This window comes from Bacillus sp. SIMBA_154 (assembly GCF_046536015.1).
GTDB lineage: Bacteria > Bacillota > Bacilli > Bacillales > Bacillaceae > Bacillus > Bacillus pumilus_P.
In genome coordinates this window covers 57,672-163,570 of sequence record NZ_JAWJBV010000008.1, presented here as the reverse complement: position 1 = coordinate 163,570, position 105,899 = coordinate 57,672, and the positions used below count along the sequence as shown (strand labels likewise).

The 105,899-nt window shown below is 41.1% G+C and carries 94 protein-coding genes, 4 tRNA genes, 3 pseudogenes and 1 other annotated feature (1 of these 102 only partly in view); of the genes and pseudogenes, 67 read left to right on the top strand and 34 right to left on the bottom strand.

The genetic code is table 11. The features are described from left to right. Positions 1-101 precede the first annotated feature (101 nt). The 7 genes from gyrA to dnaA form a co-directional block, all read right to left on the bottom strand. Positions 102-2,606, bottom strand: a complete 2,505-nt coding sequence (gyrA, locus tag R0K30_RS13120; RefSeq protein WP_099726325.1) for a DNA gyrase subunit A — start codon at positions 2,604-2,606, stop codon at positions 102-104. Positions 2,607-2,836: 230 nt separating this feature from the next. Next, on the bottom strand, positions 2,837-4,753 hold the full coding sequence (gene gyrB / locus R0K30_RS13115) for a DNA topoisomerase (ATP-hydrolyzing) subunit B (protein ID WP_099726326.1): 1,917 nt from the start codon (positions 4,751-4,753) through the stop codon (positions 2,837-2,839). Between the two features lie 57 nt (positions 4,754-4,810). Next, positions 4,811-5,056, bottom strand: coding sequence for an extracellular matrix regulator RemB (gene remB, locus R0K30_RS13110; RefSeq protein WP_099726327.1), 246 nt, complete (start codon positions 5,054-5,056; stop codon positions 4,811-4,813). Positions 5,057-5,073: 17 nt separating this feature from the next. After that, the gene (gene recF, locus R0K30_RS13105) at positions 5,074-6,186 is read right to left on the bottom strand and encodes a DNA replication/repair protein RecF (RefSeq protein ID WP_410611116.1); all 1,113 of its coding nucleotides are present in this window, start codon (positions 6,184-6,186) and stop codon (positions 5,074-5,076) included. A 16-nt stretch (positions 6,187-6,202) separates the two neighbouring features. Next, positions 6,203-6,418 carry a S4 domain-containing protein YaaA gene (yaaA, locus tag R0K30_RS13100; protein WP_099726329.1) on the bottom strand — a complete coding sequence of 72 codons (216 nt, stop codon included), beginning with the start codon at positions 6,416-6,418 and terminating at the stop codon, positions 6,203-6,205. A 150-nt stretch (positions 6,419-6,568) separates the two neighbouring features. Then, positions 6,569-7,705: a DNA polymerase III subunit beta gene (gene dnaN, locus R0K30_RS13095; RefSeq protein WP_410611113.1), complete on the bottom strand. Its 1,137-nt coding sequence runs from the start codon at positions 7,703-7,705 to the stop codon at positions 6,569-6,571. Between the two features lie 196 nt (positions 7,706-7,901). Continuing rightward, entirely contained in the window at positions 7,902-9,242 is a 1,341-nt protein-coding gene (gene dnaA / locus R0K30_RS13090; RefSeq protein ID WP_410611111.1) for a chromosomal replication initiator protein DnaA, read from the bottom strand. 618 nt (positions 9,243-9,860) lie between these two features. Here dnaA and rpmH point away from each other — a divergent pair. The 8 genes from rpmH (at position 9,861) to noc (ending at position 17,394) form a co-directional block, all read left to right on the top strand. Continuing rightward, complete coding sequence (rpmH, locus tag R0K30_RS13085) at positions 9,861-9,995, top strand: 50S ribosomal protein L34 (RefSeq protein ID WP_008360908.1); 135 nt, start codon at positions 9,861-9,863, stop codon at positions 9,993-9,995. 78 nt (positions 9,996-10,073) lie between these two features. Continuing rightward, complete coding sequence (gene rnpA, locus R0K30_RS13080; RefSeq protein WP_008360906.1) at positions 10,074-10,433, top strand: ribonuclease P protein component; 360 nt, start codon at positions 10,074-10,076, stop codon at positions 10,431-10,433. Between the two features lie 164 nt (positions 10,434-10,597). After that, positions 10,598-11,374 carry a YidC family membrane integrase SpoIIIJ gene (spoIIIJ, locus tag R0K30_RS13075; protein ID WP_180275472.1) on the top strand — a complete coding sequence of 259 codons (777 nt, stop codon included), beginning with the start codon at positions 10,598-10,600 and terminating at the stop codon, positions 11,372-11,374. Continuing rightward, positions 11,371-11,994 (top strand): RNA-binding cell elongation regulator Jag/EloR, encoded by a 624-nt coding sequence (jag, locus tag R0K30_RS13070; RefSeq protein ID WP_099726333.1) that lies wholly within the window; start codon positions 11,371-11,373, stop codon positions 11,992-11,994. The genes spoIIIJ and jag overlap by 4 nt, the downstream gene beginning before the upstream one ends. 402 nt (positions 11,995-12,396) lie before the next feature. Beyond that, entirely contained in the window at positions 12,397-13,776 is a 1,380-nt protein-coding gene (gene mnmE / locus R0K30_RS13065) for a tRNA uridine-5-carboxymethylaminomethyl(34) synthesis GTPase MnmE (RefSeq protein WP_099726334.1), read from the top strand. A gap of 17 nt (positions 13,777-13,793) precedes the next feature. After that, complete coding sequence (gene mnmG / locus R0K30_RS13060; protein WP_249704743.1) at positions 13,794-15,680, top strand: tRNA uridine-5-carboxymethylaminomethyl(34) synthesis enzyme MnmG; 1,887 nt, start codon at positions 13,794-13,796, stop codon at positions 15,678-15,680. A gap of 13 nt (positions 15,681-15,693) precedes the next feature. Continuing rightward, on the top strand, positions 15,694-16,413 hold the full coding sequence (gene rsmG / locus R0K30_RS13055) for a 16S rRNA (guanine(527)-N(7))-methyltransferase RsmG (protein WP_410611106.1): 720 nt from the start codon (positions 15,694-15,696) through the stop codon (positions 16,411-16,413). A gap of 105 nt (positions 16,414-16,518) precedes the next feature. Next, the gene (gene noc / locus R0K30_RS13050; RefSeq protein ID WP_099726337.1) at positions 16,519-17,394 is read left to right on the top strand and encodes a nucleoid occlusion protein; all 876 of its coding nucleotides are present in this window, start codon (positions 16,519-16,521) and stop codon (positions 17,392-17,394) included. A 58-nt stretch (positions 17,395-17,452) separates the two neighbouring features. Here the strand turns inward: noc and R0K30_RS13045 are convergent. Then, positions 17,453-18,581 (bottom strand): annotated as a pseudogene (locus tag R0K30_RS13045) (IS3 family transposase). A gap of 207 nt (positions 18,582-18,788) precedes the next feature. On the opposite strand from R0K30_RS13045, the gene R0K30_RS13040 reads away from it, so the two are divergent. From R0K30_RS13040 to R0K30_RS13030, 3 genes are all read left to right on the top strand, one after another. After that, the gene (locus R0K30_RS13040) at positions 18,789-19,622 is read left to right on the top strand and encodes an orthopoxovirus pf05708 family protein (RefSeq protein WP_099728555.1); all 834 of its coding nucleotides are present in this window, start codon (positions 18,789-18,791) and stop codon (positions 19,620-19,622) included. A 244-nt stretch (positions 19,623-19,866) separates the two neighbouring features. Further along, positions 19,867-20,628 (top strand): sporulation initiation inhibitor protein Soj, encoded by a 762-nt coding sequence (gene soj / locus R0K30_RS13035; RefSeq protein WP_008360890.1) that lies wholly within the window; start codon positions 19,867-19,869, stop codon positions 20,626-20,628. Continuing rightward, complete coding sequence (locus R0K30_RS13030; protein WP_099728556.1) at positions 20,621-21,475, top strand: ParB/RepB/Spo0J family partition protein; 855 nt, start codon at positions 20,621-20,623, stop codon at positions 21,473-21,475. Before soj ends, R0K30_RS13030 begins: the two co-directional genes overlap by 8 nt. Before the next feature lie 27 nt (positions 21,476-21,502). Here R0K30_RS13030 and yyaC read toward each other — a convergent pair whose 3' ends face one another. Further along, positions 21,503-22,129: a spore protease YyaC gene (gene yyaC / locus R0K30_RS13025; protein WP_099728557.1), complete on the bottom strand. Its 627-nt coding sequence runs from the start codon at positions 22,127-22,129 to the stop codon at positions 21,503-21,505. A gap of 72 nt (positions 22,130-22,201) precedes the next feature. On the opposite strand from yyaC, the gene R0K30_RS13020 reads away from it, so the two are divergent. Next, entirely contained in the window at positions 22,202-23,257 is a 1,056-nt protein-coding gene (locus R0K30_RS13020; protein ID WP_410611102.1) for a YkvI family membrane protein, read from the top strand. Positions 23,258-23,282: 25 nt separating this feature from the next. Here R0K30_RS13020 and R0K30_RS13015 read toward each other — a convergent pair whose 3' ends face one another. Both R0K30_RS13015 and R0K30_RS13010 read right to left on the bottom strand, forming a co-directional pair. Continuing rightward, a complete protein-coding gene (locus R0K30_RS13015) occupies positions 23,283-23,693 on the bottom strand; it encodes a hypothetical protein (protein ID WP_099728559.1) in 411 nt (136 codons plus the stop codon). Positions 23,694-23,708: 15 nt separating this feature from the next. After that, a complete protein-coding gene (locus R0K30_RS13010) occupies positions 23,709-25,028 on the bottom strand; it encodes a hydrolase (RefSeq protein ID WP_410611099.1) in 1,320 nt (439 codons plus the stop codon). A 294-nt stretch (positions 25,029-25,322) separates the two neighbouring features. Here R0K30_RS13010 and R0K30_RS13005 point away from each other — a divergent pair, with 294 nt between their 5' ends. The 5 genes from R0K30_RS13005 (at position 25,323) to rpsR (ending at position 28,100) form a co-directional block, all read left to right on the top strand. After that, positions 25,323-25,529, top strand: coding sequence for a DUF951 domain-containing protein (locus R0K30_RS13005; RefSeq protein ID WP_008347561.1), 207 nt, complete (start codon positions 25,323-25,325; stop codon positions 25,527-25,529). A gap of 215 nt (positions 25,530-25,744) precedes the next feature. Next, positions 25,745-26,845 (top strand): redox-regulated ATPase YchF, encoded by a 1,101-nt coding sequence (gene ychF / locus R0K30_RS13000; RefSeq protein WP_099682526.1) that lies wholly within the window; start codon positions 25,745-25,747, stop codon positions 26,843-26,845. 108 nt (positions 26,846-26,953) lie between these two features. Further along, complete coding sequence (gene rpsF, locus R0K30_RS12995; protein WP_003215073.1) at positions 26,954-27,241, top strand: 30S ribosomal protein S6; 288 nt, start codon at positions 26,954-26,956, stop codon at positions 27,239-27,241. A gap of 36 nt (positions 27,242-27,277) precedes the next feature. Further along, positions 27,278-27,820, top strand: a complete 543-nt coding sequence (gene ssbA / locus R0K30_RS12990) for a single-stranded DNA-binding protein SsbA (RefSeq protein ID WP_099682525.1) — start codon at positions 27,278-27,280, stop codon at positions 27,818-27,820. Between the two features lie 40 nt (positions 27,821-27,860). After that, a complete protein-coding gene (rpsR, locus tag R0K30_RS12985; RefSeq protein WP_008347556.1) occupies positions 27,861-28,100 on the top strand; it encodes a 30S ribosomal protein S18 in 240 nt (79 codons plus the stop codon). Between the two features lie 132 nt (positions 28,101-28,232). Here rpsR and R0K30_RS12980 read toward each other — a convergent pair whose 3' ends face one another. After that, positions 28,233-28,700: a hypothetical protein gene (locus R0K30_RS12980; protein WP_410611096.1), complete on the bottom strand. Its 468-nt coding sequence runs from the start codon at positions 28,698-28,700 to the stop codon at positions 28,233-28,235. Between the two features lie 317 nt (positions 28,701-29,017). Here R0K30_RS12980 and R0K30_RS12975 point away from each other — a divergent pair, with 317 nt between their 5' ends. From R0K30_RS12975 to wrbA, 3 genes are all read left to right on the top strand, one after another. Beyond that, positions 29,018-29,989 (top strand): ring-cleaving dioxygenase, encoded by a 972-nt coding sequence (locus tag R0K30_RS12975; RefSeq protein WP_410611094.1) that lies wholly within the window; start codon positions 29,018-29,020, stop codon positions 29,987-29,989. Continuing rightward, a complete protein-coding gene (locus tag R0K30_RS12970; protein WP_230031424.1) occupies positions 29,986-30,594 on the top strand; it encodes an alpha/beta hydrolase in 609 nt (202 codons plus the stop codon). Before R0K30_RS12975 ends, R0K30_RS12970 begins: the two co-directional genes overlap by 4 nt. A gap of 72 nt (positions 30,595-30,666) precedes the next feature. Further along, positions 30,667-31,281 (top strand): NAD(P)H:quinone oxidoreductase, encoded by a 615-nt coding sequence (gene wrbA / locus R0K30_RS12965; RefSeq protein WP_410611126.1) that lies wholly within the window; start codon positions 30,667-30,669, stop codon positions 31,279-31,281. 48 nt (positions 31,282-31,329) lie between these two features. On the opposite strand, the gene katX is transcribed toward wrbA, so the two are convergent. Then, the gene (katX, locus tag R0K30_RS12960) at positions 31,330-32,946 is read right to left on the bottom strand and encodes a catalase KatX (protein ID WP_410611124.1); all 1,617 of its coding nucleotides are present in this window, start codon (positions 32,944-32,946) and stop codon (positions 31,330-31,332) included. 78 nt (positions 32,947-33,024) lie between these two features. Between katX and R0K30_RS12955 the strand changes: the two genes are divergently transcribed. The 3 genes from R0K30_RS12955 (at position 33,025) to rsiV (ending at position 35,183) form a co-directional block, all read left to right on the top strand. Continuing rightward, positions 33,025-33,684 (top strand): hypothetical protein, encoded by a 660-nt coding sequence (locus tag R0K30_RS12955; RefSeq protein ID WP_099728566.1) that lies wholly within the window; start codon positions 33,025-33,027, stop codon positions 33,682-33,684. A gap of 149 nt (positions 33,685-33,833) precedes the next feature. After that, positions 33,834-34,328 (top strand): RNA polymerase sigma factor SigV, encoded by a 495-nt coding sequence (gene sigV, locus R0K30_RS12950; RefSeq protein WP_099728567.1) that lies wholly within the window; start codon positions 33,834-33,836, stop codon positions 34,326-34,328. Continuing rightward, positions 34,329-35,183, top strand: a complete 855-nt coding sequence (gene rsiV / locus R0K30_RS12945) for an anti-sigma-V factor RsiV (protein WP_410611090.1) — start codon at positions 34,329-34,331, stop codon at positions 35,181-35,183. It abuts the gene before it with no gap. Positions 35,184-35,237: 54 nt separating this feature from the next. On the opposite strand, the gene R0K30_RS12940 is transcribed toward rsiV, so the two are convergent. Beyond that, the gene (locus R0K30_RS12940) at positions 35,238-36,164 is read right to left on the bottom strand and encodes a manganese-dependent inorganic pyrophosphatase (protein WP_099728569.1); all 927 of its coding nucleotides are present in this window, start codon (positions 36,162-36,164) and stop codon (positions 35,238-35,240) included. Positions 36,165-36,465: 301 nt separating this feature from the next. Between R0K30_RS12940 and R0K30_RS12935 the strand changes: the two genes are divergently transcribed. The 3 genes from R0K30_RS12935 to rplI are packed head-to-tail and all read left to right on the top strand — an operon-like array spanning position 36,466 to position 39,860. Beyond that, positions 36,466-37,404 (top strand): YybS family protein, encoded by a 939-nt coding sequence (locus R0K30_RS12935; protein ID WP_367308074.1) that lies wholly within the window; start codon positions 36,466-36,468, stop codon positions 37,402-37,404. Between the two features lie 30 nt (positions 37,405-37,434). After that, positions 37,435-39,414 carry a DHH family phosphoesterase gene (locus R0K30_RS12930; protein WP_230031421.1) on the top strand — a complete coding sequence of 660 codons (1,980 nt, stop codon included), beginning with the start codon at positions 37,435-37,437 and terminating at the stop codon, positions 39,412-39,414. Next, positions 39,411-39,860: a 50S ribosomal protein L9 gene (gene rplI, locus R0K30_RS12925; protein WP_034323903.1), complete on the top strand. Its 450-nt coding sequence runs from the start codon at positions 39,411-39,413 to the stop codon at positions 39,858-39,860. Before R0K30_RS12930 ends, rplI begins: the two co-directional genes overlap by 4 nt. A 41-nt stretch (positions 39,861-39,901) precedes the next feature. Here the strand turns inward: rplI and R0K30_RS12920 are convergent, their stop codons facing one another. The 12 genes from R0K30_RS12920 to R0K30_RS12865 all read right to left on the bottom strand — a co-directional run bounded on the left by R0K30_RS12920 (position 39,902) and on the right by R0K30_RS12865 (position 57,880). After that, entirely contained in the window at positions 39,902-41,116 is a 1,215-nt protein-coding gene (locus tag R0K30_RS12920) for a CynX/NimT family MFS transporter (protein WP_230031420.1), read from the bottom strand. A 22-nt stretch (positions 41,117-41,138) separates the two neighbouring features. Continuing rightward, complete coding sequence (locus R0K30_RS12915; protein WP_003214589.1) at positions 41,139-41,285, bottom strand: YycC family protein; 147 nt, start codon at positions 41,283-41,285, stop codon at positions 41,139-41,141. Positions 41,286-41,357: 72 nt separating this feature from the next. Then, positions 41,358-42,092 carry an alpha/beta hydrolase gene (locus tag R0K30_RS12910; RefSeq protein ID WP_410611085.1) on the bottom strand — a complete coding sequence of 245 codons (735 nt, stop codon included), beginning with the start codon at positions 42,090-42,092 and terminating at the stop codon, positions 41,358-41,360. A gap of 114 nt (positions 42,093-42,206) precedes the next feature. Continuing rightward, positions 42,207-43,172, bottom strand: a complete 966-nt coding sequence (locus tag R0K30_RS12905; protein WP_410611083.1) for an ABC transporter substrate-binding protein — start codon at positions 43,170-43,172, stop codon at positions 42,207-42,209. Between the two features lie 98 nt (positions 43,173-43,270). Then, the gene (locus tag R0K30_RS12900; protein ID WP_410611080.1) at positions 43,271-44,887 is read right to left on the bottom strand and encodes an AraC family transcriptional regulator; all 1,617 of its coding nucleotides are present in this window, start codon (positions 44,885-44,887) and stop codon (positions 43,271-43,273) included. A 130-nt stretch (positions 44,888-45,017) separates the two neighbouring features. Then, positions 45,018-45,245: an MbtH family protein gene (locus R0K30_RS12895; protein ID WP_249704732.1), complete on the bottom strand. Its 228-nt coding sequence runs from the start codon at positions 45,243-45,245 to the stop codon at positions 45,018-45,020. 20 nt (positions 45,246-45,265) lie between these two features. Then, positions 45,266-52,414: an amino acid adenylation domain-containing protein gene (locus R0K30_RS12890; protein ID WP_410611078.1), complete on the bottom strand. Its 7,149-nt coding sequence runs from the start codon at positions 52,412-52,414 to the stop codon at positions 45,266-45,268. A gap of 15 nt (positions 52,415-52,429) precedes the next feature. Further along, positions 52,430-53,338 carry an isochorismatase family protein gene (locus R0K30_RS12885; RefSeq protein WP_249704730.1) on the bottom strand — a complete coding sequence of 303 codons (909 nt, stop codon included), beginning with the start codon at positions 53,336-53,338 and terminating at the stop codon, positions 52,430-52,432. 19 nt (positions 53,339-53,357) lie between these two features. After that, complete coding sequence (locus R0K30_RS12880; protein WP_410611075.1) at positions 53,358-54,977, bottom strand: (2,3-dihydroxybenzoyl)adenylate synthase; 1,620 nt, start codon at positions 54,975-54,977, stop codon at positions 53,358-53,360. A 23-nt stretch (positions 54,978-55,000) separates the two neighbouring features. Next, on the bottom strand, positions 55,001-56,182 hold the full coding sequence (gene dhbC / locus R0K30_RS12875; protein ID WP_410611073.1) for an isochorismate synthase DhbC: 1,182 nt from the start codon (positions 56,180-56,182) through the stop codon (positions 55,001-55,003). A gap of 26 nt (positions 56,183-56,208) precedes the next feature. After that, on the bottom strand, positions 56,209-56,994 hold the full coding sequence (locus R0K30_RS12870; RefSeq protein ID WP_410611071.1) for a 2,3-dihydro-2,3-dihydroxybenzoate dehydrogenase: 786 nt from the start codon (positions 56,992-56,994) through the stop codon (positions 56,209-56,211). Between the two features lie 7 nt (positions 56,995-57,001). Further along, complete coding sequence (locus R0K30_RS12865) at positions 57,002-57,880, bottom strand: alpha/beta hydrolase (protein ID WP_410611069.1); 879 nt, start codon at positions 57,878-57,880, stop codon at positions 57,002-57,004. Positions 57,881-58,424: 544 nt separating this feature from the next. Between R0K30_RS12865 and R0K30_RS12860 the strand changes: the two genes are divergently transcribed. The 3 genes from R0K30_RS12860 (at position 58,425) to R0K30_RS12850 (ending at position 60,694) form a co-directional block, all read left to right on the top strand. After that, a complete protein-coding gene (locus R0K30_RS12860; RefSeq protein WP_410611067.1) occupies positions 58,425-58,643 on the top strand; it encodes a hypothetical protein in 219 nt (72 codons plus the stop codon). A gap of 144 nt (positions 58,644-58,787) precedes the next feature. Continuing rightward, entirely contained in the window at positions 58,788-60,152 is a 1,365-nt protein-coding gene (dnaB, locus tag R0K30_RS12855) for a replicative DNA helicase (RefSeq protein WP_099728574.1), read from the top strand. 128 nt (positions 60,153-60,280) lie between these two features. Further along, entirely contained in the window at positions 60,281-60,694 is a 414-nt protein-coding gene (locus tag R0K30_RS12850; protein ID WP_410611064.1) for a VOC family protein, read from the top strand. A 34-nt stretch (positions 60,695-60,728) separates the two neighbouring features. Here the strand turns inward: R0K30_RS12850 and R0K30_RS12845 are convergent, their stop codons facing one another. After that, complete coding sequence (locus R0K30_RS12845; RefSeq protein ID WP_410611061.1) at positions 60,729-61,934, bottom strand: cytochrome P450; 1,206 nt, start codon at positions 61,932-61,934, stop codon at positions 60,729-60,731. A gap of 136 nt (positions 61,935-62,070) precedes the next feature. On the opposite strand from R0K30_RS12845, the gene R0K30_RS12840 reads away from it, so the two are divergent. The 4 genes from R0K30_RS12840 to R0K30_RS12825 all read left to right on the top strand — a co-directional run bounded on the left by R0K30_RS12840 (position 62,071) and on the right by R0K30_RS12825 (position 65,671). Further along, entirely contained in the window at positions 62,071-62,670 is a 600-nt protein-coding gene (locus R0K30_RS12840; protein WP_410611059.1) for a TetR/AcrR family transcriptional regulator, read from the top strand. Positions 62,671-62,870: 200 nt separating this feature from the next. Next, a complete protein-coding gene (locus R0K30_RS12835; RefSeq protein ID WP_099728578.1) occupies positions 62,871-64,160 on the top strand; it encodes an adenylosuccinate synthase in 1,290 nt (429 codons plus the stop codon). Positions 64,161-64,314: 154 nt separating this feature from the next. Then, positions 64,315-65,448: a DUF418 domain-containing protein gene (locus R0K30_RS12830; protein WP_410611056.1), complete on the top strand. Its 1,134-nt coding sequence runs from the start codon at positions 64,315-64,317 to the stop codon at positions 65,446-65,448. A 13-nt stretch (positions 65,449-65,461) separates the two neighbouring features. Beyond that, positions 65,462-65,671, top strand: a complete 210-nt coding sequence (locus R0K30_RS12825) for a hypothetical protein (protein WP_410611054.1) — start codon at positions 65,462-65,464, stop codon at positions 65,669-65,671. Positions 65,672-65,702: 31 nt separating this feature from the next. Here R0K30_RS12825 and R0K30_RS12820 read toward each other — a convergent pair whose 3' ends face one another. Further along, entirely contained in the window at positions 65,703-66,227 is a 525-nt protein-coding gene (locus tag R0K30_RS12820) for a peroxiredoxin family protein (RefSeq protein ID WP_410611052.1), read from the bottom strand. A 344-nt stretch (positions 66,228-66,571) separates the two neighbouring features. On the opposite strand from R0K30_RS12820, the gene R0K30_RS12815 reads away from it, so the two are divergent. The 11 genes from R0K30_RS12815 to R0K30_RS12765 all read left to right on the top strand — a co-directional run bounded on the left by R0K30_RS12815 (position 66,572) and on the right by R0K30_RS12765 (position 74,709). Further along, positions 66,572-66,647: transfer RNA gene (locus R0K30_RS12815), tRNA-Lys, on the top strand. 6 nt (positions 66,648-66,653) lie between these two features. Next, positions 66,654-66,725: transfer RNA gene (locus R0K30_RS12810), tRNA-Glu, on the top strand. Positions 66,726-66,806: 81 nt separating this feature from the next. Continuing rightward, positions 66,807-66,883 (top strand) — tRNA-Asp (locus R0K30_RS12805). Positions 66,884-66,910: 27 nt separating this feature from the next. Beyond that, positions 66,911-66,983: transfer RNA gene (locus R0K30_RS12800), tRNA-Phe, on the top strand. Between the two features lie 350 nt (positions 66,984-67,333). After that, a complete protein-coding gene (yycF, locus tag R0K30_RS12795) occupies positions 67,334-68,041 on the top strand; it encodes a response regulator YycF (protein WP_099727306.1) in 708 nt (235 codons plus the stop codon). 7 nt (positions 68,042-68,048) lie between these two features. Then, entirely contained in the window at positions 68,049-69,887 is a 1,839-nt protein-coding gene (gene walK / locus R0K30_RS12790) for a cell wall metabolism sensor histidine kinase WalK (RefSeq protein ID WP_230031412.1), read from the top strand. Further along, positions 69,877-71,256: a two-component system activity regulator YycH gene (gene yycH, locus R0K30_RS12785; RefSeq protein WP_410611049.1), complete on the top strand. Its 1,380-nt coding sequence runs from the start codon at positions 69,877-69,879 to the stop codon at positions 71,254-71,256. Before walK ends, yycH begins: the two co-directional genes overlap by 11 nt. Next, a complete protein-coding gene (locus tag R0K30_RS12780; protein ID WP_099727303.1) occupies positions 71,243-72,106 on the top strand; it encodes a two-component system regulatory protein YycI in 864 nt (287 codons plus the stop codon). Before yycH ends, R0K30_RS12780 begins: the two co-directional genes overlap by 14 nt. Positions 72,107-72,112: 6 nt before the next feature. Then, positions 72,113-72,907, top strand: a complete 795-nt coding sequence (locus tag R0K30_RS12775; protein WP_099727302.1) for an MBL fold metallo-hydrolase — start codon at positions 72,113-72,115, stop codon at positions 72,905-72,907. A gap of 78 nt (positions 72,908-72,985) precedes the next feature. Beyond that, positions 72,986-74,176 carry a S1C family serine protease gene (locus R0K30_RS12770; protein ID WP_410611122.1) on the top strand — a complete coding sequence of 397 codons (1,191 nt, stop codon included), beginning with the start codon at positions 72,986-72,988 and terminating at the stop codon, positions 74,174-74,176. Between the two features lie 68 nt (positions 74,177-74,244). Beyond that, complete coding sequence (locus R0K30_RS12765; RefSeq protein ID WP_327925016.1) at positions 74,245-74,709, top strand: GNAT family N-acetyltransferase; 465 nt, start codon at positions 74,245-74,247, stop codon at positions 74,707-74,709. A gap of 38 nt (positions 74,710-74,747) precedes the next feature. On the opposite strand, the gene R0K30_RS12760 is transcribed toward R0K30_RS12765, so the two are convergent. Both R0K30_RS12760 and R0K30_RS12755 read right to left on the bottom strand, forming a co-directional pair. Then, positions 74,748-75,629 carry an ABC transporter ATP-binding protein gene (locus R0K30_RS12760; protein WP_410611045.1) on the bottom strand — a complete coding sequence of 294 codons (882 nt, stop codon included), beginning with the start codon at positions 75,627-75,629 and terminating at the stop codon, positions 74,748-74,750. Then, entirely contained in the window at positions 75,630-76,319 is a 690-nt protein-coding gene (locus R0K30_RS12755; protein WP_099727298.1) for an ABC transporter permease subunit, read from the bottom strand. It abuts the gene before it with no gap. Positions 76,320-76,511: 192 nt separating this feature from the next. After that, positions 76,512-76,782: a binding site (T-box leader), on the top strand. 110 nt (positions 76,783-76,892) lie between these two features. On the opposite strand from R0K30_RS12755, the gene R0K30_RS12750 reads away from it, so the two are divergent. From R0K30_RS12750 to R0K30_RS12685, 14 genes are all read left to right on the top strand, one after another. Next, complete coding sequence (locus R0K30_RS12750) at positions 76,893-77,753, top strand: SAM hydrolase/SAM-dependent halogenase family protein (protein ID WP_410611042.1); 861 nt, start codon at positions 76,893-76,895, stop codon at positions 77,751-77,753. Between the two features lie 17 nt (positions 77,754-77,770). Beyond that, positions 77,771-78,328: an ECF-type riboflavin transporter substrate-binding protein gene (locus tag R0K30_RS12745; RefSeq protein WP_012011871.1), complete on the top strand. Its 558-nt coding sequence runs from the start codon at positions 77,771-77,773 to the stop codon at positions 78,326-78,328. 19 nt (positions 78,329-78,347) lie between these two features. Then, on the top strand, positions 78,348-80,063 hold the full coding sequence (locus R0K30_RS12740) for an ABC transporter ATP-binding protein (RefSeq protein WP_410611040.1): 1,716 nt from the start codon (positions 78,348-78,350) through the stop codon (positions 80,061-80,063). Then, the gene (locus tag R0K30_RS12735) at positions 80,054-80,884 is read left to right on the top strand and encodes an energy-coupling factor transporter transmembrane component T family protein (RefSeq protein ID WP_410611037.1); all 831 of its coding nucleotides are present in this window, start codon (positions 80,054-80,056) and stop codon (positions 80,882-80,884) included. The genes R0K30_RS12740 and R0K30_RS12735 overlap by 10 nt, the downstream gene beginning before the upstream one ends. Before the next feature lie 161 nt (positions 80,885-81,045). Continuing rightward, positions 81,046-81,216: a CxxH/CxxC protein gene (locus R0K30_RS12730; protein WP_099727294.1), complete on the top strand. Its 171-nt coding sequence runs from the start codon at positions 81,046-81,048 to the stop codon at positions 81,214-81,216. Between the two features lie 80 nt (positions 81,217-81,296). Next, positions 81,297-81,776 (top strand): 23S rRNA (pseudouridine(1915)-N(3))-methyltransferase RlmH, encoded by a 480-nt coding sequence (gene rlmH / locus R0K30_RS12725; RefSeq protein WP_410611035.1) that lies wholly within the window; start codon positions 81,297-81,299, stop codon positions 81,774-81,776. Positions 81,777-81,952: 176 nt separating this feature from the next. Further along, positions 81,953-82,921 (top strand): S8 family peptidase, encoded by a 969-nt coding sequence (locus R0K30_RS12720; RefSeq protein WP_410611120.1) that lies wholly within the window; start codon positions 81,953-81,955, stop codon positions 82,919-82,921. 1 nt (position 82,922) lies between these two features. Then, entirely contained in the window at positions 82,923-83,783 is an 861-nt protein-coding gene (locus tag R0K30_RS12715) for an SAR2788 family putative toxin (RefSeq protein WP_230031405.1), read from the top strand. 6 nt (positions 83,784-83,789) lie between these two features. Then, positions 83,790-84,371, top strand: a complete 582-nt coding sequence (locus R0K30_RS12710; protein ID WP_410611032.1) for an Imm64 family immunity protein — start codon at positions 83,790-83,792, stop codon at positions 84,369-84,371. Positions 84,372-84,647: 276 nt separating this feature from the next. Next, positions 84,648-87,740, top strand: coding sequence for an AAA domain-containing protein (locus R0K30_RS12705; RefSeq protein ID WP_410611030.1), 3,093 nt, complete (start codon positions 84,648-84,650; stop codon positions 87,738-87,740). Between the two features lie 101 nt (positions 87,741-87,841). After that, positions 87,842-88,708, top strand: a complete 867-nt coding sequence (locus R0K30_RS12700; protein WP_410611028.1) for an MBL fold metallo-hydrolase — start codon at positions 87,842-87,844, stop codon at positions 88,706-88,708. A gap of 104 nt (positions 88,709-88,812) precedes the next feature. Beyond that, the gene (locus R0K30_RS12695; protein ID WP_410611026.1) at positions 88,813-90,927 is read left to right on the top strand and encodes an MMPL family transporter; all 2,115 of its coding nucleotides are present in this window, start codon (positions 88,813-88,815) and stop codon (positions 90,925-90,927) included. Beyond that, positions 90,928-91,599, top strand: coding sequence for a response regulator transcription factor (locus R0K30_RS12690; RefSeq protein WP_099727286.1), 672 nt, complete (start codon positions 90,928-90,930; stop codon positions 91,597-91,599). Then, entirely contained in the window at positions 91,596-92,966 is a 1,371-nt protein-coding gene (locus R0K30_RS12685) for a sensor histidine kinase (protein WP_410611023.1), read from the top strand. The genes R0K30_RS12690 and R0K30_RS12685 overlap by 4 nt, the downstream gene beginning before the upstream one ends. Before the next feature lie 47 nt (positions 92,967-93,013). Here the strand turns inward: R0K30_RS12685 and R0K30_RS12680 are convergent, their stop codons facing one another. Then, complete coding sequence (locus tag R0K30_RS12680) at positions 93,014-93,256, bottom strand: hypothetical protein (protein WP_410611021.1); 243 nt, start codon at positions 93,254-93,256, stop codon at positions 93,014-93,016. A gap of 144 nt (positions 93,257-93,400) precedes the next feature. Here R0K30_RS12680 and R0K30_RS12675 point away from each other — a divergent pair, with 144 nt between their 5' ends. The 3 genes and pseudogenes from R0K30_RS12675 to R0K30_RS12665 all read left to right on the top strand — a co-directional run. Continuing rightward, on the top strand, positions 93,401-93,907 hold the full coding sequence (locus R0K30_RS12675) for an LURP-one-related/scramblase family protein (protein WP_230031395.1): 507 nt from the start codon (positions 93,401-93,403) through the stop codon (positions 93,905-93,907). Positions 93,908-93,951: 44 nt separating this feature from the next. Next, positions 93,952-94,458 carry a hypothetical protein gene (locus tag R0K30_RS12670; protein WP_410611019.1) on the top strand — a complete coding sequence of 169 codons (507 nt, stop codon included), beginning with the start codon at positions 93,952-93,954 and terminating at the stop codon, positions 94,456-94,458. A gap of 21 nt (positions 94,459-94,479) precedes the next feature. Further along, a pseudogene (locus tag R0K30_RS12665) lies at positions 94,480-94,706 on the top strand (helix-turn-helix domain-containing protein); the annotation flags it as partial. 49 nt (positions 94,707-94,755) lie between these two features. Here R0K30_RS12665 and R0K30_RS12660 read toward each other — a convergent pair. After that, positions 94,756-95,466: a GntR family transcriptional regulator gene (locus tag R0K30_RS12660; protein ID WP_099727280.1), complete on the bottom strand. Its 711-nt coding sequence runs from the start codon at positions 95,464-95,466 to the stop codon at positions 94,756-94,758. A 154-nt stretch (positions 95,467-95,620) separates the two neighbouring features. Between R0K30_RS12660 and R0K30_RS12655 the strand changes: the two are divergent. From R0K30_RS12655 to R0K30_RS12630, 6 genes and pseudogenes are all read left to right on the top strand, one after another. Beyond that, a pseudogene (locus tag R0K30_RS12655) lies at positions 95,621-97,506 on the top strand (beta-glucoside-specific PTS transporter subunit IIABC). 9 nt (positions 97,507-97,515) lie between these two features. Continuing rightward, a complete protein-coding gene (gene bglA / locus R0K30_RS12650) occupies positions 97,516-98,955 on the top strand; it encodes a 6-phospho-beta-glucosidase BglA (RefSeq protein WP_099727278.1) in 1,440 nt (479 codons plus the stop codon). Between the two features lie 174 nt (positions 98,956-99,129). Then, on the top strand, positions 99,130-100,110 hold the full coding sequence (locus tag R0K30_RS12645; RefSeq protein WP_410611016.1) for a restriction endonuclease: 981 nt from the start codon (positions 99,130-99,132) through the stop codon (positions 100,108-100,110). Between the two features lie 481 nt (positions 100,111-100,591). Continuing rightward, positions 100,592-102,274, top strand: coding sequence for a T7SS effector LXG polymorphic toxin (locus R0K30_RS12640; RefSeq protein ID WP_410611013.1), 1,683 nt, complete (start codon positions 100,592-100,594; stop codon positions 102,272-102,274). A 19-nt stretch (positions 102,275-102,293) separates the two neighbouring features. Then, entirely contained in the window at positions 102,294-102,620 is a 327-nt protein-coding gene (locus R0K30_RS12635; protein ID WP_367308050.1) for a hypothetical protein, read from the top strand. Between the two features lie 426 nt (positions 102,621-103,046). Then, positions 103,047-104,240 carry an MFS transporter gene (locus R0K30_RS12630; protein WP_099727273.1) on the top strand — a complete coding sequence of 398 codons (1,194 nt, stop codon included), beginning with the start codon at positions 103,047-103,049 and terminating at the stop codon, positions 104,238-104,240. A 40-nt stretch (positions 104,241-104,280) separates the two neighbouring features. Here R0K30_RS12630 and R0K30_RS12625 read toward each other — a convergent pair whose 3' ends face one another. Then, positions 104,281-105,183 carry a quinate/shikimate dehydrogenase gene (locus tag R0K30_RS12625; protein ID WP_230031390.1) on the bottom strand — a complete coding sequence of 301 codons (903 nt, stop codon included), beginning with the start codon at positions 105,181-105,183 and terminating at the stop codon, positions 104,281-104,283. A gap of 18 nt (positions 105,184-105,201) precedes the next feature. Further along, positions 105,202-105,899, bottom strand: the 3' portion of a protein-coding gene (locus R0K30_RS12620) for an MFS transporter (protein ID WP_099727271.1). 484 nt of this gene lie beyond the right edge of the window; only the last 698 of its 1,182 coding nucleotides appear in the window; its start codon lies off the right edge, out of view — the gene reads right to left on this strand; its stop codon occupies positions 105,202-105,204.

Genomic DNA, 105,899 nt, shown 5'->3' with positions numbered 1-105,899 from the left:
CAATACATTTCATTCTTCATACATACGTTAAAAATAAAAAAGATTGTAGAAAAACATGAGTTTCTCTACAATCTGAAGCCGGTGAAAAACCGGCTTTATTTTTACTCAGATTGTTCTTGATCTGACTCTATGTTTTCTACATTTTCTTCACTGTTCTCTTCATCGTCTTCTGGTGATTGTTCAACTAATGCCACTGTAGCGACATGTTCATCATCACGTAGACGAATTAGGCGGACACCTTGGGTGACACGACCTGTTGTCGAAATGTCTGAAACGGCCATACGAATGATGACACCGCTCCCTGTAATAATCATCAAGTCTTCTTCAGCTTCAGCATTGGTCGCCTTCACTGTGACAAGCGGACCATTGTTGTCAGTGATCTTGCACGTTTTAAGACCTTTACCGCCTCGAGTTTGAACACGATATTCTTTTTCAGGCGTTAATTTACCATAACCTCTTTCGGTTACGATCAATACGTTTGCATCTGGCTCAAGGATTTCCATTCCAACGACGATGTCATCCTCAGAAAGTGTGATCCCTTTGACCCCAGCTGCCGTACGTCCCATTTCACGAACATCCGTCTCGTCGAAACGAATCAGCATCCCCTTTTTCGTCCCAATGATGATTTGTTTTTCTCCATTGGTTAAACGAACGGCCATCAGTTCATCTTCGTCACGCAGGCTCAGTGCAATAAGACCATTGTTTCGAATGTTTGCAAACTGAGACAATGATGTCCGTTTCGATACACCGTGTCTTGTTGTAAAGAAGAGGTACGAATCTTCATCAAATTCGCTTACTGGGATAATGGCGTTAATCCACTCTCCCTTTTCTACTTCAAGAAGGTTAATAATCGGAATCCCTTTCGCTGTCCGTCCAAATTCAGGAATCTCATACCCCTTGGCACGATAGACCTTCCCTTTATTAGAGAAGAAGAGGATCGTATCGTGGGTCGATGTTGAGATCAGTTGTTCAACGAAATCATCCTCGTTGGTCCCCATTCCTTGGACACCTTTTCCGCCTCTTTTTTGACTGCGGTATGTTGATGCGGGCAGACGCTTAATATAACCATTATGAGTCAGTGTAATCACAATGTTCTCAACAGGAATCAAGTCCTCATCTTCGATTGTTTCAATACCCGCTGTCACAATTTCAGTTCGACGCGTATCATTGAAACGTTCTTTGATTTCTATTAATTCTTCTCTAATGATTTCAAGAACTTTCTCATTGTCTGCTAGGATGGCTTTTAATTCAGCAATCAAATCAACAAGTCCTTTATATTCATCTTCTATCTTTTCTCGTTCTAAACCAGTCAAGCGCTGGAGTCGCATATCAAGAATGGCCTGTGCCTGTTTTTCAGACAAGCTATAGTTTTCCATCAAACCATTTCTAGCAATTTCAGCGGTTTGAGATCCTCTAATTAAGGCAATGACCTCATCTAAGTGATCAAGTGCAATTCTCAAGCCTTCTAAAATATGAGCTCTTGCTTCTGCTTTACGCAGCTCATACGCCGTTCTTCTGCGAATGATCACTTTTTGATGCTCAAGATAATATTCAAGACATTGTTTCAGTGATAAAACCTTTGGCTGTCCATCAACAAGCGCCAGCAAGTTGATACCGAATGAGGTTTGAAGTGTCGTTTGTTTATAAAGATTGTTTAATAGAACATGGACATTCGCATCTCTTCTCAGCTCAATGACAATACGCATACCATTTCGATCTGATTCATCACGCAAATCTGTAATGCCATCAATCTTTTTATCACGGACAAGATCAGCGATTTTTTCAATCAAACGGGCTTTGTTGACCTGGTACGGGATCTCATTGATAACAATGCGCTGTTTACCGCTAGATGTTTCCTCAATATTCGATTTTGCTCTTAATGTAATAGAGCCGCGCCCTGTTTCATACGCCTTTCGAATACCGCTTCGGCCAATGATTTGTCCTGCTGTTGGGAAATCTGGCCCTGGGATGATATCCATAAGCTCCTGTGTTGTCATTTCTGGGTTTTGACTGATGGCCAATACCCCATCAATTACTTCACCTAATTGGTGCGGCGGAATATTGGTCGCCATTCCTACAGCAATTCCTGTCGCTCCGTTGACCAATAAGTTCGGAAATCTTGCAGGCATCACCATTGGCTCTCTTTCACTGCCATCATAGTTATCTTGATAATCAATGGTATCCTTTGTGATATCACGGAGGATTTCCATAGAAATCTTAGATAGACGCGCCTCGGTATAACGCATCGCCGCTGCTCCGTCTCCATCGACCGAACCAAAGTTTCCATGACCATCAACTAACATATAACGATAGTTGAAATCTTGCGCCATCCGAACCATTGCTTCGTATACAGCGCTATCACCGTGAGGGTGGTACTTACCGATAACTTCCCCAACGATACGTGCAGATTTCTTAAATGGTTTATCGCTTGTCATTCCTAGGTCATTCATCGCATACAAAATTCTTCGATGCACAGGCTTCAATCCATCTCGTACATCTGGTAATGCACGCGAAACAATAACACTCATTGCATAATCTAAAAAGGACGTACGCATTTCTTGACTGATATTCACTTCGCGTACATTTGGTGTATGTTGTTCACTCACTATAAGAACCTCCCTTTACGTATCACATGAAATAAATTATGTGGGAGTAAAATATGTATTTATCTTCACAAGACTATTCTTCATTATATCAATAATCTCTGCTTTATACACATTAATTTACTAGAAAATCAACGAAACATAGAAAACCAGGACATTCGTTTCACAGGCCTGAATCTTGAAAAACAACCTTATTCCAAACAAGAAATAAGGTTGTTCTCAAGGGGACCTATCTAAATATCAAGATTTTTCACGTATTGTGCATTTTCTTCGATAAAGTTTCGTCTCGGTTCTACTTTATCTCCCATCAGCATTTCAAATGTCTCATCAGCATCAATCGCATCCTCAAGTGTCACTTGAAGAAGTGTTCTCGCATCAGGATCCATTGTTGTTTCCCAAAGCTGAGTTGCGTTCATCTCTCCAAGACCTTTATAGCGCTGAAGTCCAGGTTTTGGTGTTTGAGGCAATGTCTTTAGCAGCTCATCTAGCTGTTTATCGTTATACACATACTCAACACGTTTACCTTGCTGCACTTTATATAAAGGCGGCTGCGCAATATACACATAACCGTTTTCAATGATTTCACGCATGTAGCGATAGAAGAACGTTAAGAGCAGCGTGCGGATATGGGCACCATCGACATCCGCATCCGTCATGATCACAACTTTGTGATAGCGGGCTTTCTCTAAAGTGAAGTCTTCACCGATTCCAGTTCCTAACGCTGTAATCATAGAACGAACTTCGTTGTTAGATAAAATTTTATCTAGTCGTGCTTTTTCAACGTTTAGGATCTTTCCTCTTAGCGGTAAAATGGCTTGGAAGTGGCGATCACGCCCCTGCTTAGCAGATCCGCCCGCAGAATCTCCCTCTACGATATAGAGCTCAGAGATAGAAGGATCTTTAGAAGAACAGTCTGCCAATTTCCCAGGCAGGCTAGAGACTTCAAGTGCACTTTTACGTCTCGTAAGCTCACGTGCCTTTTTGGCTGCCATTCTTGCACGAGCTGCCATCAGTCCCTTTTCCACGATTTTCTTCGCAGAATCAGGGTTCTCTAGCAAGAATTTCTCCAGTGCTTCAGAGAAAAGAGAATCTGTAATGGTTCTCGCTTCTGAATTCCCAAGCTTCGTCTTCGTTTGACCTTCGAATTGTGGGTTTGGATGTTTAATGGAGATAATCGCCGTTAAGCCTTCGCGCACATCTTCACCACTCAAATTCGAGTCTCCATCTTTGAATACGCCATTTTTACGAGCATAATCATTAATGACGCGCGTCAGACCCGTTTTGAAGCCTGCTTCGTGTGTTCCGCCTTCATACGTATTGATATTGTTGGCGAAAGAATAGATGTTACTTGTATAGGAATCGTTGTATTGTAAAGCAACTTCAACAGTGATTCCGTCTTTTTCACCCTCGATGTAAACTGGTTCTTCATGAACCACTTCTTTTGAGCGATTTAAATGTTCCACATAGCTCTTGATACCGCCTTCGTAGCAGTATTCATTTCTCCGCTCTTTTCCTTCGCGTAAGTCCTCAATGATAATGTTAACACCTTTTGTTAAGAAGGCTAACTCACGTACACGATTGGCAAGTGTGTCGTAATCAAATTCAATGGTTTCAGTGAAAATTTCTGGATCTGGCACAAAATGAGTGGTTGTACCTGTTACGTCTGTTTCACCAATAATTTTTAGATCGCCAACTGGAACTCCGCGTTTGAATTGCTGATGATGAATCTTTCCATCACGGTATACTGTCACGTCTAAGGTTGTAGATAACGCATTTACAACAGAAGCCCCTACACCATGCAGACCGCCAGATACTTTATAACCGCTGCCGTCAAACTTACCGCCAGCGTGAAGAACAGTCATAATGACTTCTACTGCAGGTCGTCCCATCTTTTCATGAATCCCAACAGGAATACCGCGGCCATTATCTTTTACTGTAATGCTATTATCTTTTTCAATTTGCACTGTAATGTCTGTACAATAACCAGCTAATGCCTCATCAATACTGTTGTCGACAATTTCCCATACAAGATGGTGAAGTCCTTTTGCATTGGTTGCCCCAATGTACATTCCTGGACGTTTTCTAACAGCTTCTAGCCCCTCGAGCACCTGTATCTGATTTTCATCATAACTATTATGTTGCTGTTCCATTGCCACGTACATTCACCTACACTTTTCTTAAACGATATATTTATATGAATTGAGCTTTTAGACTTCAATTTCAATCACAAATGAAGCACGTTTTTTGAGCGTGCTTGAGGAAAGAGGAGAGTAATACACAGATTTAGTTGTGACGACGATAGATTTGGGTGTCCCTTGTGACAACGAAATGATTTGTTCCTCTTGTTTTTTAAGAAATTCCTCTACAACAGAAGATGACCTCATTTTGTAATCAACAATTGCGACAATCTCTCGTGTAGAAACAACACAATCATCACCTAAATGAATATACAAGACTCACACCTCATTTATCAGTCAATTACTTTTCCACTGGCTACTCTGAAAATTTCCGCTTCTTTCAGGGTAGCGTGATCGATGCCTTCAACACTTGTTGTCGTGACGAAGGTCTGTACACGTCCCTGAATGGTATGGAGCAAATGAGACTGTCTATAATCATCAAGTTCAGATAAAACATCATCGAGTAGAAGAATTGGGTAGTCACCGATTTCTTCATGGATCAGATCAATTTCTGCAAGTTTTAGTGAAAGAGCTGTTGTTCTTTGCTGCCCTTGAGAGCCATATGTCTGAACATCCCGACCATTCACAAAGAAAAGAAGGTCATCTCTGTGAGGTCCCCACAGTGTCACCCCTCGGTCTATTTCTCTGTCTCTTAGTTTCTGAAACGATTCTTCATAGCTATTCTTTATTTTCGACAAGTCTGACGCTTCTGATACCTCTATCGCTGTCTGGTATTGGAGCGTGAGTGTTTCTAGCTCTCTAGAAATTCCAAAATGCAACGGCTGCGCCCATTTTTCAAGCTGTTTCGTAAAAGTAAGTCGTCTTTTGACAACTTTCGCTGCCGCATCAATCAACTGCTCTGTTAAAACCTCCAGCATCGCTTGATCCGTTTGCTTTCTTGTTTGCAATTGTTTCAAGTAATGATTTCGCTGAGAGAGGATTTTTTGATAGAGCGATAAATCATGCAAATAGACAGCAGAAACTTGTCCAATCTCCATGTCGAGGAATCTTCTGCGAATTTGCGGGCTGCCTTTCACAAGGCTCAGATCCTCTGGTGCAAACATGATGGTGTTTAAAGCACCAACATAATGACTAAGTTTCTGTTGTTCAATGTGATTGACCTTTCCCTTTTTTCCTTTTTTTGAGATCACGAGCTGCATTGGGAGTGGACCGTTTTTTTTGATGACTCTACCTTCTATTTTAGCATAGTCTTCGTCCCATCGGATAAGTTCTTTATCATTTGACGTACGATGAGACTTTGCCATAGACAATACATAGATCGCTTCCATCAAGTTCGTTTTACCTTGGGCGTTCTCACCGATCATGACATTGACCTTATTGTCGAAATGAAGTTCGGTGTGTTCATAGTTTCGGTATGAAGTTAATGCCAGACTTTGAATGTACATGTATTGTCACCCGTTTCTACTTCACAACTTGAAATGTGCCATAACCTTCAATCTCGACAACATCTCCTGGGTATAATTTACGTCCCCGTCTATTATCTGGCTCTTGATTAATGAACACCTCATGTTCACTTAAAAACCATTTCGCCATTCCGCCAGATTGGATGACTTCGGCTAATTTCAAAAACTGCCCTAATGTAATCATTTCTGTTTCAATGGTTATAGGATTAGGCATTGTATCGACCTCTTTCAATATCACTAATATCTAATTGTACTAAAAAACAAGACAAGAAGGAAAGGGGGAAAGCGAACTGGGATGAAAGAAAGCATGGTAAACGAGAAGAAAAGCTGCTGTGCACTCACACAGCAGCCATTTTAGATGAACTTAATACGTTCTTACTGGAAGAATCAATTGCAAGATTGAATCATCATTCGGGGTGCGTAAAAGGAATGGTCTCATCGCACCAGTGAAGCTTACATGAATATCAGTTCCCTCTAATACTTTTAACGCATCCAGCATATATTTCGGACTGAAGGAGATCTTTAGGTCCTCCCCTTTAATGTCCTCCGCTTGAACCGTTTCAACCACTTTACCAATTTCAGGCGAGTTAGAAGAGATTTCAAGACTCTGCGCAGGATCAGCAGACAGTTTCACGACATTATTCCGTCCCTCTCTTGCCAAAAGTGACGCGCGATCAATCGCTTGAAGGAATTCTTTCGTGTTCACCACGACATCCGTTTTACTTTCTTGCGGGATGAGGCGAGCTGTATCTGGATAATTACCGTCCAGCAATCTAGAGAAGAACAGCACGTTTTGTGCTTTAAAGAGAACTTGCGTTTCTGTAATCACGATGCTCACAAGATCTTGTCCATCATCAAGAATTTTGCTTAGCTCTGTTAAACTCTTCCCTGGAATGACCACATTGTACGAGCTTTCCTCGTTAATATCTAACTTCGCTTTTCTTAAAGCAAGACGATGGCTATCCGTTGCCGTGCATATTAATTCACCTTTTTCCACCTTCCAGTTTACACCTGTCAAGATAGGTCGTGTTTCTGAGGTGGACACTGCGAAAACGGTTTGACGAATTAAGTTTTTAAGCAGGTCTGTTGGAATTTGAAAAGCATGGTGCTCTTCAATTTGTGGCAGATGCGGATATTCTTCAGCATCTAAGCCGTTTAGATTAAATTCTGCTGAACCAGAGCGGATGATGGTCAAATGGTTTTGTTCTACTTCTATTTCGACAGTAGACATTGGCAGTTTCTTAACGATTTCGCTAAAAAAGCGGGCCTGCAGCACAATACTTCCCGGACGATCAATTGTAATGACTTCTAAATCCCCATCTCTTTTAGGAATAAAAGATTCAATTGAGATATCAGAGTCGCTTCCTGTTAGGGAAACCCCTTCATCAGATGCAACAATTTTAATCCCTGTCAAAATAGGAATCGTTGTTCTAGAGGATACGGCTTTTAATACATCTTGGACACCTTCAACAAGACGATCTTTTTGAATCGTGAATTTCATAGTGGTCCTCCTAAATTTTCTTAATGACATGTATATATATTTATTTAATAAAAATCGTAGAAGTACTAGTAGGGCTTGTGAATATGTGGATAAGCCGGCAAAAAGAAAGGAAAGACAGCCTATCCACATGTGGACAGACTGTGTATGACCATGCTGAAGTTATTCACATTTTCCCGTACTAATCATATCAGCTTGTTTATTTTAATTGTTCTTTGATCTCTTTGACATGCTGCTGAAGCTGTTCATCTTCAACGATTAATTTCGAGATTTTCTCGTGAGCATGAATGACTGTCGTATGATCACGTCCGCCAAATTCTTCTCCTATTTTAGGCAGAGAGGAATCGGTCATTTCTCTAGAGAGGTACATGGCAATTTGTCTTGGATAAGCAACTGATTTCGTCCGTTTCTTCGCTTTGAAATCTTCTAATCGAATATTAAATTGATGCCCTACAATTCTTTGAATATCTTTAATCGTAATGATCCTTGGCTTCGATGAAGGAATGATGTCCTTTAGGGCCTCAGCTGCTAGATCCGCATTGATGTCTTTATTAATTAGAGAAGAGTAAGCAACGACACGAATCAAAGCACCCTCCAGCTCACGAATGTTACTGTCGATTTGGTTGGCAATATAAAGCATGACTTCATTTGGTATATCTAAGCCTTCTGCCTTTGCTTTTTTTCGCAAGATCGCAATACGCGTTTCTAGATCTGGCGGGGTAATGTCTGTAATTAGACCCCATTCGAATCGGGAGCGTAATCTGTCTTCAAGTGTCGGAATTTCTTTCGGCGGCCGGTCACTAGAAATGACGATTTGCTTACTTTCTTCGTGAAGTGTGTTGAATGTATGGAAAAACTCTTCTTGTGTTTGTTCTTTTCCTGCTAAAAATTGAATATCATCTATCAAAAGCACATCTACATTCCGATAGCGATTACGGAAGTCGACAGCCTTGTTGTCTCGGATTGAGTTGATAAATTCATTTGTAAATTTTTCAGATGATAGATAGACCACTTTGGCTGATGGATTATGGTCTATAACGTAATGACCAATCGCATGCATCAAGTGGGTCTTTCCTAAACCAACGCCTCCATAAATAAAGAGCGGGTTATAAGCTTTTGCTGGTGCTTCTGCGACTGCAAGTGAAGCGGCATGAGCAAAACGGTTGCCTGAACCAATAACAAAAGTATCAAAAGTATATTTTGGATTCAGCATATTTTGTGGAATTTCAACAGGCTCTTCTTTAGACATTTTTTTAATTGGAGACTTTGGCATGGCTTCCACTTCGTCCTGATTTTGAGGAATAATAAATTTGATGCTGAGCTCTTCACCTGTCAGTTCATAGATGGTATCTGCAATTAGGTGGAGATATCTTGACTCCAGCCAGTCTCTAGCAAATTCATTAGGTGCAGTAATTGTGAGTGTATCTCCTTGAAGAGAATGGGCTTTAGTCGACTTCATCCATGTTTCAAAACTGGGTTTACTCAATTTTGTCTCTATTTTTTGAAGTGCTTTATTCCACAGATCCAAAATATTTTCCATAAGGCTTCTCCCCCCTCCTTTTCTTTTTAAAATGACCAGTATCAAACTGTTATAGAACACGAAAAAGAGCAAATGGTCATTACCATTCGTGCACATACTTTGTTGAAAACAATTAATATAGTAGAAAAACGTCTTTTCGACAAATTACACAAGTTGTGGATAAACAATTCAACAAGCTGTGTAATAACTTTCCACAGGTTATCCACAGATTGTGGATAATATAAATAGGTCAGATAAGTAATTAAGAGTTAAAACACAAATATAATATCAAAATAAACGAGATGGTGCAATGGGTGTCACAAACTTATCCACAAACTTTACATCCTGTTGAAAAATAATTATCCACACCGGTTATTTGTGTGAAAAAAATGTCGATAATGGATGTGGATAGTCTAAATATGCTGGAAAAATATCCACAACCTTGTTTTGGAGGTCTTTTAGGAGAAAAAAGAATAAAATGCTGGAAACTGAAAAAGAAGGTTTCTTCACTTGATAACTTGTGTTATGCTTATAAGGTTGATAATAAGAGTTTTATCATTGATATTGACAATCGATGGGTTACACAAATATAATGAGTTAGACTGTCTTAAACAGCTATTCCTCAGGGAGGTGTCATAAATGAAAAGAACGTTTCAACCTAATAACCGTAAGCGTAGTAAAGTTCATGGCTTCCGCAGCCGTATGAGTTCTAAAAACGGACGTCTAGTTTTAAAGCGACGCCGCAGCAAAGGTAGAAAAAAATTATCAGCTTAGGCCACTGAATAATGTCAGTGGTCTTTTTTACATAAAATCGTAAATGAATTGTCAGTTTTTATCGGAGTGGAAGAAAACATGAAGAAGCGAAACAGGCTAAAAAAAAATGAAGAGTTTCAAAAAGTGTTCAAAAAAGGTCAATCAATGGCTAATCGCCAATTCGTTATTTACCAGCTGGATCAACCGAATCAAGATGAACTGCGTTTAGGATTGTCTGTCAGTAAGAAGATTGGTAATGCAGTGATAAGAAATCGAATTAAACGACTGATCCGCCAGGTGTTTTTAGAGGAAGGTCATAAGTTAAAGCAAGAAAAAGATTATATTGTCATTGCACGAAAACCAGCGAGTGAATTAACCTTTGAGGAAACAAAGAAATCTCTCCAACATTTATTTAGAAAATCCGCTGTTTATCAACAACAACCGAAAAAGTCTTCGTAATAGAAACTTTCGTTGAATCAATTTTTAAAAGCGCTTCCTTCATCTAGTGAATTAAAATGAAACCACCACTTTGTAATGAAAAAATGTTACCATACTGATTAGGTGAGTCACTTTCGTAATCAATTCCAACTTAAATAAAGTTTGAAGTAATGGGAGGAATCTTGTTGAAAAGGCGATTATTACTAATATTTAGCTTGATTGGCGTGTTGGTTCTATTGGCAGGATGTACACAAATCAATGAACCAATTACATCAGATAGTGAGGGATTCTGGAATTCTTATATTGTTTACCCGCTATCTCAATTAATCACGTACATGGCAAATTTGACTGGTGAAAACTATGGTGTTGCAATCATTATTGTTACACTGTTAATTCGTTTGCTTATTTTACCATTAATGATTAAACAGTTAAGAAGTACAAAAGCAATGCAAGCTTTGCAGCCTGAATTGAAGAAGCTTCGTGAAAAATACAGCTCTAAAGATCAAAAAACACAGCAGCAGCTTCAGCAGGAAACAATGGCTCTTTTCCAAAAAAATGGTGTAAATCCATTAGCAGGGTGTTTCCCGATTTTAATTCAGATGCCAATCTTAATTGGTTTTTATCATGCGATTATGAGAACAGCTGAAATTAAAAAACATACATTCTTATGGTTTGACTTAGGCAGTCCAGATCCATTGTTTTTATTACCGATTATTGCGGGTGTAGCTACTTTCATTCAGCAGAAGCTGATGATGGCTGGAAATCCTTCGGACAACCCTCAAATGGCAATTATGCTTTGGGTCATGCCGATTATGATCGTTGTGTTTGCAATCAGTTTCCCAGCGGCACTTTCACTTTACTGGGTTGTAGGTAACCTTTTCATGATCATTCAAACATTGGTGATTAGAACACCTCAAGTACAAGTTGATACAAAAGAAAAAGCTGGCGGGAATAAAAAATGAAGGAAATAACTGCTGTCGGTCGTACAATCGAAGAAGCAGTAGATTCCGGACTTAAACAAATTCAGCTACTACAAGAAGAAGTTGATATCACAATAGTAGATGAAGGAAATAAAGGGTTTTTGGGATTATTTGGTAAAAGGCAAGCTGTTGTTAAGTTAATAGAAAAGAGAAATGCTTTCAAATTAGCTACACAGTATTTAGATAAAATTGTTAAATCAATTGATCCTAAAGCAAAAATTGTTTCCAAGAAGGAACCGAAAAAGATTTCTTTCCACATTGATGGAGATAAAACGGCATTAATGATTGGAAAAAGAGGACAAACTTTGTACTCATTAGAAACATTGGTGCAGTTAGTGTTTAATCGTTATTCCGATCAGTATCACCATATTACAATTGATATTGGAGATTATAGGAAGAAACGTCAAGAAGCACTTGAACAATACGCCATCAGGACGGCCAACCGTGTTTTAAAAACGAAGAGAAAGGTTCATTTAGAACCTATGCCTTCGAATGAACGAAAAGTCGTTCATGATACGATCGCCGCATTTTCTAAAGAACTTGCTACGGCTTCGGAAGATACAGGTAGCAAACGTCATGTTGTGGTGTTGTATAAAAAATAGCAGAAAGACTAAGATTCAGCAAAGCTGGATTTTAGTCTTTTTTTATTGAAAAATCCCCTTTTTATAGAAGATTCATCCTTTATTTCTAAAAAGTTAGCATGTTATTTGGATGAAAAACGCCATTTTTACAATGAAGTAAAGGGATCGGGGCGTTTAAATTTATTGGATTTAGGTGTAAGATGTGAAGATAAGCTGAGAACGTCGTTATTCACATGTGGATAAGTTAAGTGTTAAAATAGACAAGATGCAAAGTTGTGGATAATTAGATATGGGATACTTTCGCTTCGCTTTCATTTGTGGTATCTTTAAATTTTGGATTAAGCGTTTTTGATATAGAGATGGACAACGTCCATTTAATAGATAAAAGACTGTCTATTAAGTAGAGAAAGAGGTGAATGAGCGGTGGATACAATTGCAGCAATTTCTACACCAATGGGTGAAGGGGCAATTGCGATTATTCGTTTAAGTGGGCCTGATGCGGTACAGATTGCTGATCGTATGTATAAGGGGCCTAAGGAGAAAAAGCTTGTATCGGTGGATTCACATACCATTCATTATGGCCATATCGTGGATTCTAGTACTGAGCAAGTAATAGAAGAGGTCATGGTGTCGGTATTAAGAGCGCCAAAAACATTTACGAGAGAAGACGTTATTGAGATCAACTGCCATGGCGGAATTGTGACGGTAAATAAAGTATTGCAGCTTGCTTTAAGAGAAGGAGCAAGATTAGCGGAGCCAGGTGAGTTTACAAAACGTGCTTTCTTAAATGGAAGAATCGATCTGTCTCAAGCAGAAGCTGTAATGGACTTGATTCGTGCAAAGACAGACCGTGCGATGAATGTAGCGATCACTCAAATGGAGGGACGTCTCTCCGGTTTGATTAAACGACTTCGCGGTGAGATATTGGAGACACTCGCCCATGTTGAAGTAAATATAGACTATCCAGAGTATGACGATGTCGAAGAAATGACACATCGAGTCTTAGTTGAAAAAGCGACATCTGTGAAAAAGGAAATTGAATCGCTGCTGACGACTTCGCAGCAGGGGAAAATTCTTCGTGAGGGCTTATCCACTGTGATTATCGGAAGGCCGAATGTTGGGAAGTCTTCCTTGCTGAATAGTCTTGTACAGGAAACAAAGGCGATTGTGACGGATATTCCTGGAACAACGAGAGATGTCATTGAGGAGTATGTGAATGTAAGAGGGGTACCTCTTCGTCTAGTAGATACTGCGGGTATACGTGAGACTGAGGACATTGTTGAGCGTATAGGGGTTGAGCGATCTAGACAGGTCTTAAAAGAAGCCGACCTGATTTTACTTGTGCTCAATTATAGTGAGGAATTATCAGAAGAGGATATTAAGCTTTTTGAGGCTGTCTCAGGTATGGATATCATCGTGATTGTGAATAAGACAGATCTTGAGCCTAAGCTTGATGTAGAAAAGGTCAAGCAGCTAGCGAAAGATCGTCCGGTGGTCACAACATCATTATTACAAGAAAAGGGGATTGATGAGCTTGAAATGGCGATTCAATCACTGTTCTTCACAGGTTCAATTGAAAGTGGAGATTTAACGTATGTAAGTAACACAAGGCATATTGCGCTCCTTCAGGCAGCCAAACAATCAATTGAAGATGCTCTTGAAGGAATTGAAATGGACGTACCGATTGATATTATTCAAATAGATTTAACACGCTGCTGGGAGCAGTTAGGTGAAATTATTGGGGATGCTGTTCATGAAAGCTTAATTGATCAGTTGTTCTCTCAATTTTGTTTAGGAAAGTAAAAGGAGGAACATAAGAAATGGGTTATGAAGCTGGTCAATATGACGTCATCGTCGTCGGTGCCGGTCATGCTGGTGTTGAGGCTGCTCTTGCTTCTGCAAGACAGGGCGCCAAAACACTTGTATTGACCATCAACCTCGATATGGTTGCTTTTATGCCATGTAATCCGTCCGTAGGTGGTCCCGCAAAAGGGATTGTCGTCAGAGAAATTGATGCACTAGGCGGAGAAATGGCACGAAATATAGATAAGACGCATATTCAAATGCGTATGCTGAATACTGGGAAAGGACCTGCTGTCCGTGCGTTAAGAGCGCAAGCAGATAAGTTCCAATATCAGCACGAAATGAAAAAAACAATGGAAAATGAACCAAACCTGACAATGCTCCAAGGTATGGTGGATCATTTAATTGTAGAAGATGATGAATGTAAAGGTGTCGTTACACAAACAGGGGCGAATTATCGTGCGAAATCTGTTGTCTTAACGACCGGTACTTTCTTAAAAGGCCGCATTATTTTAGGGGATCTTTCCTATTCAAGCGGCCCTAATAACCAGCAGCCTTCAATTAAATTATCAGATCATCTAGCAGAATTAGGATTCGATTTGGTTCGTTTTAAAACAGGAACACCCCCTCGAGTGAACAGCCACTCGATCGATTATAGTAAGACAGAAATTCAACCAGGTGACGATGTACCACGGGCATTCTCCTATGAAACGGTTGAATATATTACAGACCAATTACCATGCTGGTTAACATACACGAGTTTAGAGACACATCAAATTATTGACGAGAATCTTCACCGTTCTCCAATGTATTCAGGTATGATTAAAGGAACTGGTCCTAGATACTGCCCTTCCATTGAAGATAAGGTGGTTCGTTTTAATGACAAACCGAGACATCAAATTTTCTTAGAGCCAGAAGGTCGTAATACGCAGGAAGTTTATGTGCAAGGTTTGTCTACAAGTCTTCCTGAAGATGTACAGCAGCGTATGCTTTCAACCATCCCAGGACTTGAAAATGTACAAATGATGCGAGCGGGTTATGCCATTGAGTATGATGCAATTGTGCCTACACAGCTGTGGCCGACACTTGAGACGAAGAAAATTTCCGGATTGTATACAGCCGGCCAAATTAATGGAACGTCGGGTTATGAGGAAGCAGCAGGTCAAGGAATTATGGCAGGTATTAATGCAGGAAGAAAAGCATTAGGTAAAGAAGAAGTCATTTTAAGCCGATCTGATGCATATATCGGTGTTCTCATCGATGACCTTGTCACAAAGGGGACAAATGAACCTTATCGTCTCTTGACATCCCGTGCAGAGTATCGTCTACTTTTACGTCATGACAATGCTGATTTAAGATTAACTGAACTGGGATATAACCTGGGATTAATTTCTGAAGAGAGATTCCAAGCGTTCCAGCTGAAAAAAGAAGCCATTGAAGCGGAGAAAAAACGATTATACTCTGTCATCATTAAACCTACAGCAGAGACACAAGAATTTATTCGTTCACTTGGTGGAAGTGAACTGAAGGACGGCATTCGTGCAAGTGATTTGATGAAGCGTCCAGAAATGAACTATGAATCTGTTGTGCAATTAGCTCCTGCTAAAACACCGCTTCCTTCTGATGTGTGTGAGCAGGTAGAGATTCAAATTAAATACGAAGGTTATATTGAAAAGTCGCTCCAACAAGTTGAAAAGCTGAAAAAGATGGAGAACAAAAAGATTCCGGATCGAATCGATTATGATGCCATCAAAGGGATTGCAACTGAAGCGAAGCAAAAGCTGAAAGAAGTCCGACCGCTTTCTGTTGCACAGGCTTCTCGTATTTCTGGCGTTAACCCTGCTGATATTTCTATCCTTTTAGTGTATTTGGAGCAGGGACGTATTGCGAAGATAGCAGAGTAGAAAGGATGTCGGCATGAACATTGATCAATTTAAAGCAGCACTAGAGGAGAAAGGGATCACTCTTTCTCCTGTGCAGCTTGAACAATTTGAAACTTACTTCCGCATGCTTGTAGAATGGAACGAGAAGATGAATTTAACGTCCATTACAGAAAAGGAAGAAGTCTATTTAAAGCATTTTTATGATTCGATATCAGCAGCATTTTTTATTGATTTTCACAATGTGACAACGATTTGTGATATTGGAGCTGGTGCTGGTTTTCCAAGCATTCCTCTTAAAATTTGTTTCCCTCATCTACATGTGACCATTGTTGATTCTCTCCAGAAACGAATTACGTTTCTCAATGAGTTAGCAAAAGGGTTAAATTTACAAGAAACTACTTTTTATCATGATCGTGCGGAGACGTTTGGCCAACGTAAGGAAAAGCGTGAAAGCTATGATCTTGTCACTGCTAGAGCAGTTGCGCGTCTATCTGTTTTGAGCGAATTATGCCTGCCTCTTGTGAAAAAAGAAGGATTGTTTGTTGCATTAAAAGCATCTGCCGCTGATGAAGAGATGCAAGCAGGGAAAAAAGCCGTCACAGTCCTCGGAGGAGAGGTTGTTGAAAAGCATTCCTTTGTTCTTCCTTTAGAAGAAAGCGAACGGAACATCATTGTCATTGAAAAGAAAAAACAAACACCAAAAAAATATCCTAGAAAACCAGGAACACCTAATAAATCACCAATAGAAGGTTGATCATGTAAAAGGTCGGTTTTTCTTCAATATTTATGATTTTACAGAAGGAAAAAACATGAGAAAATAGAATTATAAAAAGGTAGTTTTTAAAGGTGGTGTAGGTTCATGAAGCATTCACTCTCACGCTTCTTCGGGCTTGGTGACAAAGAACATCCTGAGCGTGAAACCGAAATAGAGGTAGAGATTGCTGAGCATGATACATTAAAGGAAGAGATACAGGAGCTCCCGGTCGACACAATTATGCCTAACCGTTTTCAGCCACGCACCATTTTTTCAGAAGAAAAGATACAAGAGCTGGCCACGACTATTCATACCCATGGCATTATCCAACCTATTGTTGTCAGACCAACAGAAGAAGAAGGAAAATATGAACTGATCGCCGGCGAAAGACGTTGGAGAGCGGTACAAACTCTTCAATGGGAGAAGATCCCCGCTATTATAAAAGATTTTACTGATACGGAAACGGCATCTGTGGCATTGATTGAAAATTTGCAAAGGGAAGAGCTGTCTGCTATTGAAGAGGCTCATGCTTATGCACGCCTTTTAGAGCTCCATGATTTAACGCAAGAGGCGCTTGCTCAGCGTTTAGGCAAGGGACAATCAACTGTTGCCAACAAATTAAGACTTTTAAAGTTGCCTGAAGAGGTACAACAGGCCATTTTGGAGAAAAAAATCTCTGAGAGGCATGCACGTTCACTTGTACCCCTAAAGCTTCCAGAATTACAAATCGCGCTATTGCAGGAAATTATCGAAAAGCAGCTGAATGTGAAACAGACTGAAGAGCGTGTAGTGAAGATGCTTGAACAAAAAACAGATCGCAAACCGAAGCCAAAACGTAAGGCATTTAGTCGAGATACACGAATTGCGATGAATACCATTCGCCAGTCTCTCCACATGGTAGAAGACAGCGGACTTAAAATAAATACCGAGGAAGAAGAATTTGAGGAATACATCCAATTAACGATTCGAATTCCTAAATAGAAAAAAGCTGATGAGATCGGGACTGACCCCCGTTTTTGAGACAGGGATCAAAACACCTTTATACAGCCAATTGCCGATAGTTTATCAGTGATTGGTTGTTTTTTAGTTTCGTTTCGTTTGAATACGAATGTTGTTATAATAATGAATGTATTCTTTGACAGTGCGTTCTACGATGGTTGTCGTCGTTCGATCAATACTGTTAAGATAGAACGTTTCAGACTTTAGTGAGGAATGAAACGATTCGATGGAGGCATTATCAGCGGGCGTCCCTTTGCGGGACATGCTCATGGCCTTTTCCTTTAATCTCCTTTTGATAGGCATATGAAGTGTAGACCGATCCTTGATCACTATGAAGGATGCAGCCTTCAGGCAGTGCCTGTAGCTGATTCAACGTATCTAGAACAAGCGAAACACAATCGTATAAGCCACAACCTCACTTGTATATAAATCTTTTATGCTAGATAGATAAAGTGTTTTTTGGCTAAAGGGCAGATATGTTAGATCAGTCACCAATTTTTCAAGTGGCTTTGTCGCAGAAAAATCTCGTTTTAAGTATTTTCTGCAATATAATAGGGTTGACCGGTTTGCTTACGCTTTTTCACTTTCACACGACACTGCAAACCGTGGTTTGCATAATACGTTGTACCGTCTTATAGTTCATTTTCATTTCTTTTCGCAGTAGAGCCGTAATTTTACGATAACCATACGTATATTGGTGTGCCTCACAAAGCGATGAATGAGGTCGATTAACCCCTGCCGCTTCGGCTGATGACCTTGTTTTTTCCAACGATAAAATGTTGATCTTGCGAGCTTAAACATCTGACAGAATGCACTCACTTTGTCTTTTACCGTATCATAAATCGACAAGAACGCTTCTTTTTTCACTTCCTTTCCCATTCTGTGTGCTTTTTTAATATGTCAATTTGTTGTTTTAAGTAGCGAATTTCCGTTTTCAATTTCTCATTCTCATCTTGATATTCAGGCCCTTTCCCGTACGAATACTGTTTGCCTACTGGCTGTCTTAAACGATGAATGTCTCCGGATTTATACCGTTGCATCCATGTTTTAGGTTGAGTCACATTCTGAATATTTAATTCTTCCAACACTTTTTAAACTGGTACTCCCGCCAATCGCATTTCAATTGCTTTCACCTTCACTTCAATTGGATAACTAACTCTTGATCCCATAGAAAAACACCTCCAAATTGTTTTCAGGTATTCTATACCTGATTTTCAACTTAAAGGTGTTTTTTATTTGTCTCACTTTATGGGGACAGTCCTATCCACTCGTCAGCTTTATTTGTATACCTTTCATGAAAGTACATAATATTTACTTATTATTGATTAATTGGTAAAATATGATTTTCATAGTAGAAAGGAGGTGACATCTATTCAATGAATATGAAAAAAACTACTTTTGCTATTATCTGTTATTTACTATTTTCTATTTCTCTTTTTTCAAATGAAACGACTATATTTGCTGTAAATACGCCACCGAGTCAAGAGGTTCATGCTGGAGAAGAAACGGTTACGAAGAAAGAACTGAACGTCCTGAAGAAACAAGGCGTGGTTTCTAGAGAGGTAACTGTTCAACAATTAAATCAAGAGCATGAGTCTCAGGACGAGACGATCGACTTGATCACAGCAAATGATGATTTGAAGAACTATGACTTACGGCAAAACAAGCAGGATGAGATGGTGACTGATGAAAAGCCGCATACCATTCGCCACCTTTTAGGAAAGCCGTATCCTGGAACCGATATTATGCCTAAAAAAGGGGATATATTGGTGACAAGCACTGGTGCTTTGAATGGCTTAATTGGTCATGCAGGTATCGTCATTAACGAGAAAAGCTATGCCTCCATTCCAGGGTTTCGACAGCACCCTCATATTGATTCCATTCATAGCTGGTTTCGCTATAGTGCCAACACAAAGGTGATTCGGATCAATCACGAAGAAAAGGCGGATCTCGCAGGGGAATGGGCACACGATTACGTGAAAGACCATCCGAAGGCTCGATACTCCATCACAATGTCGATTCAATCATTGGACCCCACATACTGTTCAAAGATTGTGTGGCAGGCCTACGCCAAAACGGGTGACGCTGTCGGACATGCGACATTTACCATTAAGGCACCCTATGGATTTTTGAAAAAGAAAAGCTATAAAACAGTGACCCCTAAGGTCATTGTGAGCGAAGGCCGTAAAATTGGTGGATTAAACTTTTGATATGTGCCCTCACTTTTGATTAAAGTGAGGGTTTTTTATTTCTAAGTATATCGATTTTTCATCAAAAAGATATATTAATATAATTTTTGTGTGTGTTTTCATTCATCTAATCATGTACGAAAATAGACATTCGTCAACGAATTTATAATGGAGAAACAAAAAAAGCAAACGTTTCATACTTTTTTTGATAGAATAGAAAGTATGAATGAATGAGAAACTTGTTAAGTTGAAAGTGGGTGACATCGTGGGAAAAATCATAGCGATTACCAACCAGAAGGGCGGCGTCGGGAAGACGACAACTTCTGTGAATTTGGGTGCGTGTTTAGCATACATAGGAAAAAGAGTGTTGTTAGTTGATATTGATCCGCAGGGCAATGCCACGAGTGGTATTGGGATTGAGAAGGCCGACGTAGAGAAGTGTGTGTACGATATTTTAGTTGACGATGCAGATGTACTTGATGTGATTAAGACGACAGAGGTCGAAAATCTTGATGTCATTCCTGCGACGATACAGCTTGCAGGGGCGGAAATTGAGCTTGTGCCTACGATCTCACGTGAAGTGAGGCTGAAGAGAGCACTTGAATCTGTGAAGCAAAATTACGATTACATGATTATTGACTGTCCGCCATCACTTGGATTATTGACGATTAATGCGTTAACTGCATCCGATTCCGTTTTAATACCGGTTCAGTGCGAATATTATGCGCTTGAAGGATTGAGTCAATTGTTAAACACAGTTCGTCTCGTGCAGAAACATTTAAATACCGATCTTGCCATTGAAGGTGTCTTACTGACAATGCTTGATGCGCGAACAAATCTTGGAATTCAGGTCATCGAAGAAGTGAAGAAATACTTTAGAGATAAAGTCTATCAGACCGTGATTCCGAGAAATGTGAGACTCAGCGAAGCGCCTAGTCATGGAAAGCCTATTATCTTGTATGATCCACGTTCAAGAGGTGCAGATGTCTATTTAGACTTAGCAAAGGAAGTGGATGCGAATGGCTAAAGGTCTTGGAAAGGGTATTAATGCACTATTTAACAACGTAGATTCAAATGAAGAAACTGTCGAAGAGATCAAAATGAAGGATCTGCGTCCGAACCCGTATCAGCCAAGAAAAACGTTCGACGAGGATGCATTATCCGATCTCAAAGAGTCGATTCAGCAGCACGGTGTTTTACAGCCGATCATTGTCCGAAAATCAATTAAAGGATATGACATTGTAGCAGGTGAGCGCCGATTCCGAGCAGCACAACAAGCTGGTCTGACAACGATTCCTGCGATCGTCAGAGAATTTTCAGAAACGCTGATGAGAGAGATTGCCCTTTTAGAAAACTTACAGCGCGAGGATTTATCTCCATTAGAGGAAGCGGAAGCCTATGCTTCCTTGCTAGATCACTTAAGTGTGACTCAAGAGGAATTAGCGAAGCGATTAGGTAAGAGCAGACCACATATTGCGAACCACCTTCGTCTATTGACATTACCAGATGAAGTACAAGAGTTAATTGCCGATGGAACGTTATCAATGGGACATGGACGCACGCTGCTTAGTTTGAAAAACAAAAAGAAGCTGGCGCCATTGGTAAAGAAAATCGTGGATGAAGGGTTAAATGTACGTCAGGTTGAGAAACTTGTTCAGCAATTAAACGAAAATGTTCCACGTGAAACAAAGAAAAAAGAAGCACCAAAAGATCGAGTGTTGAAAGAAAGAGAGTCTTTCTTACAACATTACTTTGGTACTCCAGTTACGATCAAGAAACAGAAGAAAAAAGGGAAAATTGAGATTGAATTTCTCTCAAACGAAGATTTAGACAGAATTCTTGAATTGCTTTCTGCGAGAGAATCCTCAGAGTGACCATCTTGATACGAGAGATGGTCTTTTTTATATTCTCCCAGTGATATTTTGAATAGGGGTGAAGAGAGATCGGCTTTTTTCTCTCGTCCAATCCATTTGATCAATGTGAGATAGACTTTCAGAAAGTGTATTGGCCATAGACATGACAAGGTGAAGACGTGTATTTTGGAGAACGAAGTATTCCATAAAACCGCTCACGTTGACAATCCCATTGATATGAATATCTCCTACCTCTGGCAGCTCCTTTTGCACACCCGCCCCAGGCTTTAACGGCCCATCTCCAATCTGAAAGGAACCTACACTTTTCACTCTTCCTAAACAGGCATCAACAGCTACAATAAACGGATGTTTATGAGCTTGTTCAATTTCAGCGAGCTTTTCTTTTAAATTGACCGCATGCACTGGGTCAGAGAGCGTTCCGTATACATGAAGCTTTTTCAATTCCAGACCTGAAAGCTTTGTGCCAACAAGTGGACCTAGAGAGTCGCCAGTTGAGCGGTCTGTTCCAATACAAACGATGGCAACGGGTCTTTTTCCTGCTTTCTGAAGATGCGAGAATAAAATACTTTTAAGCTGTTGAATGGCATTTGTATCCGTATGGGACACGTATTCTTTCACCCTATTTCTTAAAAAAAGACCGTTCTTGCTATTCATAGGTCTCACTTCCTTGTCATAGTAGTTAGTAACAGTATACGGAAACAAGCTTAATTCTATACCTATGAGGTGATGATTGTGTGGAAGGCTGGTTCAAGGTGGACGCTTTTAATTTTAGGAAGCTTAATAGGAGCGGGATATGCTTCCGGCCAAGAAATTTGGCAGTTTTTTGGCATTGATAGTGGACTAGCCATTCTCCTGTTTACATTGATGTTTATGCTGTCTACCTATGTGGTGTTAAAAATCAGTTATGAGGTGCGTGCCGATCACTTTGTGCCAGTGTTAGAGCGACTGGTAGGACCATGGCTGGCTAAGGTGTATGACATTTTAATCGTTCTTTATTTATTCACGACAACTACGGTCATGATTGCCGGTGGCGGGGTTACACTTGAGATGTATCATGTACCATTTTGGGTTGGCATCGGTGCGTTTTGTTTTTTTTCATTTATGATTTTTTTCTGGGATGTGAAAGGGCTCTTATCAGTGAATGCTTTCATTATACCAATTTTGGTGGCGGGGCTCATCTATGCGTTTGTTTTTTATTATATGAATCATGATCATATGTGGAGGATTGATTTTGGGCAGCAGTACAATTGGCCAGCCAGTATTGTCTTTGCCTCTTTGAATATATTATCTGTTGTTGCAGTGCTGTCTTCTGTTGGGAAAGAAATGAAGGGGCTCGGAGAAGCCAAGGTGGCGAGCATATTAAGTGGTCTGATTTTTGGTGTGATCTCTTATGTGTATAACGAAATACTGGTTGATATTTCTGGAAGTCTTTCAGCAGAGGGAATTCCTTTGTTTACAGTATTAGAGGGGGCGCCGACGTCATTGTTTGTGTTTATGACAGTCGTCCTTTGTCTAGCGATTTATACGACGACAGCCGCTGGTTTATTTGGTTTATCCAGCCGGATGCTCTCTGTTGTAAGAATGCCTCGCTGGTTGATTGTGTTTGTCATGCTTCTTTTGATGGCGCCTTTAACATCTCTTGGATTTGCCGATTTGATTGCTTTCTTGTATCCGATCTATAGTTTGTTAAATCTTTATTTACTCGTCTGTTTAATGCTATATCCGATTTTAAGTAAAAAGATATTTTTCCGGGCTGAAAATTATATTGATAAAACAAAATAAGCACCTCTCTTCGTAAGAAAAGTGCTTATTTTATCCGAATTGAATCGATAGCGTCTTTGATATCATCATATACAGGCATTTGCTGAAGACGCTGAATGCGCTCCTCTAATTCTGAGATGGCTTGTCCTTTTAAATGCTGGGATAAATGCTGTTTGACAATGGTTGTTTGGTTCAACATGTCTTCTGTTTTGGACAGCTGATACTCCAAGTGCACGCGAGTGTTTGCTAATTCGTCATGAAGCCGCATTTTCAGCAGTCGCTTTAGATCCTTTCGCTGTCCTTCTCTGCGTATAGCCTGAATGGCGGCGATTTCTTCAGGAGATTGCGATTGTGTTTGGGGTGCAGATTGATTTTCGAATACAGACATGGAGCGGCGAGCGCTCACATTTTGCAAGAAACGCTGGGCGTCACTAGGAGGTTTATTTTGATTGACCATTTGGCGACTCCTTTCTTAATGAATACCCATTTGCAACGCAAGGCGTCTATCTGCCTTGGCATAGTCATCACCCATTGTGTAGAGATGTCTTGAAAGGGTGGAAAGTTCTTGTTCATAATCTCTAAGGGTGTACAAGGCATTCAATTGTTTTTCATGTGAATAAAAGGATGAATGATGCTGCTCCATCTGTACTTCCTCTAACAGTGCTTCTACATCTGTATGACTTAATAAATCATAGTGGCCAAAACCGACAAGTCCTTTGAGCTTTTGTTTTACATGGTGGACGGCTTCTTTTACACTTTCATCGATTCCATCGATTTTCTCAAATACAGTTTGTACCTCATGCTCAATAATGCTTTGTAGATCATAAGATGAATTTTTTAGTAAATGGGATTTTATGATAATTTCAAGACCGCTTTGTGCATATGCACGGCCTGAATGAATTTCTTGCAAAAGCATCGCTGTAAAACTCGTATTGTGATCAAGCTGTTCATCTAAAATACGAGCGGTTCCATTCGGATGGAATAAATAACCATTCGGCTTTGTGTCTCCTGAAACGAGAGCTAAAAATGCATTTGTATCAAATGATTCGTTCCATTCTATATTCATAGAAGCAAAGGCTGATTTTAAAAAGGTGTCAATTTCCCTTTGTTTATATTGAATGGATTCTTGGACCGAGCCTTGCTCCCGAGGCGGTACGGTGTATTTGACTTGTCCAATCCCATGATCGTGACGATTGAGTAAACCTACGTAATGAGTAGGCTGAATATATTCAGTGAGAACATGAGTATATTTACCTTGCAGCGCCTTTTGCTGAATCGAAGGCGGCAGGCTGCTCCATATATTTGGACTATCAAAGGTGACGGATTTTTTGACAGCTGGCTGTTCTGTTGCAATATAAGCACAAACAGCACCGGCAAGGGCTTGTCCAGTGAGATGAATGGCTACATTAGGGTGCTTCTGACAGATTTGTTCTATGTATTCCTTCCCTTTAAAAAAGACATGTTCTTGATTCCCAGCTAGGGACTTTCTTTCAATAGGGTAGGCATAATCCGTTTTGAGCAATGATTGTGCCGCTGTTTGCACATCTTGTGATGATGTGACTGTCATTTGATTTGGCAGCGGACAGTGAAAAGCAACGATGAATTCGTCTGAATGTTCCTGCTGCATCATTAAACCATATAATTTATGATCGATCTTTAGAAAATCGTGGACAGTGAGCGTTTGCTGACCTATTTCTATCGTATGGTGCTGCTGGTAATTGTCTATGTCTCCAGCATGATCGGATATGATTTTATATTCTTTATCAGTTAATCTATCCTTTCGATTGACCATCGTACCTGCTCCCTCACATAACATTTATGCAGATATCATAAATCAAAAAATATGGAAAAACCACAGCGTTCTACCAATAAAAACCTTTTGACCTACAGTGTTTGTGACAATATTGAAAAAAAGCGGAGTTTAAGTAACTATTGGTCACAAATAAAATGATCTAAAAGAAGGGTTTTTTCTATAAGTAAAGAACTGGATTGACGAATGAAGAGGCTCTTTATTTTATGCATTGCCCTTCATCGTCGTTTTTTTGTACAATAGATTCAATGAAGTGAGCAAGAGAGGTGAAGGCTGATGGCAGACAAAGCGTTTGGGTTACATGACGTAGTTGAAATGAAAAAACCCCATCCATGTGGTGCCAATCGGTGGAAGGTGATTCGTTTGGGCATGGATATTCGCATTAAATGCGAAGGCTGCGGGCACAGCGTGATGATTCCAAGAAGAGATTTTGAACGAAAAATGAAGAAAATTCTTGTCAAGCATGAGGAGCCAACTGCTTAGTAGGCCTCATGCTTTTTTGATTAAATTTGTATATTGTACAGGAGAAACAGGTGCAATTACTCCTTTTGGAGCTCTGATTTACTCTTTTTGTTGCTGTTTCTTCTATTGAAAATGCATGATGGTTAGCTTGTCTTTTCATGTAAACCTACTTATAATTGCTCTAGGTTCATATTACGCAGTATAACGAGCACGTTTGATATAGAGGAGATGAAAGAATGGCTTTAACAGCTGGTATTGTTGGCTTACCTAACGTCGGGAAGTCAACGCTATTTAATGCAATTACACAGGCTGGAGCGGAGTCTGCTAACTATCCGTTTTGTACCATTGATCCAAACGTCGGAATTGTAGAGGTTCCAGACGAGCGTTTGCAAAAACTAACAGAATTGGTGCAGCCAAAAAAGACAGTTCCGACTGCTTTTGAATTTACTGATATTGCCGGTATTGTCAAAGGTGCATCTAAAGGTGAAGGTTTAGGGAATAAATTTCTTTCGCACATTCGCCAAGTAGATGCGATCTGTCACGTGGTGAGAGCCTTTGCAGATGATAATATTACACACGTATCAGGTAAGGTTGACCCTGTATCAGATATCGAAACCATTAATCTAGAATTGATTTTGGCTGATTTAGAAACGGTTGAAAAGCGTTTGACTCGTGTGAGTAAGCTAGCGAAACAAAAGGACAAGGAAGCTGTAGCTGAATTTGATATTTTGTCGAAGCTAAAGGACGCATTTGAAGCTGGGAAATCGGCAAGATCTGTAGAATTTACAGATGAGCAGCAAAAGCTTGTGAAACAGCTTCATTTACTCACGTCTAAACCCGTTCTTTATGTAGCGAATGTGAGTGAGGACGAAGTAGCGGATCAGGACGGCAACGAATATGTGCAGCAAATTCGTGAGTTTGCATCTGGCGAAAACGCTGAAGTGATCATCGTTTGTGCTAAGATCGAGTCTGAAATTGCAGAGCTAGAAGGAGAAGAGAAGCAGATGTTCCTTGAAGAGCTTGGCATCAAAGAATCAGGACTAGATCAGCTGATCAAAGCATCTTATTCACTTCTTGGCTTAGCTACGTATTTTACAGCAGGTGAGCAAGAGGTACGCGCTTGGACATTTAAAAAAGGAATGAAGGCGCCAGAATGTGCCGGCATCATTCATACTGACTTCGAGCGTGGATTTATTCGTGCTGAAACCGTGGCTTATGAGGATTTACTGGCTGGCGGAAGCATGTCTGCTGCGAAAGAGGCAGGGAAAGTTCGTTTAGAAGGTAAAGAATACGAAGTGAAAGATGGAGACGTCATTCATTTCCGTTTTAATGTATAAGTTCTTGTCATAGGCCAAGTGATTTGTTATAATATACAATTGTGAGTAATATAATTTATTGCTCCTTGCCCGTTTAGGGCCGCTTAGACCAAAAGGAGGTGCAATCAGATGAGAAAGTACGAAGTTATGTACATCATCCGCCCAACAGTTGACGATGAGGCTAAAAAAGCAGTTATCGAGCGTTTCAATAACGTGTTAACTTCTAACGGTGCGGAGATCACTGGAACAAAGGATTGGGGTAAACGTCGTCTTGCATACGAAATCAACGATTTCCGTGAAGGCTTCTACCAAATCGTAAACGTTCAATCTGACGCTGCAGCAGTTCAAGAATTTGACCGCTTAGCTAAGATCAGTGACGATATCATTCGCCACATTGTTGTTAAAGAAGAAGTGTAAATCATTGAAATATATATTTAAAGGTGGTCTTTCAATATGCTAAACCGTGTTGTATTGGTCGGAAGACTAACAAAAGACCCTGAGCTTCGCTACACGCCTAATGGTGCGGCTGTAGCCACGTTTACTCTAGCTGTGAATCGTACGTTTACGAATCAATCTGGAGAGCGTGAAGCCGATTTCATTAACTGTGTTACTTGGAGAAGACAAGCCGAGAACGTGGCTAATTTCTTGAAAAAAGGAAGTCTTGCCGGTGTAGACGGTCGTTTGCAGACAAGAAACTATGAAAATCAGCAAGGACAGCGTGTCTTCGTGACAGAGGTTCAAGCTGAAAGTGTTCAATTTCTTGAGCCTAAGAGCGGCGGTGCTGGTTCAGGTGGATACAGCGGCGGTGGCAATAGCGGAGGCCAGTATTATGGCGGTAGCCAAAACGATCAGAATCCATTCGGAAATGAACCAAATCAAAATCCATATGGCAATCAAAACAACCAAAATCGTAATCAGGGAAATAGCTTCAATGATGACCCATTTGCGAATGATGGTAAACCGATTGACATCTCCGATGATGATTTGCCATTCTAATTGATCTGGAAAAATGACTAAAGGAAAGGTGTGAAAACAAATGGCAGGTGGACGCAGAGGCGGTCGTGCGAAACGTCGTAAGGTGTGTTTCTTTACTTCTAACGGTATCACGCACATCGACTACAAAGATGTTGATCTTCTTAGAAAGTTTGTTTCTGAGCGTGGTAAAATTTTACCTCGTCGTGTAACAGGAACTAGCGCTAAGTATCAACGTAAATTGACATTAGCGATTAAAAAATCACGTCAAATGGCATTACTTCCATACGTTACTGGTGAGTAAGTCGTTGACTTAAAAGCGAAGAGCCTTGAGCTCTTCGCTTTTTTAAGTAAATAAAATGAATAATTGCTGACTATTTAATGCATAGCTTTAAAGATATTAAAAGTTTAAACTGATCAAGTGAAAATATATTAATTACGTTTCCCATATCAGCATTTTTGCTTTATATTTAGGGTTTTCTATATTTTTTTTATAATTGTTGAGGAATGATTTATTTAGATTTGCTGGGATATAACCTAGCCGAACCTTAAGTATATTTTCGATTACATACATTTTTTTGGTAGATAGTTTATATGACTGCAGTAATTCATCCCCTTCTTGAGAGCCCTTGGAAATTTTTGACTCAAAATTTCTTTTGTAAAAGGAAGTTCTTACTTTTCTAGCTTCTTTTAAAAGAAGTATTAGCTCCCACGTTGAAAATGTCATTAATTCTGGAGTTGTCATGTTAAGATAGGCAGAATTGATTTCTCTATTTATTATCTGGATTCTTTCTCCGTCTTTTTGAATCTGATCTAGTGATAAATTCATCTCACAAAAATCACAAAAAAAGAAATCTATCTCCGTTTTTAGATTTGTGCCACAGTATGGGCATGTATTAGCCATAATATCTCTCCTTAACATATTTTTAAAAGCTCTGTAAAACATCAAATCATCCTATATTAAGCAATAACATTCAGTTTCCTCTACGAATATTCTATCAGTAACATATTAAAAAGAAAGAGTTGTTAAAATAAAGGGAAAACAGATCCGCTATATAAAAAGAAGATTTGTTTTTTCAAAAGATTGAACATACACCATTGACATTTATTTAAAAACATCATATCCTTAATTCGAGATAAATATATTTTTTTGATTTAATATCTCGAATTCGAGATAATATAAAGACGTCAGCAAAGACATAAATAGAGGTTTGTTACTTCATGATGAGGAGGTCATTAGAAGTGAAGAAAACAGAAGGAATTCACCATATTACAGCAATTGTTGGTCATCCTCAGGAGAACGTTGATTTTTATGCAGGTGTATTGGGATTACGTCTCGTTAAGAAGACCGTCAATTTTGATGATCCAGGCACATATCACTTATATTTTGGGAATGAAGGAGGATCTCCAGGTACCATTATGACGTTTTTCCCTTGGCCAGGCGCACAAAAGGGGCAAATTGGTGCAGGTCAAGTGGGTGTGACAACATATGTTGTCCCGACAGGCGCTTTTTCTTTCTGGAAGGAACGTCTGAAGCAGTTTGATATTTCTTATGAAACCATTGAACGCTTTGGTGAAGCCTTTGTCTCATTTGAAGATCCACACGGTTTATTGATTGAGCTTGTAGAGCGTGAGGAAGGAAAGCAAAATGAGTGGACATTTAACGGTGTCACATCAGATGTAGCGATTAAGGGGTTTGGCGGAGCTGTGTTATTAACATCGCAGCCGGAGCAAACGATGCAGCTGTTAGAGCAAACGATGGGACTTGAACGAGTTGGAGCAGAAGAGGACTATGTGAGATTTCGTTCGTTCGGTGCAATTGGCAATGTGATTGATGTGAAAGTGACACCTGTTGCACGAGGACGTATGGGTGTTGGGGTTGTACATCATATTGCATGGAGAGCAACAGATGATCAGGATCAATTAGATTGGCAAAGACATATTGCACAAAACGGGTACCAAGTGACACCTGTGCAAGACAGAAATTACTTCAATGCCATTTACTTTAGAGAGCTTGGCGGCATATTATTTGAAATTGCGACCGATCCTCCAGGGTTTGCACACGATGAAACAGTGGAAACAATGGGTGAAGCATTGAAACTGCCACCGCAATATGAGGCGCAGCGCAGCCAGATTGAACAAATTGTGCTGCCAATTGAGGTGAGAGAAATCAAAGGGAAAGGAGATTCATGATGAAGCATCTTTTTCGAAAAGGAAAGAATGAACAAAGACCTGTCCTTTTATTACTGCATGGAACTGGCGGGACAGAGCATGATTTATTGCCGCTTGCAGAGGTGGTAGATCCTGACGCATCTGTTCTTAGTGTGAGAGGAAATGTGTCAGAAAACGGCATGCCGCGTTTTTTCAGACGTTTGGCAGAGGGTGTATTTGATGAACAAGATTTAATTGAGCGTACAAAGGAACTATATACATTCATCGGGGAAGCAGCAGTTGAATATGGGTTTGATCGTCACAATGTGGTAGCTATCGGCTACTCCAATGGGGCGAACATTGCGGGGAGCCTGTTATTCCATTATGGAGACGCGCTGAAAGGAGCTATCTTGCATCACCCGATGGTCCCAAGACGCGGGGTTTCATTGCCTTCATTAGCGGGGAAACAAGTCTTTATAGCAGCTGGTGAAAATGACCCAATGTGCCGTCCAGAGGAATCTCAGGAACTGGAGCAATTACTGCAAGAGGCGGGAGCATCCGTTACGCTTCATTGGGAAAATCGTGGACATCAGTTAACGAGAGAAGAAGTCGATGCTGCGGCTTTATGGTATCGTCGTCAATTTTAAATAAGGTGGGGAATACAGGTGGGATTTTTACAGAAGCTTTTTGGACAAACGAAACAAAAGGAGCTGGAACAAATGGAACATGTAAAACTAGCGATTATTTATTATAGTTCAACAGGTACAAACTATCAGATGGCGAAATGGGCTGAGGCTGGAGCAACAGAAGCTGGCGCTGAGGTCAAAGTATTAAAGGTTCCTGAATTGGCACCAGAATCAGTTGTGGCATCAAATCCAGCATGGAAAGCACATTTAGACGAAACAAAAGATGTACCAGAGGTTCAATTGAGTGATTTAGAGTGGGCGGATGCCATCATCTTTAGCATGCCGACACGTTTCGGTAACTTGCCGGCTCAAATGAAGCAATTCTTAGATACAACAGGTGGCCTGTGGTTCCAAGGAAAATTGGCAAACAAAGCAGTAAGTGCGATGACATCTGCACAAAATCCAAATGGCGGACAGGAGCAGACGATTCTGAGCCTTTATACAACGATGTTCCACTGGGGAGCCATTATTGCCGCTCCTGGATACACAGATGACTCATTATACGGTGCAGGGGGCAACCCTTACGGTGTGAGTGTCACTGTGGACCAAAATGGAAAGATCCAAGAGGATGCAGAAGCAGCCGCGAAACATCAGGCGAAACGTACAGTCAATGTGGCAGAATGGATCAAAAAAGGTCAAAAAGCTTAATAGGTGTAAAAAAGAAGAATGCAGCCTCGCCGCTGCATTCTTTCTTTTTTAATAAGGATCTGAAGGTGTGCTATTGTTGATGGCTTCGTTCACGGCTTGAGCTGCGCCTGTTGAGCCAATGGGTCCGCTTGGTTCCTCATGTTTAAAGGCTCTTAAACCGTCAGCGACACGCTTTCCGTAATCAGGGTCTGCTTTTGTGAAGTTTTCGATCATTTGCTCTTGTATGTCCTTTTGACATGTCGCAAGGGTATTGACTAAGTTCTTAATCAGCTCCTCACGCTCCCAATCATTGAAGCGGAGATACGTTTCTCCCGCTTGACCGAAATTGTTCGGGCGGTCAATGGATTCTCGTTTGACTTCACCCTCGACAAAAGGTGAATGATCCTTTCCATCCTGTTTCGCTTCTTTTAATCCACCGAGGATAGACGGCTCATAATTCACATGGGGATTTTGCCCTTTTCCTTGATCGACGTGGTATTCCATTTGTCCATCCCGCTGATTGGTGGCGACATGCTTTTTTGGAGCATTGATCGGCAGCTGTAAATAGTTTGGCCCCACACGATATCGCTGCGTGTCAGAGTAGGAGAAGGTGCGTCCTTGCAGCAATTTATCATCTGAAAAATCGAGACCGTCTACGAGAACCCCAGTCCCAAAGGCAACCTGCTCGACTTCTGCAAAATAATTTTCTGGATTTTTGTTTAAGACCATTCGTCCGATCGGTTTCCATGGATAGTCATCCTTGTACCAAAGCTTTGTCGGATCAAGCGGGTCAAAGTCGAGATGAGGATGTGCATCATCCTCCATGATCTGCGCATATACCTCCCATTCAGGGTGGTCTCCTTGCTCAATCGCTTCATATAAATCCTGTGTGGCATGATTAAAGTTTTCACCTTGAATCGCTTGAGCTTGTTCCTGGGTCAAATTGCGAATGCCTTGTTTCGGTTCAAAGTGATATTTGACCAGCACCGCTTTTCCATCTTGATTCACCCATTTGTAGGCATGGACACCCGATCCTTGCATGTGGCGGTATGTCGCTGGAATGCCCCATGGTGAAAAGAGAAATGTCACCATATGCGTCGCTTCTGGTGATTGTGAGACGAAATCAAAAATGCGTTCGCCGTCCTGACGATTGGTGACAGGATCAGGCTTAAAGGCATGAACCAAATCAGGGAACTTCAAAGCATCTCGGATAAAGAAAATTTTCAGGTTATTTCCAACTAGATCCCAGTTTCCTTCTTCTGTATAAAATTTGATCGCAAACCCTCTAGGATCGCGCAATGTTTCTGGCGAATGACCGCCGTGAATCACAGAAGAAAAACGAACGAAGACAGGGGTCTTTTTCCCTTTCTCCTGAAATAATTTGGCTCTTGTATAGGTGGAGATGGGTTCATCTCCGAATGTACCATAGGCCTCAAAATAACCGTGTGCTCCAGCCCCGCGTGCATGAACGACTCGTTCAGGTATACGTTCACGATCAAAATGACTGATTTTCTCTAGGAAATCGTAGTTTTCAAGCGTGGTTGGTCCTCTATTCCCAACGGTTCTCATGTTTTGATTATCTGTTACCGGATGACCTTGTCGATTTGTTAAAGTTTCTTCTGAATCTGAAGATGGTTTAGGCTGTTGATCTTCTTTCAAGTAGAATCCCTCCTTCAATCTCTCAATAACAATATGGTCATGTTGCTCCCTATTTCATACAAGGATTGATATAATGATTGAAAACTTTCAAGAGGAGCGAACCTGATGATTCGATTACACTGCCTTCACGCACATCCATCCAATATGTCTTATATAGAAGACATTTTTCGTGATACAGCATTTGAGCTGCATCACACAGTCGATTCATCATTTATGGAACGCGCTAAACAAGATCCCGCTTTTGATCATTACAAGCAGCAAACCTATGCGATCAACAGACTGATGCAAGAGAGGAAAGCCGATATCATCCTATTAACCTGTACACAATATATTGCGGCTATGGGTGATCAGCAGCACCTTTTCAAACAACCGATTGTTCCGATAGATGAACCGTTGTTTGAGCTGATTTGTGAGAAAAAAGGGCCTCTTCAGCTTGTGTTTTCAAACCCAGATACAGTGGAAGGAACGATGTATCGGCTTTATTCGTATGCACAAAAGCGGGGAAAACAGATTGAAGCAGACATTGTTGTGATGGAGGATGTCTTTCATCTTTGCCTAAACGGTGACATGCAGGCTTATGAGGATCGAATCAAGGAGCAGCTGAGAAGATGTATGAAGCAAAAAAACGGAGACATTTGCGTGATGCAGCTCTCGATGGTTCACGCTGCACAACAGGTGGAGCGGGAGACAGGCGTCTCTATCATTCATCCGCTTTTTCCATTAAGATCGTTTGTTCATCAAAAAATAACCGCTTTGAAAGAGTGAACCCGTCAGGTTCGCTCTTTTTGTATAGAAACGAACATGCGATGACATGTTAAAAAAATAACTAAGCGCAAACTATTTTCAAAAGGCGCGCGTCTATCCATTGTAAGAAATAACAGATGCGCATTTAAGATAAAGGAGCTCTTTGTAAAATGAAGAAACGAAAGATTGATGATCAATTTGCGGATTACGTAATGGAGCATAAACATAGTTTTTATCGATTGTCCTATAGCTATGTCAAAAACCCGGAAGATGCGATGGATGTCGTTCAAGAGGCGATTCATAAAGCACTCAAATCTGTTCACCGGCTAGAGGATGCAAGCAAGATGCATAGCTGGTTTTATAAAATCGTGGTGAACGCTGCCCTAGACTTTTTACGAAAGAAGAAGCGGATGCAGGTGACAGATGATGACACACTCGAATTCTTATCAAAGGGTGAATCAGATGTCTATGAGGATCAAGATGTCAGACGGGCCATAGAGGATTTGCCCGAGATGTATCGGGTCATCATCATATTGAGATTCTTTGAAGATTTAAAACTAGAGGACATTGCTCATATTCTTGAAGAAAACGAAAACACCATCAAAACTAGATTATATAAGGCGTTACGACTTTTAAAAGTAGATTTATCGCAGGAGGAAATATAAATGGATAAGCATTTGGAACAGTTAAAAGAGGAATATTTAGAAATCCCTATTCCACCGGAATATGACGCCATGGTTGAACGGACGTTGAAACGAAAAAATAAAAAACCTCACTTTCAGCAATGGACCATCGGACTTGTTGCGGCAGCTGCTCTATTTGTCACGACTGTTAATGTCAGCCCACAGGCGGCAAGAGCGATTTCAGAGGTTCCTGTCATTGGTGAGCTTGTGAAGGTTGTGACTTTCACAGAATTTAAAAAGAGCGATCAAGGAACGAATATTGACCTTAAAACACCACACGTATCGGGTCTTGGTGACGGAAAATTAGAAGCCAGCCTGAATCAAAAATATTTAGCTGAAAACAAAAAGCTGTATCAAGATTTTGAAAAGGAAACAAAGGGCTATAAAAATGGTCATTTAAGTGTGGAGAGTGGATATGAAGTGAGAACGAACAATGATCAAATTCTCTCACTAGGTCGATACAAGGTGACGACTCAGGCTTCTGCGGCAGAGGAAATGACGTATGATACGGTGGATAAGAAAAACCATGTACTCATTACATTACCAAGCTTGTTTAAAGATGACCGGTATATAGATGTCATTAGTGAAAATATTAAAGAACAAATGAAGAAACAGATGAAAGAGGATTCAAACAAGATCTACTGGATTGGCAAGGATGATAGGGACCCATTTAAGAAGATTCAGCTAGATCAAAGCTTCTATATCAATTCAAAAGGCAAATTGGTGATTTCCTTTAATGAATATGATGTGGCTCCTGGTTACATGGGTGTAGTTGAATTCACGATTCCAACAAGTGTGCTTAAGGATATTCTTGTCAGCGATATGTACATTCATTAAAAGAAGACAGAGAAAACAAGACTGCTGAACGTGTCAGCAGTCTTGTCGTGTTGATTAAGCAAGTGCGTCTGTAAGTGCAGGCACCACTTGTTTCTTTCTTGATACAACACCTTTTAGTAAAGCCGTGTTATTTTCAAGTGTTACGTTAAATGCTTTTTCTACTTTTGCCGCTTCGGCACCAAGTGCAAGAGCAAGAGAATCATTTTCTAAAATGTCTGTGATCACTAAAACAAATAGATCAAGATTTTTAGCTGCAATGACTTCATTGATTTTCGCTTCAATGTCAGCCTGTCTTGCTGTCACTTCAGCGATATCTACTGTATTGACTTGAGCAATTTCAACTTTGCTGTTACCTAGTGCAAATTCTTTAGCATCAAGTGTAATTAATTCTTGAACGGTTTTTTGGCTCAGATCAGCGCCTGCTTTCAGCATGTCTAGGCCGTATACTTCTGGGTCCACCCCTGCGATTTTTGCCAGTTCATGCGCAGCATCAATGTCTTGCTGTGTGCATGTTGGGGATTTGAATAGTAAGGAATCAGAAATGATCGCAGATAAAAGCAAACCTGCGATTTCTTTTTCAATCGTGATTTGATTCTCTTTGTACATTTTGTTTAAGATCGTTGCTGTACAGCCAACTGGCTCAGCACGATAGTAAAGAGGTTCACTTGTTTCAAAGTTGGCAATACGGTGATGGTCAATGACCTCCGTCACTTGTACTTGATCAATATCGCTTACACTTTGCTGGAATTCGTTATGATCGACAAGAATGACTTGCTTTGTTTCGTTTGCAGCCGTTTCAATGAAACGAGGTGCTTTTTGTTTAAAGAAATCTAATGCGTATTGTGTTTCTCCATTGATTTCTCCAAGTCTGACCGCTTCTGCCTGAGCGCCGATTTTGTTTTTCAGATCAGCGTAAGCGATAGCAGAGCAAATTGTGTCTGTGTCAGGGTTTTTGTGTCCGAATACGAGTGTTTTTCCCATGTGAATTCTCCTTCTTACATTTATTGATGATGTTTCTATTCTAACAGCTTTTGACCTTGAATTCAGGGTTTATAGCTAAGAATAATCTAAAAAATTGTAACATGCTGTCTGAAAACTTGCATGTACAATTCCATATTGTGTTCCACGTGAAACGTGCCCAGGATAGCCTGGATTTTACTTGAGATTTGCCGCTATGGTAAAATAAAGGTTGGGGCAAGACATGATGGAGCTTACATAGTACGTATACATAGAAGTACAAATTGAGCAAGATATAGAAAAATGATTGGATAGAGGTGAAGGTGTGAAACAAACAAAAGCGTTAGTAGAAGGCGCAATTATGATCAGTATTTTTTCGGTCATGACGCTGTTTTATTTGTATGTGCCGCTATTATCCATTATTTTCTTTCTCGCTGCTCCGATTCCGATCATTCTCTATACAATCAGGCATGGCTTGAAAAAAGGAATTGCTGCTGGCGCTATTGGCATAGTGATCAGCTTTTTAATTGGGTCTATTAATGGGCTGTTGAGTGCACCTATGCTGATTGCTGTGGGAATAGGTATGGGTTTTTTCTACAGCAGAAAGCAGCCTGGGAATGCCATCATTACAGGTGCGCTGATCTATTTATTCAGTTTTCTCATCTCCTTTGTTGTCAGTGTTCAGCTTTTCGAGGTCGATATTATGGGAATCGCGAAAGAATCGCTTGAGCAAATGATGCCGATGTTAGAGAGTGTCTTAAAGCAATCCGGCGCTTCTGAACAGGACATTGCGAAACAGCTGAAGCAGTTTAGAGAGATGAAGGATACCGCATTGAGTGCTTTACCTGTAGCGTTATTGATTTTCGCCACGCTGATGGCTTTCGTGAATCACTGGTTCGTGAAGCCCCTGATCAAACGGTTTTTCAAAGACATGCCGGCCCTTAAGAAATTTAAGGATATGCGGCTGCCAAAAAGCATGGTATGGTATTATTTACTCACACTGCTTTTGATGCTGATTCAGACGGAAAAAGGCAGCTTTTTATGGCTCGTTCAAACGAGCGCGTTTCAAATTTTATTTATACTGGTGCTTATTCAGGGCTTTTCTTTTATCTTCTATTATTGCCACGAAAAAAACATCTCAAAAGTGGTACCCATTTTTGCTATCGTGTTGACGGTTCTCTTTCCGCCAATCGGTGTGATTGTACGTATTATAGGGATTGCTGACATAGGCTTTGATTTAAGAGATAAAGTAAAAAACAAATAATTCACTCTGAATGTTGAGGAGTTGATATCAGTGCCAAGCTTCTATAGAAAACCTGTCATCAAGTATCCGATCTTCGCGTTAATTGTACTTGCGATGGTCACAGTCCTCCTCAACCTTTATTATAATTGGATCATAGGAGCGGTTGGTCTTTTAGTCCTTGCAGGTGTGCTCTACTTCTTAAAGTGGGCAGATACGCAAGTACAAAAAGAGATTGATTCATATATTTCAACATTATCCTATCGAGTCAAAAAGGTTGGAGAAGAAGCATTAATGGAGATGCCAATTGGTATTATGCTGTTTAATGACCAGTATTATATCGAATGGACAAATCCATTTCTTGCTTCGTGCTTTCATGAAAGTACACTTGTTGGCAGATCCTTGTATGATACATTCGAGTCGGTTGTCCCTCTTATTAAACAGGAGGTCGAGACAGAAAATGTAACGCTGAATGACCGGAAATTTAAAGTCATTATTAAGCGGTCAGAGCGCCTTTTATATTTCTTTGATGTCACGGAACAGGTGCAGATTGAAAGACAGTATGAAAATGAACGAACGGTGTTATCTTATATCTTTTTAGACAATTATGACGATGTCACGCAGGGCCTTGATGATCAGGTGCGCAGCACTATTAATAGTGAAGTGACGTCCCTGTTAAACAATTGGGCACAGGAATATGGCATTTTCCTGAAGAGAATTTCGTCTGAACGTTTTATGGCGGTATTAAATGAGAGCATTTTAGCAGAGCTTGAAGCGTCGAAGTTCTCCATTTTAGACGAGGTTCGTGAGAAAACAGGGGCACATAGCGCGACGCTTACCCTTAGTATCGGAATCGGTGCGTCTGTTCCGTCTTTAAAAGAGCTTGGAGCACTTGCGCAATCGAGTCTTGACCTTGCCCTTGGACGAGGCGGGGATCAGGTAGCTATTAAACAGCCGAATGGGAAAGTGAAATTCTACGGCGGGAAAACCAATCCAATGGAAAAACGGACACGAGTACGCGCGCGGGTCATTTCTCATGCCTTAAAAGAAATTGTGTCTGAAAGCGGGAATGTCATGATCATGGGGCACAAGTTCCCAGACATGGACTCAATCGGTGCATCGATCGGTATTTTAAAGGTCGCCCAAGCCAATGGGAAAGAAGGCTATATTGTCATTGACGCCAACCAGATTGGGGACAGTGTTCAACGCTTAATTAGTGAAATTAAGAATTATGAAGAACTTTGGTCACGTTTTATCACACCAGAGGAAGCAATGGAGCTTGCAAAGGATGACACATTGCTTGTGGTTGTTGATACACATAAACCGTCCCTCGTCATGGAAGAACGACTGCTGAATAAAATTGAAAACGTCGTTGTGATTGACCACCATAGACGAGGCGAGGAGTTTATCCGTGATCCATTACTTGTCTATATGGAGCCGTATGCTTCATCTACAGCAGAGCTTGTGACAGAGCTATTAGAGTATCAGCCGAAGAAATTGCGGATTAACATGATTGAGGCGACTGCCCTTCTTGCTGGAATCATCGTGGATACGAAGAGTTTCTCGCTGAGAACGGGGTCAAGAACGTTCGATGCGGCTTCCTACCTTCGAGCGAAGGGAGCAGATCCTGTCCTTGTGCAAAAGTTCTTAAAAGAGACAGTTGATCATTACATCAAACGGGCAAAGCTCATTCAGCATACAGAGCTGTATCAAAGCCAGGTGGCAATCGCTTCATTGCCGTCTGACAGCTCTGAGTATTATGATCAAATTACGATTGCCCAGACGGCTGATTCCCTGTTGTCAATGAGTGAGGTGGAAGCGTCATTTGCTGTCGCTCGACGAGATGACAACACGGTGTGCATTAGTGCGAGATCATTAGGAGATATCAACGTCCAAATTATCATGGAAGCGTTAGATGGCGGCGGTCATTTGACTAACGCTGCGACCCAGATTTATGGTATAACCATTGAAGAAGCGGTAGAGAAGTTAAAAGCTGCCATAGACGAATATTTCGAAGGAGGGGTTCAAAGATGAAAGTCATCTTTCTAAAAGACGTAAAAGGCAAAGGGAAAAAAGGCGAAGTCAAAAATGTAGCTGACGGATACGCACACAACTTTCTCATCAAACAAGGGTTAGCGGTTGAAGCAAATCCAACGAACCTAAGTGCATTGGAAGGACAGAAAAACAAAGAGAAAAAGAATGCCATCCAAGAGCTTGAACAAGCCAAACAACTAAAAGAAACACTTGAGGCGTTAACAGTGGAGCTCACTGCAAAATCAGGTGAAGGCGGTCGTCTGTTTGGATCTATTACAAGCAAACAAATCGCTGATAAATTGCAAAAAGATCATCAAATCAAACTCGATAAGCGCAAAATCGAGCTGAATGACGCCATCCGTGCGTTAGGATATACAAATGTACCTGTGAAGCTTCATCCAGAAGTGCAAGCAACATTAAAGGTACACGTCACAGAACAAGCATAAGCAGAAAAGAACCCGTCTCACGAAGAGGCGGGTTCTTTTTTTTAAGATGGATCTGAAATATAGACGCTGCGTCCGGCACGCATACCAGATAGAAACATGAAAAATAGAATGATGATAAAGATGATAATCGATGGCGTCCATGTATGTGTGATATCAAAGAGAATCCCAATCAAGAGCGGGCCAACAGCGGCTAATAAATAACCGAGAGACTGCGCCATTCCTGAAAGGGCAGCTGCTTGTTCCATATGTGTTGTCCGTAATCCGATAAATGTGAGGGCAAGACTGATACTGGCTCCTTGTCCAATGCCGATCAATAAAACAGAGATGACAAGAATAGGCGTAGTTCCTCCTAGAAGAAGACCGATCATGCCAAGCAAATACACAAGAACAAGGCCGCATACAAGCGGTCTTTGCGATTTTAATTTTTCTGCAAAAACAGGCGTTAAAAAGGTGGATGGCAGACCAGCGAACTGCATAATAGACAGCATCCATCCAGCCGTCGACAGGTTCATTCCATGTGATGTCAAAATATCAGGGAACCATGCGATGCTGCTATAGAAAAGGAATGATTGCAAGCCCATAAAAAAGGTCACCTGCCATGCGACACGTGAACGCCATATTGGCTGCTCTGTGAGCGAAATGCTTTTGACTGCCGCTGTGTTTTGGTGAAGAAGCTGCGGAGCCCAGACCATCATGGCTATAAGCGCAAGTCCACCCCATACAAGGAATGACGTATTCCAGCCGCCAGGCATCGTATGGCTGAGCGGAACACTCACACCTGATGCAAGTGCAGCAAAGACGGACATCGAGGTCGTATATACACTTGTCATCAATCCAGCATGTGCAGGGAATTTATGCTTCACGAGCCCCGGTAAGAGCACATTACATATTGCAATCCCGACGCCGACTAGCGCCGTTCCAATCATTAAGAAGGTGATGGTGCCAAACGAGCGAATGACAATCCCAAATAGAAGGACAGCAAGTCCAAGCCAAAGGGTTCGTTCATTGCCAAAACGTTTTCCGATTTTAGGTGCAATTGGAGATAGCAATGCGAATGAGAGCAGCGGTAATGTCGTGAGAAAACCTGCAAGTCCATTTGAAAGCTGCAAATCGGAACGAATGGCGCCAATCACAGGGCCGACGGACGTAATGGCAGGACGCAGGTTAAAGGCAATGAGTAAAATCCCAGCAATCAGCAAAATGGTTTGCCCTGTACTGCGAGGATGTAATTTTGATTGTTCTAGTTGTTGTTCCATGAATGTAAACTCCTTTATTTCTTTAAGAAGAACGATCTTTCTTCTGTTCAAGCTCCGCTAATTTAGCTATTAAGATATGCTGCGGCATATGCATGATTTGTTCAATCGGTACATTGAGTGATGCAGCAAGCTTTTGTGCGGTATCGGCTGAGATTTGTAAAGGTCTCACGCGCAAATCCCTCCTCTATCAATCTATACGTTCCAATATATCATATCCGCTTTGCGCAATGCTGATAAAAAATTAGAGTTCTCTTTTATAAAACCACTTCATGGCTGATAAGAAATTTTTTTGAAATTGTTTCAGATGATGGCCCTCCCCTTGTTCGATGTGATATTGCAGCTGCCATTCCTGCATGCCTTTCTGTGACAAAAGGTCATGTAGTTGTTTGGTGAATAACAGCATGTGCTGTTGAGCAGATGTTTTGCCTTTACCTTCTTCACTGCCTACAGATAAATAGACAAGGTGATCCACACACTGAATGCTCTGTTGTTTAGCAAACGGTAGAAAATCTTGATACCAAAATGACCCAGAGATAGATGCGATGTTTTTAAAAAGGGTAGGGTGCATCAATAGGGTATAAATAGCAAGTAGTCCACCTAATGAAGCGCCAACGTGACTATGTTCATTACAGGTCTGCTTGACTGGATATTGTCTTTTGATATATGGGAGCAAGTCATTTGCTAAAAATGACACATACGTCTTTGCCTCGCCTTTAAAGTCAGGAAACTGAGAACGCAGAGATGATGCCTTCCATGGTGTATATTCATCAAGTCGATTGAAAGGGTGTATGCCGACAAGGATGATTGGCGAGATGGTATTGGATTCGATCATTCTTTCGATCTCTAGCAGGTGTGTTCTAAACAAAGAAGAGCCATCTTGTACAAAGACAGCTGGAACATCAATAGAGGTGTCCTGTGGAAGGTAAATATCAAGCTGACGCCCGTTAAACTCGTCATATAGAAACGTTCCGTTCATGTGTATTCTCTCCTCAAGGTTTTCAACTACGCTGAAAAGAAGACAAAGGGCTAAAATAAAGATCATTTTAGCCCTTTGTCAACAATCTGAAAGCGCAAATTGGCGCTTCCTTCTTTAGTTGTTTTTCGCTAACCATTTGACAGCCTTATCAAGGAAGGTTGTTTTGCTTAGTGCTGTTCCTCCTTGAAGCATAGGGTCAACGACATTTTCATTGACGTGCCCATTTTTCACAGCTTTTAGGCTTGTCCAAATTTTATTTTGCTCTAAGTCCTTCAATGCGTTTGGATTCGATGAGTTTTCCTCTTTAGAGAACTGAACAAAAATATAGTCAGGATTTAGTTCGCCAAGGCGCTCCATTGAAATCATCGCTTGTGCTTTGGCTTTTTTGATATCACTTGGTGCTGTAAATCCTAAGTCCCCATATAAGGTAGAGTTGAAGTATACATCTTCAGGATACACGTACAGGTCTCCCTGTCTAATGCGTAAAATGACAGCTGTTTTGTTGTTGCTTTTCTCTTTCAGAGTTTCTTTTGCTTGTTTGAGATCTTTCTGATAATTAGAAATGATGTTTTTGGCTTCTTCACTTTTTCCAGTAAGTGTACCGAGCAATAAAAGATTGCTTTCCCAGTCAGAAGAGACATGGGATACTGGGATCGTCGTTTGGACTTTATCCAGCTTTTTAATTGTTACAGGTGGGAACTTTGTTGATCCGAGTATCACGTCTGGTTTTAGTTTTAAGATTTTCTCTAGATTCGGTTCTGTTTTTTCACCGATGCCTTCTGTTTTTGTTGTGATGTCTTTAAATAATCCAGGGAATGTGCCGCCTACAGTAGAAGCGCCAATAGGTTGGATACCAAGTAATTTTGCATCTTCCATTGATTCTAGGCTTCCAGCAATGACGATTCGTTTCACTGGTGTTTTGAGCTTGTACGTTTGATCTAAGTAATTGATTTTTGTTTCTGTTGATTCAGCTGACTTGCTTTTGGCTGTGTTTGAAGCAGGTTTATTTTCTGTAGCACCACAGGCTGCTGTGATGATCATCATGATACAAAGGGTAAGCAATGCTAACCATTTTTTCATTTGTTTTCTCCTTTAACTGATAATTGTTCTCAATTAAAGATTGTAGTAGGCTTTCAGTCTTTTATCCATAGACAATTTTCTGTCAAACGATGGACTTTTTACGGAAAAAAAGATAAAAGGTCCTGAATGACTCGTTGATGACTGGCGGCTGTGTATTCACGCCAAGGGTCAGAAGCGAGTTGATAGACTGCTTGATGAGTCACAGCCTTGAGATTTTGCCAAGCCTCCTGTTGCTTTAATTTTTGATAAAAAGCAATGGTTTTTGGCTCTTTATGCAAGAAGAGGAAGATGGTGTCTGGGTCTAGCTGTTGTATTGAGCTAAGGCTGATTTTTTTTTCGATTAGCTGACCATCATTCTGAAAAGCTGGCGGAAGACCAATGTCATGAAAAATCACTTCTGACATGGTGCGATTTACAGACAAGTAGAGCTGATCTTGAAAGATACGAAGAGGCAGGACGGTTTTTGGTGGATGATCAACAAGGCATGCCTTTTTCGCTTGAATGACGATTTCCTCGTAATGAAGCAACCATTCTTCTGCTTCCTTCGCTTCGTTTAGGAACATGGCCGTTTGTCTGAATTGAGCGCGCCAATCTAATTGTTTGAATGGAACAAAGTGAACAGGACAGATAGTTTTCAGCACTTGTTTTTCTTCCTCTGTCACATGATCATTGGCAATGATCAGCTCAGGTTTTGTTTCCTTTAATTGCTGTAAATTGGTTTCAGCGTGCTCGTTGATACGATGTGCACTCAGGTGAATCGGAATTTCATCTGCATGATGCTCAAAATCATGTGCTGTCCATTTAGGATGAAGAGGGGCAGCATATGGGATGATATGAATTGGTGTGAGCTGCCCGAGTATCGAATGGCCATAGGCTGCAATTTTCCGCTGACGGCTTTTCATATAAGTAGAAGGGGTCATGCCAGTTTTTTTCTTAAAGATGCGGCTAAAGTAATAGGGATCTTGATAGCCGATTTCCAGTGCAATGTCTTTGAGCTTTGCATTGCTTTTTGCCATTAACTGTTTGGCTCTAGCCATCCTTTTCTTGGTGATATAATCAGTGACACTCACATCAAAATGCTTTTTAAATAGCTCACTGTAATGATTGGCGCTGATGCCAGCCATATGAGATAGACTTGTAAGGCTGAGGGGTTCTTCGGAATGTTGATCGATATATTGTTTTGTTTTGAAAAGGGCATGTGCCGTGTCAAAAATATCTTCTTTATGCAGTGTGAAAAGCTGCATAATGAGCTGTTGAAAAAGAGTTTGGCTTCTAAAAAAGCTAATGGATTCAGGTCTTTTCCATTCCTCTGTCATATGGGACAGTAAAGAATGAATGTGTTCAATCGAGCTAATATCGATAAATTGCCATACATTCATTAAAGAACGGGCATGTTCAGTTGGTACTTCTCCTATGTTTTGATCTTGCAGCGTGTAGAGCTGAAAGCGAAACAGATAGAGCTCGTGTTTTTGATAAGGCTCTGTTTTCAGCATAAATGTTTCCCCAGGCATGATCGTATAGAGTGTCAGATTTTTCAATCGCCATTTTTGATCGTTCAATGTGAGTAAACCGCTGCCTCTTATGCTAAAGAGGAGACAGAATGTATCTGACAGCTGTTGCTCAGTATGCGGAAGCTCTGCATTATTTATTTTTTCAGTATATGTTAATCGATAGATGAATTGATCGGCATTTGCCATTGGATTGTTGTTTCCCATAAAACCACCTAATCTCTTATTGATTGATAAACGTTCTCAATTGAATTGTAGCAGAAAAGCTGGCAGATGGTGATGAACCAGTTTATTCTATGAAGAAAAAGCACCCTGAATGAGGTCAGGGTGCGATGATTTATTCCGTTTTTCCATGTGCTAGGACAGGTTCTTTTGTTAAGCTTAGTGGCCGTAAGTCCTGCCAGTGTGTCTGGATATAATCGATGCAGGCATTTCTAGTGTCTTCACCAAAGACCTTTTCCCATCCATCTGGCACTGGTGCAAATGATGGCCAAAGTGAATGCTGTCCTTGTTCATTGACAAGCACAAGAAATACACCGTCTTCACGATCAAAGGGATTTGTCATTTGTCATCTCTCCTTTATTCTTAGTGCTTTTGTTTGACCCGATTCAGTGTGTTGTCTAAGATGACACCAATTTCTGCTAGGGGTTTAGGCTGGCACATGTCTTTGTGCCGGCAATGAATGTCGTGTTGTTCAATTTTTCCGTTGATATAAGGTGCCCATGCTTCGGGATCAATTGGTGTAAACCAATCTGGGATAATGGTAGATCTAAAGAATAATATGTCTCCATGATAAGTTTTTGGCTGATATTCTCCGAGCAATCGAACTGAATTGACATAGGTTTCTTTCAGGTTTCTGATGGCATCCTCACTTAAGCTGGCTAGTGCACTTCCGTCTTTTTTCAGGATATCGACGGCACTTTTCATCGTGAGCGGCTCACCTGTTAAGGTATCTGGATCATAACCGCCGAGCGCAAGAAGAGCGATTAGTGCTTCTTCTTCATCAGGTGCTTCTTTAATCGGCAAGAAATGGTTTGGATAGGCATCCAGCATCGCGACGAGTGAGATTTCTTCGCCTTGCTGCTGGAGCTGTGTTGCCATTGCTTGCACAACGTTCCCGCCTAGTGACCAGCCAAGTAGATGATAAGGGCCTTTTGGCTGAATCCTTTGGATGTGCTTGATATAATCCGCAGCCATATCATCTAGTGTTTGTGGGTAGACATCCTTTCTTGCGATTCCTCGTGCCTGCAATCCATAAAGTGGGATGTCCTTCTCTAATGTATTCAAGAGACCTGCATAGCACCAGCTAAGACCACCTGCTGGATGAACACAGAAGAGTGGATAATTTTCACCATTTGCTCGTAGCGGTAGCAAGATTTCTAGTGCGTTTTCATCGCTGCCTGTCTCTAGTTTCTCTGCCAAACTTGCAACATTAGGTGCTTCAAACAACGTTCCGATGCTTAGTTTGACACCAAGTGCATCACGAATGCGGCTGATTAAACGAACCGCAAGTAATGAGTGCCCGCCAATGTCAAAAAAGCGATCGTCAATGCTGACTTTTGGTAGACCGAGCACCTCTTCAAAGAGGTGACATAGGATTTCCTCCTTCGGATTTCTTGGGCCACGTCCATCTGGTTGCTGTACATGCAATTGAGGTGCCGGCAGTGATTTTTGATCAAGCTTCCCGTTTGCTGTAAGTGGCATGGCATCAATTTGTACATATGCCGCTGGCACCATGTAATCAGGAAGACTGGCTGCGGCAAAATGACGAAGGGTTTCTGTATCGGTACGGCCTTCTTCAGTTGTCACGATATATGCGACTAAGCGTTTGTCACCAGGCTGATCCTCTCGCATGATGACAGCAACTTGTGCAACTGCATCGTGACGTGCCAAAACGGCTTCAATTTCTCCAAGTTCAATGCGGAACCCGCGAATTTTAATTTGATGATCAGCTCTGCCAATGTAATCAAGTGAACCCTCTTTCGTCCAACGTGCGAGATCGCCTGTACGATACATCCTTGTGCCAGGTGCTCCATAAGGGTCGGCAGGGAATCGGTCAGATGTCAGATCAGGCCTGCCTAGATAACCTCTTGCCAAGCCGGCTCCAGCTACATACATTTCACCTGTTGTCCCAGGGGGAACAGGTTGTAGGTATTCATCTAGTACATAAACGTGTAAATCAGGAATGGGTTCACCTATTAAGCTACTGGATTTTTTTGTAATCATGTCTCGATTGAGTACATTGTACGTAACGTGTACGGTGGTTTCTGTAATGCCGTACATGTTGATTAGCTTTGGCTTACGATCTGAGTGACGGCTGTACCAATCTTCTAATCTGCTGAGCTCTAATGCTTCACCGCCAAAAATGACATAGCGGAGTGATAATGCTTGACCAAGTGTTTGTTGTTCCTTGTCTGCCTGCATGAGCTGATAGAAGGCAGAAGGTGTTTGGTTAAGTACTGTCACACCTTCATCGACTAAAAGCTGGAGCATCTCTTCAGGAGAGCGAGAGATGGTATGAGGTACAATCACAAGTCGACCGCCATATAAAAGGGGTCCCCAGATTTCCCATACGGAAAAATCAAAGGCATATGAATGAAACATTGTCCAAACATCTTCTTCATCAAAATGGAACCAATGTGCAGTAGATGTCAGAAGACGGATGACATTTTGGTGTGGGATGACCACTCCTTTTGGCTTGCCTGTAGAACCAGATGTATAAATAATATAGGCTGGATGCAGAGAAGTAAGTGGCTCGATTCTGTCTATATCAGCCGGATTGTGATTTGGCGTATTAAGCAGTTGGTCACTCGTTTCTTTTTCGTCTAACAAAATCAAATCGCAATCAGAAGGGAGATGCACTGCGTCTGCTTTTGTTGTGATGCTACAAACTGGCTTGGCATCTTGTATCATGTATGCTAGCCTGTCTGCTGGATAGTCAGGATCAAGCGGGACATAGGCTGCGCCTGCTTTATGAACGGCTAATAAGCTCACGAGCATATCGATTGATCTAGGCAGGGCAAGTGCAACGAACTGCTCTGGTCCAACGCCTCTTTCTATTAACAAATGAGCAAGACGATTAGCTTTGTCGTTTAACTCTTTATAGGTAAGCTGATGATTGCCATCCGTTACAGCCACACGCTCTGGGTATTGCTGCGCCGCTTTTTCAAATAAGGCTGGCAGACTAAGCGTTTGGTTTAACTGAGCGATTGTCTTTTTATCAGGGAGAAATGTTTGGCGCTCTTTTTCTGATAAAATATTTACTTGACCAATAGGCAGATGTGGATGCTCAGCTGCCTCTGTTAAAAAGCGCTTCATTCTGTCAGCGATTGCTTGAATGGTGCTTTGTTTAAACACATCTGTGCTGAATTCAAACAAACCTGTTAACCCTGCTGCTGACCCAGTTTCGGTTCTATGTTCTGTTAATTCGATGGTCAGATCAAATTTAGCTGATCCCACTGGTTTCACGTAGAGATCTGAGTCAAGTTGTGCCAGCTTCATTTCTGCCTTCGGTGTATTTTGGAAGGCAAGCATGACCTGGAACAATGGATTGCGTGATCTGGATCGAGTTGGATTTAGGACTTCAACTAGCCGTTCGAATGGTAGATCCTGATGCTCGTAGGCTGCTAAGTCAACGTCTCGCACTCGCTTCAATAGCTCACTAAAGGTTGGATTACCAGCTGTATTTGTACGTAATACAAGTGTGTTCACAAACAACCCAACAATGTCGTCAAGTGCATCATCATTCCGTCCAGCAATCGGACTGCCAATTGGGATATCTGTTCCCGCCCCAAGGCGTGTCAGTAATGCTGCAAGCGATGCTTGGAGCACCATGAACAAACTCACTTGATGCTGCTTTGAAAGATCAAGAAGTAGGTGGTGTAAAGCGGGTTCAATCGTAAAGTCTATCGTAGCACCGTTGAAGCTTCCTTCCTGTGGACGCGGGAAGTCATAGGGAAGCTCCAGTTCTTCCGGCAGACCATGTAATGCACCCGTCCAATAACCTAGTTGTTTGGCAAATAGACTATCCTTCTCTTCTTCACTGCCCAACAGCTTCTGCTGCCAAATGGCATAGTCAGCATATTGAACAGGTTCGGCTGGCAAGGAGATTGATTTTCCTTGTATAAGGGCTTCGTAAGCAGCAGCTAAGTCTCGTGTCAATGGTGCAAGTGACCAGCCGTCACCAGCGATGTGATGTAGCAATAGAAGTAGCACGTATCGATTTGCATCAAGCATGAATAATTCTGCTCGCAGTGCGGGTTTTTCCTCAATGTTAAAGCTATAGCGAATGGCTTCGTTTAACTGATTTTCAATTTGTTGATCGGTGGAAGCTGTGACATGGAGTTCAGGTTGAACACTTTTTGGATGTAAAATGACCTGTCTTGGCATGCCGTTCTTATTTGGAAAAATGGTTCTAAGTGTTTCATGTTTTTCAGTGATATCTGCCAATGCACCAATAAGAGCTTTTTGATCTAGTGTACCTGTCAGCTGAATGACAAGTGGAATATTGTAAGTTGGACTTGGTCCTTCAAGGCAATGAAGGAACCAAAGACGTTTTTGGGCAAAGGATAACGGAATCTCATCTGGTTTGTTTTCTACCTGAAGTGGCGGCCGTAAGTCCTTCGCTTTGTCAATGTGTTGCGCAAGCTCAGCAACTCGAGGTGATTCAAAAATGGTACTCATGCTTAGGTCTGCACCAAGTGTATCGCGTATACGTCTAAGCAGACGAGCGGCGAGCAAGGAATGTCCTCCTAAGTCAAAGAAATTATCATCTATGCCAATTTGAGATACGCCAAGGGTTTCTGCAAATAAACTACATAACATGTCTTCTTGGGGTGTTCTAGGTGTACGCTCAGAACTAACTAAAGACATATTTGGTGTTGGTAATGCTTTGCGATTGATTTTGCCGTTTGGTGTAAGTGGAAGTTCTGGTAAAACGACAACAGCAGAAGGCACCATGTAATCAGGGAGCGATGTTGCCACAAACTGCCTGAGCTCTGAAGGATGCAGAGAAGTGCCATCTGTCAGCACAACATACGCACAAAGCAACTGTTGTCCAGGTTGATCCTCACGAACGATAACAGATGTATGCTTTATTGCTTGGTGTTGCATAATCACTGTTTCAATTTCACCTAGTTCAATACGGAAGCCGCGGATTTTAATTTGAAGATCGGCACGGCTGATATAATCAATCGAACCATCCTCACGCCATCTGGCTAAATCACCTGTACGATACATTCTCGTGCCTTTTGTGCCGAATGGATCAGCGACAAAACGTTCAGCCGTTAAATCATATCGTCCAAGATATCCTCTAGATACTCCTTCACCTGCAATATAAAGTTCACCGATTGATCCTGCTGGGACTGGGTTTAGTCCTTCATCTAAAATATATATGCTCGTATTCCAAATGGGTTTACCAATCGGCGGCGCGCTATTCTCTTGATGTGCTGTGACATTTACCATCGTAGACCATATTGTTGTTTCTGTAGGTCCGTACAAATTGGTAATGTCACATTGAAGAGATTGCAATGTGTGCAAAAGGGAGGCAGGAAGTGCTTCTCCTCCAACAAGGACACGCATACCTGTTATCACGTCAGGGGATTCATCTGCCAATGCATGCCACAACGTTGGTGTTGCCTGCATGATTGTGACATGATGAGAACGAATCATGTCTGAAAGCTTTGCTGGCTCTTGGATGGTCTCTTTTTTTGCCAATAAAAGAGCAGACCCATGTAAAAGCGGGAGGAACATTTCTAGTCCGGAAATATCAAAGGCAATGGTCGTTACCGCTAGAAGCTGGTCTTTTTGATCTAATAAAAATGAATCTTGCATGGACAATATAAAATTGATCACATTTCGCTTTGTTACAACAACACCCTTTGGTTTGCCTGTCGATCCTGACGTGTAGATGATGTATGCCGGATGATGTGGAGAGCCTTCGTTCCAGGTCGGATTGAGATGCAGACCGCCTACTATCTCCTGATGAACAGTTGAATCATCCAGTTGGACGATATGTGGATGGTCAAAACGCTCTGCTGTCTCTTTGACTGTGAGCAAGCACACAGGTTTAGCATCATCTAGCATATAGGCAACACGATCGCTAGGGTAATCAGGGTCTAATGGCAGGTATGCGGCTCCCGTTTTGACGACGGCCAATAGACTCACGACCATATCGATCGATCGAGGCAGAGCAATTGCGACAAATTGTTCTGGTCCAATGCCGTGCTTTTTCAAATAATGAGCTAATTGATTTGCTCGCTGATTCAACTCTTCGTAGGTCAAAGTGATTTCTTCAAACTGTAATGCTTCTGCATGTGGTGTTTTGCTGACTTGTTTTTCAAATAGTTCCCGTAAACATTCTTTTGGTAATTCTTGTTTTGTAGCATTCCAGTGCTTGAGGATGTTCTCTTTTTCTTTAGACAAGAGAAGGTTGAATTGACTGATTGTCTGATCTTGCTCTAGTCCGGTTATTTCCTCCAGCAATTGAAGAAAACGATGCTGATGAGCGTCAACCGCTTGCTCTTTGTAAACTGCAGGGTTTGCATCAAAATCGATTTGAAACCCGTTCCCATCTGCGCGGTCATAAATGTTGATCGATAAATCATCCACTGGTCCTGCTGAAAGATTATGCGCTTGACCCATGCTCTGATCGAACCTGAGATGATAATCAAATGGCATGATATTGATCTGTGGACCAAATAATCGTTGATTTCTGCCGATGAGTTTAAAGTCTCTCCTCATATCTTCGTGACGATATCTTTGATGAGGACGAATGGCTTTAAGTTCATCGGATACTTGGCGAACAAGTGCTGAGAGCGTCATTTCGGGTTTGCATGTTAAACGAAGAGGTACTAGGTTCATGACCATTCCAGGTGTTTGCAATGCGCAAGATCCAAGGCGCATCATAACAGGCAATCCTAAAACAATATCATGTGCACCAGTCATACGATGCATATATAGAGCGGATGCGGCAAGAATCATTTCATGCCAGGTACCACCGAAAGCTTGAGCATTTTTTTTCATTTTGCTTACCTTTGCGGCATCATAGCTAGCGGTTTTTCGGATAAAATCATCCGAAGTTCTTGGGGCAAGCTCAGCAAGGCTAACGATTTCAGGTTGATCAGCAAAGCGATTTTTCCAAAAAGCCTGATCATCTTCATAGCGATTGGAATGTTGATATGCGATCTCCTCTTGGACTACGTCATGGAAGGTGCCAAATGTTTGAGAAGGCACAGGTTTTTCTTGCGATAGGGCTGAATAGACCTCAGCAACACGACGTGCGATGAGTGAAAAGGCGAACCCATCAATGGCAATGTGATGAATGCGCTGATACCAGAGAAATCGATCGTCCGCAATTTGAAAGAGTACTTCACGGAACAATACATCTTTCTCTAAAGAGACTGATGTTGAAAGATCTGTCTTCATCCATGCTTTAGCTTCATCAAGCGGCTGTTTTTCATTTTGTAAATTGATGAATTGAAATGGGATATCGCTTTTGGATGTAAACCATTGCTTTGGACCGTCAGCATCTTCAACGAAGCGCATATGCAGAGAATCTGCTTCTAAGACAGTCTTTCGGATGGCTGCTTCAAAGTGTACTGGATCAATATATCCTTTAATATCTATATACTCAGCTGTATTGAAAATTGGATTAGATGGATCAAGCTGTTGCGCATACCAAATGCCTGATTGGGCACCGGTCAGTGGAAATGAATCGACGGACTGGATCGACAAGGGTCTATACCTCCTTTACAAATAATCGATATTTGGGATAGATGGCTGTTTTTCTGGGAAAAGAAGGGTTCGCCAATGAGCGAGCGTTGGATTTGCTGCAAGCTCAACGAAATTGACTGCCGCTCCTTGCTGCCTCCACTTTTCCGCTAGGCTCATCATTCTAATAGAATCGAGACCTAGGTAGACGAGATTCTCGTCAAGCGGTATTTGATCCGGCTCGACTTGAAGATACTCAGCTACTTGGTGAAGGATTGAATCAAAGGATAGGTCATCACCGTCTGCTTCCTGTCCTGTTAAACGACAAATGATCTGGTCTGTTGTGGTGGTTACCGCACAGCGCTCAGCTGCATAGGTCATCGCCATTTTGTGATGCTTAAGTGAAAAGTCAGCAACGGCATCTGCGACAAAAAAGGTTTCAATATCGAGCATGAATGCTTCTGCGGCTGTCAGCATACAGCCGATATGTGCATATACGCCAGTAATGATCAGTTGATCTCGCCCATCTTCTCGGAGAATATCTAAAAACTTGGATTTTTTAAATGCACTATAACGCCATTTTGTCAGCACTGTATCTGCTTCAGATGGAGCGAGCTGATCAATGATCTTTGTCAATGCTTCATCATCACCAAGTCCAGGTCCCCAAAAATCCGTTAATAAGGCACGATCTTTTGGGTCTTGGTCACCAGGTTGAGCTGTATAAACGACTGGAATTCCAAGTTCATTGCATGTATCACGTAATTGTTCAATATGTTGAACTAACTCTGTGATCGGTGATGAATCGTGTTGAAATGCATTTAAAAAATATTGCTGCATGTCATGTATCAGCAGAACAGCACGATTCGGATCCGGTATCCAGTTCACTTTATTTTCGGGTAAATCTTGTGTGCTCGGCATTGGATACGCAGGAATAGTAGGGATTGCCATGGTTTTCACTCCTCTTTTTTTATGCGTTGGCAGTATGGATTGCAGCTAATTCTCTTAATGCTTTTTTACTGACTTTGCCTACACCTGTTTGTGGGAACGCATCGATCCATTCAATGCGGTCGGGAATTTTATAGGCAGCGAGTCCGCGTTCTCTTAGAAATGACTTTAACGCCTCGGGTGCTGGTTTGCTGTTGCCTTTCGCAATCACAAAGGCACATGAGCGTTCACCAAGGAACGGATCCGGCATGGACACCATGGCGGCATCATGAATGTCAGCATGCGCAAGTAAATGGTTTTCGACTTCTTCAGCGGCCACCTTTTCGCCACCACGATTGATTTGATCCTTGTCTCTGCCTTCTACAACAACATTTCCTTCTTTGGTTAATCGCACGATGTCACCTGTTCTGTAAAAGCCATCGGGTGTAAAGGCTTTTTTATTTTGTTCAACGGCTTTATAGTAGCCACGAATTGTATAGGGCCCTCTTGTCAAAAGGTGTCCTGCTACTTCATTAGGGACTGGCTTGTCTTCATCATCTACCACTAGTACCTCATCATATTCAGACATCGGACGTCCTTGTGTATGAATAATGACATGTTCAGGATCATCCAATCTGGTATAGTTGACCAGACCTTCTGCCATGCCAAAAACTTGCTGGAGCTTACATCCAAGGGCAGGCATAACATGTTTTGCTGCCTCTGCACTTAATTTAGCACCACCGACTTGTAAAACCTTAAGACTAGATAAGTCATCTGATCGATGAGGAGCGGCCTCTAGCCAAATCAATGCGATAGGTGGGACCACAGCGGTAATGGTCGCACGCTCTTTTTCAATGAGTGGAAAGACTACATCAGGGCTTGAGCCAGGTGCAAGAACAACTCTTCCGCCTGCGTATAACGTCCCAAGGACTCCAGGCGAGCTTAATGGATAGTTGTGTGCAACTGGAAGTGTAGCCAGATACACACTATCTTGTGTGAGTTCGCACACCTCATTGCTTTTCCAAAGACTATAAATATAGTCATCATGTGTGCGAGGAATGAGCTTTGAAAGGCCTGTGCTGCCTCCAGATAACTGAAGAAACGCAATATCGCTTGCCTCTACATGAATTTGAGGATCAAGTGCTGGGTCCTTGCGCAGATCATCCAAGGCAAGGAATTCTTCAGCTTCCCCGGCAACAATGACATGAGGCAAAGAGGGAAGCTTTTCTTTCACTTGACGTGCAAGTGATCGATAATCAAAGCCGCCGTCGATATCTGTAATGACATATGCGTCTGCTTCGGCAAACTCAATAAAATACGTGATTTCACTGCTTCTATGAGATGGCAGCGAGAAGACGGGTAAAGCACCGATTCGAAATAAAGCGAAAATGACTTCAAAAAAAGCCGGAATGTTAGGAAGCTGAACGACAACTCGACTTCCCTTTTGAATACCAAGCTGATGAAAACCGGCGGCAAGACTGCTGACGCGCTCATCAAGTTCTTGGTAGCTCAAGTGCGTATGAGCATATGTAATCGCTGTTTTATTCCCTAACGATGCGGCGCGTGCACGAAGCATACCGCCAAAGGTTTCTCCACGCCAACAGCCGTTTTCACGGTAGCGTTTTGCAAATTCGTCTGGCCATGTAGGTGGTTGAACAAACATGTTTTGTCATCTCCTGTGTATTTTTATAGATGATGGATGCCCATAGCATGAAGCATCGTGTTGAATTTTGCAGATGTTTCGGCTAGCTCTTCTTCTGCCTTTGATCCTTTGACCACTCCTGCACCAGCAAATAGGCGAAGGGAGTGACCCTCAGCTTCTGCACAACGAATGGTGACAATCCAATCACCATCACCATTTTCATCTGACCAGCCGATCATTCCTGTGAAAAATCCTCGATCGAAGGGTTCAATCGCTTGGATTGCTGCACGTGCATCTGCTGTAGGTGTTCCGCATACTGCGGGTGTTGGATGAAGGCTAAGTGCTAAATCAATTGAAGACACTCCTGCATCTATTAATTCACCTTTTACGACAGTAGATAAATGCCACATCGTTTCTGTTTGTATGACTGATGGTGATGCAGGCACATTTAGTGTATGACAGTAAGGAGCGAGCGCCTTAGTGACAGCATTGACAACCACTGCATGTTCGTGTAAATCCTTCGCTGAAGTAAGTAGTTCATCGTGACGGCGCTGGTCTTCTACTGGATCTGAACTGCGTGGCCGAGAACCAGCGAGTGGATTGGAAATAACAGATGAACCAGTCTTTGAAAGAAGCAGCTCAGGGCTTGCGCCAAGAAGTGTTCGCTCTTGGGAAGATTTCGGATCAGCTACATTTGCAGCAAACGTATAGCCAGTCGTGTTATGACGAGCAAGTCGTTCGAGTATTGCTTTCGTATTCATTTCTCGATTTGATTTGAGATGGAGAGATCGAGAGAGTACGATTTTGCTAAGCTCTCCTTTCTCAATTTTAGCTAACCCTTCGTTCACACCATTCATGTAGACATCTGGAGAGGGGACAGGTGTCACCTCATAGGATGGAGCTGCCACTTCCGTCTTCTCATCACCTTGATGAAATTCGAGTGGATCACTAAACTGCACGTGGGCTGGAACACTTAAGCGAACCGGTTGCGCCGGATCAAACGGAACAGCACCTGCAACAATCGGTGTTCGAATACCAGCTTGTTTGGCAGCGTCAAATACGTGCGCTACCCTTTTGGATAGTTCATTTAGCTGATTGGTTTCAATATGCTGGAAGATCCCTTCTGCCAGTATCGTGCGTTTAGGGGAAGCAAGGAAAAAAGAGCCTGGCTGATAGTCTTGGATCAACTGTACTTTTTCTTCTGTCGACAATAATGAATGTTTCATGAAAAGGCCTCCTTTTTGATGAAATGCTAGATTCCGAGTGTTGCGCCACCATCAATCGTCAGATTCTGCATCGTAATGTGACTGGCTTGCTCAGATGCAAAGAAGAGTACTGCATCAGCGATATTTTGAGGATCAGCGATTTTTTGTAAAGGAATACCGGTTTTATACGTCTCTAATGAACCTTTGATCACATTGTCTGCACCTTGTTCATCAGACCATAACGCCCATTGCATAGGTGTTGCGGTAGAGCCAGGAGAGACGACATTGCATCTAATTCCGTAGGATGCTAGCTCTAATCCAAGTGTTTTTGTAAAGGAAGTAGCTGCTGCTTTTGAAGCGGCATAGGCAGCCATATTCATTCTAGGAATGCCACCGGCGTTAGAGCTGATGGTCACAATGACTCCCTCTGTTCTTTTTATCATGTATTTGGAGACAGCTTGAGATACGTAAAAGACACCATGTGTGTTGACTGCAAAGGTCTGTTCCCAGTCGTTTGCTCGAAGCTGGTCAATAGAACCCATTCGAAGAATGCCTGCTACATTGACCAGTAAATAAATGGGTCCAAGCTGCTGTTCAATTTGGCTGACAACATGTTGAACAGAAGTTTGATCGCTAATATCACATGGATAGGCAAAGGCGTGTATTCCTTCATCGTTCATTTGTTGAACAGTGCTTTGCAGTTGATCTTCATTTGCATCAACTGCCGCAATGATCGCACCTTCTTCGGCTAGTCTTTGCGCAACTGCTTGTCCAATACCTTGTCCGGCTCCTGTGATAAGCACAATCTTTTGAGATAGACCACTATATTTCATGTGTTCACTACCTTTCTTTCATGTCTGTGGTTGTTAATGGATCATGATAGAGTGCAAAACGAAAAGCGTAATTCATCAGTACCGGTAAAACTGACGTATGTCCTTCTTCAGGGAACTCGTGATAGGCGGAATGCAAGCCATATGAGGATAAAGGCAGCATGCGGTTTGCTAGTGACTGTGCATGATCATTCATTTGACATGGGTGGTGTTTTTCTAACTCACCCACACCAACAAGCAGCCGTACATCCTTAGGCACCTGACGTATACGGCTGGTGAATTGTTGTTCTTTTTCTAGAAACAATTCTTTGTTCCAGTGGATAGAAGGGCTGCCAGCAATGTATGTCTGATAAGCATCAGGGTGCTCAAATAGTGTGTGTAATGCAAAAAGACCGCCAAGAGAATGCCCAAAAAGTGTTTGACGCCCCCGATTAATTGGAAATCGTTGCTCGATATAAGGCTTTACAGTCTTTTCTAAAAATGAAAAGAAAGCATCGGCCCCCCCATATGTATAGGTGGAGAAATCCTTTCTTTTGTCTTCAATGGATGCGTCAGGACCTGTAAGAGTGAAATCATAATGCCTGAGTGGATGATAGGGCGCTTCTGTATGATAGCCAATTCCAACAATGATGGCAGGAACGACACCTGTTTTGTCAGGTCTTCTTGACTGTAGACGAAGTGCTTCGACCATTGTGCCGAAAAGTGAATTTCCATCAAGCACGTACATGACTGGAAAACCAGTCGCAGGAGGAGTAGTATTCGGTTTAAATATAAAAAGTCTGTATGGGTGTGCTGTGATTTCCAGTTGCTCCGTCCCAGGTATAAAAAAAGGACGGCTTTCTCCGAAAAGAGAATCCTTAGTACCCATTCCTTCAGGACGTTTGGACATATGTGACAATCTCCTTCCTCAAATTGACCCCGTTATGATAATAAAAGCTTGCGGATGTTGGATGAGTATAGAGATTGAAGATTGGGTCCTTCAAGTGAAAATGATTCTCAATTATCACGCAAGCAAGTCAAATGATAATGGTTATCAATTATGAAGTCAAATGTTCACTAAGTTGTATAATTGACGATGTAATGCAAATATTCAGTAAATAAAGGACTAACTTACTAACAAATTATTGGGAATGAGGAATTCCAGACCATGACAATCAAAAGGAGGAGAAGCGTCAAAAATCTTTACTTCCTCGGAATATTCACTGTTATTTCTGTTGTATTGATGAATAAATTATAGGTTTTTCTTCTCGAAGTAATTTTAGAGAAAAATAAGCTTATAGACCTATTTGTTTTTTTAGGAAACAAGAAGGGCAGTTTGTGAAAATCTGGTGACAATATCTCACCATTTATTTAAAGAAAAAGCGTATATTCATATACAATAGGAATCACTTCACTTTTCTTAGGAAGACAAGATCGAAGGGAATGTAGGCAGAATGAAAACCCCGTTAGGAAAGCTGAGGCTGAAACTGCTTGAAAATCAGTTCAAACTGAAAAATACATTTACAGTGGAGGAATATCATGAAATGAAGCAAGCACTACATGAAATACGGATGACATTTGCGGTCTATGAAGAATGGGATTTGTACCAGCGGGCCACCGATATGATCACCGTTCTCCTCTTTCACCACGCCCTCCAGCAAAACCACCACTGACACTTCCTCTTTTTAAAAAAATACACTGTTCAATGAAACATCGACATGGTAATTTTGACTATAGTCGATGTTTTTCACTTTTTTATTGATGAAAATGTTAAAATGATGAGTAGCGTATTTTTTTATGAAAGGACGGTGCTTGGCATGACGGAACTTCTCGATGACCGGCTGCCGCCGCAAAATATAGAAGCCGAGCAGGCCGTATTAGGTGCTGTTTTTTTAGAACCGTCTGCGCTAACGCTCGCTTCTGAGGTATTAATTCCAGAGGATTTCTATAGAATGTCGCATCAAAAGATTTACAATGCGATGCTTGTACTTGGTGATAGAGGGGAACCGGTCGATCTTGTCACGGTGACTTCTGAACTTGCCAATACAGATTTACTAGAAGAGGTAGGCGGGATTTCGTATTTAACCGATATTGCGAACTCTGTCCCAACTGCCGCAAACATCGAATACTATGCAAAAATTGTAGAAGAGAAATCAATTTTAAGACGTCTGATCCGCACGGCAACAACTATTGCACAGGATGGGTATACGCGTGAGGATGAAGTAGAGGATCTGTTGAGTGATGCTGAAAAGACCATTATGGAAGTGGCGCAGCGTAAAAACTCAGGAGCTTTCCAAAACATTAAGGACGTTCTTGTTCAGACATATGATAATATTGAACAGCTTCATAACCGAAAAGGCGATATCACAGGGATTCCAACGGGATTCTCTGAGCTTGACCGGATGACAGCTGGCTTCCAGCGAAATGACTTGATTATTGTAGCGGCTCGTCCATCGGTAGGGAAAACAGCCTTCGCATTGAACATTGCACAAAATGTCGCGACGAAGACAGACGAAAGTGTCGCCATCTTTAGTTTAGAGATGGGTGCTGAGCAGCTTGTCATGCGTATGCTTTGTGCAGAGGGAAATATCAATGCACAGAACCTAAGAACCGGTAATCTGACAGAAGAGGACTGGGGTAAGCTGACAATGGCAATGGGCTCGTTATCAAACAGTGGAATTTTCATTGACGATACACCTGGGATCAGAGTGAGTGAAATTCGCTCGAAATGCCGCCGGTTGAAGCAAGAAAACGGTCTTGGGATGATCCTGATTGACTACTTGCAGCTCATTCAAGGGAGCGGACGATCAAGCGATAACCGTCAGCAAGAGGTATCTGAAATCTCTAGGGCTTTAAAATCGCTGGCAAGGGAACTTGAAGTTCCTGTCATTGCCCTGTCTCAGCTTTCCCGCGGAGTAGAGCAGCGTCAGGATAAACGTCCGATGATGTCTGATATTCGTGAATCAGGAAGTATTGAGCAGGATGCCGATATCGTGGCATTCCTTTATCGTGATGATTACTACGACAAAGAATCAGAGAATAAGAACATTATTGAAATCATTATTGCCAAACAGCGTAACGGTCCAGTTGGTACGGTTTCACTGGCGTTCGTCAAAGAATATAACAAATTCGTCAACCTGGAAAGAAGATTTGACGATACGGGTGTTCCGCCCGGTGCTTAAAGCCCAGCTCAAGAAGCTGGGCTTTTTTGATCCATCTACATCGAAAGAATGACTGAAAAACAGCCGAAATGAGGAGGAGAGAGAGAAAAAGAGATCGTATACTAAAAGGAGAAAAGGAGTGATGACAGATGGAATTTCAACAGTTCAAAGCCGCTCAATTACGCATCGCACGTCCAACAGCCAACATGAACGAGGTTGTTTCCTTTTATGAAGAAGGCTTAGGGCTCAAACAAATAGGCTCATTTGATCAGCATGAAGGGTATGATGGTGTGATGCTCGGACTTCCTCACCAGCATGTTCATTTAGAAATCACCAAACATGAAGAAGAAGAGGGCCTGCCCGTTCCGCATCCAGAACAGCTGCTTGTTTTCTATATTCCTGATGAACAGGAGTTTCAGCAGATGAAAAAGAGACTGATCTCATTTGGCGGACGGCATGTCACCTCTACGAACCCATACTGGGATCGAGGAGGGGCAACCATTGAAGATCCAGATGGATACCGAGTTGTGCTCATGAACACAGAAGGAATTACCCCCGTTTAAAATAGACTCCCATGCTTGGTGGGAGTCTTTTCTGTTATGAGCGAGGTGTGACGCGCAGCTTCAGCTCTTTCAGTCCATACATGCCGCTGTTTGTCATCGGCACATAGGAGAGGAGCGCTAGTGACTCATATCGGTCCAATAAGGCCTTGATAGCAGTACATGCTTCCAAGCGGGCAAGTGGTGCGCCTAGACAGAAGTGGATGCCGTGGCCGAAGCCGATATGAGGATTAGGATGGCGGTGTATATCGTATTCATGTGCGTTTGAAAACTGGCGCTCATCCCGGTTGGCAGAAGCGAGAAAAACAATGACATTGTCTCCCTTTTTCAACGTTTTCCCTCCAAGCTCTGTGTCCTCTTTGACATAACGGACGATTGTAGGTGCTGGTGCACGGAAACGGACGGCCTCCTCCACAGCGCGCGGGATGAGCTCAGGTGATTGAGCGAGCGCTTCATACACCCCCGGCTTTTCCAACAAGCTAAAGATCATATTGGAAATCAGATTGGTGGTCGTTTCGTTGCCTGCTAAAAGGAGAAGATTGCAGAAAGGGATTAATTCATCCGCTGACAGCTTGTCTCCATTCTCCTCAGCTTGAATTAAAAGAGAAATCAAATCATCACCGAGATGCTGACGCTTGTCTTCGATGATGTCAGCAAAAAATGCCATCATGTCAGCTTCGCCTTGATCTCGTGTTTTCTGCCATTCAGCTACATCCTCTTCATTTTCACTTTTAGGCATACTAACCAGAATATCTGACCATTCTTTAAAGGATTGTTTATGTTCTGACGGCACACCTAAAAGCTCTGCAATGACAATGACAGGAAGCGGATAGGAGATGTCTTGAACAAGATCAATTTCTTCTTTCCCATCTATTTGCGCCATGAGTTCATCCATTAATTCTTGAATACGGGGTTCCCACAATTTCATCACTCGAGGTGTAAAGGCTTTGCTCACAATGGAGCGGATCCGCGTGTGTTTTGGCGGGTCCATCATCACCATTGTTTTCATTAGAGAATGCTTCCGCTGGTCTTTAGGAGGCTGACTAGAAAAGGTATCTTTATCAATAGTTACGCGTTTTGCTTCATCATATGTGAACACACTCCATGTTTGGCTGTTTTCATCAAAATGAACAGGCGATTCCTTACGCATTTTGGCATACCAATCAAACGGGTTATACGGGTCCTGCTTGTTTTTCCCTCTTAATAATGCTTTTTGCACGGCACTTGGTGTTGCTGTTTCCATGATCATCACTCCTTATGGGTTGTCAGATGATTCCTTTTTTTCGTTGTGTTAGATTAAAGTTAATTCATCAGCCGATAGGATTCAACCAACAGAAAAACGAAATCTGTTGAAGAAAATGGGAAGGGGAGAGCGGCTTGTGGCGGACTGCTACAGAGGGGATAAGCGAGCAACTGAATCAAAGCATCAATTAAGAAAAGCGTTATTTCATTTATTAAGAGAGAAGGAATGGGGAAAGGTTTCCGTACATGATTTAACGAAAAAGGCAGGCATTCATCGCACCACCTTTTATCAGCATTATGAAGATAAGTTTGATCTTGCCCAGCAAGTCGTGGATGAGATGTTTGATGTGATGAAAGCTGCTATTTTTGCTCCTGTACAAGAAGAGGATTGGCAGGCAGACCATGCAGCATATGTGTATATTTTTCGATTTTATCAGCATTTGCAGGAACATGAAGAGGAGTATCAGATTCTCTTGAAAAGAGGGCGAGAGCTTAATATTTATCAGACAGCCAGTGCTTTTTTTGAGGAAAGCTTTTCTTTGGGGTTAGAGGAGGTCACGGGTTCAAAGCCTGACCCGCATCACGTTCCTCTCGACATGCAGAAGCAATTTGTGATTTCTGCTTATGTTGGAACCGCTCAATGGTGGCTGAGGACAGGGAGACCGTATTCACCTGACTTCATGGCAAGCTCGATGATTCAATTGATTGAAAATCATGAACAAAGCAGGAATCGATAAAAACAGTTGTTTTTGCTCAAAATCTCCTTTTTCAAGCGTGGAAGAAGCGATTAAAGCGCTTTTCCTCACATTTAAAGCGAACAAAATTTGATTTCGAGATACTAATGTTCGGATTTAGCGTTGACTTTTTCGTTTTGCATTGATAAAATAAATGTGTTTGAAAGAGATAACGTTTTGAAAGGTTAACGGAGGTGCACGATATGTCTTCAGTAGTCGTAGTAGGTACGCAGTGGGGTGACGAAGGGAAAGGGAAAATTACCGATTTCCTTTCAGAAAATGCAGAGGTGATTGCCCGTTATCAAGGGGGAAACAATGCAGGTCACACGATCAAATTTGATGGAGTGACTTACAAGCTACACCTCATTCCGTCCGGTATTTTTTATAAAGAGAAAACTTGTGTCATCGGTAATGGAATGGTGGTTGATCCTAAAGCGTTGGTCACTGAGCTTGCGTATCTTCACGAACGGAATGTGAGTACAGAGAACCTCAGAATCAGCAATAGAGCCCATGTGATTCTGCCTTATCATTTAAAATTGGACGAGGTAGAAGAAGAGCGGAAAGGGGCTAATAAGATCGGTACGACGAAAAAAGGAATCGGACCAGCTTATATGGACAAAGCAGCTCGCGTCGGAATCCGCGTCGCAGATCTATTAGATCGTGAAGTATTTGAAGAGAAGCTTGCACGTAATCTAGAAGAGAAAAATCGTCTTTTAGAGAAAATGTACGACACAGAAGGCTTCAAAATTGAAGATATTTTAGACGAGTATTATGAATATGGCCAGCAAGTGAAAAAATATGTCGTGGACACGTCTGTTGTATTGAACGATGCTCTAGATGAAGGCCGCCGTGTTCTATTTGAAGGGGCACAAGGCGTTATGCTTGATATCGATCAAGGGACATATCCATTTGTGACATCCTCTAACCCAGTGGCTGGAGGAGTGACGATTGGTTCTGGCGTAGGACCTACGAAAATTCAACATGTAGTCGGCGTATCAAAAGCTTACACAACACGTGTTGGAGATGGCCCATTCCCAACAGAACTTCATGATGAAATTGGCGATCAAATCCGTGAAGTTGGCCGTGAATACGGTACGACAACTGGACGTCCGCGCCGTGTTGGCTGGTTTGACAGTGTTGTTGTCCGTCATGCCCGCCGTGTGAGCGGTATTACAGATTTATCTCTGAACTCAATCGATGTACTGACAGGGATTGAGACATTGAAAATCTGTGTCGCTTATAAATTGAACGGAGAAATCACAGAAGAATTCCCAGCAAGTCTAAAGGAATTAGCGAAATGTGAGCCTGTCTACGAAGAAATGCCAGGATGGACCGAGGATATTACAGGCGTGAAAAATTTAAGTGAACTGCCTGAAAATGCCCGCCACTATTTAGAGCGCATTTCACAATTAACAGGTATTCCACTTTCTATTTTCTCAGTCGGACCAGACCGTTCACAAACGAACGTTGTCCGCAGCGTGTACCGTCCATAAGTGTAGACAGATCAGACACCAGTAAAATCACACATTTTACTGGTGTTTTTTTGTTTAAATATTCCTTAAATTCAATAGAACGGACTTCCCGGAATTACCAAACTTCCCGGAATTACCAAAATATGATAACTGTATAAAGGGAAGGAGCGTTCAAGTGAAAGAAAGAATACGATTATTAGATATTTTACGAGGCTTTGCCATACTAGGCACATTGGGGACGAACGTTTGGTTTTTTGCGTATGCAGGGAATACCTTTGCGACAGATCAGATTGCAGATGAATATGAAAATGGCAGTTTGCTTGAAAGCATTGTTTCGATGTTCGTTTATGGCAAAATGCTCTCGCTGCTCACCATCATGTTTGGTGTTGGATTGGAGCTGAAGTACCAGCAGGCGAAAAGAAAAAACACACCTTGGCCGGGTACATATTTATGGATTCTTTTATTTTTATTTATCGAAGGCTTTGTTCATTTTGCCCTTGTGATGGAATATGATGTGCTCATGAGTTACGCCGTCACGGGTTTACTTGTGGCTTTCATTGTACGTGGAGGGGACCGGCGCATCAAAAAGGGCATGATCTTCTCTGGTTTGATTCACCTGCTAGTCATGTCATTTCTGATTGTGTTCTCCCTTTCTGAAATGGAGACAGAATCCTATGATCAAAGCAGTGAACCAATGCTAGAGGAGCAGCTGCCAGAGACATGGATCTCGCAGGTTCAAGAACGATTACAGTACTTTTTCATGTACCGCGAAGAAGCGATCTTTATCATTCCAATGAATACATTTCTGTTTTTATTAGGTGTTCGAATGATGAGAGCTGGTGTTTTTTATGCGAATACACGCGGACAATCTCTTCGGAAAACATTGTTCCGATTCGGTTTATGGATTGGTCTGCCGCTGAATGCACTCGTCTTCGTGCCGAATGAAATAGTGGAATTCGTGGTGCGCTACGTCTTTTCACCATTGCTCTCTATCTTCTATATAGCTGTCATTGCGAAGCTCTTGGCACTTACGGAATCTTGGTTCATGTGGACTTGGTTTGAATATGTAGGGAAAATGGCGCTCAGCTGCTACATCCTGCAAAATGTCATCTGCTCGATTCTTTTTTATAGCTGGGGATTGGGTCTTGGCGGTCAAATCAATGCACCCCTTATCGTATTGGCATGGCTGCTCATTTCACTTCTGCAAATAGCGATTTCAGCATTTTGCTTAAATGTATGGCGGATTGGACCAATGGAATATATCCGATCGCGGGCACTTCGCCGGGTGACGATGAAGAAAGCAACGTAAAGGGAGTGGCGCAATGTTTTTTAGGAAAATGACGAAAAGGGAGCAAATAAACGCAAAAAAAGCAGCTGTGCCGGCGTTTATCTTTTATCTTCTAGCATTAGGTGGACATGCGCTATATTCGTTCATCCAAGAGGATCGACCACCTGTCACGTTTGTGATATTAATGGCGGATCTCTTTGTTTATTTTATGGCAGACTGGCTATTCAACAAAATACATTCATAAAAAAGAAGCCCTCATTACGAGAGCTTCTTTCTTATTTTAGGCTTTTATATTGCCCTTTTAAATTTTTACGAATGTATTGGATGATTTTGCGCAATTCATTCGCATGCGGTCTGCCAAATGGGCTTGTTTGTCTTTGCTGATAGAGCACTTGCCCTTTTTCATTTAATAAGAAATAGGCGGGTTCTCCGTGTACCCCGTGATCTTCATATGGAGCATCTTCCCCGTGATAGAAGACTTCATATGCTTTTAATGATGTGAGATCTTGGTCAGACATGATCGGGAAGGAAAGTCCCTCTTTATCAGCAAATTCCTTCAAGTTCTCAGGGTTATCCGTTGAAATCGCCATTAAGTGAATATCCTTGTCTTGAAAGTATGATTGCTGCTTTTCTAGCTCCTTTAATTCCTCTACGCACACTGGGCACCAGGATCCTCTAAAGAAAATGATGAGGTGCCAGCTTTGATGCTCCTCTAAATGTTTATAGAAATCAATGTGTTCTCCCTGCACCGTTGGCAGTGAAAAATTGGGCATTTTATCTCCTGATTTGAATGAACTCATGCTGCTTCCTCCTTTTTCAATCACAATGTTACTTGTCTATTGTATAACCATTTTCAGACGGTCTAAAACGTTTCTATGTGCTTGAATAAACAGTGACCATTGAAAAGAAGGATCAAAATTGAAGGCGATTGCAGAAATGGGTGATTTGACAGGAGATATCAAATCCGACACTTTTTTTAAAAAAATGTCGAAAAACGTATTGCCATATGTAATGACTCTATGATATTATAAATCTCGTTGTTGCAAAGGTCTCTGAAACTTGTTAGGATGCGATGTTCCAGCTTTTTTGAAAGCGATTGGTTTGACGCAATACAGCTTCTTCAGATTCACTTTTCACAAACCGAGAGCCATTAGCTCAGTTGGTAGAGCATCTGACTTTTAATCAGAGGGTCGAAGGTTCGAGTCCTTCATGGCTCACCATGTATTGGCCCGTTGGTCAAGCGGTTAAGACACCGCCCTTTCACGGCGGTAACACGGGTTCGAATCCCGTACGGGTCATTGATTTACTTTAGCGTTAAGCTAATTTTTCCTCACTTGCTTGAAAGAGCACCACGATTGCTTTTTCGGGCAAGTTACTGAGGTCCGGTAGTTCAGTTGGTTAGAATGCCTGCCTGTCACGCAGGAGGTCGCGGGTTCGAGTCCCGTCCGGACCGCCATTTATACATATTCATCTTTTTGATGATGGCTCGGTAGCTCAGTTGGTAGAGCAACGGACTGAAAATCCGTGTGTCGGCGGTTCGATTCCGTCCCGAGCCACTTCCAAACGCATCTGCAATCGCAGGTGCGTTTTTATTTTATGAAAAGAAGGCATAAAAAGGGAGAAGCCGGACCTAGGTAGGGCCCGGCTCCATAAGAAGAAGACGTTACATGTATATAGACGTTTGGTGATTGGAAAAGTTTCGATAAAAAAGGAAAAAGTCATCAATTTTTTTGAGCCGTGTCCTTCCTATCCAACGTTCACTAGAAAAGAAAGCCGTTATTATTTTTATCTTTGCCTCGTAAAACGTTATAATAGATAGTGAGCCTTTTTTACTCGAACGAAAAAGGCCTGATGAGACATGCAAAATGAAATGACATAGATGCTAAAAATGCAGGAGGAAATCATAATGGAAAAAAAGATTCTTGTCGTAGATGATGAAAAACCGATTGCGGATATATTGGAATTTAACTTAAGAAAAGAGGGCTATGAGGTTCATTGTGCGTATGACGGAAATGAAGCCCTTGAAATGGTAGAAGAAATGAAGCCGGACATCATTCTGCTCGACATTATGCTGCCGAACAAAGATGGCGTTGAAGTATGCCGTGAAGTGAGAAAGAAATATGACATGCCGATTATTATGCTTACAGCGAAGGACTCTGAAATTGATAAGGTCATCGGTCTTGAGCTTGGAGCGGATGATTATGTGACGAAGCCATTCAGCACGCGCGAGCTGCTTGCACGTGTGAAAGCGAATTTGAGAAGACAGACAGCTGCTCCGCAATCGGAGGAAGAATCTGAATCAAATGATATCGAGATTGGATCACTTGTCATTTACCCAGATGCGTATGTCGTGTCTAAGCGTGAGGAAACGATCGAGTTGACGCACCGTGAATTCGAATTGCTTCATTACTTAGCGAAGCACATTGGACAAGTCATGACACGTGAGCATTTACTACAAACTGTATGGGGCTACGATTACTTTGGAGATGTCCGTACAGTAGACGTTACAGTGCGCCGTCTTCGGGAGAAAATTGAAGATAACCCTAGCCACCCGAGCTGGATCGTGACAAGACGAGGCGTCGGCTACTATTTAAGAAACCCAGAGCAGGACTAAGATTCTTATGAATAAAGTAGGTTTTTTTCGCTCGATTCACTTCAAATTGACCTTAATCTACGTGCTGCTGATCATTGTCGCCATGCAGATCATTGGCGTCTACTTTGTGAAGCAGCTAGAGCAGTCCTTAATTAATTCTTATGATAATTCCTTGAATCAGCGAATCTACTCGTTATCGTATTACCTAGAACAGGATTCATCGAAAAGCAAGGCGGAATTAAAAGAGGATGCTCAAAAGATTTTAAACGATTTTAACAACAAAGATGAGTCTAATGAAATTTCTGAAGTCAGCTATATTGACGAAAGCAGAGAGGTCATTGCCTCTGTGAATAATGGCAGTCAAGAGATTGCCGGGAAAAAAATCACAGATCAAATCATTAGCCGTATTTTCGCGGTTGGCAAAGACTACGAGAAAAAATTCTATGACCCAGAATCGAATAAACGAGTCCGCATATCAGCGACAGCCGTGAAAAATGAAAACCAAGAAACCGTTGGTGTCATTTATGTGGTCTCCTCCATGGAAAGTGTTTTTAACCAAATGCGAACCATTAATACGATTTTGGCAACGGGAACGCTGCTTGCCCTTGGGATTACTGCTCTACTTGGTATATTCATATTCAGAACCATCACACACCCAATTTCGGATATGAGAAAGCAAGCGATCGAGCTCGCCAAAGGGAACTTTTCCAGAAAGGTCCGAAAGTATGGACATGATGAGATCGGTCAGCTAGCGACGACCTTTAACCATCTGACGAGAGAGCTGGAGGAAGCTCAGCTGATGACAGAGGGTGAGCGGAAAAAGCTTTCTTCTGTCATTGCATATATGACGGATGGTGTCATTGCAACGAATCAAAACGGTGCCATTATTCTATTAAACAGCCCGGCATTAGAGCTTCTGAATGTTTCACGTGAAACAGCATTAGAGATGCCCATTACGTCATTGCTCGGCCTAGAGGAAACCCATACATTTGAAGATTTAGTTGAAAATCAAGACTCCATGCTGATAGAAATTGAACGCGAAGATCAGCTGTCTGTTTTGCGTGTCAATTTTTCAGTCATTCAGAAAGAGCATGGGAAGATCGACGGCTTAATTGCTGTCATTTATGACGTGACAGAGCAAGAGAAAATTGATGCTGAACGCCGTGAATTCGTAGCGAACGTATCGCATGAGCTGCGTACACCGCTGACGACGATGCGAAGCTATCTTGAGGCATTAGCTGAAGGTGCAATTGGTGATAAAGAGCTTGCGCCAAGGTTCCTCAGTGTCACGCAAAATGAAACAGAGCGTATGATCAGGCTTGTCAACGACCTGCTCCAGCTGTCCAAATTCGACAGCAAGGACTATCAATTCAACCGTGAGTGGACGAACTTTATCAGGTTTATCTCGCTCGTCATTGATCGTTTTGAAATGACGAAGGAGCAGCATGTCGATTTCATCCGCAATCTGCCGCAGCGTGAAATATATGTGGAAATTGATCAAGATAAAATCACACAGGTGCTCGATAACATCATTTCCAATGCCATGAAATATTCTCCAGAGGGTGGACATATTACGTTCACAGTCGATCTGGATGAGGATGAAGGGCTTGTGTTATTCAGCGTCAAAGATGAAGGAATCGGTATTCCGAAGAAGGATATGGATAAAATCTTTGAACGTTTTTATCGAGTGGATAAAGCAAGAACAAGAAAGCTTGGCGGTACCGGCCTAGGACTTGCGATTGCAAAAGAAATGGTACAGGCTCATGGCGGAGATATTTGGGCTGACAGCATTGAAGGAAAAGGAACAACGGTAACCTTTACCCTTCCGTACAATGAAGAACAAGAGGATGATTGGGATGAAGCGTGAGACCTTTAAAACCATAATATTGACAATCCTAATTGCGATCAGTCTTGTGTTTACATGGAATATTTGGATGTTCCAGCCCGTCATGCAGGATCAGGCGGATGCCGGCACAAAGGTTGTTGAAACGAAGAAGATTTCAAGCGATGAGCCCCGAAGTCTCATTGATGTCGTGAAGCCGCGTGAGATGTTCATCCATTCCAATGGAGAGCATTTCAAAGTGGATCAAAAGGAACTCTTCCAAAACTTTTGGAATGATGTGAGCCTGTGGGATGTCAAAGAGATTGCCGATGTGTCGGACCAATATTCCGAGCAGAGATTTAAAAATTTCTTCTATGGACGCGGAGGACAGGGGAAGACATTGGATCTTGTGTTCAATGATCCGATTCCGATTGATATTTTCCAAGCACTGTTTAAATGGCCGAATAAATCCATTGAATACAACTCATTTGATCGGATGATTGTGCCGTTTGCCCAGCAGGATAAGGCCAATAAAAAAGTCTATTTGGTCTCATATAGCAAGGAAACGGTGCTTGAGCTGACGATTGAGTCCGCCAACTATCGTAATCTGATGGACAGCATCGCAGCCGCTCAAAACGAGATGCCGCGCTATGATCTTTATACATTCTCAGAGAATTCTAAAAGAGATTTCCTCCTGCCGAGAAAGCAAAAGCAGCTTGAAGCAAAAATGTTCTTTATCGAAACGATTAAGACAACCAAATTCAAGGACGCTTTGTTTACAGACCCAAGTCTTGTCGGTGAGGAATCTAATTTAAACCGGACGGTGTATACAGATGGGACAAGTCGTCTTGAAGCCAATCAAAAAGATCACCGCATCCAATATCAGCACCGCAATATCAATTCCAGTACTGTTTTTCAAACGGGGGATTTGATCAAGCGAAGCGTGAAGTATTTCAATGATACGGGAAGCTTTACTGATGACTATCAATACTTTGGCATCAACAGCAACCAGCAGCTGTCCTTCAATATGTTTATGGATGGTCTGCCAATCGTCAATAGTACGAAGCATCCATTTGGTATGACCTCTCTGGAAGTACAATGGGCGAATGATGACATCTTGAATTACAAGCGTCCAAACTACATTCTTGGCAACAAAGCGAGTCAGAGTGAACAGGTCAAGCTGATGAATGGGACAGAGCTGAAGAATCTGATCATCAAACAGACGAAATATGATGATCTGGAGAAAATTGAACAGATTTTCCCTGCGTATCAAGCTGCGACAACGGCATCAGATCAAGATCAAGCGATGTTTGTCTGGCTGGAGCCAGTATGGTGCATGAAATATAACGGCAAAACCGTGATTCTATCGAATGATCTGCTGACAGAGGGGAGCGAGAATAATGGAGTGGAATAAGACCAAAACGATCTTTATCCTAGCCTTTCTCGTTCTCGATATCTTTCTAGGTTTTCAATACTTTGAAAAACGATCGACTGATCATTTTGCGATTATCGAAAAAACGGATACGCTGGAAGAAATGAAGGCAGACGGAATCAAATATGGCAATCTATCAGATGAAGCGAAGATTGGATACCGCATTACAGCTGAAAAGAAGCAATATACGAAAAAGGATGTCGACGGATTAGCTGATCAAAAGGCGAAAAGCACATTCCCGAAAACTGACAAAGATGATCCTGTCACGTTGCTTGAAATGACATTCAATAAACCAGTCGCATTGCCGAAAAAGGATATGAAAACAGCAGCGACGAACCTTGTGAACCAGCGTTTGCTGGATGGGAAGAATTATAAGCTGTGGAGTATTGATGAAGAGACAGGTAAAATCGTCTTTTTCCAAACGTATAAAGGGAAATACATCTTCCAAGAAGGCCTTGATGACACCGAAACCATCGGAAAAATCACATTAGATTTGAACGATCAAAACGAGGTCGTATCATATCAGCAGTCGATGGTGACGTCGATTAATGAAGTGAGAAAAGAAACCCTTGTCCCGGCGCTTGAAACTGTGAAGGACTTATATACGCAAAATATGCTGAGCCAAAACACGACCGTGAACAAGGTGGAACTTGGCTACTATACGCAATACCCAGGTGCAAGCACGCAGGTCATGGTTCCTGTATGGAGAGTGGAGCTTGAAGGCGAATCAGCTGGTTCAAAGAAAAAGACAGAGGAAGAATATTTGATCAATGCCATCGACGGCTCAACACTTGATCATATAGAGAAAGATGACAAATCTTCAATGGAGTGAGAGAACATGAGCTTGCAGTTCAGTGTACTAGCGAGCGGAAGTACGGGGAACGCTTTTTATTTAGAAACAGACGAGCATGCCTTTTTGGTGGATGCTGGCCTAAGCGGCAAGCAGATGGTCGAGCTGCTTGGTCAAATCGACCGAAAGCCTGAAGACTTGGACGGAATTTTTGTGACACACGAGCACTCAGATCATATTAAGGGGCTTGGTGTCATGGCAAGAAAGTACAAACTCCCCGTCTATGCAAATGCGAAAACGTGGAAGGCAATGGAATCTCATATTGGGAAGATTGACACCGAGCAGAAATTTCATTTTGATATGGAGACGGTTCAATCCTTTGGCGGTCTTGATGTCGAGTCATTTGGCGTGTCACATGATGCGGCAGAGCCTATGTTTTACGTGTTCCATTATGGAGGGCGAAAGCTTGCCCTCATGACGGATACAGGCTATGTGAGTGATCGCATGAAAGGAATTATTAAATCAGCCAATACATTTGTATTTGAGAGCAATCATGATGTCGGTATGCTGCAAATGGGCCGATACCCATGGAGTATTAAGCGCAGAATCCTGAGCGACGTTGGACATGTATCGAATGAAGATGCCGCTCTTGCGATGACAGATGTAATTGGGGATGCCACCTCACGCATTTACTTAGCTCACTTGAGTCAAGACAACAACATGAAGGATTTAGCCCGTATGGCGGTCCAGCAGACGCTTGAAATGAAGGGCTATGTTGTGGGGGACGGCTTTGATTTATATGATACGGATCCGAAAAAAGCAACCCCGCTTTGCGCCGTATGATTTTGACAATCGTATGATTAAGATAAGAGCTTCTTACCAACACTATATACATCATCTATTCACTGAAAGGAAGGAAACATAGTGGATTATCGCGATGTAGAGTGGAAGCCGAGACGGAGCAGAAAAGGATATTTCCTATCTGGTTTGATCGGTGTATTGGTAGGAGCTTTTTTAATGGGATTCTTTTTCCCCTATGTATCTGGACAGAGCGGCAGTCCCTTTGGTTGGCAGCCGGCCGGAGACCAGCAAGCATCAGAGGGCCCTTTAAAGACAGTCAATGTGAGCGTCAATGATGCTGTCACGAAAGTGGTGTCTAGTATGTCGGATACGGTTGTCGGCGTCATTAACATCCAAAAGTCGAGCTTTTGGGAGGAAGGTGGAGAAGCAGGCAGCGGGTCAGGTGTGATTTATAAAAAAAAGGGCGATACCTTTTATATCGTGACCAACCATCATGTCATCAAAGGCGCAAACCAGCTTGAAGTGAGCCTTCAGGACGGGACAAGAATTGGAGCCGATCTTGTCGGCAGCGATCAGCTCATGGATTTAGCGGTACTCACCGTCAAAAGTGATAAGATCAAGAAAACCGCCGCCTTTGGCAATTCAGATCATGTGAAGCCAGGTGAGCCAGTCATCGCCATTGGAAATCCATTAGGGCTTGAATTCGCGGGCTCTGTCACACAAGGTGTCATTTCAGGAACGGAACGTGCGATTCCTGTGGACTCGAATGGAGACGGACAGGCGGATTGGAATGCGGAAGTTTTGCAAACAGATGCCGCCATCAATCCGGGAAACAGTGGTGGTGCGTTGATCAATATGGACGGGAAAGTGATCGGTATCAATTCAATGAAAATTGCTGAATCAGAAGTTGAAGGAATTGGGCTGTCCATTCCTGCGAATTTGGTTATCCCTGTCATAGAGGATTTAGAGCGCTATGGGGAGGTCAAACGTCCATACCTTGGGGTTGGCATGAAATCATTAGCCGATATTGCGAGCTACCACTGGCAGGAAACGTTGAAACTGCCAGAAAAGGTCACAACCGGGGTCGTCGTGATGAGTGTTGAACCTTTGTCTCCAGCAGGAAAAGCGGGGCTAAAAGAGCTGGATGTCGTGACATCCTTTGATGGCAAAGATGTACAGAATATCGTGGATCTGCGTAAATATTTATATCAAAAGAAAGTCGGCGACAAGGTAAAGGTGCAATTTTACCGAAGCGGAAAGAAAAAATTAGTAGAGGTCAAACTCTCCCAGACCGACCGATTCGGCGGATAACCAGTTCCAACAAGGGACTGGTTTTTTTTGCATGCTCATCATATGATGAAGGAAAGGGGGAGGTACGATTGGTTACACTACAACCGATGTCACAAACAGATTACGATTCATTGATGGAGGAAGCCATTAAGCGGTATGCAGAAGAAAAAGTGCTCGCAGGGACATGGGAGAAGGAAGAAGCACTTGAGAACGCAGAAGATCAATTTGATAGGCTGCTTCCAGAAGGTCTTCAAACAGAACATCATGAGCTGTGGAACTTCTTAAATGGAGAAGAGGCGATTGGCTGGGTTTGGCTTTGTTATGATCCGAATCACCCTCAACAGGAAGGATTTATTTATAACTTTATTTTGTTTGAAGCTTATCGAGGAAAAGGTTTTGCGAAGCAGGCCATTGCTGCATTAGAGGAGCAGGCAAAGTCATTAGGTGTGCAAAAACTCTCGCTGCATGTCTTTGCTCATAATCAAATTGCCCGTGCGTTGTATGAGAAGACGGGATTTGCGGAAACCGGCATTTACATGAGCAAACCCTTATAAAAAAGAAGAAGTACCGTGCGGAGAGCGTACGGTACTTTTTATGAGGAAATCATGGCATCCTGAGCCGTGACTCTGTATAGGTCTATTTTGCATTTCACGAAAGCGCGGATGATCGCAGGGACTTGGGCTTCTGAACGAATCAACAATGAGGTCTCGTCATCACTGATCACAAGATCTGTTCCCACAGTTTGTAAATACTGCGTGAGAACAGGCTTCACCTCATCATCAATCCATGCATGCCTGAATGTTGCACGAATGTTTGAGGATGTGATGGTTTTCTCTTGAGGATAAGTATGTGGGGACACTAATTTTCCTTCAGAAATAAACGCAGTTTTGGTACAGATACTATCTGTGAACCTTGGACGGTCAGTTGTTAAAAAGACGGTTTTGCCTTCATCTTTTAACGTATCAATGACCCGCTGGATATTCAAGATAGAATCTGAATCAATATCGGCAAAAGGCTCGTCGAGCAAAATAAATTCAGGTTGATGGGCGATGGCCTGCGCAATTCCGAGCCGCTTCTTCATACCAGGAGTAAAGGCACCGACTTTCTCCTGATGATAGCGATGTAAACCGACGAATTCGAGTAATTCTTCATAATCGCTCGTTTTCTGGCGTGTACCGGTAATTTTTGATAAATAGGCAATATGCTCAAGTGCCGTGAGCCCTTCATATAAGTCCGTATATTCAGGCAGAACACCGATGTGATGCCTCACTTTTTTTAACGAAGGCATGTCCATCATTGTAAACGTACCAGAGGTCGGGCGGGAAATTCCCGTAATGATATTGAAAAACGTGGTCTTACCAGCACCCTTTGGTCCGATGAGTCCGAAGATATCGCCTTGATTGACATCAAGGTTAATATGATCTACTGCGACTTTTGTTCGATATTTTTTTGTAAGCCCTTTTGTATGTAGCATTTAGACATCCCTCCTTTGAAACAGCAGCGCAGTTCCAATGAGTAAGACAACGGTCAATGCTGCATTCATCAGCACATAGGTCAGCGGTTCATTCCATCGCGCATAATAATAAGGCGTCATGTATTTGAACCAATGAATCAACCGTTCTGAAGAGAGAACAGAAATCATACTGACGATTGGGAAAAGAAAGGAAAACAACATACCGACAAACATCGATTTCTGCGGTGTTGGAAAGAGCATGGACAGAAACAAAGTACATGAGATGCCGACACTGATAAAGGTTAAGGTTTTTAAGGCATCAGAGAACAGAAAACGATGTGAAATCACCATATTCAGTACATATGTCGTCATAATGCAGCTGAGCCAAAACAGCATCAGTCCAAGATATTTTCCGACGATAATATTCAAACGGGTCGTTTTACTGACGAGAAAACGAATGGTTTTCAAGTGAATTTCGCGACTCATAATATCATGAGACAATAAAAAAATAAGGAAAAAACCAAATAAAGACATCACCAGTTCATTCCCAATGGAATAAGGGTCCTTTGCCTGTTCCCATTTCCCTTGATAAGCAGCTATAAATGGAAGACTTGATACAAAAGTAGATAAAATGAAAATAATAACAATTGTTAAGATGGATTTTGTGCTTTTGAAGAGCTGCTTAAACTCATTCATACAGATGGTCCACACACACTGTACCTCCCTTCCTCTTTATTATAACGCTAGAAAAGAAAGACACCATATCTCGCTCTTTAACATTTGTTTAAATTTTATAAAAAGAAGACTCTTCCAGTATCAGTTGACTCATTTTTAAAAATGTTCAGAAAAATATCTTGATTTATAAAATAACATCATGTATGATAGCTTTAATTCAAAATAGTTGAACAGGCAATGACGAGAGAAAGTACAATCATCAATTTTTCCACAGAGAGCTTCGGCAGCTGAAAAGAAGCAAAAATAATGATTCGAAAAATGGTCTCTGAGCCTCGTACTGAACATATCTTTGATATCAGTAGGTCACGACGAGAGTTGGTACTCGTTATCAAAACCACAGTATATGAGCCAGATTGGAGCTTTGTACTTGTAGAGGCTGTTTAGCGCGAGCAAACAGTAAATAAAGGTGGTACCACGAGACAAATACCTCGTCCTTATGATTCAAAGATAAGGATGGGGTATTTTTTATTGTCCACTTTTTTCATACAAATGTTCAAATGTTCCACGTGAAACACCACAACCATTTTTTCAAATGAAAGGGAGATTAACATGAGTGAACATGCATTGGTTTTACAATCAGATTTCGGCATTGATGACGGAGCAGTCAGCGCAATGTACGGAGTGGCAAATACGGTAAGCAGCAACATCCGCATTTTTGATTTAACACACAACATTCCGCAATATGACATTTGGGAGGCATCTTATCGCCTGCTGCAAACCGTCACATATTGGCCGGAAGAAACGGTCTTCGTATCCGTTGTTGACCCGGGCGTTGGATCAGAGCGAAAGAGTCTTGTCGTCAAAACAACAAGCTCGCACTATATCATTACCCCAGATAACGGGACACTCACGCACGTCGCGCAGGATATTGGGATTATGGAAGCCCGTTATTTAGATGAAACCATTAACCGGCTGCCGAAGTCGGGAAAATCACATACATTTCATGGGAGAGATATTTACGCGTATACAGGCGCGAGAATTGCTTCAGGCGTGATTTCTTTTGAAGAAGTCGGATCAAAGGCGAATATTGATGATATTATTCACCTTCCAGTCGTAAAGGCTTATGCCAAAGAGGAAGTGATCACAGGAACAATTGATATTTTAGATGTGAGGTTCGGAAACCTATGGACAAACATTCATCACACGTTATTTGAACAACTTTCAATCAATTATGGTGATGCAATAGAAGTTACCATTGCCAACGGCCCGAAAAATGTGTATAAAAATATCATGACCTATGGACGATCTTTTGCCGATTTAAAGGTAGGCGAACCACTCGTATATGTCAATTCACTCGATCATTTAGGCGTGGCGATCAATCAAGGGTCATTTGCAAAGGCTTATAACATCGGTACAGGCACAGGCTGGCGCCTTTCGATTCGCAAAGCTCCGCGCATTATATACGAATAAGAGGAGGAAACAACATCATGGCAGGTAAACAACTTTCAACGAAAACTGTCGTTGCCATCGGAATTGGCGCAGCCGTCTTTGTCATTTTAGGACGCTTCGTCTCCATTCCAACTGGAATTCCGAATACACAAATTGAAACATCGTACGCATTCCTTGCATTAATGGCCGTTTTATTTGGTCCTGTTGCAGGCGCACTGATTGGTTTTATTGGCCATCTCATTAAAGATGCCACCACATTTGGCCCTTGGTGGAGCTGGATTATTGTTTCGGGTGTTGTTGGTTTACTGATCGGCTTCATTTCAAACCGTTTAAAAGTAGAAGAGGGCGACTTCGGCTGGAAAAAGATCACGCTCTTCAACGCCGTACAAGCAGGCGCACAGGCATTAGGCTGGTTTGTCATTGCCCCTGTACTCGACATTGTGATCTATGCAGAACCTGCGAACAAAGTGTTTGTGCAAGGTATCGTAGCAGGAATTTCGAACATCATCACAGTCGGTGTACTAGGAACAATCATCATTGCAGCTTATGCGAAAACGAGAAGCAAAAGCGGCAGCCTATCGAAAGAAACATCATGAAGCAAGGTGGAACACATAAATGAAGAAACCGATGATTCAATTCGAGCATTTCGGATTCAAGTATCGCAGTCAGTCAGAACCGACATTGAAAGATATCAACCTGACCATCTATGAAGGGGAAAAAGTCCTCATCGCAGGCCCGTCTGGATCGGGAAAAAGCACATTAGCCCATTGTATCAATGGGCTAGTTCCTGCGTCTTATAAAGGGTCTATGGAAGGAAGTCTTCACATCGGCGGTAAGAATGCAGAGAAAGAAAACATTTTCTCCCTCTCACAGCTTGTCGGGACGGTGCTGCAGGACCCTGATGGGCAATTTATCGGGCTGACCGTTGGTGAAGACATCGCGTTTACGCTTGAAAATGATCAGGTCACGCGCGAAGAGATGAAAGCCCGTGTAGCAGAAGCGGCGAGATTAACAGAAGTAGACGGCAAGCTGGCAGCATCCGTGCATGAGCTGTCAGGCGGTCAAAAACAGCGTGTAGCCATTGCAGGTGTACTTGTCAACGATGTCGACATTTTATTATTTGATGAACCACTTGCAAGCCTTGATCCTGCTACTGGCAAAGAAGTGATCGATCTCATCGATCGACTGCAAAAAGAAACGAAAAAAACCGTCGTGATGGTCGAGCACCGATTAGAGGACGTCCTCTTTCGTCATGTGGACCGCATCATCGTTGTCAATGACGGAACGATTGCGGCTGATATGACACCAGATGAATTACTCGCTTCAAATGTGTTGGAAGCGGTGTATTTGCGCGAGCCATTATATGTGAAGGCCTTGAAATATGCAGGCATTCCGGTCGCACCAGGAGATCAGTTAGCTAATTTACAGCACCTCACCTTAGATGACGAGGCAAAAGAGAAAATCGAACAGTGGATGGAAGCATCTGAGCATCAAACAGAGCAGATTGCAGCGCAGGATTTACTAGAAGTACGTGAGCTGAGCTTTGACTATCCGACAAGACCAAACACGCTGAGCAACATCTCTTTTACCGTCAAAAAAGGAGAAATGATCAGCATCGCAGGAGCCAATGGTGCGGGCAAGACGACATTGTCCAAGCTGCTCTGCGCGTTTGAAAAGCCAACTGAAGGGACAATCCTTTTAAGTGGTGATGACATTACAGGAGATACGATCAAACAACGCTCCGAACGAATCGGTGTCGTCATGCAAAACCCAAATCAAATGATTTCAAAACAAATGATCTTTGACGAGGTCGCACTTGGTCTCGTTTTAAGAGGCGTACGAGAAGACGAAATCAAGGAACGGGTGGAGCGGGTTCTGAAAGTATGCGGACTGTTTCCATTTCGGAATTGGCCCATCTCGGCCCTCAGCTTTGGACAGAAAAAACGCGTCACCATTGCGTCTATTCTTGTATTAGAACCTGAAATCATCATTTTAGACGAGCCAACCGCCGGACAGGATTTTAGACATTATACAGAAATGATGACGTTTTTAGAGCAATTAAATAAGCAGGATGTCACGATCTTCATGATCACCCATGATATGCATTTGATGCTCGAATACACAACAAGAACCATAGTCATTTCAGATGGAGAAAAAATCGCAGATGACACACCGGCCAAAGTGCTGACAGATCAACTGCTTGTCCAAAAGGCGAGTTTAAAGGAAACGTCGCTGTATGAACTGGCGCTGAAAGCAGACTGGCCGAATCCAAATGAACTCGTGGATCGCTTCATTGAGGTTGACAGAAAGGAACGAATGACATGGCTGTAGACATGCTGTCCTATATCGATCGCCCGTCGCCGATTCACCGGCTGACAGGTGCAACCAAACTCATTTGCTTTATCCTCTGGTCATCCGCAGCGATGCTCACGTATGATACAGGCGTATTAGTGTTTATGCTAGCCGCCAGTATCGTATTCTTTCAGCTGTCGAACGTGCGACTTCGTGATATATCCTTCGTGGTGATCGTCCTGGTGATTTTCCTAGTGATCAACAACATCGCCATTTACATCTTTGCGCCGCAGCAAGGTGTCGCCATCTACGGAGCAAAACACGAGCTGTTTCATATCGCAGGCTGGTACAATGTCACGCTTGAACAGCTTTTCTATCAATTGAACATTACACTCAAATATGTGACGGTTATGCCAGCGGCACTTTTATTTATCGTCACAACGAATCCAAGTGAATTTGCCTCATCACTCAGCCGAATCGGGGTCAGCTACCGGATTTCCTATGCTGTAGCGATTGCCCTACGCTATATTCCAGATATTCAGCGGGATTTTCGAACGATTGCCATTTCTCAGCAGGCAAGAGGAATCGATTTATCGAAGAATGAAAAACTGGGGAAACGAATCAAAAATGCGTTATCGATCGTGATGCCGCTGATTTTCTCCAGTCTGGAGCGGATTGAGACGATCAGCAATGCGATGGAGCTGCGTGGATTTGGAAAGCATAAAAAGCGCACATGGTTTACCGCCAAAGACTTTCAAAAAGCAGATTATGCAGCATTCTTGTTTGTTGGTGTGGTACTGATTGTGTCGCTTGTGATGACTTTTGTCAGAGGAACGAGATTTTATAATCCGTTTATATAGAAGGAAGCCTTCACAGGAAGTGGAGGCTTTTTCGTTTTGTTTGTGGACAAAAGGTGTGGAAAATGGCAAAAGACTATTAACATGTGAATAAATCGGTTATATTGAACAATGAGTGAAATATTGTGAATAACCGGAGAACATATTGGAGGAAAAAGAAACTTATGAACAAAATATTTTATGCTTGTGCAGAACACATTGAAACCGTATTAGACATGTACATAGATGATCACGAAGTGCCACCAGAATTCAGAAAAATCGAACATACACACAGCTTATCCACAACCTGTGAATTGTGCGCTGAACCTGCAATATATATAGTGGGGAACGAATGATCGGACACAAAATACACAAATTTTATCCACAATTGTTGATAACTCATATGAATAACTTGTTCTTAAGGTGGGGATGACCTGTGAATATATCAATTATCACAGTAGGAAAATTAAAAGAGAAGTATTTAAAGCAAGGCATAGCCGAATACACAAAACGATTACAGGCCTATGCGAAAATGGAGATCATTGAGCTCGCGGACGAAAAAGCGCCCGAACACCTCAGCGATCAAGACATGAAAATCATCAAAGACAAAGAAGGCGAACGCATCCTAAGCAAAATCAACCCAGACGCCCACGTCATCGCCCTCGCCATCGAAGGAAAAATGAAAAGTTCCGAAGAATTAGCCGATACAATAGATAATCTGGCAACATACGGAAAAAGCAAGGTATGTTTTGTCATAGGCGGGTCGCTTGGGTTAAGTGACGCTGTCATGCAGCGTGCGAATGAGAAACTGTCTTTTTCGAGGATGACGTTTCCGCATCAGTTGATGAGATTGGTGTTGGTGGAGCAGATTTATCGGGCGTTTCGGATTGTGCGGGGGGAGCCTTATCATAAGTGAGTGAGATCTTTTTACGTCCAAAACTTCAAAATCTGTATTTATGATTAAAAAATAATAGATAAAATAATTACTTCATTAAATAACTAATTATGAATTTAAATATTTAATTTACCATTATTATAAGATATTATGTTTGTGTATTTGAATTTGAGTGATACTTCAGTCACGAATTGGAGATGGTTCTTATAAGAATAAAAATGTATGGGATTATAATTAGTATAATAGTTATGGTTTTCGTTTTTGTTTTTTTTGTATTAAATGACTTAAACAATATAAATAAAGAGAGTGAGAAACATAACTTCAGTGAAGATAAAAAAATCCAATGGAATATTAAGTTGCTTGATCCATATATGAACAGTGGGAGAAGCGAAGGAAGAACTAAAGTTAAAATAGCTATCTTAGACAGTGGTATTAATCAACAACATCAGGATTTAAAAGATATTGTTAAAAAGGAATATAATGCTGTTACTCCAAAAAGACCTGTCACCGATGATTTTGGTCATGGCACTGCCGTGGCAGGAATCATTGGAGCAAGACAATCTAATAAAGGTATAACAAGTTACAATCATTCAGGTGTGGAGCTTTATGATGTTAAGGTTTTAAATCAACAAGGTAAAGGAGATGTTGATTCTTTAATAAAGGGTATTGAATGGAGCATAAAAGAAGGTGTACATATAATCAATATCAGTTCAGGAGTAGTTACTAATAAAGCTAAATTAAAGTCATCCATTGATAAAGCAGTGTCACATGGAATAATTATAGTAGCTGCAGCAGGTAATACATATGGAACTGGTGTAGAGTATCCAGCGAAATACACAAATGTGATATCAGTTAATTCTATTAAAAAAAATCTTAAAAGGCCAAGCTCAGCGGCAAGAGGAAAGATAGATTATATTGCACCAGGAGTTGATATACTCTCTACTAATCATAGGGGGGAATATAGTTTGTTTACTGGAACCTCCTTTGCAGCCGGACATGTTACTGGTGTAATTTCACTGTATGTTCAGGATTACTTGAGTAAATCTAAGAAGTTAAATGTTGATGAACTTATGAAAAAGTTGAAACAAGAATCCCGAAAAGTTCAATCTTTAAATGATGATGAGCAAGGGAACGGATTAATAATCTATAATCATAAAGGAGCCTAAAATGAATTGTAAAAAAATAATAACTATATTAATAGTGACTGCGATGGTAATTGTAAATTTACCAATAAATCAAGCCGAAGCGATTAGTGAAACTAATGAAGTAAATAATCAATTATTAGAAAATCAGTTTGATGAGATTAAGCAGGAAGTCTATGATGAATTAAATATTGATTATACTGATGAATTGGATATTAATTTAATTGACTTAGAAGAAGAATCACTTCATATTGAAACTACCTTTAACTCAGACGATCTTGAAGTTAAGGGTGACCTTGAAATGAGCTTAGAAACGGAAGAAATGAACTTTACGTCATCTATTATTGATGAAAATGGTAAACTTATTAACAAAGAATATGACATTGCCGTTGAAGAGGCGGATAATGAAACGTTTAAAGCTACCTTAACAGATAAAGACTCTGGTGAAAAATACACTGTTAATTCTGAAGAAATTGAGGCTTCTATTTTACCAGCTATTATTTTAGGTGTGATTATCAGAACTTCTGCTAAGATTGCTTTTAAGATGTATACAAGAAGTCAAATTTTAAGAGCTGTTACTGCAGTTACGTTTAAATCTGTGCAGCTACAAAAGAAATTTAAACATGCTGTTGATTTTGGTGTAAAAGGATCTTATAGCAAGGCAAATGCAAAAAAATTTGAAACAGCTCTAAGAAACCACGTAAGTCGTTCAAGTCATGTATATAGAACAAAGCATAGTGGACAATCAGGTTACGTTATGATGCATTTAAAGGGGAATAAAGCTGCATTTTTCAAGCAGAACGGTGAATTTATTACAGGTTATAAGCTCTCAACGAAACAAAAAAATAACTATGTTAGAATCGGTGAGTTAATAGTTAAGAGGTGATTAATAATGGGTATAGGTGGATCTGTAAATGTTGGTGTTGTTTTTCGTGAAAATGATCATATACCAATCTTTCAGTCTTTCGTAAATTCCTTAAAAAAAAGGGACGTGTCCTTTAAGAAAGTAAAGTATAGTATAGATCCAGATGGAGAAAATTGGATTGAACAAAGTATAAGTAAAAATATCATCGAAGATGCATATTTGTCTGGTCACTATACAGAATTTGAAGTATTAAATCTATTTAATAGCTCTAAACCAGTAAGGTTAACAATTCATATAGAAGATGGATACTTTGGTTTCTTACTAGATTTTAACTGGGAAGAAGTAGCCTCTCAAGAAGTATTTATTCTTCAAAATCAAATGCTACATTTTTTAATCGAACTTTATCAGGATCTATCTTATCATCATGCGTTCATTGGTCACGAAATTGAAGTTGATGTCCATCCAGATGATTTTGAAGGTTTCATTGGAGAAGCTGATTATCCAGTGGGGCTTATTGGTAAAAGAGATAGATTAGTTATTTATTATGGTTCAGTTGGAATGGATGGATTATCCGCTCAAAAAAAGAGAACAGAATTAGTTAATTTATAGATCAAGCAAGCGTCATTCAATAGAATTGAATGACGCTTTATTTAATTAATGGCGTAATAAAATAAACTAGTGTTTAAATCAAAAGAAAGGTTACTATAAAAGACTTTTTGGAATACGTTTAGGTGATATTTTGCTGCTTCATATTAGGTGCAATATGGAATTGAGCGATACTGGAAAAGTATGTTATTATTTAATGGTTAAAGACTCAAAGACTCAAAGACTATTCAAAAGTATAATTGTCCATATTTAAATATGCATGATAATAGGAGATATAACATGAATAAAAAGGAAGACATTTTAAATGCGTGGATTACAATAGAGCAGTTATCGGAAGGGTCAATTAACAAAAAAGAAAAAATATTAAAGACATTAAATCATTTTGAGGAAGATTGGCAAAATTTCTTTATGAATTTTTTATCTCATCAAAAGCAACAAAATAATATGTCAGATAAGGCCTTTAACAAGTCTGGAATCGTATTTTACTTTGGTATTTTCAATTTTCAAGAAGTTGTTGATATATTTAGAGAAAAATATAATATTGATAAAACTTATGAGGAAATCAGTAATTCAGAAAAATTTACTTTCGCTTTATATTTTGATCATCAACTTAACCTGATAGCTGATAAGTTGTTTTTAACAATGAGCGGCTATATTCGTGAAAATGGTCATTTACCTGATGATTTCTTAAAAGTTGAAACTTTATTTAGAGAAGAATTAAATCGAAAATTTGAAGAGGATTTTCATAAAGTGTTTTCTGAACTTATACAAAAGTATAATGTTTCAGTGAATAATTTCCGCTATAAATTTGTACGACATTTGGATAATGAGGATATTAATCTACATTCCTTCTTTATTGAAGATTTAAAAATGGCAAAGTTAATAGATACTGAAAATATAAACAGATATTTTAATGGGTTTACTGGAGATAGGAGAAATTTAGACAGTCATAAAAAGTCTGAGCACTTTAATGCACATATTTTTGAGGAGATTGCTTTAAAACCAAAATATTATCCGTTAGGACGTTTTCCAACAAACCCTGATTATGCACTCTCATTTATGCAACAAGCTGCTGTTAATTTAGCTTTAAACGACAAAAACGATATCCGTAGTGTTAACGGACCACCAGGAACAGGGAAGACAACATTGTTGAAGGATGTTTTTGCTGATTTAGTCGTACAACAGGCGCTAGCTATGTCAAAACTTTCTAATAAAGTGGTTCAAGGCAGTCTGACCTATTGGAAAAATGCTAAATTTGGCGTTTTACCACGATCTATTTCAGATAAAAATATTATTGTGGCAAGTTCAAATAATGGAGCAGTCCAAAATATCGTTAATGAATTACCGAAGAAAAAAGAGATTTCAGAATGTTTTCAAGATCAATTAGAGAAAGCAAATTATTTCAAAGATATCTCTAATTCTCAACTAACAGGGGAAGGATTTGGGAAGGATCGATACATTATAAGTGAACTGCTCAATGATAAAAATTGGGGTGTTTTTTCATTAGAAGGTGGAAATTCAATCAACATGAATAAATTGCTTCTCAATATAGAAGCAATTGAAAAAGATTTAGAAGAAAATGAACAATCGAATAGTGATGTATATCAGGAATTCACAAGGCTTTATAATCAATTGAAAGTTGAAAGAGACAAAGCGGAAGAATATAGCCAAAAAATATATTATCTACGAAAACTAAAGATTAAATATATAAATCAAGTTAAAGAATTTGAAAAAGAAAAAAAGAAAAAACAAACTGTTTTGACTAGTAATGAAAAAGAAGCCAAAGCTGAAATTGAGAGATTGCGAGAAGAGAGATTAAAATTTCAAAAAGCTTTATCCAGTGTTTCTGTTGAACTCGAAAATTTATCGAGGGAAAAAATTCAAGCTGAACGAAATTATCATGTTCTTACTTCACAAAAACCGAGTTTTTTATGGTTTCAGAAAATATTTAATAGGTTGAAAGTTGAACAGTATTTCAAAAATCTCAGCATCGTGAATGAACACTTAAATGATCTATCTCAACAAGAAACAAAACGTGAAAATAACTCTAGGCGGCTTGTAAATGATCTAGAGAAAAATGCTGTTAAAAAAGAGTATACTCAAAAACAAATGCAGGAAAGAAAATCTACCTTTGAACGATGGGTGAACACTAAGAATAATGATCTGGAAAAAATGAAAAAAGAAATTGATTCATTTGAAAAGAACAAATCACAAAGTGGAATAAAGGAAATAGATTTTTCTCTATCATATGAAGAACTTCAAAAGTCTAAACCTTGGTTTACAAAGGAGTTTCGAATTTTACAATCAGAATTATTTATTTCGGCTTTAAAAGTTAGAAAGCGATTCCTCTATGAGAACGTAAGAAATTTAAAAGCGGCAAGGATTATTTGGAATAAACAATCTAATTACATTGCAAAAGAGAATGGCCATGAGTTAATTTCAGAAGCATGGCAATGGATCAATTTCACTGTGCCAGTTATCAGTACTACTTTTGCAAGTTTTGGTCGAATGTTTAAAAACCTCAAGGGAAATTCAATTGGAAACTTATTCATTGACGAGGCTGGTCAAGCATTACCACAGGCTAGTGTCGGAGCCATTTTTAGAAGTAAAAAAGTAATGGTTGTTGGTGACCCCTCACAAATAAAGCCAGTATTAACTTTAGATCCAAATGTTTTAACTTTGATTGGAAGACACTATAATGTAGACGAAAAATTTGTCTCTGCTGATGCATCCACTCAAACAATAGTAGACGATACTAGTCAGTATGGATTCCAAAAAAACGAAGACGAATGGGTTGGTATTCCACTGTGGGTACATAGACGTTCAAACTATCCGATGTTCACTATTTCTAATGAAATATCTTATGATGGTTTAATGGTACAAGGTAAAAATGAAGATGAGGTGCAAGGGACATCAGAGTGGCTTCATTCTGCTGGAAAAGCAAATGATAAATATGTTAAAGAACAAGCTGAGTTACTGAAAAATCAAATTACTGAGCGATTACAAGTGAATTCAGATTTAGCTGATGAAATCTATGTGATTTCTCCATTTAAAAACGGGGCTTACCAAATTGCGAAAGTTTTAGAAGAAATTTACTTTACTAAAAGACAAGATGGTAAGCCAACAAATGTAGGTACTGTTCATACTTTTCAAGGAAAAGAAGCGAAAATTGTCTATTTTGTCCTTGGAGCAGATTCAAATAGCAGTGGGGCAGCAAAATGGGCTGTTTCCGACCCAAATATAATGAATGTTGCGGCTACACGAGCTAAAGAAGAATTTTATATTATTGGTGATAAGAAATTGTATGCATCTTTGGGAAGTGATGTTGCAAACAAGACTATATCAATTATTAAGGACTATAATAATAAGTAAATTTCCGCACTTATAATATATACGTACAACTGGATCACGCTTAGCGGCGTATTTAGAAGAACATAAGTAGTTCAATATACATTTAAGAAAGCAGGCACACCATGCACACAATCAAAAAATTAGGCCAAACCTTCTCCTACATCACACCAGTATCAAGAACCGACCGCCCCATCCTAGGCATGATCGTAGGCAATAACAAAACATTAATGATCGATGCCGGCAACTCAGAAGATCATGCGAAATATTTCATCAAAGAAACCTTAAAACACGAGAACGCCAAGCCAGATATGGTTGTCCTCACGCATTGGCATTGGGATCATATTTTTGGTCTGCCAGCGCTGCCTGATACGATTTCAATTGCTTCTGCAAAAACCAGAAAGGAAATGGAGAAGCTTCTTCCGTTTTCGTGGTCAGATGAGGCGATTGATGAGCGGGTGAGGGAAGGGACGGAGATTGAGTTCTGTGCGAAAGCCATCAAGGAAGAATATCAGGATCATCGAGATATTCAGGTGGTTTTACCGAATGTCACGTTTGATCATCGGATGGAAATTGATCTTGGCGGGGTTACTTGTGTCGTGCAACATGTTAGGGGCGATCATGCCGCAGATTCAGTGATCGTGTATGTGAAAGAAGAGAAAATCCTGTTTCTTGCTGATTGCATTTATCCGAAAATGTATGCTGAAAAAGTACATTATACGGTAAAAGAAATCTTGCGTCTTTTAGATGAGCTAGATGCTTTTGATGCCGATACGTATATTCCGTCACACCAAAGGCCGTGGACAAAAGAGGAGTTTCGTCAGGAAACAGAAAAGCTTAGGATGATTGCGAAATACACTGATCTTTATGGTGGAGATCAGCAGAGAATCAAGAGTGAATATCAAGCACATGTGAACAGAGAATTGAAAGAAGATGAGTTAGAGACGATCGCTTATTTTGTAAATGGTTATGAAGGATTAGCAGAGGGATAAACCTCTGCTTTTTTATTTTCATGCCTCCTTCTTCCACTGAGTTTATATCAAGTTTATATACGAGCGATATACTCGAAGCGGTGAGAAAAGGAGGAGAACAATCGGTGAGTTTATTTAGATCATTTATTGATAAAATTTCTACAAAAAAGGGAGCTTGGCTGACCGTTATCATTTGGCTTGTTCTCATGATAGGGTTGAGTGCTGGTCCTACATTGGGCGATCATAAAGTGAGTAACTTTCAGTCTTTACCTAGTGATGCTCAGTCTATTGTGACACAAAAGCAGTTAGATCAGTATTTCCCAAGTGACAAAGGGACTCCGGGGTTATATGTCTTCCATCATCCTGATGGCAAGCTGGCTATCAAAGATGTAAAAACGATTATAAAAGGAATCAAAGAGGCAAAAATTGAGGGGATTGAAGACATTGTCGATGTTACCGCATTGCCTCCTCAAGCGTTATCCGCATTTTTATCAGAAGATCAATCTACTATGATTGTGCCAATGAATTTGAAAGCCGGATTAGGCAATGCTGATTATGCAGAGATTAATGATGAAACAACAAAGGTTGGTAAAAAGATAGCAAAAGGGTTAGATACAGATTTTTATATTACGGGCCCAGCAGGTATAGCTGGAGATACTGTTAAGTTATTTGAATCTGCTGACTTGAAGCTGTTATTAGCCACCGTTGCGATCATTTTGGTTTTATTGATAGCCATTTACCGTTCCCCGTTATTAGCGATCATCCCATTATTTGCAACGGTGATTGTCTATCAAGTGGTAAATCAAGTCGTCGCTTTACTTGGCGTCGGTGGACTTGAAATCAATAACTCGACCACTTCTATTATGAGTATTTTATTATTTGCGGCTGTGATTGATTATTCATTATTTGTTTTTTCTCGCTATCGTGAAGAGTTGAATCATGATGAAAATCAATATGAAGCGATGAAAGTGGCAATGCGTGCAACGGCAAAACCCGTATTATTTGCAGGAGGTACAGTATTCGCGGCAATGATCATTTTATTTGTGGCAGATTTCCGTGATTATCAAAACTTTGCTCCAATCTTCGGTGCTGCGATGGTGATCATTATGATGGCTTCTGTCACACTGATCCCAGCATTGTTTGCGTTATTTGGCCGTAAAGCATTTTGGCCGAAAGTGCCCAAATATGGTGAAGCGAGAGAAGTGAAGCATGGCATTTGGGGGCCTATAGCAAAGTTTGTTGTTGGAAAACCAGGATTGATTGGTGGTGCTGTCTTACTGTTTTTACTTGTGACAGGGGCGAATGTTTTCAATTTACAGTATGAATTTAACTCAGTGAAAAATTTCCCGAAGGATTTACCTTCTCGTGTCGCATTTGAAATCGTCGAGGATCAATTTAATAAAGGAGATCTAGCCCAGTCAACGGTGCTAGTGACCGGTCAAAACCTATCTCAGGAACATTTACAAGAAATCTCTTCTCATTTCTCAGAAAATGACCAGATAGGGTCGGCTCGTCCTTCGGGAGTTACCAAAAATGGAGAGCATGGCAAAATGACTGTATCACTGAAGGTGAATCCATACAGTATAGAGGCCATTGAATTTTTAAAAGAATTCCGTACAGATCAATCCACCTATCGTTTATCAGATGGTCAAGAGGTTCAGCTATCTTTTGCGGGCACAACGGCTAAATTAGTGGATGAACAACAAGTGAATCAATCAGATATTAAAAAGATTGTTTTGCTGGAAACGTTACTCATTCTTCTCTTGTTACTCGTTCTGACACGCTCGATCAAAATGTCGATTTATATGATGGCGACGATTTTAATCTCCTTTGTATCTGCTTTAGGGTTAGGCATTTTCTTAGTCGATGTGTTATTTGGATATGATGCCATTTCCACTCGTGCCCCTGTATATGCCTTTATCTTTTTAGTGGCTTTAGGAATTGACTATAATATTATCCTTGTGAGCCGTTTCTTAGAAGAACGTAAAACGTTACACGTCAAAGCTGCATTAGAAGTGGCGATACGAAACACAGGAGGGGTCATTTCTTCAGCGGGGATCATTCTTGCCGCAACGTTTGCCGCATTAATGACCATGCCCATTACCGATTTATTTATCTTTGGATTTATTGTCGCTATTGGGATTATCATCGATACATTCTTAGTTCGAGGAATGTTGCTGCCGTCGCTCATATTATTCTTTGAAAAAGACAAAGATAAGGTGATAAAGGAGGAAGGTTAATTGCATGTATTGGTTGTGGATGATGATGAAGCCATTTTGCAATTAGTGTCCATCCATTTAGAGCAGGCGGGATATCACGTGAAAAAAGCAAGCAATGCTGAGGCAGCGCTTGCTTTTTTGCAACATCAGTCATTTGATCTCATGATCATTGATGTGATGATGCCTGGAATGGATGGCTTTCAGCTGGCTAGCATTGTTATCAAACAATATGAACTGCCTGTCATTATGCTGACAGCGAAAGGGCAAATTGAAGATAAACAGCAAGGATTTGAACAAGGGATTGATGATTATATCGTCAAACCATTTGAAACGAAGGAACTGCTATTCCGTGTAAATGCCATTTTACGAAGATATCGTAAATCCATAGAAGCTTTAACAACTGCGGGGAATATTCAGATTGATACGAACCGTTGGGAATTAATGATTGAGAATCAACAATATATCTGGCCCATGCGGGAATTAGAAATTCTCCATTATCTGCTGCAGCGGGCAAACCGCAATGTGAGCCGCTGGGATTTAATTGATGACATTTGGGGGGATACGTTAGAACAACCCGAATTCACATTAAACACTCACATTAACCGCATTCGCGAAAGATTAAAAAGAGCTGAAGCGAATGTTGAAATTGTGACAATTCGTGGTTTTGGCTATCAACTAGAGGTAAAAGAATGAGACTACAACAACGATTTATGTTATATACGTGTTTGATTGTTTGTATCAGCATCTTTGTTGGATTTATTTGTTCGAATTTGATTTACAATGCCTTTGTAAAAGAACAATTAAATGATCGTTATTTAGTCATTGCGGAGCAGTTATCGAAACAAATCAAAGAACACGAAATCACATTACAGGCATCTTCCGATTTTCTGCAAACCATGAGCGATCTAGGGTATCAAATTGCATTGGTTAAAGAAGATGAAGAAATTCGGATGTTTGGTGAACCCTTTAAAACGACACAATGGAATGACCAAATGTACGCCTTATTTGAAGGCGAGAAAGCTTACAACGGGATCAAATCCTTTAAAAATTCATATTTAATCATGAGTCATTTCGCAAATGATATACAGAATACAGTGGGAACGAAAATAGAAATTGAAGGGGAAGAATGGGGATTATTTTTACGTCCGAATAACATTAGCCTTTTCACAGAATTTCATTTGATTATATTTGGGTTTATATTCGTCGTATTTATTAGCAGCATCATTGGCATTTTATTGATGTCTCGAAAGGTCACCCAATCCCTTTCAGAATTGACGAGTGCAACGCAAGAGATGGCCAACCATAATTTCCAGTATCCATTAATGATTAACCGCAAAGATGAAATTGGGCAGCTTGCCGATAGCTTTCGGATGATGCAGCAGAAGTTGGAGAATACAGATCAAGCGAGAAAGAAATTCGTGAATAACGTCTCGCACGATTTCCAATCACCGCTACTCAATATCCGGGGGTATTCTGAATTACTAGATGGGGAGCTTTCGTCAAGCGAAGGGAAAAAATACAATCACATTATTCAAACAGAAGCGAAGCGATTATCAAACTTAACGAAACAACTCCTCATTCTTACTTCAATTGATCAGGGGACTTATCCAACGAATAAACAACTAGTCAGGATCGATGATCAGCTTCATCAAGTGGTTCATTCAATGCTATGGCGGATAGAAGAGAAGGGGTTAGAAATTAAGATCGATTTACAGCCTGTCACCGTGTATGCTGACCGTACATTGCTGATCAACGTATGGGAGAACTTAATTGGCAATGCGATTAAATACAATAAAGAGTACGGAGAGATCAGTATTCATTGTGAAGAAAATGAATCAGAAGCGGTCGTGAAGATCAGAGATACGGGGATTGGAATAGAAAAAGAGACATTGGAAAAAATATTTGAACGATTCTACCGGGTGGATCAAGCACGAAATAAAGAAGGAATGGGTCTGGGATTATCAATTGTACAAGAAGTTCTCTCTTATCACGATGCTTCTATTGAGGTAGAAAGCAATGAAGAAGGAACGACATTTACTACGTTTTTTCCAAAGGAGTAGTTAGTGAAGAAAAGTCTCATTTGCTATGTGTCAAATGAGACTAATTTCTATGGCAAGCCTACAACATCTTTTGCATCACGAACTGTGACAGACATATTTTTAGCATTAATAATAATGACACAATCCCAAGTAGGTTTGATTTGTAGCTCGTTGTTTTCATCTATCCAAATCACACTGTTTAGTTCAATTGATGGCACTAAAATGACCATTTTCTTTTCCTGATGATCTGTAATTGCAGTTAAATCTGCTTGTAATTGAATGGTCCAGTCAAAAAAAGTGATTTTTTTCATGGGCTCCCCTTTCATTTTTGTTTATATTTCCAGTATAACCTGATTGTTTCTGACACGTTTTTGATCATTCTATTTTTTGGTATAATCAGATGTAAGAAAAGAACAGATAAAAGACTGATAAATTGAACTTAATCGGAGGTACATATGAAACAGCTTTACATGAAGCAGAAAGTATTTAGTCTAAGCGGCAGATTTACGGTAAAGGATCAGCAGGAGAACGATGTGTACGTGGTTGAGGGCAGCTTTATGAAGATGCCGAAGACGTTCACTATATTAAATACAGAGCGAGAAGAAATCGCTGTGATTACGAAGAAAATGTTTAGCTTTTTACCGAAGTTTTTAGTAGAAGTTGGTGGTCATGAGGTATTGACGATCAAAAAAGAGTTTACGTTCTTTAAAGCGAAATATTCAATTGATGCTGCGGGTGTAGAAGTTCAAGGCAACTGGTGGGATATGAATTTCCAAGTGCTGCAGAACGGCGAAGTGATCGGACAGGTGAAGAAGGAATGGTTTACTTGGGGAGATAGTTATAAGGTCGATATTTTGAAAGAAGAGATGGAGCCTATGATGATTGCGCTGGTTGTTGCTATTGATTGTGTGAAGGCTGATGAAGCTGCGTCTAGGTCTTCGTCGTCGACAACGACGAATTAAGAAACATTTCAACGATCTTATTAATCAAATGGAGGGTTTAAAAGTTGGACAACCTCACCTGCATCATAAGATTAAGAGATGCAGAATTATGGGAGTATGAATTTCTCGATAAAAAAGAAATCATTATTTATTTCTCCATTACAGATTTAAATAGAAAAGCAACGACTCACGATTATCCGCTAGCTCCCCAAGAAGAATTGGATGAAAGAGATAATTACATCTCAATTGATGTTCATAGTAATCTCGATCTCAAAAAAACGCTTGAAGAAGATACATTTGATGACTTTATCACCACGATCTCTTCTTTAGTAGAGCATATGTACGATTTTCACAATGCTCATGTTTTTATTAAAACTCATGTTCATGACAAAATGGATTTAACTGATTTTCAGTTAGAGGACGATGGAGATTTGCATGGCGATAAAAAAGAACAGCTAGCAACGTTTAAACGGTCATTAATTCAGCAGAAATGCTTTCAGTTGGTAGAAAGCCATTTAAATCGAAACATTAAATCCATATCTAGTAGCAGGTTTTGCCAAGATCTAAAATGAGCTTGTGAGGTGACCAAACTGATCACATTCCAATACAAAGTATTTCTAACAGTCGTCGAATGCGGCAGTTACAAAAGCGGGGGAGAAACTTGGGCTGACACAGTCTGGCGTGAGTCGTAACATTGCGAAGCTCGTATCCGAATTAGGGATTGTATTGCTGCGGCGGAATCGAAACGGTCTTTCATTAACTGATGAGGTGAGCGGTGATGCCTCATATTCTGCAAAACATTCATCATGCGACACTTCTTCATATGACAAACAAGCCTCCTGATTGTCTCAGGAGGCTTTTCCCGTCCATCACCCATAATAATTATTCGCTTGAATAAAAAATTGAGACTGCATGTAGTTGTACGTGATTTTTGAGAAGTCGAAGGGCTGGCCGTTTGTGAGGTGAAAGACAGTCTCGACGCGGAGGGCGGGATCGTCTTGTTTGAGGCCGAGGTGTTTCGCTTCGGTTTCGTTCAGTTTGCCTACTTGCATGTACATATCAGAAAAGCCGACTTTGAGTCCCAGACCTTCGCTGACGAATTTAAAAACGGAATCGGCGGCGATTTCTGTGTTGAGGTAGGGAATAATGGTCTTCCGATAATAGGATTCTTCTAAACATAAGGTTTGTCCATTGATGTAACGAATACGTTTGAGGTAAAAGACATCCTCTTCTTGTTCAATGTTCAAATTAAGCGCAGCTTCTTCTGGCGGTTTGATGGTGTCTAATGTTAAAACCTCTGATGTCAGTTGAAATTCCTCTAAATCTTTTTTAAACCCTTGGTTGGATAAAAGGCTGATGTAGCCCTTGCGCCGGTGTCTTCTGACAAAGATCCCGCTGCCCCTCACCTGATAGACAATTCCTTTTCTTTCGAGTAAGTCTAATGATTTGATAATTGTACTTTTGCTCACCGAAAATTGGCTCATGAGTGTCTCGAGTACAGGGAGTTTGTCACCTTGCTGCAGCTCATGGGTGACAATATATTTTTCAATATCGCTCGCAATTTGTTGATACTTTAACATAGCCATTCCTCTTTGTTTTCACGATTTATTGTCTTTGTATTATAGCACATACGGATTTTCCTTTGATATGCCATCTGTAATTATATATGTATTGATAAATTGTACCGGTATAATTATAATATACATATACTAGTTGTGATAAAGGGGGGGTTATATGTCAAAAGTGAGGGATTATCAAAAGCTTGCAGAAGACATCTTAGAGGCAGTGGGCGGAGAGGAAAATGTGGTGAGTGCCGCAAGATGCGCCACGCGGCTGCGTTTGGTACTGAAACGTTCAAATCCAAAGGCCAAGGAAGCAGTCAATGCCATGCCTGGCGTTATTACCGTGGTGGAAAACGGTGGTCAATTTCAGGTCGTCATCGGTCAGCATGTTGGCGAGGTATACGAGCATTTTTCCAGTCTTGTTCAGCTTCAACCGTCTGATGATGATCAGGCAAATGAGAACAAGGGAACGGTGCTGAACCGAGTCATCGCGACCATGTCCGCTGTGTTTGCGCCATTTGTGTATATTTTGGCTGCGGCTGGTATTTTACAAGGTGCACTTATCCTAATTAACCTTTTATTTCCAAGTTTCTCGAAAACTGGAACATATGAAGTCTTTAGCTTCATTTCCTGGGCGCCGTTTACGTTCTTGCCAATCTTTATTGCAATAACAGCAGCCAAGCACTTTAAAACGAATATGTATATCGCCGTAGCTTGTACAGCAGCGCTTGTCAGTCCAGCTTGGACAGAGATTGCTGGGCGCGTGGCATCAGGTGAAGGCGTTACCTTTTTAGGCATTGCATTATCTGAAACGGTCTATACATCATCGGTATTGCCGCCGCTGTTCTTAGTATGGATTCTTTCTTATCTGGAGAGATTTTTAAACAAACGAATTCATGAGGTCGTCAAACCGTTATTTGTCCCATTTATCTGTATGGTCGTCATGGTCCCGTTAACCATTCTATTAATTGGTCCTCTTTCGACAGCAGGTGCAAATGGGATTGCAAACGGATACAATGTCTTGGCTGACAATGTACCGGCATTAGCAGGCGCCATTATCGGCGGATTCTGGCAAGTGCTTGTCATTTTCGGTGTTCACTGGGGCATCACGCCGATGGTGCTGGCCAACTTTGAACAGTATGGACGTGACTCCTTCCAGGCATATCAAACCATCGCTGTTATCGCTCAGGTTGGTGCAGTGTTAGGCGTTATTTTAAAAGCAAGAAATCGAGAAACACGGAAAGTCGGGGTCTCAGCGGGTATCACGGGTCTCTTCGGAATTACAGAGCCTGCGATTTATGGGGTCACCTTACGCTTCAAAAAACCATTTATTTTCGGATGTATTTCTGGAGCGATTGGTGCCATTGTCGCCAGCTTCTTTACGCCATATTACTTTGCGTACGCAGGTTTGCCTGGTCCGCTGACGATTGTGAACGGAATTAGTGCAGATTATCCAACGTCGATCATTGGTATTTTGATTGGTGTGGCAATTGCGCTTATTTTACCAGTTGTGCTCATTCAAATGTTTGGTTATGGGGAAGATACGGTAGAACAGACAGCCGGTGAAGCATCTGTGAAAGAACAAGATGAAGAAAAAACGAATGCTTCGATGAACAATGAGGAAATGATCACTGCACCACTTGCAGGAAAAGTGCTCCCATTATCTGAGGTGCCGGATGCCGTGTTTAGCTCCGGAGCGATGGGCAAAAGCCAACAGACAATAAACTGTATGCACCGTTTGACGGCAGTGTCGTCATGCTTGCACCGACAAAGCACGCCATTGGGCTGCGTTCAGAATTCGGTGTGGAGTTACTTGTTCATGTCGGAATTGATACGGTTTCCCTAGATGGCTCAGCATTTACACTCAATATCCAAGAAGGCGACAAGGTGAGGAAGGGTGACTTGTTGATGACATTTGATCAAGAGGTGATTGAAAGCAAGGGATTAAAAACAATCACACCAGTCATCATCACCAATACACAAGCGTACGAAGATGTGATTGTAGAGGAACATTCGACATGTCAGCCAACGGATGTCATGATGACAATAGTGAAATAGGAGGAATAAATGATGACTTTACCAAAAGATTTTCTATGGGGCGGCGCATTAGCTGCACATCAATTCGAAGGTGGATGGAACGAAGCAGGCAAAGGTCCAAGTGTTGTGGATGTGATGACAGCAGGTGCTCATGGAGTACCGAGACAAATCACTGAAACGATAGAAGAAGGAACATTTTACCCGAACCATGAAGCGATCGACTTCTATCATCGTTACAAGGAAGATATCGCCATGTTTGCAGAAATGGGCTTAAAATGCTTGCGTACATCAATCGGCTGGAGCCGGATTTTCCCTAAGGGAGATGAAGCAGAGCCGAATGAAGCAGGCTTACAGTTTTATGATGATGTGTTTGATGAGCTGCTCAAGCATGGCATCGAGCCTGTGATTACGCTGTCCCACTTTGAGATGCCCCTTCATTTGGCAAGGGAATACGGCGGATTCCGGAGCAGAAAAGTCGCTGAGTATTTCGCGAAATTTGCGGAAGTGTGCTTCAATCGATACAAGGACAAAGTCACGTACTGGATGACATTTAATGAAATCAATAACAAAATGGATGTCAACAACCCATTGTTCCTTTGGACAAATTCAGGCGTATCGGTCAAAGAAGGCGAAAACGCTAAAGAAATCATGTATCGAGCAGGACATCATGAATTGCTTGCAAGTGCATGGGCAGTAGCAAAAGGAAAAGAAATCAATCCTAATTTTCAAATTGGAGCGATGGTCTCCCATGTGCCAATCTATCCATATTCCTCAAACCCAGAGGATGTCATGCTTGCAGAGGAATATATGAGACAACGTTATTTCTTCCCTGATGTTCAGGTTCGCGGCTACTATCCGAGCTATGCATTAAAAGAATTTGAACGCGAAGGCTATCATATTCCGTTTGAAGCAGGCGATGAAGAAAGCTTAAGAAAAGGGAAAGTGGATTATCTCGGCTTTAGCTACTACATGTCGACAACGGTCAAAAGTGATGCAGTGTCTGACAACAGCGGAGACATTGTCAACGGGGCCCTGCCGCATGGTGTAGAAAACCCTTATATCAAATCAAGTGACTGGGGTTGGTCCATCGACCCAACTGGACTAAGATACACATTGAATCGTTTTTACGATCGCTATCAAATTCCACTCTTCATCGTGGAAAATGGTTTTGGTGCCATTGATCAAGTGGAAGATGACGGTTCCATTCACGATCCTGAACGAATTCAATATCTCGCTTCTCATATCGAAGCACTGAAAAAAGCCATCGAATACGACGGTGTGGACCTCATCGGTTACACACCTTGGGGCATCATTGATATCGTTTCATTCACAACAGGTGAAATGAAAAAACGCTACGGAATGATCTACGTTGACCGCGACAACGAAGGCAACGGTTCGATGAAGCGTCTCAAAAAAGATTCGTTCACTTGGTATCAAAACGTCATTGCAACGAATGGCGAAGAAGTGTAATAAAGGAAAATGCAGACCCGGATGAGCGTGGGATTCGCTTGTTCGGGTTTTTGTGTTTCTTTCGACAAAAAAGGTGCGCATATCCTTTTGTTAACAAGAAATAAGTCTTATAATTTAGTGAGAATATTTGATGATGAAAATAAGAGAAGATGGATGGAATGGGAGAGATAGTAAATGACGAAATGGTGGATGGTTCGTGCGGGTGACCAAAATGAGTTAATTTCAATTTGGGAAGAGAAGGGCATCGCATCGATAGGGTGGCCTAAATTAGGTAACCCAAAACAATATCAAACAAAGCAAGAGATGAATGCTAGAGCTGATGTCATATTCCCCGAGAACAAACCTTTTACAAGAAGAAGCTGGGTTAGTCAGGTATGGAGGTTCAGTAGAGAAATTAAAAAGGGAGATCGAATCATTACATACATAAAAGAAAGCCGTGAATATCGAGTAGGTACGGTGACTGCTCCGCATTTTTTTGATGAATCAGCTGGAGATAAAATGTATCCAAATCATATTCAGGTGAATTGGGAACCAACAGCAGTTAAACGAGATTCTCTCAGTCAATCAGCTAAGAACAGCCTCGGTTCTATATCAACTGTTTTTCGTGTAGATGATTGGGGGAAAGAGATTGAACATTTACTCAAAAACCCTACTTCCATAACAGCACCTGAAGATGAAACAGAAGAAGATGAAATTATCGAAGATTTAGTCAGCAAAGCCACTGTCATGATTGAAGATAAAGTAGATAAATTGGACCCTTGGCAAATGCAAGACTTAGTCGGAGGCTTGCTGCAGGCCATGTCATACAATATTCGTGTGAGTCCAAAAGGGCCTGATGGCGGTGTGGATGTATTAGCTTATAAAGATGCACTCGGATTTGAAAAACCTATTATTAAAGTACAAGTCAAGCATCGGAAGAACTCAGCCAGTGCGCCAGAAGTGCAGCAATTATTAGGAGCTAACCCCATAAATGCTAATAGTTTATTTGTTTCAACTGGTGGATTTACTTCTCATGCAATAGCTGTTGCGAAGCATAATGAAGTTCGTCTAGTGGACTTAGAAGAACTTGTAAATCTGATTGTGCATTGGTATGAGCATATGCCAGCTGAGACAAGATCCTTATTACCTTTGAAAAAAGTGTATGTGCCTGAGTGATTTTTTATTGACTACGCTTCAATAACGGCTGAAGACAAAGAAAAAAGATGGTAATGACGATAAATAATTCATTGGATTGTGAAAAATATTGATGTGGAATGATAATTGAAGAAGAATCCAAAGACTGATTATCATCATAACAGCGGGAATGATTACTTTATACACATTGGTTCTCCTTTCAAGAGCAGCGTGATTTTAGTTGGCGTTGTCTCATATCACTACAGATATTGAAAAGAGGTAAAGGTCAGAATAGGTCCAAGGAGATAGTAGCATCATTTTTTACAATTAACCAGAGAGTGCCACAGGTGTAGCGACACTTTTACCAGCAGAGGTATCAACTCAGAAAGTCTATTGCATTTTTTATGTCAATTAGCCTATTTTTCCGTTTTGATGGAGACGGTAAAATAGACTTTATGATCAATAATGGAGGGAGTGACTTCTTCTGGGCAAGATACTTGATGCAAAAGCACTAACAAGTGCCATGGATACAAGAGCGAAACACTATCAGGCACTCCGCGAACAAATGGTAGATTTAAAAAAGGCGCTACAGGGCGTGGCAAACCTTGGTGACGATTTCACAGGAAAAGGCGCCGATAACATTAAAAGCTTTTATAAAGAGCTGGCTGGAAATGTAGACATGTTTATTAGCTTCATAGATAAACAAAAAGCGTTCCATGAAGGTGTTTCTGGGACACTTGATGATACAAACTTTGGCGGCGACACCTTTGTAGAAGAACACTTTTTAGACAACGCTGTACATATGGGAATCAAGAATGCTAAAAGCATTGTAAAGGATCAAAAAAAAGCACTCAAAACGATTTTCGAAGATATTGATGACCTCATATCTCTAGAGGTATTTGATAGTAAAACCTTTGATGAAAAGATTGCAGATGCGGAAGATGAACGGAAAAACACTGTTAAGGATTTGATTGAACTTGATCAAAATTTAAAAGATGAATATGCTTTGTCAGAGACTGAGGAGAAGGCTACAATGGCATTGTACGCTGAAATGATCAATGCGACAAATGACGGAAAATCCATTTCACCTATGAATTTTGACAAAAAAGCATTTCAAGATAGTGAAATCTACAAGGCAAAAAGCGATATTGAGAAGCAAACTGCTGAATATCTAAAAATTAAAAAAGAACAAGAAGAAGCCCGCGAGATCGCAAAGGAACAAGAAGCCCTCGCCAACCGTTCTTGGTATGAAAAAGCACTCGATTATGGCGGAAATATCGTGAATGAACTAACTGGCGTGAACGATGCAAAACGTGCCGCTACAGGCGTTGATCCGATCACAGGCGAAGAACTCACAGCAGGCCAGCGTGTCGCCGCAGGCGGGATGGCAGCCGCCGGCTACATCCCAATCGTCGGCTGGGCAGGTCGTATTTTCAAAGGCGGCAAAGCCGTCTATAAAACCACCCAAGCCACGTCAGCCGCAGTCCGAGCAGTCGACATTTACAAGACATCGCAAAAGTCTTTTGATGCGTTGAAAACATCTCAAAAAGGCTTATATGGTCTTACCGCAACAAACGGCTTCAGCGAAGCGATTACAGGTCGAGACATGTTTGGAAATAAGGTCTCAAAAGAACAGCAGGAATCCAGCATGAATGCGGCACTAGGGGTGCTTTTGCCGTTTGGGAAAAAGAGGATTATTGGTAATGTGGGGATTGGTGAACAAAAAGTTGCTGAGAAGGTAATAGCTGAAAGAACCAAAGGATTAGATTTAAGAAAGCACCCTATTCAAAGAAAGCAGTTAAGCGCTAAGAAGATGAAAGAACTGAAAGAGAAATTTGAGAATAGGACGATTACGAGATTAGAATATGAAAATTATAAATGGAATAAAAAATTTGCCAAACATAGAAACACTGGTGTTAATGAGTTTTGGTATCAGGAGCGTCAAAGGATATTGAATAAAGAGAATCCAACTAGGAACTGGGATAAGCAGCAATTAAATGATATTCTAAATGGTAAGAAGCCTAAAGTAGATGGAAAAACTGTGCAAGGGCACCATTCTTACAGTGCATCACAATATCCACATTTAGCGAACAAAGGTGAAATTATATATCCAGCTACACCAAATGAACATTTTAATGGTTGGCATGGAGGTAATTGGAAAAACAGTCTGCCCGGAGAAAGAATTAAACCTATTGACGATTTCTAATCTATGGAGGAGAAACCAAATGCCTAAAATGAATATGAGAATAAAAAAAGATGATGATCAAATCAAATATATCTCTATTCTAAGAAAACATACGGATAAAAGTATTTCCGAAATAAAAGAAGTAATGAATAAAAATGATTTTATTTTATCTTATAATTTATTAGATATTGATGAATTGAAAGAGATGAAAATCATTATAAGTTTACTAGCAAATGCTGGAGCTGAAATTCATATATATGAAGATAATCGAGAGGTTAGTGTCGAATTTTTAGATAATCTTATTGAATCTTATTTAGATACAGAAAGATATCACGAAGAAGTTGATGAGCAAATAAATGAAGATTAAACTTCACCGATATTAAAATTTTTGGAATTAATATAAAAAACATAAGATAAAAAGATGTGCGAGTCTCTTTACAAACAAAGTAATGAAAAACATGAACTTGGTTCTAAAGTTCATGTTTTTTTAAAATCTCTGAAATACTTTTGAAGAAGTAAGGTGAATATAAAAGAGCGTCAGATATTGGATTTATCTCTACAATCATTCCCCTCAAATTTAAGCAATTCACTATCATTACCTTTCACATTCATATAAAATAAGAGCTAGTGAAAATTTGAAGAGATGCTTGATAAATGAAGGACATGTAAGCTGTGAGCTGCATGAGATGTTTGAACGTGAAGGTTGCGAAGCTGCTCCTCCTCACACATGAGATCTTGTAAGCGTAACCATTATTTGTCACTTCATTGCGATGGTGTTGAGGGGTGTGTCAGCATGAGGAATCCGTATGTGAGAACGGCTTCTAGTCTTTATATCAATTATTTTTTATTAGGTATGGTCAATATTATATTGGCTTCAAATATGCCATTTTTAATCAAACAGTTAGATACCAATAGTGCGGGAATTAGTTATATGATCTCGGCACTCGGCATTGGCAGGGTGCTCACGTATGGTCTATCAGGTGTGCTGTCAGATCGGTTTGGCCGAAAGCCGGTGATTTTGGTTTCTGGTGTGCTGATGGCGGTGTTCCTCATCGGGATCCCATTGTCTCCAAATTATCAAATCGCCTTTGCGTTTGCGATTTTGGCAGGGGTGGCGAATTCAGCGATGGATGCAGGAACGTATCCAGCCTTAATGGAGGCTTTTCCACAAAACTCGGGATCTGCGAATGTGATGGTGAAGGCTTTTATTTCGATTGGGGCGACCATTCTGCCGCTGGCTATTTTCTTTTTAGCGGAGCATGATTTGTTTTATGGCATTGCGTTTTTTGTTCCTGCCCTTATCTATCTTGTGAATGTCTTGATGCTCTGGACATTGCCATTTCCGAATCATCGCAAAGTGGAGCAAGTCCAGGTGACCGAGCATGACGGACTTCCACGCTTCACGTCAGAGCCTACGTTTTGGAGGGAAGGGATCGCACTTATTGTGATCAGCTTTACGTCAAATGGTCTGTACGCCTTGCCGCAAATTTGGCTTCCTACGTACGGTGAGGCCATATTGGGGATGGCTTCTGGCAGTGCAGTGAAGCTGCTTAGTTACTATAGCATGGGTGGTTTGCTGTCAGTCCTATTGCTCGCATTTCTTTTGCGCCGCATTGTCCGTCCGGTCACGGTGCTGCTGATCTATCCAATCATTACACTTGCCTCTATCTGTGTGCTACTGGTCGTAAAATCTCCAGTCATAGGAACTGTCAATTCATTTGTATTGGGATTTTCAACAGCTGGTGTCTTTCAGCTGACATTAACGGTGATGGCTGAATTCTTCTGGAAGAACAAAGGAACGATGACAGGGATTATCTCAACAGCCGGCGGGGTGTCGGCCATTGTCATCCCGGTCGTAACAGGTTTGATTGAAAGCCACTCGACCATTTTACAGATCTTTATGTTCGATGCGGTTGTGGCTGTTGTGGCCATTATCGGTGCGATGTATATTCTGTATCGATACCGCCAAATCATGGTACATGAATAAAAAAAGACGACCTCCGCTCAGGAAGTCGTCTTCTTTTTGTTTAGAAACGGTCGTTTTCAAAAAGTATCTGTTTCACTTGATCAACTGGCATATCTTCACCAGTAAAGAGTTTGTAAGCAAGAGCACCTTGCCATAGCATCATTCCAAGACCGTTAATGGTTTTGGCACCCGCTTCCTGTGCTTGAGCAAGAAGTTTTGTTTTTTGCGGGTTGTACACAACATCTGTCACGATCAAATCTTTACGCAGTACATCAAGCGTGTCATCAATAATGCTAAGCTGGTCTAATGGTTTCATCCCAAGGCTTGTCCCATTTGCTAAGATCGCACTCTCAGCTACTTCACGGCGGAAAGCGTCTTTGTCTTCAAGTGGGAAAATGTTCGCTTTGACACCGAATGATTTCATCTCTTCATTGATGTACTTCACATTTTCTTCCGCTTGAACAAAGTATTGATCTTGACGAGCAAAAATACTAATTTCACGAATTCCTGATTGTGCAAGTTGAATGGCAATCGGTGTCGCAGCACCGCCTGAGCCAACAAGTGTTACCTTTTGTCCAGCTAGTTCAACGCCATGTTCAATCAAGTTTCTCACGTAACCAAGACCATCTGTGTTGTAGCCAATCAGTTTGCCATCTTTGTTCACAACAGTGTTGCTTGCACGTGTATATCTCGCAGAATCATCTAGTTCATCTAAGTAATCCAGCACTTTCATTTTATTTGGCATAGATACGTTAAATCCAGCTGCACCCATCGCTTTCATTCCGTTTACTGCTGCTTCTAGTTCATCATTTCCTACTTCAAAGGCTAGGTAAGCATAGTTGATACCTGTTAATGTGTATCCAAGGTTGTGCATCCGTGGTGACAGGCTGTGTCCAATTGGTGTAGCAAGAAGACCGACTAATTTTGTTTTTCCATCAATATTTCGTTCATGTATGTTTGTCATAATTGACATCTCCTTTTATTATCTAGACAATTTTTTCATGCGTCCTAAAACAAAGACTGCTAACAATACGCTAATGACCGCAATGATCATATCGAAAAATAACGTCATTTTAATATCGTACGTGCTGACCAACCCACTTGTAATGAGCGGCACAAGAATAAACGCTGAGCTTGCCGCAATGTTGACGTATGATGAAGCCGTTGCTTTGTTTGTAGGGAATAATTTCATCATAATACTCATGGCCAGCTGGAAGATCCCTGCTGTAAATAATCCTAAGAAAAAGGTGCTGACAATCACAATGCTGTACGTTTCGATTTGAAATAGTGAAAACATTGCAAGGAATGCCCCAATTGGGTAAATAATGGCGACCATAATAGGTGAAATAAATTTATCTAATACGATCGATAGTAATAGAACAGACACAAGGGCACCAATACTAAAATAAGAAAGAAGCTGCGTCGCTTGTCCTGTGCCAAGTCCAATCAGTTTTAACCCGAGTTGCGGAAGCCACGTCTGCCATACGACAAACAATGCAGTAGACGTGAATCCCATGAGCACAACAGCTAAGCCTTCACCAAACATTTTAGGTTCTTCCTTCATTTGTTCCTGCACTGGAAGATCATCTTGTGAAGAGACTTGCTTATGGTTCGGGAATGGCATAAAGATCAAGTAAATCCCTACGAGTAAATAAAGAAGTCCTAGTCCAAAGAACGCCC

Coding starts and splice junctions, on each gene's coding strand:
- gyrB (WP_099726326.1), bottom strand. CDS start 4,753: ATGGAACAGCAACATAATAGTTATGATGAAAATCAGATACAGGTGCTC.
- recF (WP_410611116.1), bottom strand. CDS start 6,186: ATGTACATTCAAAGTCTGGCATTAACTTCATACCGAAACTATGAACAC.
- yaaA (WP_099726329.1), bottom strand. CDS start 6,418: ATGCCTAATCCTATAACCATTGAAACAGAAATGATTACATTAGGGCAG.
- dnaN (WP_410611113.1), bottom strand. CDS start 7,705: ATGAAATTCACGATTCAAAAAGATCGTCTTGTTGAAGGTGTCCAAGAT.
- dnaA (WP_410611111.1), bottom strand. CDS start 9,242: ATGGAAAATATTTTGGATCTGTGGAATAAAGCACTTCAAAAAATAGAG.
- rpmH (WP_008360908.1), top strand. CDS start 9,861: ATGAAAAGAACGTTTCAACCTAATAACCGTAAGCGTAGTAAAGTTCAT.
- rnpA (WP_008360906.1), top strand. CDS start 10,074: ATGAAGAAGCGAAACAGGCTAAAAAAAAATGAAGAGTTTCAAAAAGTG.
- jag (WP_099726333.1), top strand. CDS start 11,371: ATGAAGGAAATAACTGCTGTCGGTCGTACAATCGAAGAAGCAGTAGAT.
- mnmG (WP_249704743.1), top strand. CDS start 13,794: ATGGGTTATGAAGCTGGTCAATATGACGTCATCGTCGTCGGTGCCGGT.
- rsmG (WP_410611106.1), top strand. CDS start 15,694: ATGAACATTGATCAATTTAAAGCAGCACTAGAGGAGAAAGGGATCACT.
- noc (WP_099726337.1), top strand. CDS start 16,519: ATGAAGCATTCACTCTCACGCTTCTTCGGGCTTGGTGACAAAGAACAT.
- R0K30_RS13040 (WP_099728555.1), top strand. CDS start 18,789: ATGAATATGAAAAAAACTACTTTTGCTATTATCTGTTATTTACTATTT.
- R0K30_RS13030 (WP_099728556.1), top strand. CDS start 20,621: ATGGCTAAAGGTCTTGGAAAGGGTATTAATGCACTATTTAACAACGTA.
- yyaC (WP_099728557.1), bottom strand. CDS start 22,129: ATGAATAGCAAGAACGGTCTTTTTTTAAGAAATAGGGTGAAAGAATAC.
- R0K30_RS13020 (WP_410611102.1), top strand. CDS start 22,202: ATGATTGTGTGGAAGGCTGGTTCAAGGTGGACGCTTTTAATTTTAGGA.
- R0K30_RS13015 (WP_099728559.1), bottom strand. CDS start 23,693: ATGGTCAATCAAAATAAACCTCCTAGTGACGCCCAGCGTTTCTTGCAA.
- R0K30_RS13010 (WP_410611099.1), bottom strand. CDS start 25,028: ATGGTCAATCGAAAGGATAGATTAACTGATAAAGAATATAAAATCATA.
- R0K30_RS13005 (WP_008347561.1), top strand. CDS start 25,323: ATGGCAGACAAAGCGTTTGGGTTACATGACGTAGTTGAAATGAAAAAA.
- ychF (WP_099682526.1), top strand. CDS start 25,745: ATGGCTTTAACAGCTGGTATTGTTGGCTTACCTAACGTCGGGAAGTCA.
- rpsF (WP_003215073.1), top strand. CDS start 26,954: ATGAGAAAGTACGAAGTTATGTACATCATCCGCCCAACAGTTGACGAT.
- ssbA (WP_099682525.1), top strand. CDS start 27,278: ATGCTAAACCGTGTTGTATTGGTCGGAAGACTAACAAAAGACCCTGAG.
- rpsR (WP_008347556.1), top strand. CDS start 27,861: ATGGCAGGTGGACGCAGAGGCGGTCGTGCGAAACGTCGTAAGGTGTGT.
- R0K30_RS12980 (WP_410611096.1), bottom strand. CDS start 28,700: ATGGCTAATACATGCCCATACTGTGGCACAAATCTAAAAACGGAGATA.
- R0K30_RS12975 (WP_410611094.1), top strand. CDS start 29,018: ATGATGAGGAGGTCATTAGAAGTGAAGAAAACAGAAGGAATTCACCAT.
- R0K30_RS12970 (WP_230031424.1), top strand. CDS start 29,986: ATGATGAAGCATCTTTTTCGAAAAGGAAAGAATGAACAAAGACCTGTC.
- wrbA (WP_410611126.1), top strand. CDS start 30,667: ATGGAACATGTAAAACTAGCGATTATTTATTATAGTTCAACAGGTACA.
- R0K30_RS12955 (WP_099728566.1), top strand. CDS start 33,025: ATGATTCGATTACACTGCCTTCACGCACATCCATCCAATATGTCTTAT.
- sigV (WP_099728567.1), top strand. CDS start 33,834: ATGAAGAAACGAAAGATTGATGATCAATTTGCGGATTACGTAATGGAG.
- rsiV (WP_410611090.1), top strand. CDS start 34,329: ATGGATAAGCATTTGGAACAGTTAAAAGAGGAATATTTAGAAATCCCT.
- R0K30_RS12940 (WP_099728569.1), bottom strand. CDS start 36,164: ATGGGAAAAACACTCGTATTCGGACACAAAAACCCTGACACAGACACA.
- rplI (WP_034323903.1), top strand. CDS start 39,411: ATGAAAGTCATCTTTCTAAAAGACGTAAAAGGCAAAGGGAAAAAAGGC.
- R0K30_RS12920 (WP_230031420.1), bottom strand. CDS start 41,116: ATGGAACAACAACTAGAACAATCAAAATTACATCCTCGCAGTACAGGG.
- R0K30_RS12910 (WP_410611085.1), bottom strand. CDS start 42,092: ATGAACGGAACGTTTCTATATGACGAGTTTAACGGGCGTCAGCTTGAT.
- R0K30_RS12905 (WP_410611083.1), bottom strand. CDS start 43,172: ATGAAAAAATGGTTAGCATTGCTTACCCTTTGTATCATGATGATCATC.
- R0K30_RS12900 (WP_410611080.1), bottom strand. CDS start 44,887: ATGGGAAACAACAATCCAATGGCAAATGCCGATCAATTCATCTATCGA.
- R0K30_RS12895 (WP_249704732.1), bottom strand. CDS start 45,245: ATGACAAATCCCTTTGATCGTGAAGACGGTGTATTTCTTGTGCTTGTC.
- R0K30_RS12885 (WP_249704730.1), bottom strand. CDS start 53,338: ATGGCAATCCCTACTATTCCTGCGTATCCAATGCCGAGCACACAAGAT.
- R0K30_RS12880 (WP_410611075.1), bottom strand. CDS start 54,977: ATGTTTGTTCAACCACCTACATGGCCAGACGAATTTGCAAAACGCTAC.
- dhbC (WP_410611073.1), bottom strand. CDS start 56,182: ATGAAACATTCATTATTGTCGACAGAAGAAAAAGTACAGTTGATCCAA.
- R0K30_RS12870 (WP_410611071.1), bottom strand. CDS start 56,994: ATGAAATATAGTGGTCTATCTCAAAAGATTGTGCTTATCACAGGAGCC.
- R0K30_RS12865 (WP_410611069.1), bottom strand. CDS start 57,880: ATGTCCAAACGTCCTGAAGGAATGGGTACTAAGGATTCTCTTTTCGGA.
- R0K30_RS12860 (WP_410611067.1), top strand. CDS start 58,425: ATGAAAACCCCGTTAGGAAAGCTGAGGCTGAAACTGCTTGAAAATCAG.
- dnaB (WP_099728574.1), top strand. CDS start 58,788: ATGACGGAACTTCTCGATGACCGGCTGCCGCCGCAAAATATAGAAGCC.
- R0K30_RS12850 (WP_410611064.1), top strand. CDS start 60,281: ATGGAATTTCAACAGTTCAAAGCCGCTCAATTACGCATCGCACGTCCA.
- R0K30_RS12845 (WP_410611061.1), bottom strand. CDS start 61,934: ATGGAAACAGCAACACCAAGTGCCGTGCAAAAAGCATTATTAAGAGGG.
- R0K30_RS12835 (WP_099728578.1), top strand. CDS start 62,871: ATGTCTTCAGTAGTCGTAGTAGGTACGCAGTGGGGTGACGAAGGGAAA.
- R0K30_RS12825 (WP_410611054.1), top strand. CDS start 65,462: ATGTTTTTTAGGAAAATGACGAAAAGGGAGCAAATAAACGCAAAAAAA.
- R0K30_RS12820 (WP_410611052.1), bottom strand. CDS start 66,227: ATGAGTTCATTCAAATCAGGAGATAAAATGCCCAATTTTTCACTGCCA.
- yycF (WP_099727306.1), top strand. CDS start 67,334: ATGGAAAAAAAGATTCTTGTCGTAGATGATGAAAAACCGATTGCGGAT.
- walK (WP_230031412.1), top strand. CDS start 68,049: ATGAATAAAGTAGGTTTTTTTCGCTCGATTCACTTCAAATTGACCTTA.
- yycH (WP_410611049.1), top strand. CDS start 69,877: ATGAAGCGTGAGACCTTTAAAACCATAATATTGACAATCCTAATTGCG.
- R0K30_RS12780 (WP_099727303.1), top strand. CDS start 71,243: ATGGAGTGGAATAAGACCAAAACGATCTTTATCCTAGCCTTTCTCGTT.
- R0K30_RS12775 (WP_099727302.1), top strand. CDS start 72,113: ATGAGCTTGCAGTTCAGTGTACTAGCGAGCGGAAGTACGGGGAACGCT.
- R0K30_RS12760 (WP_410611045.1), bottom strand. CDS start 75,629: ATGCTACATACAAAAGGGCTTACAAAAAAATATCGAACAAAAGTCGCA.
- R0K30_RS12750 (WP_410611042.1), top strand. CDS start 76,893: ATGAGTGAACATGCATTGGTTTTACAATCAGATTTCGGCATTGATGAC.
- R0K30_RS12745 (WP_012011871.1), top strand. CDS start 77,771: ATGGCAGGTAAACAACTTTCAACGAAAACTGTCGTTGCCATCGGAATT.
- R0K30_RS12740 (WP_410611040.1), top strand. CDS start 78,348: ATGAAGAAACCGATGATTCAATTCGAGCATTTCGGATTCAAGTATCGC.
- R0K30_RS12735 (WP_410611037.1), top strand. CDS start 80,054: ATGGCTGTAGACATGCTGTCCTATATCGATCGCCCGTCGCCGATTCAC.
- R0K30_RS12730 (WP_099727294.1), top strand. CDS start 81,046: ATGAACAAAATATTTTATGCTTGTGCAGAACACATTGAAACCGTATTA.
- R0K30_RS12720 (WP_410611120.1), top strand. CDS start 81,953: ATGGTTCTTATAAGAATAAAAATGTATGGGATTATAATTAGTATAATA.
- R0K30_RS12715 (WP_230031405.1), top strand. CDS start 82,923: ATGAATTGTAAAAAAATAATAACTATATTAATAGTGACTGCGATGGTA.
- R0K30_RS12710 (WP_410611032.1), top strand. CDS start 83,790: ATGGGTATAGGTGGATCTGTAAATGTTGGTGTTGTTTTTCGTGAAAAT.
- R0K30_RS12705 (WP_410611030.1), top strand. CDS start 84,648: ATGAATAAAAAGGAAGACATTTTAAATGCGTGGATTACAATAGAGCAG.
- R0K30_RS12700 (WP_410611028.1), top strand. CDS start 87,842: ATGCACACAATCAAAAAATTAGGCCAAACCTTCTCCTACATCACACCA.
- R0K30_RS12685 (WP_410611023.1), top strand. CDS start 91,596: ATGAGACTACAACAACGATTTATGTTATATACGTGTTTGATTGTTTGT.
- R0K30_RS12680 (WP_410611021.1), bottom strand. CDS start 93,256: ATGAAAAAAATCACTTTTTTTGACTGGACCATTCAATTACAAGCAGAT.
- R0K30_RS12675 (WP_230031395.1), top strand. CDS start 93,401: ATGAAACAGCTTTACATGAAGCAGAAAGTATTTAGTCTAAGCGGCAGA.
- R0K30_RS12660 (WP_099727280.1), bottom strand. CDS start 95,466: ATGTTAAAGTATCAACAAATTGCGAGCGATATTGAAAAATATATTGTC.
- bglA (WP_099727278.1), top strand. CDS start 97,516: ATGATGACTTTACCAAAAGATTTTCTATGGGGCGGCGCATTAGCTGCA.
- R0K30_RS12645 (WP_410611016.1), top strand. CDS start 99,130: ATGACGAAATGGTGGATGGTTCGTGCGGGTGACCAAAATGAGTTAATT.
- R0K30_RS12640 (WP_410611013.1), top strand. CDS start 100,592: ATGGATACAAGAGCGAAACACTATCAGGCACTCCGCGAACAAATGGTA.
- R0K30_RS12635 (WP_367308050.1), top strand. CDS start 102,294: ATGCCTAAAATGAATATGAGAATAAAAAAAGATGATGATCAAATCAAA.
- R0K30_RS12630 (WP_099727273.1), top strand. CDS start 103,047: ATGAGGAATCCGTATGTGAGAACGGCTTCTAGTCTTTATATCAATTAT.
- R0K30_RS12625 (WP_230031390.1), bottom strand. CDS start 105,183: ATGACAAACATACATGAACGAAATATTGATGGAAAAACAAAATTAGTC.